Below are 113,241 nucleotides of genomic sequence, written 5' to 3' on the forward strand. Positions count from 1 at the left end.
CATTGTAGAAACCATGATCATGATTTTGATACGAATTCTGGAAAATTCATAACTACATTTTGTTACAAATTAAAGAATTCTGATATCTCTAATGTTTCTGATACAACTCAAATAAAAGATGAATTAATGAAATTGTTAAATGGTTTTAATTTTTCAGCCGAATTAAACGCTCGTGTTAAAGGAAAGAGTGGAAATGTGCATGAAATTCCAATTTTTGGTAAAAGTAAATCAAATGACGATTCAATTTTAATTTTTATTAAAAATCAATCTTCCGGAGTCGATGAATCTGATATGAATTCTGTTTTAATTCCTAAATTAGATATTGATCCCAAAAATACTTTCTTTGTTACCGTATCTGATGTTAAAGATGGAGTAGAAAGTTTGGCAAAACATTATGGAATAAACTTAATTTCTGATCCTGATTTTTCAAAAATTATTTCACGTGTAGAGGAATTTGTTTCTGTTTGGTATGCAAATATTGGTGGTCGTAAATGAAATGCCCGTTATCTAACTCACTAAAAAAAAGACGCGCAGTAAGTCAAGTTATGGGTAGTGTTGTAATTTTGGGAGTTGTTACGTCTATCGGTTCTGTAGTTCTGTTTAATGGCATGAATCAAATCAATGCATTTTCATATGATTTGACTTTTCATGATAAACCAAAAAACGAGGCATTTCGAGAAAATTTGATGTTTGAGCATGTCAGATTTGAGCCTGGAACTGATCAAATCATACTGTATCTAGCAAATATTGGTACCACCGAATCAACAATTGAAAGTATAACTGTCGTAAAGATTGATACTCAAAATATTCTTGTAAATTGGGATGAGAGTGTTGGTACTACCATCCAGATAAAAGAATCAAGTGATCCTGTTATTATCAATGCAGATCTAAATTCACAAACTTGGGATGACCCAACATATCGTACATCTGAATATAAAATTTCTATCACCACCTCAAAAGGTAATTTCTTTTCTACTGTAGCTAGTCCGTACAACACATAGGATTGAAATGAAAAATTATTTGATGTTAAAATTGGGAAAACAATCTTGTGGATCTAAACGGCGAGGTATCACAGATATCATTTCGACAATGTTGCTTATGGGGATAACTGTAACTGGTGCCACAACTCTGACTTATTTTGTAAACGATTCGTTTATCTCTGGAAATTTGGCTACTGCTTCATCATTAGATACTGCAACAAAATCAATCAAATTGTTGGGATATGATACGCGTGATTCTACTACCTTGTTGCAAATATCTAATCTTGATAATGAATTTGATAGTAAACTATGTGGTGGTACATGTTCTGTAATAAATTCAGATAAAATTCCATCAAATGGTGGTTCTGAATTTATTATAATTAAAATTAAAAATAATAGTATTAATTCAGTCTTTTTGGAAAATATTCAATTAAATAATGTACATTATTCTTGGGATATTCAAACATCTGGTGCTACTTTGAACACTTTGCAGGATATTTCTTCTGGAGGTAACTATCCTCATGATGGAATGTTTTCCATAATTTCTGATTCATCAACTGTTCAATCTATTAGTAATGAAATTAAAAGTGGTGAGACTGTTAACCTTTTGATTAAGCTTGGAGATGATGATTCAGATATTCTGCTAAATAAAGGAATACGTGTTTTTCTAAATATTGGCAGTATTAGCCTTGTAGAATTTTTAATTGAGAGTGGTAATGCAAGATGATCAATATTTTCTCACATACTTCCAATTCTAGGCGTGGAATTTCATCTGTTGTAGGTGCGTTAATCTTTACTGTTTTGATGATTGCTGGTTTTTCTGCAATGAGTCTTGCTCTTGATTCTCAAACTGATATTGTAAATACACAAAGAGTGGTTGCAGATATTGAACTAAAAAAACAACAAGAACAATTTGGAATTGCAGTCTTTGCAGATGCCAATAATATCTTAAATGTCTCAGTTGATAATAATGGCCAAAACCCCGTAGAGATATCTCGTGTATGGATTACAAATAAAACTCTACCAACTCAACCTGCAACACCTTTTTCTGTTGCTTCTAATGATGCTTTTGTTCCAACTGGTTTTACATCCAATGTTTTGTCCACTCAACCGCTTTACATTGTTCCTGACACATATGATGTAAAAGTAATTTCTACATTGGGTACTGTTAGAACTGCGGAACTAACTATAGGTGCTGGACCTTCTTCTAGCGGTCTACGTGCAGAACTGATCACAAATCCTCCAGATGTCAATATTGGACAAAATGTAACTGTTGCAATGGTAGTAACCAATACTGGTTCGACAATTATCGAAGGTGTTTCACCTGGTCCACTAACTGTTACTCCTGCGCTTGCAGTTGTTGCATCATCTTCTCCAATTCCGGTATCTGTTGATCTTACACCTGGAGAATCTGTTTTGTTTTCTTGGGATTATACAATATCTGGTTCAAATGGTGATCCTGTTAATTTTTCTAGTTATGCTAGTGGTACAGAGCTTAACGGTCCTACTATTATCAGTAATACGATTTCTGATGTAAGTGTATTGAGATTACCTACAGAAAGCACGGGAGGAGACCAGAATTACAATATCATAAATGAAGATTTACTTGCCAGGCCGAAATTGTTTTTAATAATTCCTTCCCCTCAAGGGGATTCAAATGATAAAGCATTATGGGGTATCAATGTAGCTAATCCCGTAAATGCTCCAATGGAAGTAAGTAAATTATCCATCACCGCATTTGCTCCTGGGGCAAATAACAATGATAAAATATTTGCTGCAAGCTGTGGGGCAGTTAATATTTTTCCAACTGGAACAAACAGTTGGAATTGTCCTTCTGAGAATGTGATTATGTGGCAAAATTACGCTAATCCTGTAGTAATTGCTCCAAACTCCACACAGCAATTTCTTGTAAGGGTTTTGCCCGGAACTATTGCTGGGCAAAATATCTTAGAAACTGTAGTGGTGCAGGCATCTGTATTTACCACAGTTGGCTCATTTGGTAAATCTGGATATCAGACTACAATGTATGATGGAACTGAAGTAATTGGTAATGTCTACCTTTCTAGTATTGTAGATTCTAGAAATAATGCTGATATACAATCTACAAGAACAGGGATAATTCCAGGTAGCACTCAAACATTTAATGTTGTTTTTGCTGATCTTGATACTAGCACAAGTACTTGGATAAAATCTGGGGCGCAATTAATTATTAATGTTCCAAAAGATTGGACTGATGTGCAAATTGTAAATAACTATGGTTTTGTAAATCCTCCGACAATTACCACTTTCGGTGATGGTTCTACTCAAATAATCGGTACAACTTCAACCAATTTGGGAGATGCATCTAACCAAGCAGATACAATACAATTTAGTGCAAAAGCTCCCAATGTCACAAACGATCAAATGTATGTAATGTATGTTTTAGCGCAAGGACAGACTACCAATAATTTTTCAATTGGCCCATTAAATGAGATTGTTTTACAAGTAAACGGTTCATAATTTTGTTCATTTTTAATTACAAATGCACACTTTTGCAAATTGTAGTGCATTTTGAACACAGATCTCTTTAACATCTTTTTTAATTTTATACAGTCAAGAATGACATACATAACGTCAAAAAAACAAAAAATGACCTCTAGAAGAGCAGTTGCTCCAATCATTGCAACACTTCTTTTAGTCGCTATCGCTGTAGTGGGTGGAAGTATTGTCTTTGTGTTCTCACAAGGATTCTTTAGTTCTGCTCAAGTAAGCGGTTCCCCGAACATCGAATCTCTGAAATTCACTGGTTATGATGCCTCTGACGGTACTACTTTGTTAAATCATGACGGTACAACATTTGCTGCAGGTAATACTGCTGGAAATGGACTTATCTTAGGTGAAGATGTATCGGTATATCTACAAAGTAACAGTGTAAGCAAGGTTACACTAGGTGAAGTTAGATTTGGCGGTTCAGTATATAACTATACTACTGCTGCTCCAGCCCCTGGACAATATCAAGTTCTTACAGCTGGACCTGGTTCATTTCTGGCTACATCTTCAGCAGAACTTCAACCAGGACAACAAGTTTCAATTGTTATGAATCTTGGTGAAAACATCAAAAATGGCAGAGATACACAGTTCAAACTGACAACAGCTAACGGTGCAGTGTTTGTAGGGACAGTAATAGCAGGTCAACAAAGTGGTTAACCCCACCTTTTTTACTTTTTATGGTAAACAAAAATGACTCACAAAAAATCTCTCATCTTTCTTTTAACAATTGTTGTTCTATTGCCTTTACATTTACAATTTGCATCTGCTCAAAATCTTGATTCACTCACTGATTATTCTATCAAGTTATCAATAACTCCATCTCATATTGATGAAGGTAAATCTGATCATCATATAGGATATATTTTTATTCTAAGTAAAAGTGGGACTCCTATCACATCATCTAAAGATGTGATGTTTACCCTGTTCTCTGATAACCCTGCTTTGGTATCTGTTCCTGAAAAAATTATTCTAAAAGCAAATGAGGAGTATGCTCAATTTGATGTATCTGTTGGAGATTTAACAGGTACTGCTGTAATCACTGCATCATTAAATTCCAAAACATCTTCTCAAAAAATTCAGATAGGTAACAATGAAACTCATCTTCCAGATGATCTTATCTTGGAATTAAATTTGCCTTCTGATGACATGCATGTAAATTCTAAAATGCCTTTTTCTGTTTATTTGAGAACATCTGATAATTACATAATTAGAGCACCATTTGATGTAGATGTTAATTTAGAATATGAAAAATCACTAGCTATGCCCAATTCTGATACTCTGACAATAAAAAAGGGTGAATATTATGCCTGGGGGACTCTTGAAACTCATCAAAAAGTTGGAAACACATTCTTACGTGCAATTCAAAATGAATCTAATTTAGATACTGCAAAAAGCATAAAGATATCTTCTACACTTCCTGCTTCTTTAGCCATTAACGTTTTTCCAAAATTAATTAACGCCGATGTTAAAAACAAATAGATATTTTTGTAAGTGTAGTCGATTCGGATGGAAATCCTACTATCACTCCGGAAGATATTGAATTAAATTTTTTCTCAAATGATCAATATTCAGTTGGTGATAAATTAGATGATACTATGAAAGAAATCAAAACCGTAATTAAAAAAGGACAATTTGGCTATTATCTTAGACAGAATTTAGATCTCTCTCATTTACTTGCTAATGATATCAAAATAGGTGTCAGTGCAGAAGGATACGGAATTGCTACTGATACATTTTCAACAGTGGGAAAATCGATAAACATTGATAATGATAAAATAATTGAAAAAGACATACAATTATTCATTCCTGAAAGAATCCCTAGTAATGCTACTAGTATTGTAACTTATCAAGTAATTGCAGTAGAAGAAGATGATGATGATGTTGATGAAAACGGAAATCCAATTACTGAAGAAACAGAAGATAGTGAAGATGAAGATATAATAATTTTAACTATGGATGATCTAACAGATGGCGAATTTTATCCAATACAAACAAATGAAAATTATTATGCTGATGGGTATGTCAAAAAATTAAATGTTATCTCTGGTGATTCAAAACTAGTTACAATTAAGGACATTGGTAAAATTGAGGTGGGTAATTCTTTTGGTACTGCTATCATTAGTTCAGGACAAAAAAGTGGCCCTGTTTTGATTTCTACATCAGTTCAGGGTGTGGGGTCTGATTCTGTTTTAACTGAGGTTGTTAATACACTCGAACAAAAAGAAGCCAGGATTTTTTCACCGACTGGTCAGAATACAATATTGTTTGATCGTGAGGGAAATTTTGATGTATTTTTGATTGCAATAGATAGTCAAGATAGGCCAAAAGTACTAAAACATGATTCAAAATATCTTGTTACGCCTACCAATGGCATAATTGAAATCAAAAAGGATACAACTTTTGCATTTGCAACACTTCGCAGTGACTCGTTTACAATAACTGAAGATGAAAATTTTATTGATTTGAAAGTGGTTCCAATTGGAGAAGGTGCTGATTTATCACTTGAAACCAAAAAAACCTTTGTGACTCAACCCTCATCTAAGATGTCCGTGTTGCTTCCTATGAATAAAATAAATGCAAATCATGACAAAAATTTTGGCATAGTACAAATTGTTGATCTTCAAGGCAATCCAATTATTCCTACATATGATGTAAAGTCTAAAATCACTTCATCTAAAGAAAGTCTAGTGCAAGTAATCGATGATGCTGTAATTCATTCTGGTGTATCTTATGCCTTATTCCCAATTGAAACTACTGGCGTAATTGGTAATTCTGTGATTTCAGCAAGTGCAAAAGGTGTGATAGGAACTGAATCTGAAATTAGTACTGATTCTTCATTGACAAAATTAAAAATATTCACAAGTGGGTTGGTTGATCAAATCCCAGTTGATAAACCAGTTGAAATTAAATTATTTATCGATGATGAAAATGCCGAATCTGTTGCAGGTGCATCTATTAAAATAAATACCGATGGAAATTCTCTGGTTGTTCCTGATGTAATACAAACAGGTCCTGATGGGAGTGCAGTTGTTAGATTAACTGCGACAAATGGTCCTAGTATTTCATTGAATCTTATTGCAACTGCTGAAGGTTATTCTGAAGGAAAGGATACTTTAACAATTAACGTTGATTCTCCAGATAAAACTTTGAATACCGTGGATCTTGATTTGCCTGAATGGATTGTTTATGTAATTATTGCTGCAATACTTTTGATTGGTGTGCTAGTTGTATTGTTTTTGAAAAAATCAAAAACTCCCTTAGAAGAAGACTGGGAAGAAGAAGAGCTTTAATTTAATAAATTTTTAAAATGTTGTTCATTTAGAACTCACATTTTTATAATAACTATCTATCCTGATTATTTTTAATGACTAATACATTACATCTTATATCGATATTTGTAATTGCTGGAATATTGATTGGCTCTGTGTCCGTTAGTAGTAGTGTTTTTGCAACATATGACAAAAACGAACATCGTGAAAATGGAGGACAAAGCAGTTCTAATGCTAACTTGTATGTGAATTCATTGTCTTTTAATTATGAAAATACCACTAGTCTTGATAGCTGTGATCTAATTACTCCGCCTTGTATCTTGATTAATCCATTTGATCCTGATAATCACGATGATGTGTTTATTGCAGATCCTGCACTACTAAATACAAGAACTTTAATCGCTGTTAACGTCTACGAACAAAATAACTTTCCAACAGACATTAATGATATTGTTAATTTTCCCGAATGCACAACTGTGACTCTGGCAAATGTTAATGGAATTAATGGAATCTATATTGAATGTAATTCAATTGATACTGGAATTATTGATGTTACTTATTCATTTACAGATCCTATGGATGATGACGTTAAAGATGATAATCATGATGGAAATCATAATGATGATCATGACAATGAATATGATGATCATAATGATTACTACGATAAGAACAAGTACGATGATAAGAACAAGTACGATGATAAGAACAAGTACGATGATAAGAACAAGTACGATGATAAGAACAAGTACGATGATAAGAACAAGTACGATGATAAGAACAAGTACGATGATAAGAACAAGTACGATGATAAGAACAAGTACGATGATAAGAACAAGTACGATGATAAGAACAAGTACGATGATAAGAACAAGTACGATTAATCTTTTTTTCTTTTTTTATTTTACTAAATTTATAATTTGAATTTGATGTTTTAATGTACTTTTTATATTAAAAATTATTCTATTTTTTATTATGTTTTTACATAGAGATATTATATTGTGTTTGTTTTCAATCTTTGATGATCTCTGTATGGCTTAGAGTGATACGTATCAAGTTTCTTTTAGCCTCAATTATAGCTGTGTCACTTGGTCTTGCAATAAGTTGGCGTCTAAATTCGATTATTGATCCCTTTGATGCTTTTTTGACATTTGCTGGTGTAATGACACTTCATGCTAGTGTTGACTTGTTAAATGATTACTGGGATTATAAAAGAGGAATAGACACCGCTACTAAACGAACCAAAATGAGTGGAGGAACAGGTGTTTTGCCAGAGGGATTACTCAAACCATCATCTGTTTATCGTGCCGGAATTGTATTTTTGATTTTAGGTTCCATAATTGGATTTTATTTTGTATTTACCGATGGAATAATTATTGCTGCAATTCTAGGATTTGCAATTTTATCTATCTATTTTTACTCTACAAAAATTGTAGACTCTGGACTTGCAGAATTTTTTGTTGCAGTAAAGGGAGCAATGATAGTGCTTGGAACTTTTTTTATACAATCGAATCAAATTACTATTGAACCAATTTTAGGAGGAATAGTTGTAGGTGTTTTGTCTTCATTGGTCTTGTTTATTACATCGTTTCCAGATCATGATGCAGATAAATCTAAAGGAAGAAAAACTTTGGTTATAGCAATAGGTAAAAAAAGGGCAACATCTGTTTTTTGGGTTTTTCCTTTAATTTCATATTTTGTAATTTTTGCTGGAATCTTTTTAGGAATTTTTCCAATGCTGTCCATTATTACGATACTTGGTATTCCGTTATTGATAAAGGCAGGTCTTGAACTCAAGAAAAATTTTGATAATGTGGATGAATTGATTCCCTCAATGTCTAACACACTAAAGTTTAGCAGAATCACTGGTGTATTGTTTGTACTAAGTTTTTTGTTTGATGCTGTATTGATCAACTAGACATAAATTCAGTAACGTTTGACGATTTTTATGATTACTGGATTTGCTACATCTGAAGGTACAGCCAAATTTGTTAAAAATTCAAGCGTAAATTCATTAAATTTCAAGAAAATACACGGCCTTGAATTGTCTAATGTTGGTATTGGCACCTATCTTGGAGATCCGAATGAACAGACAGACGAACTTGTAAAAAATGCAGTAAAACAATCTATTTTATCTGGAATTAATGTGATTGATACTGCAATTAATTATAGAGCACAAAAAGCTGAACGTTCTGTTGGAAAAGCAATCTCTGAATTAATCAATGAAGGAAAAATTACTCGTGATCAAATTTTCATTAGTACAAAAAATGGATATATTACAAATGACGCTGATGTAAAACAAGAATTTTGGGAATACATTAAAACCGAATATACTCAAAAAGGGATACTAAAAGAAGGCGATGTGTCCTCAGGATACCATTGCATGACTCCTAGATATCTTGATGATCAACTAGATCGTAGTATGAAAAATCTTGGTTTAGATTGTGTTGATTTGATATATTTGCATAATGCTGTAGAGGGTCAAATCAAAGACATCTCAAAAGAAAAGTTTTTGGAAAATCTAAAACTGGTCTTTGAATTATATGAACAAAAACGAAGAGAAGGAAAAATAAAATTTTATGGTATGGCAACATGGGAATGTTTTCGAGTTTCTTTTGATAATCCACAATATCTTTCATTAGAAGATACAGTAGAATTGGCAAAAACTATTGGTGGTGAAAACCATGGATTTAGATTCATTCAGCTTCCGTTTAACATGTACTATGATCAAGCATTACTTGCAAAGAATCAAACACTTGTTGGAAAACCTGTTTCAATATTAGAAGCCGCATCCAAATTAAATGTTGGAGTGTTTACAAGTGTGCCGTTAATGCAAGGACGATTGTTGACACCAGGTGCAATGCCAGAATTTAATGAACTAAAACCATCACTTCGTGCCTTGCAGTTTATTCGTTCATCTCCAGGTGTAATATCTCCACTGGTAGGACAAAAATCATCATCACATGTTTCTGAAAATCTTGAAATAATGAAAATTCCTCCAATGCCTGAAGAAGAGTTTCTTGCATTAGTTAAGAAACTAACTTCATAATTTCAAAAATTGTTTATTCATGCGTTAAATCTATGAATTCTATGGAAAGATAATAAATGGGTAATCTGAGATTATAATCAGAAATTTGTCTTCTAAGATTTTTGATTATTCTGCTATTTGTAAAACAATTTTGTCATTAGACCCCAAAATTAGATTTGCCGGAGTAATTAATGAGCGAGGAAGATTGGTTGCTGGTGGAATGAAAGAAAATGTTGAGCCATTAGAAAATGAAAAAGATGACGAGATGATCTTTATGGAACTTGCATTGAGAGTAAAAATGAGAAAAGAATTTGATAAACAATTGGGTCCAGTAAATTTTGCATTAGCATCAAGAGAACGTGCATTAGCAATTAGTTTTCTCATTAATGATGATATTTTGTATGTTGTTTCAGAACCTGACGCTGATTATGGTGTACTTCCAAAGAAAATATTGAAAATAATTCACTCATAATTTTCACTCTGTCTTCTGATCTAATCCAACATATCTATAAATAGAAATGATCTGTGAAAAAATTTGTGCCAGTAGATCCAGTTTGTGGAATTGAACTTTCTGAAGAATTAGCAGTAACTCATGAATATGATGGGAAGAAACTATTTTTTTGTTGCAATGGATGCAGGAAAATTTTTATTCGAAAACCAAAAAAATGGAAGAAAAATATCTAAATTGGAAAAGCTCCACACATACGACAAAATTTTGATTCTTCTACATTGAAATTGCAATAAGGACATGACTCGGAGTCTTGTTTCTTTGTAGGTATTTGATATAATTTTCTATAAATTTCATAATAATACATGGATTCCTTTGTCCTTATTGTGACTTCATCTACATCTTGTATTTTCTTTTTCTTTTCTAAAAATATTTGATCGTTTATCACAGAATCAAATAAATTTGAAAGTCCTGTGGTACCTGCCCCATCCTGCATGGGGGATTTTTCTCTCCATGCAATTTGCATTGGAATGTTTTTCTCAAATGTTTTTCTGAGAATCCATTTCCCATATCTCTTTGTTTTTTCTTCTCTAACTTTGAGGTTTGATGGAACTGTCTTTGCAAATTCTATGACATTTTCATTCAAAAATGGTGATTCAACTGTTATCCCTAATGCTTTGCCTATCTCATGTGTTGGAAAATGCATTACAGAACATACTCTTTGTATCTCTTTTTCTAATTCTTCTTCGGATTTTTTTATCAAAAAATTATATCCTGCAAATAACTCATCTGCACCGTCCCCTGTAATAATTCCTGAACTGTTTTGATCCTTTGCCCACTTTATTGCTAGGTACATGACCACATTATTTCTGATTTCAATATCGTTAAAGTTTTTTAGAATTTTTATAGTTTCTTTGATGGCATTTAAAATATCAGTGGTGCTTACTTGATTGATTGCTAATGGTATGTTGAATTCTTTTGATACTCTTTGAGAGTATGTAAGATCACTTGCAACAAAGTCTTTTGCTATTATTGCAATTGACTTTGGTTTTCGTTCTTTTATAAAATATGCTATAATTGTACTATCTAATCCTCCCGATATTGCTATTGAGTTTGATTTACATGACTCGCATGATTCTTTTAAAATCTCATACAGTTTTTTAGAAATATCTTCCAATGAGTCAATTATATTTTTGAAACTAAAATAGGTTAGCCTAATTAATTATTGATTAATTTACTGTTTAGGCAACTTTGTGCATTGCAAACTTTAAATCCTTTATCGAAACTTTGTGGAGTGATGTTACTTCCAGCAGAAATCGAATCAAAGACATTGATTCCTGCATTACGGGCAATTCTTGCTAAAAAATTAGCTGAAGATCATAATATTCGTGAAGACGAAATTTCAAAAATGCTTGGAGTTACACAAGCAGCTATTAGCAACTACATTCGTGGAACTCGTGGTGATCCATCTTTGATTGCAAAACTTTTGGCAGAAAAACAAGTCTCTACTCTAATTGATGAATTAACTGATAGTTTATCTTCTGATATGGCTTATACTCCGTCTAGTCTTTCAAAATTTATTGGTCTTTGTAACTATATCAAATCAAGCTTGTTGATTTGTGAAATTCATCACAATTTAGAATCTGATATAGATGAACAAGTTTGTAAAGAATGTGAAAACATGCTTCTAAAGGGTCCTGGCAGCGTATACTAGGTTTTAATTAAAATAATTTCTATATTTGAAGTCATTCTTCCAATCCCCGCAGCTGCTTCAGTGTCTAGTTTTATCTTCTCGACTTTTGAATTCCCATGTAACATCTTTTCAGTAATAATATTTGCAACTGCAACTGCATTTGGAATTGAATTTCCAACTGCTCGAAGTATTACTTTCTTTTTATTTCCTAAAATTGGTAATACATCTAGAGCTACTTGCATTACTGGGTCGTTTCTGATGTGAAGTATAGTCGTCTCAGGTTTGTTGATCTGCTCTTGACCATATTCTTTTTTAATCTCTTCCATGAGCATTATTCAATAATTCGCAATTTTGTGTTCTATTAAGTTTTATCGACGATTGATTCACTTAATCAAAGTATTCTATTGGTATGTTTTGATAATCTCCATTAGGGAGTACTCTTCTTATAGTGATTGGTATCACTTTTTGTTCTAATTCTTCCATGGATATATCTAGTGATATTCTGGCAGTTTTTGGAATTGGAATGAATGGAGGTGCTCCTAATGATAACTGTAATGCTCTTGCGCCCATAATTCTTGCCTTTTCAAATCTTGTTAGTGTTGGAGGACCAATTGTTATCTTGCCTTTTTCACATGGGATCTCTACTGGATCATGTTCTGAAATTGTTTCAACAACTTCTCGTGATTCAATTTCTTTAATTCTTTTTTCTAGTGCCTCTTGTTGTTTTTCAGTTAATGGTTCTAACCCTTCATTTTTTTCAATTAATTTTCGATAAGTATCTAATGCTTTGTTTAATCCCGTGTTTATCTCTACATCTCCTTCAAAAACTTCCTCTACTTCAGGAGCTTCTACATATTCTTCTGGTTCTTCTACAATTAATTCAGCTTCGTTAGAATCCGACAAGTACCCAAATTCTCTCAAAGCGTTATATAATCCAATAATTTTAAACTACAAATTGAGCTCGCCTTCAGTCTCGCGAAAACAGATAATTTTGGAAATTAAGGGAAAAACAAAGATCCACTGTGATCTAAAACGCCATTTGTCTCCAAGGACAGTTGGAACGATAATGAGATCTTTGCCATTAGAAGGACACGCTCATTTTCTGGGAAAACATATTGCTTATTTTGAAACGACACTTGATTCTGGAATCGAAAGATCCATAAAAGAATTCAAAAAAGGAGATATTGCTTTTTTATCTTCTACTGGCAGTATTTGTTTTTTTGTTGATGATGCTTCTCCTGGAAAAATTATGACTCCTATTGGAAAGATGTTAGAAAACATTGATGCACTAAAAGATGTGAAATCTGGAGACGTTTTTTGTCTCTATGAGGAAACTGCTTGATAGATGTAATGTCCGCTATAACCACCGGTACGCTTTACAATCCCTTTCTTTGTTGACTCTATTAAAAATGCGTTTGCTGCTGAAATTTTAACTCCTGTTTGTCTTGCAAGATCATGAACTGTTACAACTTTGGAGTTTTTGATTATTTTGATTGCTTCTGCTTCATTTACCATTACTGTAATCTCTGCTTTACGTGGACCGCTCTCACCTCTATCTTTTCGACTTTTCTTTGAATCTTTTGGATCTTTTCCATCCTTTGAATTTTGAGTCTTGTCCTGTTTTGCTGGACTGACTTTTTTTGTTCCACCCATGTTGTCAGAAAAAAATATTCCTCTTATAAACGATGTATAATATTGATTTTTTAAATCATATATTAAAAAACCATATTGATAATGTTGGGTTTTCTCAAATATAAATAACATCAAATTTATCCATAATCATGGGTATTGTTTCAAAAGGTGCAAAATGTAATGTCGATGGCTGTGACAAAGAAGGAGCCCGTTCATTAAATACAACCAAAGTAGAAAATGCTGGATTACATGTATCTTCTGTAGGCAAAAAAACAGTTCTTTGTAAAGAACATTACAAAGAATGGAAAAAAGAATCTAAAGATGATAGAGATCTAGAACGTGCTCGTTTTGACAAGTTTTAGGTTTTCTTTGTTTTTCTTGTTTTTTGTTTTTTAGTTTCAGTAGGTTTTTTCAAATAATCTGCTTGAAGCTTGTCATAATATTTTCCTAATTTCTTGTACAGTCTTTTTGGCTCTCTTGATTTTTGATTACTGAGAACATATAATGCTAAAATAGGAAATGCAATTGTTGAATCTGCATACACTGTAATCATATCGTGATGCGCATCTTGCACTTTGCCCCAGCTTTTTCCTTCTTGTAATGTTGCACCTGATAAACCTCCTGTGTCTGGTCTTGCATCTGTGATTTGTATCACGTAGTCTTGACCTCCATCATTTCTTTGCAATATCTGGTCTAACATTGGGCCTGTTTGCTGAGCAGTATTCTTTGGAACTCCTCCTCCAAGCTCCAATATGCCTGATTTTTTTGAATTATATAGAATCGCAGCCTGTTCAATTATCTCTTTGACAAAATCTAATTTGTATACCTTATCATGTAATCTATGCACTGCTAGATTCATTGCTATAGATGAATCCTTCATTGTGGAAATGTACACAGGAACATCATATTCGTATGCTGTTGTGATAAAGCTTTTTTCTGGATGTTTGGCTTTTTCTTTACTCATTTTTCCCAACAAATTACAAAATTCTGCAGTTGTAAACGGTTTATCTGTAAAATCATTTGCAAATAATTTCTGAATGATTAAATCTTCAGCTTCTAATGTTTCATGAAATTTTATGTATACGTCTCTAATTCGTACAATTTCATTTTCATACAACTTCATATCGTCAACATCAAAATGTCCTTGTTTAACAGGTAAGCCCCAAGCAAAATGATCTTCATGATAGACATTGGCGCCAGTTGTTATGATCCAGTCGATGAATCCTCGCTCTATCAAAGTTTTGATAATTCCACCAAACCCTACAGGTGTCATTGCTCCTGATACCGTTAGGCATATGGTTGCATCTTCTTTGATCATTTTTGCAAACAGCTTTGCAGCTTCTCCAAGTTGTCTACCGTTGTATCCTGAACTTGCAAAAACATCTACCAGATCCTCAATTGTCATATTTGGATCTAATTTTATGTGAGGAATATCCTTGCCATGAAATTTGTGTGGGTCCACTTCTATATGCGAAATTTAACTGTAAATAATACTTGCGCTCTTCTATTTACACAATATTTTGAAATTATTTTTGGAACTAATATTTGCTGAATAGTTTTTTCCAAACAAGTTATGTTGTATTTTAGATTTTAATTCATTAGTTTTGGGATGAATAAATACACCAGTAAAATTATCTCAATTCTTCCAAGGATCATCAAAAATCCAAATATTATCGTCATTGTAGGATCCAACTCTGAGCTGACAGTTCCTGCCCCATGTCCAGTAGTTGTAATAGCAGAAACTCCATCAAAAATGCATTTTGAAAATCATATCCTATTGTATACATGTATGTGGCAATTAAAAGTGGAACAATCACAGATACTGCCAAAATTATAATTCCAACTATGATATCTTTTTTATCTGATTCAGATATCTGTGCGTTTTTTCGATTAAAGATATGTCTGATTTTTGCTAGATGCATAAATCTGAAAATCTTGATACCTCCTGCTGTAGAAAATCCACATCCTCCAATTACCATGGCAGTGGTGATTATTGTAAGTGCAAGTGGATTTATGTTCTCTAGATTTGCTGTTTGAAATCCTGTAGTTGTACTTGCTGAAATCATGTTAAATATCCCTTCTTGCCAATTTAGCCCCATTGATAATGTGAATGTAATACAAAAAATAACTAATAGACTTAGATACACTAATACCTCTTTAGTTAATTTAACTGTAAGAAATTTTTTTCTAACAAATGCATAATGCACACTAAATGGCAATGACCCAAGTATCATTGCAGCCATCAATACTATGTATTTTGGTGTAGTAAAATCATCAAATATCTTAGAATTTGGACTAGTACCACCTGTTGATAATGCACTAAATGCTAATGCAAAATCATCTAATATTTCACCTTCCCCTAAATAAAATAACAATAAAGCAATTGATATTGCATAAATTGAAAAAATTATTGTGATTGTTGCAAGTAAATTTTTTAGATGTGGGACATTTCCTGAAATGAGTCCTCTCATCATTTTGATTTGTCTTTCTGAATAAAACACAGTTACAATTAGATAGATAAAGCTCAAACCTCCTACAAACTGAGCATATCCACGATAAAATGTAAAACTTCTTGGCAAGTCTTCAGGATTTTGTACAAGAGAAAACCCTCCGGTTGTAAATCCCGCAGAACTTTCAAAAAACCCATCTGCAAATAATTCTAGAAGATCATTAGACCCAAAATCAATTACAAAAAGTTGAGGTATCATACCAAACAATACTAAAATTATGAAACTTGCAAAAACTAGAATTGCAGTTCCTCTTAATGTCAAAGGATGCTTTTGGCCATAAGAATTCATGAAAAAACCAGAAATTATTAATAAAATTGACATTAGGTATATTCCCGTTGCAACAACAGAGTCGTTTAGTACTGTTGCAACAATTCCTGGAATGAACATCAATACTCCAGTAAATTGCAATATGACGCCGAGATTCCAAATAATTCCTAAAAATGTGGATTGTTTTTGTTGTTTGATCAATGATCTTTTGACAAGACTTGCTATTGTATCCAAGTAAAGCATTCCGACCACCATCTCGCTGTTTGATAATACTGCTAATTTTCGAATTTTTTTCTCACGCATTATTGCAAGTGCTTCAGAAATTGTTTGATTTTCTCTAATTGTGATTAATGGAAATACCATGATGTCTCCTAATGTGGTCTTCGTTGGGTTGACAAATGACTCACTTAATTTTGTTAAAATGTCCTCATCTGTAACTATCCCTAGTGGATTATACAATTCATCCACTACAATAATTTCATCTAGATCTTTTTTTTTAATATTGTACATGCTTCAGAAACCTTGACATGTTCTGATAACATTAGAATATTTGTTCTATAGTATTGCGATACTTTTTTATTAAAATAATCTGTCTGATTATTCTCTTGAGACAATCACGCTTCACCTAGAATCCCTATTGATTAAGTTTGTGGCATGTAGTCAGAAAATAAATACGTTATACTGATGATCTGCTCTAACCGTCATGTGATTTTTGGACTAATCTTTAAACCCGAACAATTACTTGATAGTTAAGATTAAAATGGAAAATTTTGATATTGGGCTTACACCGTCTGAACTATTGAATTTTATTAAAACTGACAATAATATTGCACTTTATGACTTGCGAAAAAAAGAAGAGTTTGCTAAAGGACATATCAAAAAATCTCGTTTAGTAAAATATGTTGAAGGGCGTTTAATTGATGTTCCAAAACATTCAAAGATAATTTTGATAAGTAAAGACGACAAACAATCAAAACAGATAACAATCACTTTACGTTCTCATGATATTGATGTCCATTATTTGATAGGTGGAATAAACAATTGGCCATATCGGCTTTATTTTACAAATATTTCTTATGTGGGAACAGAGTACCTATAATACATAATGAATATAATCGATTTACATGACCCTCAAAGAATAAACCGAAGTCCTGATGAGGTTGAGGTGTTGATTTCAGCAGGTGGTTTTGCTGAACAGGGATTTTTGATAAACACTGTGGAGCTCCGATTATATCTTGAAAAAACTGATGAGCGATTAGGACATTATTCGTTAATTACATCTTTTGTTGATACTGATAAGGGTTCAGTAGAGATGATTTATGATGAAGGATTCCGTGGTGCTGATTCTCTTAAACGTACAGTGCAATTTCTTAAATCTAATTTAGGTATCTCTGGATTGATTCTACGTTCAATAATTACGTTAAGAGATAAGATTGAAAAACAAAAATGATGATTTTTACTTTGAAAAAATCAATACCACTTCATGCCTGTACCAAGTTCTTTATTTTTAATGTAAACTAATATCGCATCAAATAATTCAAAAAGTAAACTTTTCAATCATATTTTATTATGATCCCGGATTAAATTCCACTTGTTTTTAGTAATATTATGAAAGGCGATGTATTATTACAAAATATCAAAGTTAGTGGACTTGTTCCATTATCCACGGGAAAAAAAGCAAAGGAGACCAAATTACTAATTCGTGAAGCAGTACTAACTAAACTGGGTAAAAACATCAGTAATGTGCAGAAGAGATGTACCGGAAAACAACTGTCTATTAGTATTGTATTTTATCTGCACAAGGCAAAATATTCAAAAAAGGATCTTTCTGGTCTATCTGATGCAGTTGTTAAAATCCTTGGTAAGGAAATGTCCACCAAGAAAGATGCTCTAAAAGGCTTAGAAATCGTAACTGATCCCAGTTTGATTTGTAGGATCATACTAGAAAAAAATCTAATTAAAAAAGATGCTAAAGAAGAATTTTCATTTTCTATATATGAATGGGGCTGATGATAGAATTCTATTTTTTCTAAAATCCTCTTAACTGAATTTTTTTGGTAAATTTAGGCACGATCTAAACCTTTTTCATTACTATGTGAGAATAAAATAGCCAAAGATTTAATTCAATTATTATTTGGTTTGAGATTATGCGTATACTGCAACTGCACTGTGATAGCATAGAATATACTCCAACAAAAAAAGAGATCAAAAGTGCTGAAGAGATTGTTCCTGAAACAAAAAGATTAGAAGAAGTTGTTGTTGTTTTTGTAGCAATCGAAAATGGTGACGATTCATCCGTTGTTCAAAGTGCAATTTCACAAATAAAAAATTCCATGACAAAAATTGGATGTAAAAAACTACTGTTATATCCATATGCTCATCTTAGCTCAAATTTAGCGGCCCCATCAACTGCATTATCTTTACTTAAAGAGATGGAGTCTTCTGCAACTGAACTTGAGGTGTCTCACTCTCCATTTGGTTGGACAAAATCATATCATCTTAAAGTAAAAGGACACCCATTAGCTGAAAGTTCCAAAATTGTAACAAAAGAAAACATTGGCGAAAAAACTTCACCTGAAGAAAAAGAGATGACTTCTGAAGCACTAAAAGGAGAATCAAAAATTACTTCGTATTGGAAAATACTTTCTCCAGATGGCGCTCTTGAAAACATTGGAGATTTTAATTTTTCAAAATATCCAAAACTTGAAGTACTTGCAAAATATGAATCAGCAAAAAAACGAGCAGTAGATGAACCACCACCACATGTTGCATTGATGAAAAAAATGGGAATTGCAGACTATGAACCTGCATCTGATTCTGGAAACATGCGTTTTTTTCCAAACGGTCGTTTGATAAAATCTCTCATTGAACGATTTGTCACCGATAAAGTCAAAGAATATGGTGGTTACGAAGTTGAGACTCCAATCATGTATGATTCACATCACCCAAGTATGGTTAGTTATTTCAATCGATTTCCCGCAAGACAATACAATATTGATTCTGAAGGAAAAAAACTATTTTTAAGATTTGCAGCCTGTTTTGGACAATTTTTGATGGCAAATGAATTTCAAATGTCGTACAAAAATTTGCCTTACCGATTATACGAATTGACTCGTTATAGTTTTAGACGCGAGCAATCTGGTGAATTGGTAGGATTAAGACGACTGCGCGCATTTACTATGCCTGATTGTCATGCATTTTGCAAAGATATGGCACAATCAATAGAAGAAATCAAAGTTAGATTTGATTTATCTCGTAATGTTCTAAAAGAACTTGGAATTATAGAGTCTGATTATGAGATGGCAATTAGATTTACTGAGGACTTCTATAATGAAAACAAATCATCAATTAATGAATTAGTAAAGAAGCATGGAAGACCCGTGCTTGTTGAAATGTGGAAAGAAAAATTCTTTTATTTTGTTTTAAAATGGGAATTTAACTTTGTTGATTCTATGGGAAAAGCATCTGCTCTTTCTACTGATCAAATTGACGTTGAAAATGGAAATCGATATGGAATTGAATTTGTAGATGAACATAATACTCGTAAAAATCCTATAATATTACATAATTCTCCAAGTGGGGCAATTGAGAGAGTAATTTATGTAATTTTAGAAAAAGCAGCTCAGGAAATTAAAGAAGGAAAAAAACCACAGTTTCCATTATGGCTTGCACCTACACAAGTTAGAGTAATCCCACTAAAAGAAGAGTTTTCTAAGATTTGTGATAATTTAGCTGATAAACTATCCTCTCAAAATATTCGTGTAGATATTGATGATAGAAACGAAACTATAGGAAAGAGAATCAGAGATGCTGAAAGAGATTGGATTCGCTATACTCTGGTAATTGGAGAAAAAGAAGCAAATTCGGAAAATCTAAGTATTAGGGATAGACAAACAGGAAATGTTAGAGAATTGACGTTTGATGATTTTATTAATGAAATTAGTGAACAAACAAAAGGTAAGCCATTTACCGGGCTAAATCTTCCAAAATATCTTTCACAAAGACCACAACTGATGGTGTAAAAATGAGTTTTCTTGATTTATACATGAATAGAAATCCAATGATCACTGCGTCATCTAGTGATTCTGAGCCTGTGGCTACCGTATTTGGAATTCCGTTTGATTCAACTCATTCATACAAGCCTGGATGCAGATTTGGACCCGATGTAATTCGTGATGCTTTTAACAATATTGAGATATTTCATCCACAATTAGGTATTGATTTAGAATCTGTAAACATTGAAGATCTTGGAAATACCACTCATACTGTTGTTGCAAGTGAGATGATTGACATGATTGGTAAGATCACAAAAGAACTAGTTGAAAAGAAAAGACAATTGTTTATTTTGGGTGGAGAGCACTCACTTACATTTGGCACATACATGAGTTTTCCAAAAGAAACTGGTTATGTCGTGTTTGATGCTCATTACGATTTACGTGATGAATTTGCAAATACCAAGCTAAGTCATGCTGCATATCTTAGACGAATTGTAGAGCAAAGAGGTGCAGATAACATATTACATGTAGGTGCCCGTGCTTTTGTAAAAGAGGAACTTGAATTTCTAAAAGAACATAATATTAAAACAATTTCTGACAAACAAGTAAGAGAAGGAAATGGTCCTAAATTACTAAAAGATTTTACATCTTCTTTTGATTCTATGTATACTAGTTTTGATCTTGATGTGTTAGATCCTGCATATGCTCCTGGTGTGGGAAACCCCGAAGCTGCAGGTATGACTTCTCGAGAATTATTTGATTTGATTTATTCACTTGAAAACAAGAATGTAACAGGTGTTGACATCGTTGAATTAAACCCACAATATGATAACGGTGCTACTGCCTCAATTGCTGCAAAGATAATGTCTACATTAATTGCTATGAATCTATCTCGATTAAATTACAAATAACTTATTTTTTGATGTGATAGTTTTGAAATTTAAAATTCACAAAAATAAAATCAATATGTTGAAAATACAATTGGGAAATTTACAATGCTAAATAATCTAAGAGGAACACTACAGCCAATACTTGAAAAGATTGGAAAAGCGTTTGCATCTACTGGATTTTCGCCCAACTTTTGGACAGTTGTTGGTTTATTGTTTGCACTTGCATCTGCCGTAGTATATGGGATGGGAATTGAATTTGGATTGATTATTGGCGGTGTTTTGCTACTTGTATCTGGATTTTTTGATATGGTGGATGGGCAAGTTGCAAGGATTACTGGAAAAACTTCAAAGAAAGGATCATATCTTGATTCAATGTTTGACAAGATTGCTGAAGTTGCAATATTTTTGGGATTATTGATTGGTGGGTATGCCGAACCATATCTAGTAATGCTTGCAATAACATTATCGTTACTGGTAAGTTATGCTAGAGCAAAATCTGATGCACTTAACATCAATATGCAAGGAATTGGTATTGGTGAGAGAGCAGAACGTTTGCTAGTTATTGCAATAATTGGAATAATTGGCTATATGGAGCCTGCAATGATGATTGTTGTTGTAATTGCAGGAATCACACTTGTTCAAAGAATGATAACTACTGCTAAAAATATTAAAGAAAAAACAGAATAGATGCTAATCGAATAATATCAATATCTCAACATAACTAACATTTTTTTATATTGAATGAATTAGTATATTGCCCAACAATGAAGAATACTAGAGCATTGATTGTAGTACAAAATGATTCACTGTTTCACGATCTGAGAAGGGCAAAATTTTCATCCGAAAATAATTTAATTAATGATCCAATTATATTTTAAAGAAAACTTCTAACGTAGTTTTCCACGCTGTCTTCTGCTATCTTCAGATCTAATTTTTAAAATCTTAAAGTGAATTGCACAAGAGATGCAATACCATTTCAAAACTGTTGGTGATGCAATGTACGCTCCTTGGGCTCGTAGTTCTTTTGCCAAAGTATGTTCGACTAGATTGATTCTGCCAGTGACTTTCTTTGCTTTATCTTTCGGAACTGTACAACCACAGTTTGTACACTGTACTGTTCCTGAGGATCCTTTGCCTCCTTTGGTACGACCTCGACTTGCACGTTTAAGTGGCATGAAAATTATCGATTTCCCCTCCTTATATTCTTGTGTACCTTGAATATCCCACATCTAAAATGTAATTTCTTACACTCTCTATCCAATATCTCATGATGATACAATTGCTTGGTATTACACAAAATATGTCTAAAGAATGAAATTCCAAATTATTTGATCGATAGATACATGTCTCTAGGTCCTTATCCTCTTTGTACTGTCCTTTGAAATCCGATCATGTTTTAATGCTAGAACAAGTATTGTTGAAATATTATGCGTGGCCTATGTCATGTTTGCTTTAGATCAAATATGGAGTTGGTTATAATGAAAGGAAACTTACTTTGTCAAGAATGTTTTAATAAAAACAATGCAAAAAACTAAATCATTACTATTTGAATTTAATTTATGAAACTGGCATTATTTTCACACTGTGCAATTGATTCCATTACACTTGAAGGTGAAACTCATGAACAAATTGGAGGTGCAGCTTGTTATGCTGGTTTAACTGCAAGGGAACTCAAATTTGACGTATCACTGTTTACAAAATTTGGTAAAGATTTTCCACAACAATACCTAACTCAAAATAAAATTAAATTTGATAATGGGTTTTCTGAAAAACTCACTACTAGATTTGCAATAAATATAACCGGTTCTGATAGAACTTTACAACTACTAAATGAATGTGAGCCAATTGAATATGATATCATCAATGCCGATGGTTCATTAATTACACCAATCTTTCATGAAATTTCATCTGAAACATTTTCTAAAATTAAAAAAGATTCTAATTTTACTCTAGTTGATCCACAAGGATTTTTACGTAGAGTTGATTCAAACAAAAATGTCATTTTAGAAAACACTGATCTTGATCTAACTGGGGTCAATGCAATCAAGGTCAATCCTGAAGAATCTCAAAAAATCGTAACTGGAACAAATGATGAGATGATGATTGCATTGCAGAGAAAAGGTGTTGAACATGTTCTTTTTACAAACAAAACTGAAGTATCATTATTGGTAAAAGATAAAATTTATTCTATTACTTTGCCAAATAAGGAAGTTTATGACACCACTGGCATTGGCGATATTTTTTGTGCAACATTTTGTTGCACCATGTTAAAAGAAAAAGACTTTCTCTGGGCTTTGTGTTTTGCAGGTGGCTCAGCACAGGCCGCACTGGACTCAAAACAGGTTGGTCTACTGAAAATACCCCAAAAACATACAATTGAGACTAATGCTTCATATTTTTACAATTTGGTAAAGTATAGAACAATTTAGTACTTTATCCTTTTATTGAACTCCTAGTTTCATTTCACTGTGCAAATAGGTATCTATGCTTCTGGTACAACTGACTCTGCAGCAAAAACAATTAAAAAAATTCTAGACAATGAAGATATTGAATCCTTTATAGTTACTTCAAAATCAAAAGCAAAACCAGCTGACTGTGTTTTGGTGCTTGGAGGAGACAAGGGTGTTAGAAATTATTTCCATAGACACTTTGATTCTATATCTCCAGTACTTGGAATAAGTGAAGGTGAATCCAGTGGGTTTTTGGCTCAAATTGATCTTAGAGAGTTTTCGTCTTATGTAAGAATATTAAAAAAACAAAATTACACAGTTGAGGAAGTACCACGACTTGGGGTGAAAATTGATGGAAAAAATGTCTATCCTGTCTTAAATGATGTTGCAGTATTTTCGTCAAAAAGTGCAATGCTAATGGAACACACACTACGTGTAAACGATGAAGAAGTTTGGCACGATAATAGTGATGGAATAATAATCTCTACTCCAATTGGTTCATCTGCATATTCAATGTCTGCCGGAGGTCCTATGCTGTTTCATGATTCTGATGTATTTGAAATAATTTCTGTCAACTCTTTAGATATTACACGAAGACCTATCATAGTATCAAACAAAAGCTCTATCCAAATCAGCGATATCTCAGCTAGACTTCACTGTGAGGTTGTTCTTGACGGTCTTGATAGATACAAAGTAAATAGCACCGTAGAGTGTACCCAATATTTGCCCCCTGCCAAAATTATTCGTCTAAAAAAAGACTCTACTGCAATATCTGCACTTGCAAAGAAAGTTCATCTTGCTGAAGAGTTACTCAGTATGCCTCCTAGTTCTAAATTATTGCTAAAAACATTAGAGTATGAAGGTGCTCTAACTCAAAAAGATCTTGCAAATAAGACATTACTGCCAAGCAGAACCGTTAGATTGGCACTTAGTCATTTATTAAAAAAAGGATATGTGAAAAAGAAAGTCTCGATTAGAGATGCCAGACAAAAAATCTATGAGATATCAAAAATAGAATAATTGGAATTCTATTTCTGTGATGCTGCTCTTACAAATGCCTCAAATGCTGGCTCTGGATATCCTGGTCTACTGTTAAATTCTGGATGAAACTGAACGCCAAGATAGAATTTATGTTTTGGAATTTCTAACATCTCCATTCTCTTTCCTCCATCGCTATCTGCTGAAAATATCATTCCATTTTTCTCAAGTTCTGGGATGTATTCTTTATTGATTTCATATCGATGTCTGTGTCTTTTGCTAATTGTATCTGCATTGTAGATTTTATGTGATATTGTATTTGGTTTTATTTTAACATCGTTGGCACCAAGTCGCAATGATCCTCCCATGTCTAAAATGTTTTTTTGTTCTGGAAGTAGATCTACAATAGGATTTTTAGTATCTGGTTTTATCTCTGTAGAGTTTGCATCTTCTAATTTCAAAACATTTCTTCCAAATGCAATTGCTGCTAGCTGAAATCCAAAACATATGCCAAGGTACGGTATATTTTTCTCTCTTGCATAGTTTGCAGTTTTTATTATTCCTTCAGATCCTCTTGTTCCAAATCCCCCTGGTACCAATATGCCGTCATATTTTGACAAAATATTGTAGTCTGTAATTGTTTCAGAATCAATCCAGTCAATTTCAACTGAATTTCCTAATTTTGCGCCAGCATGTTTTAGTGCATGATTTACACTAACATAACTATCTGCAAGTGTAACATATTTTCCAACCATGGCAATTTTTACTTTTTTGTCTTCATGATTTGTCATTGAATCTGCAATTGCATTCCATTTATCCCAATTTGTTGATGCATTTACCATTCCAACTTTTCCAAACTTTGTAAATAATGAATCCATAATTCCTTGATCATATAGTATCTGCGGTACTTGAAAAATTGATTTTACATCATGACATGATAAAACATCATTTGCAGTAACATTTGTAAATAATGCAATTTTTTTCTTTGTCTTTTCTTCTAAAGGAGTACTACATCTTACAGCTAAAAAGTCCGGCTGAATTCCTATCCTTCTTAATTCCTGTGCACTGTGTTGTGTGGGTTTTGTCTTTTGTTCACCTACCACATCAAGTGATGGTGCAAGTGTCACATGTACAAAAATTACATTATGTGGCCCTTCTTCTACTCTTATTTGTCTTAATGCCTCTAAAAATGGAAGTGACTCTATATCTCCTACAGTTCCTCCACATTCGACAATTAAAAAGTCGAGATTTTCTTCTTCTGCAATTTTTCTAATTCTATTTTTTATCTCATCTGTAATGTGTGGAATAATTTGAACACATGCTCCTAGATATTCTCCTCTCCTTTCTGCTTCAATGACTGTAGAGTATACTTGAGCTGTTGTAATGTTGTGGCTTTTTGGAATATTTTGATTTAGGAATCTCTCATAGTTTCCTATATCCATATCGCATTCACCTCCGTCTTCTGTAACAAAGACCTCGCCATGAGCAACTGGATTCATGGTACCTGCATCATAATTTAGATATGGATCTATTTTGATACATGATACTTTTTGATCTGCTAATTGTAATAATTTTGCAATTGATGACGTTGTAACACCTTTTCCAAGACCGGACATTACTCCTCCTGTTACAAAAATTAACTTCGTCTGCACATTAAGAAAACAATTCTCCTGTTTTTGTATGTTTTGCTAAACAACTCGTATTCTAAGCGATCTAATACTTTGACTCACTCTTACATTCGTACGAAATTCTTTAATTTTTTTAACGAGTGTTTGGGATTTTTACCGGGTATTTTTTATTTGATAAAGTCTTTAGTTAAATGAGAACATCTAGTTAGTGGTCTTTGCCTAAAATAAAGTTCCCCCTAATTCCCTTCAAAAATAACAGACCACTATTCTTTAACGAAAAATTAGTAAATTTTTTCTTGATTGTATATTTAAACTAGTATGTGTTTTTAATTTTAACATTAAATTTTGTTAGAATTATGTAAAATGATTTTGTATTTCTACTCAACGTTTTCATCATTATTCAATAATATTGAGATTTTTTAGAGTCAAAATATGATGGTAGAGACTGACACTTGTAATCACGAGTATGTTTCAAATGGAACAATTTCTTGTAGAAAATGTGGTAAGGTTCGTCTCTAAATCGAGGTTAATTAATTTCTTAATTGTCATTTAATACTTTATAATATTATTTGAGAATGGTTTGTTTTTTGAGACTCTTGGTAAATGACGCGATGCTTTTTTCAAGACTGTTTTTTGGGGTTTTTTCAATTAGTTTCAAAAATGCACTACCTACAATTACTGCATCAGCTCCTGCTGTAATGTATTTTTTTACATCCTCTGGTGTTGAAACCCCAAATCCTACTCCTATTGGAATTTTCCCCTTGGCAATTTTTTTTACTTCTTTGATTGCCTTTAGCGTATAATTTTGGATTCCTGTCTTTATTCCTGTGGTGCCATAAACTGCAACCAAATATAAAAATCCTGAAGATATCTTTACAATTTTTTCTATTCTTGATTTTGTAGTATTTGGAGATATCAGAAATATAGTATCCGCCATATTTTTAGCTGATTCAATGTATTCTTTTGATTCTTCAATTGACATGTCTGGAAGAATAAATCCATCAATGCCTGCTTTTTTAGCCTCGGCAATGAAACTTGCATATCCTTTATGATACAAAATGTTGGTATATGTCATTAAGACTAGTGGGATATCTGTTTCATTTCTAATCTTTTTAACAATTTTAAAAAAACTCGTGATCTTTGTTCCATTGTTTAAAGATACGGTACTTGCATTTTGAATTACTGGTCCATCTGCAAGAGGATCTGAAAATGGAAATCCTAATTCTATTATGTCTGCTCCTCCTTTGATTAGCCCTCTTACTATTGATATGGTTGCACTTTCATTTGGATATCCTACCATTATGTATGTGATCAATGCTTTTTCATTTTTAGCAGAAAGTTCTGCAAATTTTTCATTAATTCTTGTCATTTTTACTCAAATACCTTTGGACTTCTTCTACATCTTTGTCACCTCTTCCTGAAAGTGTAACTACTATTGATTCTGATCTTTTACTCTTTCTTGCAACTTTCATTGCTTCAGCTATTGCATGAGATGACTCTAAAGCTGGAATGATCCCTTCTGTTCTTGTTAGCATCAAAAATGCATCTATGACTTCAGCATCTGTTGCAGAACGGTACTTTACACGATTTGTATCTTTAAGATATGCATGTTCTGGGCCCACTCCGGGATAATCTAGTCCTGCTGAAATGCTATGTGTCTCTGTAACTTGTCCTTCATCATCTTGTAATAGATAAGTCATCATTCCGTGAAGTACACCCTTACTACCTGCAGATAATGTTGCAGAATGGTATTTTGATTTTAATCCCTTACCTGCGGCTTCTACTCCAATGATTTCAGTATTTGTATCAACCAACGGATAAAATGTTCCAATTGCATTTGACCCCCCACCAACACAAGCAATTACAATATCTGGTGTTTTATTTGATAATTTTTTCATTTGGATTTTGATTTCTTCTCCAATCACGCTTTGAAAATCTCTTACCATCACAGGATATGGATGCGGACCTACTGCAGAACCTAGTAAATAATATGTATCTTCCACATTTGTAATCCAATCTCTGATTGCTTCATTGATTGCATCTTTGAGTGTTTTAGAGCCTGATTTTACTGGATGAACTTTAGAGCCTAGCATATTCATTCTGTAAACATTTAGCTTTTGTCGTATAGTGTCTTTGTAACCCATGTATACTTCGGATTTCATTCCTAACACTGCGCATGCCATAGCTGTTGCTACTCCATGTTGACCTGCTCCTGTTTCTGCAATGATTCTTTTTTTATTCATCTTTTTTGCAAGTAATGCCTGACCTAATGTGTTGTTTATTTTATGAGCTCCTCCATGTAGTAGGTCTTCTCTTTTTAGATAAATTTTAGCACCGCCGCATTTTTCTGTCAAATTTTTTGCATAATACAATGGAGTTGGTCTTCCAGCATATTGTTTTAGATAGTAATCTAATTCTTTTTTGAACTCTTTGTTTTCTTTGAATTTAAGATAGTTTTCTTCTAATTCTTCAATTGCAGGAACAAGCGTTTCTGGAATGTATTTGCCACCAAACTCTCCAAATTTTCCATCTTTAGGATATTTCAATATGCATTCACCAATTTTCTGACATGTTCTTCAATATTATCACTTTTCATTATGCTTGACCCTACTAGAAATGCATCAGCGCCACACTTTTTTAAATATTGGATATCTTCCACAGTTTCAATCCCACTCTCAGCAAGTATCGGTCTTGTTTTTTTATACCCTTCAAGTACTTTTTGAGTAGTTTTAAGATCAATTTCTAATGTGTCAAGGTTTCTGTTGTTAATTCCAATCAAATCTGCTTTTGTATTGAGTGCATTTTCAAACTCTTGTTTTGTATGAACCTCTAGCAATATTTTCAACCCTTTACTGTGACCATATTTAATGAATTCATCAATGTCTTTGAGAAATCCTTGGTCAAACAATGATTGAATAACTAACATGTAATCGGCTCCTATTTTTTCAGCAGCATCAATTTGTACAGTGTCAATCATGATGTCTTTCATTAGTAACGGGACATCAACTGATTGTCGTACCTGCATGAAATATTCCGGAGAACCATTAAACAAGTGAGGCTGAGTTAACACTGATAATGCTTTGGCACCACCTGCAATCATTTGATGTGCTATATTTGATGGGTCTGATAACGTTCTAATTTTGCCTAATGATGGGGATGAAAACTTTACTTCTGTAAGAAGAGTTGCATGGATGTTTGTTTTTATTATTTGTAAAAAATCCTTATTTGATTTTTGTAATTTAATGTTTACATCATATACTCCATCATCAATTGCCGCCTGAGAATTATTTACTAATTTTCTCAGTATATTTTCAACCATTTGTTATCTCCTTTAATTTTGAAATGTTTCCTGTATCGGCAACAAATCTTTCTAGTAATTTTAATGCCTTTCCTTCTTTTATCATATTTGATGCCAATTCTACTCCTTCTTCAAAATTCTTTGAGATATTTGCAACAATCAATCCTCCTGCAGCATTAAGTACTGTAGTTTCAATCATTGCTTGGTTTGCCGTGTTGTTTAGGACTCCTACAAATGATTCTATTGCATCTTTTTTTGTTTGAATTTGAATATCTTTTAATTTTGATTTGTGTAATCCTACGACTTCTGGATCTATTGCATTCATTAATACTTTGTCGTTTTTTAAAATACATACTCTGTTAGTTGCACTAGTTGAAAATTCATCCATTCCATCATCTGAACGAACTGTCATTATGTTTTTAGCTCCTTTTCTTTTTAGAATTAATGGTAATCTCTCAAGATATTCTGTTGAGGATACTCCGATAAGTTGGTTCTTTACACCAGCAGGATTTGACAATGGTCCTAAAAGATTAAAAGCTGTTCTCTTTCCTAACTTCTTTCTTGCAGCTGCAACATGTTTCATTGCAGGATGAAACTTTTGTGCAAACATAAAACAAATGTTATGTTTTTCTAAAACATTTGCAATTTGAGTAGGTTCTTGATTCAAATCATATCCAAAATATTCAAAAATATCGGCACTTCCTGAAATTCCTGAACTTGATCTATTTCCATGTTTAGCTACAATCCCTCCCGCGGCTGCAACTACAAATGATGCTGTAGTTGATACATTGAATGTTTGGAGTTTGTCTCCACCTGTTCCGCACATGTCTATTACTGTTCCCTGATTTTTAGGCTCAACTTTGAGGGAAAACTCTTGCATTTTATCTAGCATTCCAAATAACTCATCATCTGTTTCTCCTTTTTCAGTTAAACCGGATATAAAATCCAAATTTTCTTGTTCATTTGTTTTTCCAGAAAGCACATCCACCATTGCCCCATTGATCTCGTCATATGTAAGATTAGTCTTTTGTTGTAGTTTTGAAATTAAATTTGATATCATTTTCTATCCTTTACCTGTTTTATGAAATTTGCCAGAATTTTTTTCCCATCCTCTGTCATAATTGATTCTGGATGAAATTGTACTCCTTCTATGAGATACTCTTTATGCCTTACTGCCATCACTTCTCCATCATCTGCAGCAACAGCTGTAACTTCTAGCACATCTGGAATTATTGTCTTGTCCCCTACAAGTGAATGATATCTTGTTGCCCTAAATGGATTCTTGACATCTTTGAACAGATCTGAGTTTGTATGATCTACTGGACTGGTCTTTCCATGTCTGACACATCCCGCATTTGTAACTTTGCCGCCAAACGCATGAATGATGCCTTGATGTCCCAAGCATACTCCAAGTATTGGAGTGGTTGACCCAATGTCTTTTATTACATCGCTACATATGCCAAAATATTTTCTATCAGTAGGTGTTCCTGGACCTGGTGATATTATTACAGCGTCATAATTATTTTGTTTTATTTTCTCTAATGTTATCTTGTCGTTTCTAATAACATCGCAATCCACTCCTAATTCCCCCAAATACTGCGCAATATTGTACACAAACGAGTCGTAATTGTCTATGATTAGAAATTTCATTTTGTTGCCTCTTTTAATGCTTGAAGCATCGCTCCAGCTTTATGCTCTGTTTCTTTGAATTCATTTTCTGCAATAGAGTCTGATACAATCCCTGCTCCTGATTGAACAAATCCTTTGTTTCCTTCTATGAATATACTTCTAATTGCGATTGCAAAATCACAGCATCCGTTATAAGAAAAATATCCCACTGCACCTGCATAAGGGCCTCTCGCTTCAGTCTCCAATTCGTCAATTATTTCCATTGCTCTGACTTTTGGCGCGCCTGAGACTGTTCCTGCGGGAAAAACTGCCTTAAACGCATCAAACATGTCGTTTTTAGGCGCTAAATTACCAACAACATGTGTTACTATGTGTTGAACATGGCTGAATCGTTTAATCTCCATTAATTCTTCAGTATGAACAGTTCCGTATTTGCAAACTCTTCCAATATCATTTCTTCCTAAATCTACTAGCATTGTGTGTTCCGCCAATTCTTTTTCATCATGGAGTAATTCGTCTGCTAATTGATTATTTTTTTCCTCATTATCTGTAATCTTTCTAGTTCCTGCAATTGGAAATGTTTCTACTTTGTCATTAGTTATTCTTACAAGCATCTCTGGAGATGCACCAATGATTGTTTTATTGTCTTGTTTTAAATGATACATGTAAGGTGATGGGTTTAATCTTCGTAGTGTTTTGTATAATGTTAAATTGTCTCCTTGTGTATCAAATGCAAATTTCCTAGATAGTACTACCTGAAATATGTCTCCGTCATGTATGTACTGTTTTGCCTTGTTTACAATATTTGAGAACTTTTCTTGATTCATGTTTGGTGTTATTTCTGTTGCTTTAAAATCACCAAATGAATCTTCACTCATTTTAAATTGTTCAAATCTATTTTCATCATTATAAAAATAAAATAATTTTTTGTGTATGTTGTCGTATAATATCCCATCATCATAAATTCCAAACTCCATTAATGGTTGTGGCGAATCATGTGTGTCTGGGATATTTTCTACTAGTCTTATTGCGTCATAATTTACAACCCCGACTGCACCTCCCAAATATCTATAACTTTGATCCTCTGATTTTCCTAATAGTTTTTTTAACTCTTCAAATGGATTATCTGTTTGAATCGTATCTGTTTTATTATCTTTTATTATTTCGACTTTGTCTGAGTATCCTTTGAGAATTATTTTAGGATCAAATCCCATGACTGACGTTTCTGCCAATACTTCAGGACCTGTTAATGATTCAAAGAGAAATGAATGAGAATAATTTCTTGATATTTTATTATATATTTGAAATTGGTTTTCAGTTAGCTCTAGAGGTATTACTTTTGGTTGGGATTTTCCAAAGATGTCCACCCATAGACGAAATTTTACTCGTTTATTATTTAAATTGATTAGTTGTTTTTTGGTTTATTTTTACAAGATAGGCATCAAAATTTCGTATAATTACGGTATAGTACGGTACCTTTATATGATGAAATATTATGTTCTAATTCGATATGCCAAGTGCAAAATCTATGATGCAGGATCTTTATTTTAAAAAAAATTCTCTAGTGCAAACAAGTGTGACTGAAGTTGAATGTTATATTTGTGGTAGAGGATTACGTGATGGTTGTAGTATTTCTGCCAAAACATTATCAAATGGAATGGCATTGTTTTGTGAATTGCATTATTCATTACAATAGTTCTGAATAAAATTAAATGAACTAGAATTTCATATACTGGTTTGATTAGGATAGTTTATGTCTAGAACTGGTATTATGACGATTCTTGGCGGTGTCCTGTTGATTGTAATGGGGCTAGCACTAATCGGTCTTTTCTAGTTTTAACTATCTAAAAATTATTTTACTGATCTTCTTTTGATACTTTTTTGTTAAATGTTTAATGGATTTGATTCATTTTTAAAATCTGTTATCCCCAGACTTTTTCTTTAAATGTCCATTTTTTATTTAAGATAAAGTTGCTAAATGCTGCAGTTGCAACAGCTGACACTAATGCAATTGGATAAGACATGGTTAACTCATCAACTAGATAATACACCATTCCGAGTTGAACCAAAGCACCAATAGAGCTAAATCCTGCAAATTTGCCATATTGAACAATAGTCCTTTTTACTGCAAAATCTCTATCCTCAAAAGTCCAATACTTGTTTAAGATAAAATTACTGGTAATTGAAAACATGATTCCAAGTATGGTTGCATGAAGATACCACATGTCCAAACTCGATGAAAACAGAATAGACATGATGTAATTTACCCCCAATCCTGAGGCTCCAACTGAAAAGAATCTAGCAGCTTTTGAAACAAATTTTACTGATGTTCTTTTCTCGTTTTTTTGCTCTCTTTTTCCATGTCTGTAAAGCTTCAATACGGCATGTCCAAATTCTAAAATTGTTTTGATTCCAAGTTTGCTCTTTCCGTTTTGTCTGTCTAAAAATGTATATGGAATTTCTTTTATGGAAACTCCTTTTGCCTTTACTATCATTTCTAAAAGAAGTTTGTATCCTATGGCATCAAAATTAATTCCTTTAATCACATCTTTGTTAAATGCAAAAAATCCTGACATTGGATCTGATTGGTCAATTCCCAATCCTTTCTTTGCTATCATAGTTCCAATTTTACTGATGATTTTTCGTTTTAACGACCACCCTTGAATATTGCCTCCATTAAGATATCTTGAAGCAACGACTATGTCTGTTTTTGATTGTTTTAAAACTTCAACAAGCTTTGGTATGAGTTGTGGAGGATGAGAAAAATCACTATCCATTACAACAACTATTTTGCCTTTAGCTTGCTCTATTCCATTTAGTATTGCAGAACTTAGTCCTTCCTTTGTTTTCCTATTTATTACATTAATTGTGTATAGTGTTTTTTCTTTTAATGATTTAAAATAATCTTCAGCAATTTTTCCTGTTCCATCGGGTGAATTATCATCTACTACTATTGCTTCTACCATGGTATTTTTTGGCAAGTGCTCTTTGATCAAATGTAAAATTCCTTTGATATTTTCAGATTCATTATAGGTAGGAATCACTATGGATACTTCTGTATTCATTACACTTGTCAATATCCATACGCTAATTCATCTCATATTAAATTTTTAAATTGAAAAATTTGACTATTGGCCACGAATCTATATGTGGATCTTAATTTTTGATACTTTATAATTAGATTGGATATCTGTATGGTATCTCTTTTTTAATTAGCCTGGAGTGTTTTAGTTTCTCATTGATACTTCATTTCCTATTGATGCTTGTAATCCAAGCCCCACACCTGGTTCTGAAGTAATTATCATTAGAGTTTCACATTCTAGGCATAATATAGATGGAGTATAATCTGTATTTTCCTGAGTTGGCCCCGTAGATGCTAACACTGCATCTTCTACAATATTTTGACTATTGCAAATCATGCAGGTAGGGGGTTTTTGAGAAATATGTTTTATTTTTTTAATATAATAATGAACCATATTGTAAATCACTTCTTCTAATTCTTAAATTAATTGATTTTGCCTGTCTGATTGTTGATACTTGAATCTATTGCATACTCATAAAATAAAGTTAAATCCTATATTTCTTATTGACAATTCCGAAAATTGAACTAGCTGATGATCTATCTATCTGTAGAATTTTAAATGGAATGTGGCAAGTGTCTGGTGGGCATGGACAGATTGAACCAAAAGCTGCAATTTCTGATATGCTTGAATATCACAAGAATGGATTCACTACTTGGGATTTGGCTGATATTTACGGACCTGCTGAATCCTTTATTGGTGAATTTAGAAAACAATTACCTCCAAAAGACTTGCAACAATCACAGGCATTGACTAAATTTGTTCCAAATCCTGGACCTATGAGCAAGTCAATTGTAGAATATCATGTTGATCAATCATTAAAAAAAATGAACACTGAAACAATTGACTTGATCCAGTTTCATTGGTGGGATTACAATAACCCTAGTTATCTTGACGCTCTTAGTAATCTCACTAAGTTACAGCAAGAGGGAAAGATCAAACATCTTGGTCTTACAAATTTCGATACAGAACGAATCAAGATAATGACTGACCGCGGTTTTAAACTAATTTCAAATCAAGTGCAATATTCTATTTTAGATCAAAGACCAGAAAAATTAATGACACCATTTTGTCAAAAACATGATATTTCTATTCTTGCATATGGCACCCTGCTTGGTGGATTTTTATCTGAAAAATACCTGAATTATCCAGAACCTCGCAGAGTAGATTTGAATACCTCAAGCCTACAAAAATATCACAACATGATTGATGCGTGGGGTGGATGGAGTTTATTTCAAGAGTTATTGCAAATTTTATCTAAAATAGCAAAAAAATATGATTCAAGTATTGCAAATATCTCTACAAAATTTATTTTGGATAAACCTATAGTTGCAGGTGTAATAATTGGCTCAAGACTTGGCCTCTCTGAGCATAGGCAAGACAATGCGCAAGTTTTTGATATTGTTCTTGAGAATGAAGATCTAGCCATGATACGCTCAGTGACTAGTAAATCCAATGATCTTTTTAGTTTGATAGGTGACTGTGGCGATGAATATCGCTAAAAAACGGTAAAAATAAGATAGTAATCAAAACCAATCAGTTATCCACTGACAACTGAGCATCAATACACTTTTTGACATACCATTGATGTTTGGTATTATTTGATTACTACCTGTAGTAGTAATGTAATAATGAGTTAAAAACAGTATTGTGGAAATTCTTTACATTTGTTTATTTTTGAACTAGATTTTATATGAAATTAAAATTTAATCTGATTTTTTTCCAAATTGATAATTTTCTATAATGTTTTGAACATTATCTAAAATTATTTTTTAATTTCATTATTTTTCATGCCCGATGTTTTCATAAGCTTGATTTGATCTAAAATTGCAAATTGTACTCTTCCTTGAATCTGATCTATCAAGCCAAATCCTTCTTTTGGAAATTCTGTTATGAAAAATTCTGATTCGTCTTTGTTCATTTTATGTTACTCTGAAAATATCTTGAAATATTTATTTGATGTCTTCATATCTTTAATAATATTTTATTCGTTCCAAATTGGTTGTTTTTTTAACCATGAAATCAAATCTCTGTAAAGACGACTCTTTTGTACATTTAATACATTAATCTCCATGTTAGTTGATAGTTTTGCTGTTTTGGTATAGTTATCATATTTTGCAAATATGACTTTGTCAAGATACGTTTGTCCTTGAATCTCTTTTTTTGCTAATTCTTCTGATTCTGTCATTGCAAAACACGCAAAGAGAACCCCATCAACCCAATATGCACTACCTGACTCAAGTGATGCCATCATGCTAAGGAGATCATCTAGACTCAATTTTATCAAATCTCTAACAAAGATGGTTTTGTATGGTTCATGAATGAAATCTGTCATTTTCTATCTTCTCTTAATTGGGTTTATTTTAAGCCTAGTTTAGGATGTTTTTTCCTTATTTATGATAAATTATGAAATTTTTCTATGGTGTCAATTAACTTGTCCTTAAAATCCAATGGGATTTTGATAAACTCTGAAATATCTCCTGTTTCCTCCGATCCTATGATTACGATTTGGTCTATTTCTATTCCGGTTCTTTCTTTCCACATCAAAGAATACGCAGTTGCTTGCATGAAATATTTTTGAACTTTATCATAATGTTCAACTAATCTACTTCTACTAGTTTTAAAATCAATAATTGATAGATTCCCATTATACTCTGCAATACAATCACATGTACCTGCAATTTTGAGTTCATCGCTATACAATGGAAGTTCAATTCCACGAATATTGTTCATTTTATGTAAATATGGTTTTAATTTTTCAAAATGATTTTTTGGGATATCAAGAAAATCTCCAACTGACTCTTTATTTTTTAGAGTCCTCACATAATTTGTGAGTCATGATGCCATGAATTTGGGCATCTTTCATTATCTGATCTGCTATATCATTTCCTATCTTTTCTCTCCATTGATCAAGACCTGCTGTATCTGATGTTTTTGATAGCACCGTTGTGATCGATGGATATAACAATCCTTGTGGTGTTTTGTAATATCTGACTCCGTCTATTTCTGTTTGACATGCTTGGAGCATCGATGTCATGACGTGTGTATATTGCAATATTTTTTTTGTAATGAAGTAATAATAAAATTATGCGGTTTGATGTTATCTTGATATTTAATTAATTTTCAAAACTTTTTTCAATCTCTTGAGCGAGTAATTCTAATCTTGTTGTATCCCCTAATTTTCTATAAGTTAGCTTTTCTAATGTTTTGATTATGCTAATTGCTGCTCTGTATTGTGGAATTTCAGGCTGATTTAATTCTCCATACATTCCCATTCCTTGAATGCCATTTTGTTTAGCAAATCCTAAGATCAATCCATTGAATCCTGTAATTATTGACTTTTGGGGTGTTGTTAAAACGCCTAATCCTTGCATTTGTTTAGTCAGCTCAATTGACGTTGAAGTTACAAATGTTTTTGGGTTTTTATCTAGTATCCTATTTGTGTGAAATCCTCCAAGTGTGTAAATGAATTTGGCAGAATATTTTTTTGAAATATCAATTACATCTTGGCACAAAGCATACAATTCGGGTGTGTCTTGCGGTTGACCAGTACCTCCGCCAAAGATAATTAATCCATCTGCATATCTGTATTCCCAACTTTCATTTGGTAAATTTATGTGCCCTCCTTCATCTACCACATATGTTGGATATGGCGTTTTTGCAATTCTGAATTTTTTTGTTTTTAAACTATTGTTGATGAAATTAACCACAATACTTCCAACATTTCCCATATCTTGCATTGCAGCAATAACTATTGGTTTTTCAATCTGCGGCTCTTCAATTTGAGAAAACTCCATCATTTTTTCTAGAATTTACTTACTTAAAACTTAAGATTTGTATATTATATAAAAAATTCAAGTAATGTGAATCATGTATGATTATTGGCAAAGTTGGAAAGGATGAAAAGAAAATCAAATTTGAACTTGATCTAAAATGCTCAAAATGTGATAAAAAAGTACCTGGAGGAATGAAGACTGGAGAAAATTATTTTGATACAGATGAATTTAAAATTGAGATTGCAAATTTTAAGAAAAATTATCTATGTGGTGTTTGTAGGGATAAAATGCGATAATAAAAAATTTTTTTAGTTTTTTAATTAATGTTATCTTATTTTTATTCCCATACTACGTGTACTAATTCTTTGAGATTTCTTCGTGGCTTTGGGAATTTGTCTTGTTTAGGATATCCGATGCATAATACTGACGATGGAATCAATTTTGTATTGATGACATTCATTACTTTTTGTTCATCAAACATTCCGATCCATATGGAACTCAATCCTAATGCTTGAGCTGCAAGCTGTGAATATGCAGCCGCTAATGTTGCATCCTGTATTGCAAATTTTTTGAGAATTTCTTCAGGAAAATCAAATTTAACTCGCGAAGGATTTTTACAAAAAACCAGAATTAGAGGTGCATTTACGTATGGTTGATTATTACATGCTTCAACTAATTGTTGTTTTTTTACTGGACTTTTAACATAAAAAATTTCAAATCCTTGAAAATTTCCCGCAGTAGGCGCTGTGTCTGCAGCAGCTATTATCTTATCAATTTTTACAGTCTCTACAATTTTATCACTAAACTTTCTAGTTGAACGTCTTTTTGACATCACTGTGAACAAATCTGTATTGATAAATTCAGTTGGTGACGTTTTTAGAATTTCAAAGAGTAATTGATTTCTAACATTGCCATCGTTTTGGCTTTTTATGGTCGGTTCATATCCTGCTGGGTATATTTTTTCAGGATTTTCTTTTGAATTCATGAATTGTATATGAAAAATATCTTATTAAGTAATTCTTAAAATTTTTCTAATTATCCTGAATTTTATTTGGGTATCTGATGTATGGGGGAACCACAACTGTTGCATTTTTTACTTTCAATGTACTTTTGAATAGTTTCTTCACCCCATAACAAGGCATTTCCTTTGTGACCTTTTTCACATTTTATCTTAAATAATGTACTAGACATTGTTAGTTTACTATTTAATTCTAAACTTAAGGATATTGTTTTTGGACAATGTGTTTTATTGACTAGGTCTAGCATTACCTGCATCACTTGATTCGTCTTTCTTCTGAAACACTCTGTATTCTCCAATAATGCTACTGCATTGTTGACATGTATATTGGCCTCTTTCTACTAGAATTAAATTATCAGAAACTTGCTCACTGGTATTTTCTTCTAGATGTATCTTTGGTGGATTGTCAAATTCTTTTTCACAGTTTTTACAATAATGTTTTGACATTTTTTGTTCTTCCAGTTTACCTATTGGCGCTAAAAATAACTTTCCAACTCCTAAATCTGCTTTTTTGGCTTGTTCTTCAGTCAGTTCAGCTATGACATATCCTCCTGATCCTCGTAGCTTATGTTCTGTCATCAATAAACTATTTTTTTTGGTCTTAAAATACTATGTTTTTGAAAATTGTTATGGTTTGATTCTTGCTCTTCTTATTTGATATAATAATGAACAACTTAAACCTAAAATGAATAATCCAATTCCAAACATACTCAAAAAAATTATGTTTGTAGTATTGTCTTGAGGATTCAACAATATTGTGGCACCAAATAATGTTAAAGTTAAACCTATAATTAATGATAAAATACTTGGACGCCTAAATTCAGTTATTTTCAATTGATATCTCCTAGATTCGTTTTAATTTATTCCTAGTCATGATGTTAAAATTTGAAACTTGGTTAGATTAACTTAGACACATATCATCAGATTGATTTTTTGTTAAGTCTAACCAAGTATCCACAGAATCATCTACAATGGCTACAAAGTATTATCGTGAGGAATCTATGTATTTTTTTTAGATTATAATGGATTGGTCATTCTATAATACAAATTTTAATTAGTTATAATGTCAAATATGGTTTTTTAACTGAGTATTTTTACATCTAATTTGTTTCATTTTGATTGTATTTGTCTGCCATTTTTTCATAGAAAAATTCTTGTCTTTTCAAATCCTTTTCTGAAATAATTCTATATTTTCTCATAGGTACAAGTCTTGATATTTGTTCATATGTGTTCATATCTCTAACATCTGCAGCATGTGCAATTTGCAACAAAGGTGATTTTTCTTCAATCATTGGTTTTACTTGCTCATATCCTCCACTTTGCGGCATTCCTGTACGGTATAATCCGATATTCTTTTTACTCTTTGAAATTTGTGGATCTTGAAAACAACAAATAGAATATTCTCCATTCTCTCTTTCTATGATTGTTAATCTGGTAAATTTATCGCTCCAATCTTCAATCTCTTTAGAGACTTCTAAAGCTTCTTTTTTATCTTCAAAAACCATTGATACAACTAAGCGGTCTTTTTCATATGCCCACGATATACCATAAAAATTTCTATGCCACTCTATATCTAAAGACATTATTATTTTGTGAGTAATTATCAAATTAACACTTTCGAATTGCATATTTGATGATCTTAAACAATTATTTAAAAAATATTCAATCCGATTTAACTAAACATTTAAACTACAAATTTTTAGATATAAAAAATATTAGCAGAATTTATCGCATTCACATTTTCTGCTAGTAAACATATTTTTCAGATAGTCTAGTTTTGAATGAGACAATGAAGGTTTTTTGCCAACAATTTTGAATAATGTAATCCCAGTGGCAGAACTAGTTCCTTTTAATGCCCATGACCCATTTTTCATCAGATATGGTTTTGGATTTTTCATGGTCACTTTTTACGTATTTTCATATCGTATGCCTCTATTGTTGTCATGACTAAATAATTCAAAATTTGTATTACTATACCTAAGTAAATTTTTTCACATAAATAAGCTCAAAAATAGTTTTTTTACAAAAATTGGAGCCTAATTATTTTTTTGATGATATGTTTCTTGAATTTGATTATTGAACATTAGTTTTAATTTTTAGTTTGAACTAAACAAATGTTCAAAATTACTTGATGCCTGGTTTTATACCACCTGCATTGTATGATATTGACGCCTTCGTTTAGTGGTCTAGGCATGCTATAAACGATTACTACTCCAAGACGTCAACTTAAAATTTCATCTAAATGATCCTTTAATGCTTTTTTAATCTCATTTTTTTTTAATTCTACTTTTGCATTGCCAATCTTTAGGCTATCGGCATCATCAACTGATGATAATCTATGTGATAGGAAATCTGATAATAATTCTAAATTAAAATCATTATTTTTTTTAAGATTTATTTTCAAATATTTTTCTTGTATTCCGCCTTTTTTTGTTAATCCTCCTGATGGAAAAATTCGAATGTCTTCATTAACTTTATTTTCATTTTGTTTTTTGCCAAAAATTATATTGTCAATATCATTACCTTTATGAAAATGTAAAATCGTAATCATAAATTCCATGATTTATAATATTTTATCTATGATAAAGACGCTTGCACTATTGTTTTTTCTTTAAAAGTGCCTCTTCTGGAGTTTTATCTTGATTGATTTTCCAATGCCATTCGTGTTGTTTTTTCCAATGCTCGTCTAATTGTTGAGATGATGGTTCTTTTCCTAACGGCGTTCCGCAGATCTTGCATTGTATCATAGTTTTTTGTATATCTATAGAAAATTAAGGTTTGTTATGTATTGCTCTGTTTTTGGTTTTTCTTGCGAAGTAAAACTAGGAAAAAAATAAATTCTCTTAAAATATTTTTTTGATTGTGTGATAACGTTAATTCTAGTTTTTTAGATAATTCTAAAGTTATTTGATATATTTGTCCTAGATGGCTTCCTAGTATGAATGCGTCTAGTGATTTATCTGGAATTTCTTTAATGTTATTTTTATATAGATTAGTTGCATTAGTGTTTATCCAGTTTGTTTTAAAAATTAAATCCAACATCAATCTAATCAATTTTTCATCTAACTTTCCTTCAATTGAATACAGAATTTTATCAAACTCTATTTTGTCTTGTTTGTTTAGTTTTGCCATAACTTTAACGAATCTGTTTCTGTTTTCTTTTTTGATTTGATAATTGGGTGACACTGGGCTGGAAGGTTATCCTCAATTTCCATAATCTGCCTTAAATTGTATAAAAATTAAAAGTTATCTTGAATAATTTTTAAAAAATCATGCTTAATTTATCTTAGATGTCTTTGTTCTTTTTTGGTTTTTGTTTCTTTTGAATTCTTGTGATTTCTGTTTTTTCCTTTGTTGTTCTAAATTCATTATTAGATATGTTTTTCCTGCCTCACATAGTTTCATTTCGCCGGTGAATTCATCATGAACTGATTCTAATGAACCATCTATCAAAAGCCCTCCAACTATTTCCCATGCTTTCTCAATGGGTATTTCAAATTTGTAAGAAAGTGTCGACACTTTGGTATAATACCCATTTTTTGAGTTACGTAAAACAAAATCTCTAATTTTATCCTCATCTGTTTGGGTTTTTGGTCGAGACGTTCTATCTCCAAATCTTTTAAATGGCCTTTTATTTTCTGGCAATACTTTTTTTATAATTTGCTGCTATTTTAGGACTTGGAACTACATATCTAAAGACTTTTTGAATACAACAAGTATTACTTTTCATGAGTGATAAGGCAAGAAGAATTGAAGAATTAAGAATGAAAACTGGTCGAAGTAAACGTTGTCTTGATTGTAAACAAAATCGATGTATCCCTGATAGTTGTCAATGTAGTTGTCACTGTAAAAGCTAACTGGCATCAAAGACCTTGTTTGTCAGACCTGAATGATGAGCTTCACTGCTCTAGTCTGAGAAAGGTTGTGAGTATTGTTTATTCCCCAATCTAGCCAATCAGCATTATTGTTATTTTCTCATCCCTAAAGAATTTTTACATTTATGTTCTATACGTAATTTAAATTTAGAATGATTTTGAATCCATTTTTTTTGATTCCATCATTACTATCTTATGGCATTTACAAAAACAATTGGCATGAATCATATCATGTGTATTTCTATATTCGCACTCTTTAGTATGTTCCATAGTATATTTTGATTTTTACCAACTTAAAGTTTAATGAAATATGGTTGTTTGACTCAATCATTTGGAGGTGATTGAATCTGGATCATTATTTCCTGGAAGGTATTTTTCACCTAGTTTCTCCTTCATTTTTAGATCGAATTCTTCTTGTAATCTTGTCAAGTACATTTCTGCTTCAGTTTCATCATCTGGAATTCCAGTGTTTACATCATAATTGAATCCAGTTGCTAGATGATAAAATTCTTCAAAGAATTCTTTACAATCTATAACGTCTGTCTGTGAATCAACTGAAACAACTAAGTAGTTATTTTCTTCTCTGAATTTTAAACAAATTTCTTCATCAATCATTGTATCTACTAATACCGCCATGATATATGGTATTAATGACATGTCTATTTTTTTTGATTATTTTTAGAACTAGTTATCCATAACTCGTATCCGTCTGCAAGATACTCAAAAGTATTCACTACCGTTTCTCTGATGTCGCTATTTAGATGAGCTAATTTTGATTTCCATGATATCTCGTCTTTATTCCCAGGTTCCGTATACACCATGTCAAATTTTATATCTTCATTAATCTGGTCAAATTCCCATACTTGCTTGTTTGTTAACATGGGAGAATATTTCTCGATGAGTATCTCTGTTAACTGATCCAATATTTTGAATTTAATGAACCGCTGTTTATGCTTATCTTCAAAATATAATGACTTTTTTATTTTTGATTACTTTTTTTAAATTTATTAAAATTAAAAATCTGTATTTTATTTAATCATGAATATTTGATTTAAAAAATGCTAATGTACATTCTGCAAGTTCCTTATGAGTATGTTTTTTGATCGAATGTTTACAATTTGGGCATATCCCATGATCTTCTTCAGTAAAATCATCACCAATCTGTTTCATACAACACTCCATTAATTCTGCCGTTGAATGTGATTCCATGGATAGTTTACATGTAGGGCATTCAGTCATTTCTTAGACCTCTGTTTAAAATAATGCTCATAATTTAAAAAAATCTATTGTCTTAATTATACCTAGTTTTATGTTTGATTACCTTATCATTTTTTCAAATTTGGAAATTAATCTACTATTAAAATCACTTTATTACAAGTTATATTGTGATTTTAATAATATGTTGTAGGTTTAATATTGTGAATAAAATTGATAATCTTCTCTTGGAATGTAGTTCTTGTAATGTTAAAGTAATTTTTGATTTGATAGATGGTGTTGAATGTGATTGGGGTTCCCATGCAATAATACAATGCCAAAATTGTGAAGAACTATTTTCAATTGATAGCCAATGTCCGGCATTTTCTAGTGTGATTGCACTTCTTAAATTAAACCCAGATCTATTAAATTCAGTTGAAAAATCTAATTATTTATCAAAATCACACCCATGTTAGTTGATTTCTTTTTAAAAATAACTATATGATTTAAAATGAATCCTAATTTTTATTATTTTTTAAATAATTCTAACTCTTCCAAAATTTTGCCCATTGAATGTTTCCATCTTCTCATGGATTCTATATCATGTGGTCTATTTTTTTCAAATTCTTCTTTTTGTTTTATTAACTCTTGATATCTTTTATCATCTAATTTTTTGTTTTGCATATGTTTTCTGCTATGTCCTGTGTATTTCTTTATTATTTAATATTGGTTAATAACGTGCGTAAGTGTCTGAAATTTTCAATTATTGTTGTAATATGACCAATTAATCTGTAGAAAGTTTTACTTATTCCACTGACATGATTTTTTTTAGTGAAGATACTACTCATTGCCCTGTTATTTGTAATTTCGTTAGGTTATCTATGGTATGCAAATCTGTTCCCTTTTGATAATCAAAAATCTGAGTTACAACAAACATCCGAAAATATTAAAGAATTATCAAAATTTATGCCTAAAAATGAGCAAAAAACGATATCTTATTCTGTTCAGCCCGTTCCAAATTTACCTGATGAGAAAATTCCATTAAATGCATTACATAAGGCACTTGAAACCTTGGAATCATTAAATCCTCATTTGAATTTTGTAGAATCTGATAAACCTGATTTTATTATCCGATGGCAAGTATATGCATCTGAAACTCATTCAGGTTTAGCTACTTGTAATTCAATGTTATTTGGAATTTTAAATCATTGTGTATTGGATATTTCTGTTGGTGATGAAGATTGTAGTGGGAAATATGTTCAAAATGATGAAAATATGGTTTCCAATATAATAATGCATGAAATAGGTCATGTTTTAGGTTTAGAACATACTCCAGATAAAAACAGTTTAATGTATTCAGATGAATCCCCTTCTGCTGATTTTGATTCTATGGGATTTATCGTCCCAAAAAAATTTGAAGAACTCTATGTTGGTCAAAAATTACTACTTGAACAAGATAAACAACTCAGAATTCAAATTAAATCACTTTCAGATAGTATATCTCGTAAACATTTACAATATGATGAATATTATAAACATTATACATATTATGAAAATAAAACATTATCTGCAGAAGAATTTGAAAAAGCCCAAATTGCTTTAAAAAAATTAAATTCTGAAGCAGAGCAAATCAATTTACTTATAGACCAGCAACATAAATTAATCAATCAAAGTAATTCTATTTTAGATGTATTAGATTGTCATCCTAATTTTGACGTCAAAAATTAATTTTACTTAAATTTTTAATTATAATTATCTTGTAATGTCATATAATAAAATAAATCCTACAGCTAATGATATGACTGCTACTCCCATTGAAATAATTAATCTTAAATTCATAAACTGATTTTACCTTGTCTGAAATTAATAGTTTAAGGGAAAGCAAGCAAATTTGATGTCTTTATTGCTTCAGTCCCTTTGGGGGATGTATTCAAGCCATCAAATATGCAAACAGCCTTGCTTCCAATATTTTTTATGTTTTAATTATGAAAAAACTGTTAAAATGAAACATGTTTTTTTAATTGATCAAAATGGTTAGAAAAAATGATCCTTCCTAAATTTGTTAATTGTGGCTAAATACCGCATATTTTAGTACAAATTGTTTTTCAAATTAAACACACTATTTCTTTTAATCTATTTTGATGTGATAATATTGAGTCATCATGTTTGACGGCATTCCTACGTTTGCCTAATCGACCATTCCCTAGAATTCATAGCCGTCAAACATATTCTTAATTTGATAAATTATAATTTAACCCGTTTATTTGCTTAATTTTATAGAAAATATTCAAAAATCAATAATTTTATCCCTATATAATACTAGGAATTTTAATGAATCAAAATAATACTATTGCATGGTCTAAAGATTATTTTTTACAATTATCCGATTTTAAAGCGGATTCTAATCCGGCGGCATTTGAAGATTCCCATAGTACCATCAAATACTCTTACATTTGGACTGTAAATTCTGAAGGTTTTGGTGATGAAATTAAATTTTTTATCGAAAATATTGTTTTGACTACTGAATTTTATCCAATGTTATCTTGGATAAGACAATCCCAAGAAACAACATTGCTTTTAAAACATGAACAAGGACATTTTGATCTTGCTGAATTACTTAAACCTAAAATAACCCGACATCTTGAAGATGCTTTCTTGTGGAAAAAATTCTCTACACGTGGCCAAAATCAAGAACAACAAAAACAGCATGCACGTGAAAATTCAGGTTTAATGATAGCAAATGAAATTGAAAAATGGGAGAAATATCTTTTTGATGAACATCAAGAATATGATGCACAAACAAATTATGGACAAATACTTGAAAAACAACAAAAATTTGATGATATGTTTAAAAAATTACGAATGTAATTTTTCTAATAATTTTTATAATCTTGTGTATTGTAATCTGATGATCTTATTCTTGTTTGATAATTTTGTTTTCAGGAATTGAACTGATATAATTGACAAGACTGCGATAATATTTTAGATGGAAATCTAAATCTCTGATTTCAGTCTGTTTTAGTTCTTCTAATTCTGGGCCGAAATCTCTCTTATCTGATTGTATGTGATTTAATGTATTTTCATTTATTTCAATCATGTGAAACAAACTGTGTAGTACTTCCCCTTTTGTTAGTGTTTTATCGCATGATCTTTTTAAAAGTGATTCAACCCATTCCATACTCTTTTATTTTAAAATCCATATTTCTATTCCTGAATGGATAAATTCTTACTATTACTCTAATTTTATTTAGTAATTGATTGTTTAAACCAAAAAATGAGGCTAGTCCTTTTTTTCCTTCTTTTTCCTATCCATTATTTCTTGATTTCGTTCAATATCTGAATGAATTTCAACATGATCATACAATGCTTCTTTGGAATCAAAAATTTGTTCGCAATAATAACACTGATGCATTATATTTTTACGACGCTCTTAAATTAATTACTTTCTCTAATTTTATGCCTGAAGATATGCCAGACTACTGGATGATTCAGTAAAAATCATTAATGAGTTTCTAATGCAATCTCTGTATTGCAGGATGGTAATTTTCCTGACTGTTTTTTGAATTCTTCGATTAACTGAATTTGTCTTTCTTTTGGATTATTAGTGAATTCGCGTTGATATGATTGTGTTTTCTGTTTGCATTCATTTCCTTCAAATTCCGTTTCTACGTATTTTGTAAATGTCTCTTCTAAATTGCTACTTTCACCTATGTAGATCACATCTTTGTTTCTGTTATACAATACATACACGCCAGGAATTGCTTTGACAAATTTGGCGCTTTCTAACCAAACTCTCATTTTATCTTCTAATAATTCCATGATTTACTGTGATCTTACTAGATATTAAACTACATCACATGTATTTGATAATAATAGAACCTTCATGCTTTTAATATTAAAGAAAATCAGGTTTAATCCTGTCTCTTTTAGAAAAATTTCCAGATCAATTTTCTCCACGTGATATTCAAAAAAAGATAATTTTTGAAATTGAAGAGAAATTAAAATCAGGTTACAAGAAAATTATTTTATGTGCTCCTACTGGAGTAGGAAAATCTCTAGTTGGAGCTACAGTATCTAGATATTTTGATAGTTCATTTACAATTACAGCCTCAAAACACCTTCAAGATCAATACATCAAAGATATTCCATTTCTTAAACCTGTCAAAGGTAAACAAAATTTTGCTTGTTTGAAAATGATGGAATCTGAAAAAGTAGATAATACTAGACGAGCTATGCGATGGGGATTGACATGTGACAAAGGACAATGTCAGGAAAAAATAATCAAAAACGGAAAAGATATAGTTGAAGTATGTAAATTCAAACCAACAATCAAACAGATTGATGAACACACACAAAATACTGAATCATGTCACTATTATCTTCAAAAGTACGACGCTCTTGTCTCAAAACACTCTCTCTGGAACTACCATGCTTTTTTTCAAATTATGAAATTTAACAAAAAACTATTTGAAGACTATCTTAATAGGAAAGTTTCGATATTTGATGAGGCCCATAAAATTGAAGATCAAATAATGCAGTTTATTGGATTTGATATTTTTAATGGCCAAATTGACGAATGTAATTTAAATTCTGGAAAATATGATTTTTCCGATTTAGATTCTATGATTCAACTAATCGATGATATTACGTATTCTTATGCCAAAAAAATTAAAGACATTAAGGAAAGTGATTCCTTTCAAAGAGAACCTGATTATGAGTCTATAACAAGATTAGAGCGACGATATGATAGAGCCGCACAAGCTAAAATTGATATTCTTACTGGAAAAGATAATTTTGTTGTAAATGATCCTGTTAGAGATTTGAATGGAAATTTTAGATCAATTTCTGTGAAACCAATCGATGTATCTTCATTTGCGAATTCTTTTTTCACCACAGAATATCAAATATTCATGTCTGCCACAATTGATCGATTTAGCTTTTGTGAAAATATGGGATTAACCCAAGATGAAGTTGCATTCATTGATACTCCCGAATCCCCATTTCCTCTTAATAATCGACGAATTGATCTTTTAAACATTAAACGATTAAGCTATGGTTCTACTGAATCTGATGAACTTGAGGTGATAAAAGCAATTGATAGAATAATGGATGAGCATTCTAATGAAAGAGGCTTGATCCTAACTTCTTCTGTTCCTCGATGTCAAAAAATCCTTAGATATCTTTCTCCAAAAAATACTAGAAGAATTAGAATCTGTCATAGTTATAATCAAGATGGAAAAACTCAAGATGAAATTATTTCAGAACATGCATCTGATCCTACCGGCGTCCTACTTTCGTCTTCATTATGGGAAGGAGTCGACCTCAAAGATGATTTATCACGATTTCAAATCATTGCCAAAGTTCCATATCCAAACTATAAAGAAAAAAGAACAAAAGCAAAAATGGACAAATTTCCATTATGGTATACATCACAAACTCTGACTAAATTATTACAAGGATTTGGTCGTTCAATTAGAAGTGAAAATGATTGGGCAAAAACATACGTACTGGATACCGCAGTTAATAACGTATTATTCAAAGCTCAAAAAATGATCCCACGTGCATATTATGATGTTTTAGGCATAGAAAATCAATAATCTAATAATTCTTACAATGATTAAAAATTAAATTATCTAATATTATCTCCCACGTCGACTAAATGAGTACTGTATTTTTGAACTAGTTGTAGAGGCGGTCTTGGCTTTTTTCTCATTTTTCTTCTTTTTTTGTTCTGTCTGTTCTATTTGAATTTTGAATATTCTATCTAATGTTGGATTTTCTACATCATTCGTATAGATGATGTTCAAAGGTGATATTTTTTTTGTTTTTTCTTTACTCTTTTTTGATTTCTTAGCGGTATCCTGGTTTTTTTGGGTCCATTTGATATTGTTTATGTCAACAGATGATGATTTAGCAATTGTATAGTCTCCAAATGAACCCATGTCTCTTTTATGTTTAATACAAAGATAAGCGTATTGATGAAATCTTAGCCTTTAATTTGGATCTTGTTAATTTCTTGCTTAATTTTTTCAATATTTTTATTCCAAATTTTGATCATTTTATCCTGATTTGCAATCTCTTTATCTGAGCCTATTTCTTTGAGTTGCTCCTTTTTGGAAATATGGGATTTGAGCAAATTTTCTGCTTGTACTAGTTTCTTTTGTTGATATTCTAGAATTTTTTTTGTAAGCAACCCCCATATTTTTATAAATTATAGTTCTGTCTTAAGTATTTTGAAAGGATTAGAAACATGTGGCAAATACCTTGATTTTAATTATCTTTAGTAGACAACAGTAATTCAATAATTGTAACGTAATTTTCTTTTCCTGTTATCTCTGAAATTAATCTCAGATCAGTGATCTATAAACCTTGTGAGCGATTCATTCTTTTGTTTCTATTCAAAAAAATTCTAGGGATTTTTTTGTTAAATTATTACAAATCATAATTTTGCACTGGTAATTGCACCTTGTGCAGCAGAGCCAACTAATGTTGCATATTTAGCTAGTGCTCCTGTTGTGTAGTTTGGTTTTGGTGGACTCCATTGTTTTCTTCTTTTTTCTAGCTCATCTGTCGATACATGAAGATCAAGTATGTTAGTTTCAGTATCAATTGTTATCTCATCGTCATTTTTTACTAGAGCAATAGGTCCTCCCACATATGCTTCTGGAGCAACATGTCCTACCATAAATCCACGAGTCCCTCCAGAAAACCTACCGTCTGTTACCATTGCGACTTTTTTTCCTAATCCTTGACCTACAAGTGCTGCAGTAGTTGCAAGCATCTCTCTCATTCCTGGTCCGCCTTTAGGACCCTCATATCTGATTACAACCACATGTCCTTCCTCAATTTCTCCTTTGGCTACTGCATCAAATGCATACTCTTCTCTGTCATATACCCGTGCTTTTCCTGTAAATCGTGTCATTTCAACTCCAGCTGTTTTAATCACTGCACCTTCTGGCGCCAAACTTCCTTTCAATATGACAGCTGTTCCTACTGAATGAATTGGGTTTTCAACTGATTTTACTATTTGTTGAACTGGTTCTGGAATGTTCATAGATGCAATATTTTCTTTAATTGATTTTCCAGTAACTGTGATACAATTGTCATGAATTAATTTTTTTTCTGCTAATTTTTTTAGGACAAATGGAATTCCTCCGATTTTATCCAATGAATTCATGACATAATTTCCACCAGGTTTCATATCTGCTAGATGTGGTGTCTTTTTTCTAACTCTTTCAAAGTCCTCATATGTTAATTTTATTCCTGCTTCGTTTGATAATGCCAATAAATGTAAAATTCCATTTGTAGAGCCACCTACTGCATTTAGCATTGTGATTGCATTTTCAAATGCCTCAAACGTAAGAATGTCTCGTGGTTTGATATTTTGTTCTAATAGTTTCACGCAAGCTTTCCCTGTGTCATACACTATCTTTTCTCTTCTATCATCTTCTGCTGGGGGACTTGCACTACCTGGCAAAGCAAGACCAATTGCTTCAGAAATTGATGCCATTGTATTTGCAGTAAACATTCCACCACAAGAGCCTGCATTTGGACATGCCGTATTTTCTATTGCTTTTAGCCCTTCTAAAGATAATTGCCCTGCATCATATGCTCCTACTGCTTCATACACATCAACTACAGTTAATTCTTGACCATTTAGCATTCCTGGCATAATGGTTCCACCATAAACAAAGATTGAAGGTAAATTTAATCTGGCCATTGCCATCATAGTTCCTGGTAAACTTTTATCACATCCTGCAATTCCTACAAATGCATCATACTGATGTGCGCGAATCATCAATTCAATTGAATCAGCAATTACTTCTCTTGAAACTAATGATGATTTCATTCCTTCATGTCCCATTGCGATTCCATCACTTACTGCAATGGTTGAAAATTCTCTAGGTGTTGCACCTCCATCACTGACTCCTTCTTTTGCTTTTAGAGCTAATCTTGGTAGATGGATATTACAAGGAGTCGCTTCATTTCCAGTATGACATACTCCAATAAACGGTTTGTTTAAATCATTATCCGTTAATCCCATTGCTTTGTACATTGCTCTGTGAGGAGATCTGGCAGTTCCTTCTACAACATTTCTACTAGAAATTTCCATAACATGACAAATGTAAATTGCTATAATTTAGACTTTATCGAAATTCTCATTGTTTACTTTCTAACATGCTTAAATTCATAATTAATACATAAAACTAGATTTGTGATTGATTTGTATTTGTAAAAAGGAGATAATTATTTCTGATGGACTAAAAATGGATGGAAAAATGTCACATATCTTGTACATAAGAATGGATGAAACAATGAAGGAAGAGCAAAGAGCTTGACAATATTAGATAAAAATACCCTGATTATCATACGATTTGACAATCACGGTAAACGTACTCATTGAAATTAGAAATAGATTCTAAATTTGTCTGAATTCTTAATCATGCTTCATGAGTAAATCTATGTCAAGTGTAACATAAAACGAAGACGAGGTTTGCTATAGGGTTAAGATTGTGATATTGGTGTAATTTTTTAATCTGACATTTGTTTAACTATTGGCGATCATATCATTTTTATCATGAAAGACCAATTCGAGACTATTTCGGATATGACTCATTTGCTAAAAATGACAAACCGTTTCCTCTTATCTGTAAAACATCAAACAACAGAGATGTCCAAATGAACATTTGTGAAGAGAGACATTCTCCACAGTATAAGATAATTTACAAGGGAGCAAAAGGGTGTCGTCATAATCATGCATGGTTGGTATGTCAATCATGTATGGAAAATAAGAAATGTTTTGGTGATCACGAGCAGATATTATCTGTTATTGAAATATGAGTTTCTTTATCTTCCAAATTCTTATTTTAAAACTACTCTCAAATAAATAATGTTTTTAATTATGCTATTAGATAAAATGTAAATGAAAACTATCACATGTTCGCATAATTTCTATATTTGATCTATTGACTTTCTTCTAGACATTGAGATTGTCAATTGAAAAAGTTTCAATGATTTAAATTGTAATCTTATTTTGTAATGCTGTGGAACAAAAAGCACTTGAATGTCCTGTTTGTAAAAGTAACAAAGCAGAAATTGCAGGTGAAAATGTAAAATTAAGCGGTAGATTTGAAGATAAAGAGTTTCTTACTACTGAATTGACTGTTCTACGATGCACTAAATGTGGATATTACATGCTATTTGATAAAATGGCACAATTCACAACGCAAGAACCCTCTGATGAATAATATTAAAAATATTGAAAAAATTATCTTTCAATAATTGGCTGTGTATCTACTTGTTTTAATAATTCTTGAATCTCTTCTGGAGTCTCAGAACCATATACGATAAGGATTCTATCTTTATCCATTGGCTCATATCCTGAAATCTCATTTACTTCTTGATCATTGATGAAAAATCTTAATGAATAATCCTCATTTGTACAAAACTGTCTTCCATCTTGGAATATGAAGCATTTATCATCAACTTTTAATTTCATTGAATTAAACAAAAATCCTAAATTCACACCAGTTGCATGCTTGTGAACTGTAGTTCCATCTCCTCCTTCAAAATGAATCCAACTCGTCTTAATTTGATAAGCAGGTAATGAAAAGTCAAACGTATCTCCAAATATCTTAACTAACATTGCAGCATGAGAGTGCTCGCTTCCTAGCGGACCCGCTCCCTCTGGCGCGCCAGGCGCATTTGTTGTCATGTTCATAAAAATCCAGACTGAATAACCTACAATTACAGCTATTACTGCAAATACTCCTATAGCTATCATCATGTTCTTTCTTTTCTCAGAAGAGCGCTTTGTAGCGTAATTTTCACGCTTTTCTTCACGTTCTCTTCTCTCTTTTCTTCCCATGATTAATCATAAATCAAAAATTTACCCTAATTAACTGTTCGATGAAAATTTGACTTTGACATTATTATGTGAAAATTAATTTTTCTCCAAAAAAGAAATGATTTACTATCATCACTTGTATTGCTTTATCCCTAAAAAACGATAAATCGGAAGTAATCTGAACTCACTATGGTATTTCTTTCAGATAAAATATAATTATCCTTGCTCATTGATTATGTTAAGAGTCATACTGGTTTTAATATGAGGCAATTTTCTGATGCCCTTTGTGATTATGTTTTCCAATGTTTTGTTATTTGAGGTTTCTATCTTACAAATAACATCGTAAAACCCAAAAACTACATCTGCTTCTTTTACTTCAGAAATATGGCTGAGATTTTTTAATGTTGGAAACTCTTCTCCTTTATCACAGTGAATGACTACGTATGCTTGAGCCTTATTCTGACCTAACATCATCCCAATTATCTTCTCAGATGCTTGAAATAATTCCCCTGATTCTGATCTGGTTAAAGTAACCGTAGAATGAATTTTTGGCATTTTACGAATTACTTTAGTAACAATTTCTTGAATATTTTGTTCAGTAGGTGATTCTAATTGTATCACAATATCATAAAGACCAAGCGTACCATGAGCCTCTTTTACTCCAACAATTTTTCTCAATGAAGCAATGATTTCTTTTTCTGAACCCAAGTCACAATTTATCATGACATATGCTTTTGCCATTTTTAGTGATCTTGTCTTTCGCGCTTTGGTTTTGAGTGAGCCTTGATCATGTGTTTCTTTGTTCTTTCTGAATCCGTAAATTTCATGTTGCAAATTCTACATTCATTTGTAAATTGAGGATCCTTTTTGAATACATTTTTCAAACTAGGAACGGCTATTTTCTTTGAAATTTTTGTTTTAAATTCCACACATTCCGCAGAAATTAGTTGTACTAAAACATCACTTAACAATGGTAACTTAGTTTTTTGTCCTTGATCTAAAGTATGAACAAAAATGCAGAAGCTTATCTTAGAAAAATTCCAGTGTCTTAGGCAGTAAATGAAACTACGCATTGCTGATATGCAAATTTATGAATTCTTGGAATTTTTCCTTTGGAGTAGATATGTGCTTCTGCATAAGTAATATTTTTGATCTTTGGTATTTAGATAATGCTTAACATTGTTCATCTACTTTTATTAAAAAATTCATGAATTTAACAACATGAAGAAAAAGGAAGATAAAGAAGATGAAAACCTTGCTTCTAAACGAGACGATGATTGGTGGAGATTGGAAAAATTTCAAATTGGGAGAAAAAAATTCCCTTAGATCATGACTTATCGTTGTAATGGCATATGTGTATTGCATAAAGTTATCCCATTCTCTACTAGGAAATATGAAAATGGACAAAAAAGATGCTCGTTTTGTTCAATATTCATTAAAACACAAAATCTTCGTTGTATTTGTTGTCATTCTCTTCTTAGAACAAAGTCACGTACAAGCAAAAACAGAACAAACTAAATTTCACATTAACAATGTTAAGTATATTCTAAATACCTCTATGCGATAGAATTAATGCATGTTATATAATTTGAAACAAGGGGTTGTCTAGATTTGTTAAATGACGAGAGAAACGATATTCTAAGTTCAATGGATGGATTTATTGAAAAAATTCAACATCTAAAGGGCATTATGTTGGGTGTTTCTTTGTCTGCTCTTATTCTGGCTCCACTTGCAATAATAATTTCATTGTATTTAGCTACTCATCCAAAATTTTTACTTTTAATAGAACAAGAAGGTGATTTTGGCATTTTGTTGATGGTTACGGTTGTAGTGATATTGGTAACATCGGGCATCTGGTTAGTTGCTGGATTGAGGCAGTTTAACTCGCTCAGTAAATGGAATAATCGTTACTATAACTATCTGAAGAAAAAAGAACAACTTGATCAATCTATTTCATCTCAATATGATCTAGATGAAGAGTAAACACCCGAGTTTGAACGATTCTTCGGAGAATTTTCCACCTCTTGGAAATAGATTTTCATAGGGTTCTATGATCTCATGACAAAAATTCATTCCTTTTTGCGTCACTTTGAAAATTGTAATGGTTCTTTTTCCCTCCAAAATTTCTTCTCTCTTGATCATTTCGTTTAATTCTAAACTATCTAAAATTCCCTTGTGTTTTGATATATTTAATCCACAAAAACTAAACAATGTTGTCTGATTCAACTGTCCATATTCTGAAAGGGTAAGTATTATGTCCTTTATGATATAAATTCTGTCACGATATTTGCGAGAATCAGCCACACATTATGTGTTATAGTTCACTTAATCTAATTTTCTAATGAATTTTTGAGGATAAGTTTCTAGACTGTATTTTGAGTTGAGACTTAACAATGTTAATTGAGACTTATTACTACCGGCTATGCTAAAAATACAATTTGATAAAATTGCGATGTAATGACTATGGATTTGAGTGTGATTTTGTAGCAGAGGGTGAAATTGCACAAGTCATCGAAGAATTTGGGAAACACACTGATGAAGAACATGGCATAGATTACTCCAAAGATGCGTTAATGCAAATTATCTTGAGAAAAAAATAAGATAAACTGGCGTTCCACATGGTAAAATTTTCAATTACGAAACTAATTGGTATTGTAATTCTTGTAGTCATTATAACCGGCGGTTATTATGCATATCAATCCCTAATTCCAGTTAACGTGGATTATCCAGTGTTTTTAGTTCCAGAAAATATATTGATTAAAACTGGACAATCATCTGACGGTCATTCTTTGTTTAGCCATCAATCAAGTAGAGGTGGAAAACAGCCTCCTCGTCCTGGAATGACTAGTCCTACTTTGGATATTACCGAAGGAAATCTTGTTTCGCTGCATATAATTAATGAAATTAAAAATACTCCTGATAAAAAATCCATTCATAATTTTAACATCGATGAATTTAATGTACATTCAAAAGATCTTGGATATTTTGAATCTCAATCAATTAATTTTTTGGCAGATAAATCTGGCGAATATGCTTATCACTGCACTCTTCATCCCGAAATGAAAGGACTGTTAATTATTAAATAAAATATTGATATAGTGAGTTAATACTTTGATCTATTTATCAATGAAACAATAATAAGATCAAAAAATTCAATTTTATTATGAGTTGCATTTTTTGTGATATATTGTCTGGAGTTAAAGACGCTCATATTCTATATGAGGACTCATTACATGTTGCATTTTTAGACAAGTATCCGATAGATGTCGGCCATAGTTTGGTAGTTCCAAAAAAACATCATGAAAGAATCACAGATATGGATTCAAAAGCAGTTGGAAACCTGTTTTCAATAATTCCCAAGATATCTAATGCAATATTATCTGCAACTGATGCTGATGCATTTAGTCTTGGACAAAACAACGGAAGGGCTGCAAAACAGATAATTCCTCATGTCCATGTCCACATTATTCCAAGATATAATCACAAAGGAACAATTTGGACAAAACGTTCAATCTCAAATGCCGATGAACTTTCAATACTTGCAAGAAAAATCAAGTCTTTGCTTCTTTAGTATGCCCTGGGTTGTATCGAAGTATGGCACCCACTTTACCTAAGCTTGATAACATAGCTCCATGTTCTGCACTTCCTGAAACTACTTCTAATTTGCTTCCTGTTTTGGCAGCAAGAAGTTCCAAATAGTCTACTATGTCTTGTTCATTTGGTTCAACTTCCATTGCATTGCATGCAGGGCAAGGTTTGCTTGAATATTCTGTTTTTTTTGGAATGACGTCTCTTCTTTCAACAATTATTTCTTGAATATTCTGACATCTGCGGCATTTTCCTTCAACTCGATTTAAGTTTGTATCATCTGTTATGATCAAAGTTTTTACTACGTTATTTTTCAAAAGTTCAATCACATCTTGTAATCCGTATACTCCTAACCCTGAATGGGAGTTTACCTCTCTAAACAAGTCTTCAATTAACTTCTTTTCCTCTACCATTCTGAAATCTGATAAAAGTTCGGCAGATTTTGCAAATGCTTCTCTAATTCCCTCTGCTCCAGAATATCCACAATCTAGTGTATTGATGATCATGTTCTGTAATCTATATTCTAAATAATTTCCATTGATAAAATCTTCTTTTGTAGGTCCGGGGCCTGAAATTATTAATCCTTTTACAGGATAAATGTCAATAAAATATTCTCTTGTTGTTCCGGCAACCCTGTTGTAAAAATATGAAAGCTCCATCTCTCTTAATTTTTGGAATCTTTTTGCAGACTGTCCTCCCTGTCTGTGTTTACCTGCTACTCCAGAGCCTGTCTGTGAAAGTACTTCTATTTTGTCGCCATGCAATAATCCCCATCCGGCATCTTTGGCATCAATAGCTAAAAAGCCAATCAGATTATCATCTTTTAACATGTCTTTTAGAATGTCTACATGAAAATGATCATCACACCTGTAAAGATACTGTTTCAAATCTTTTGGAGGATCAATTTCCCATACCTTTACCACTTCGCTTCCTAAAGGACCTCCTCCTTCAGGTGGCAGTGCTCCACAAAACATCACTAGTCCTCTATCTGGTGTTTTTTTGAGTAGTTTTAATCTCTGAACTACTTTGCCTAATGAATCTACTACATGTGATCTTGTCAAATCCGATTTGATGTTGTCTGCAGTTCCTTGTTCTTGTTGTAAGGTGCTTATAATTTCGTGTAGTTGTTTTCCTTTTGGGATATATACACTGATCAATTCTGTCCCTCGTCCTGATTTTTGGGAAAGTTCTTCTAACATTTTTCTAATTTTATAAAGTTTAACAGAATCTACTTTTTCTATGTTGATCTTTTCCATTTGTTTTTGCTTCCTGTTATACGAATATTAAGTTTGGTTGGTTCAATTCATTATGTTCCTGAAATTATAATTCATCAATGGATTTTAAAAAGACTTCAAGTGGTTGATTGCCTCTTATTTTGATTATTTTTCCATCATTAAAAACTAGAAAATACGGTGTGGCATCAACCCCTATCTCTTTTCCAAATTGATGTAATTGATTTACTTTATCTAAATATTTGTGATCATCAAGACATGTATTGAATTTATCTAAATTCAATTCCAACGTTGTTGCAAATTTATCTAATGAGTTTCGATTAACCCATCCTGTTCTTTCGCCTGCCCAGTTTTTGTATAATTCATCATGATATTGCCAATATTTTTCTTGATCTTGAGCACAGTATGTTGCTTCTGCAGCCAAAATAGAATCTTCGCCATTTAATGGAAAGTCTTTGAATACCATCTTTATTTTTCCAGTACTGATGAAATCTTGTTTAATCGTATTTAGTGTGGTTTGATGAAATTTATAACAAAATGTACATTGATAATCCCCCCACTCTAAAATTGTAATTTTTGCTGAAGGATCTCCTAGAATCGGTGAACTATTTTGAATTAGGCTTGTCTCAGTTAGTATTTTTGAATTATAATTTGTTTGTGGATAAACTACTACGAACAAACCTGCTAAAATCCCTATTATGATTGGAATTGTAAGTACAAAATTCTTCTTCATAGATTTGCTGATTTTATTTTCTAGTAAATAGTTTCCTTGTTCTATCCAATTGCTATTGTCCATAATGCAGCATTTTTTGCAGATATTTCTGCTACAAAAGGATCATCTGATGATGAAATTATTATGACATCTTCTTCATGTGGGCATAAATTTTCAATGATGTATTTTTTTGTTTTTGCATCTCTAGGAAAACACTCTCTTTCATTTCCTGGAAAGACTAATTTCTCATTTTTGTATATCATTGTAGTGCAACCTGAAGATCCATACAAAATTGCATAGTCTCTTTGCTCAATACCTGTTTTGATCATTTTAGAATATTTTTTTAATAAAATCGCATGATTATATTTTCCTTGGATTATTGATGATTTTTTTACTTTACATTCTTTGGTTATTGTGTTTTTTATTTGATTTGTTAGTTTTTTTCCTTTTTCTGTAAGAAAGGTCCCAGACTTTGTTGACTCTGCAATTCCTGCTTTTTTCAAATGTAAAATTAATGTCTTGACTGCCCCTTCTCCTAAATGAATCTCTTTTGCAAAGGTCGCTCTGCTAACAAAACCTTCTTTATCTAATAATTGTAATGCCTTGAAAACATGTGGTATGCTAAATGTGAGTACCTTGCTTGAACCTTTTCTAGATACAATATCTTGTAAAATTTGAATATTTTTACGCAAGATTCTTCTAGCCTAAGTTGATATATAAATTCAATAAATAACTCCTGAAATATTTTTGTTATGTTTGAGAAATCATGTTTATATCTTGAATTTTATTGATCTCCATTTTTATTGGTTCTAGGATTTTTGAATCTCCTATTTTTCCAAAAATTCTTTGAATCATACTAGAAAAAAGTTCGTAATTTCCTGTAATTTCTTTTTCAGATTTATCACACTCTTTCATCATTGCTTGAATAATCGATTTGTATCCGTTTATTCCATATAGATCAATTAATGAGGTCTCTATTGTTTGTGATATTGTGTCTTGATATTTTTTTTGACTTTGTCCTGATTCAAAATCTCTCATTTTCTTAATTTCTTATTGTAAAATACAATAAAAGTAATAGTATATTCGATCTAAAAATAACATTGATGTTTTGAGCCTGCAATAATTTTTCTTTATTAATTGGACAAATTGTCCAAGAATTTAAATATGTTTGATTGACGAAAACTTCATGTCTCAATCAAGACAAATTAATGCATCTAAAAACAGTGTTCCTGTAATCGCAATTGTGGCATTAGCTATAGTTTTTGCAACAGGATTGTTTGTTGTTGGATTTGATCAGGGGCATATCTTTAGTTTGGTATATGGAGAAGGAGCATTTCAAGATCTTTACATCCATGAACTTACTCATGATATGAGACACGCTGCTGGTTTTCCTTGTCATTAGGGGGTTAACCTGATGAGAACATTTCTTTTTATTGTCATTGTTTTAATTTCAGGTCTCTCGGCAGGACTAATTCATGGTGCTGCTAATCTTGTATTTGTCGAGCCTTCATTAGATCAGGCAATTGGACTTGAAAATCAACACCTTTTTGCTTCAGGTGAAGCAAATGACACTCCTGAATTCAGAGCAGAATTTGATTCTTATCGATATTGGCAAAAAAGCGGTCAAGTTTTAGCTGGTGCAATTTTAGGAATATCGATTGGTTCTTTGTTTGGAATTATTTTTGTACTCTCAAGACACTCTTTACCTGGAAAATCTCATGTGAGCAAATCTCTAATTTTGGCAGGAATAATGTGGCTTGCAATTTACTTTATTCCATTTTTAAAATACCCCGCAAATCCACCAACCGTTGGTGATCCAGATACTGTTGTATTAAGATCGATATTGTTTCTAACTTTTATTGCAATTTCCGGATTTGGGGCTTTAGGATTTTACAAGATATTTAAAAAATTAAAGAATAAAAAATTTATTGCGATTTTAGGATATACTGTTTTTGTTGGAATGGTGTTTTTTGCAATGCCAGAAAACCCTGATAAAATCACTGCACCTATGAATTTAGTTGATCATTTTAGAATAATGTCCGCAGTGGCAGTTTCAATTTATTGGTTATCTTTGGGTATAATTTTAGGCTCTCTTTGGAATCATTTCAAGCCGGATAATGAATTAAAGTCTACTTTTAATTAATTGTTCTAACTCTCTGGAATGAGAATACTATGATGTAATTTAAATAACTCTCTATTAATTTTTAATTTAATTGACACGACGTTTAACATTGCCTCAATTAAAAAAATACGATGTAACTCAAAAAGTAATTGAAGCATTAGCAGATTCTGAATCTCGGGCAATACTGTTTTCAGTAATAAAAAAAGGAATGACTGCAGCTGACTTGTCAGATAAACTAAAAATCCCGCTCAGTTCTGTTTATAAAAAATTAGGTGATCTTGAGGAACTTACATTAATTGAAGTAGAACGATGGATGATTTCAGATAAAGGTAGAAAGTTCAAAATCTACAAAAGTCGAATAAGTAAGGCTGATATTTCAATAAAAAAACCTGATCCTGTCCTAAATTTGGTACCAAATTGATGATCTTAATGTCAAAACCTAACATAATCCAACTAAGTGAATTTGATATAACTCAAAAAATAATTGAATCTTTAAGCAATGTTTGTACTAGGGCTGTGTTATTTTCAATTAAAAATGAATCAAAAGATGCAACACAAATTGCAGATGAGTTAAAAATTTCAATATCTACAGTTTACAAAACCTTATCGAATTTGGAAGAATTGGCACTTGCCGAAGTGGATAAATTTGTAATTTCCCCTGAAGGAAAAAAAATAAAACAGTATCGTAGTCGTATTGGTAAAGTTGAAATCACTTTGACTGATTTGGAACCCACATTACATCTTTATCCAAATACGTCTAATCCTAAAACAAATACTAGTTAAAATAATAAAAAATAAAAAAGATTGAATTTTACATTCTTAGATGTTCATTCTAAAATTATAGAATTAATCTTTTGTTTAAATACAGTTAGCTAGACCTAATCATTAATTCATGCAATCTAAATTTTATTGGTATTTGATTATTGTTGTTTTTGCATTGGGATTATATTCTATACCTACTAGTGTATATGCTCAAAATCAAGAACAATATGCTTCCATTTTTACTATTACTAAGTTAGGTCTAGAGTTAACGAAAAAAGCTATTTTGGAAGATGATTATGATGCTACAGAAAAATATTCTGCTCTAACTAATAATTTCTATGGGAAAAATATTCAGTTTTTAAGAACAGTTGATTCTGATCTTTCAGATAACCTCCATCTTGAATTGCTTGATCTTCATTCGAGTATTTTATCAAAATCAGAGTCACAGAATTTGATTGCACACATAAATACACTACAAGAAACTTTGCCCTCCAATTCATCAGATGGTGATTCTAACGTGGTTGCGGCTTTTATTTTATCAGAAGCTGACGAACAATATCAAACATTTTCTCAACATAAAAGTAATGAATCATATTTTTTTACTTTATCGTTAATCGAACATTCAAAGCTTATTTTGAATCAAAATCCAATACCTGACGATCGGTTGAAACAAGAGATTGACTCATTTTTTACTGATTTGGATAAATCTGTTTTAAATAAAAGCAGCTTTGTAACTGTTGGAAATTTAATCACTGCCATACAGCGTGATTTGTTAGGAACTGAAACGATTGTAATTGATAAAACCAATCTATATGGTGCAATTAGAATCTTATATTCAGAATTATCTACCGCAGTAAATTCTAATGATTATTCAACTGCTGAAGAATTTGCAATTGAGGCATATCTTGAAAATTTTGAATATTTAGAATCTGACATTCAAAAAGTGGACGAGTCATTATTAAATACATTAGAAATTGATATGCGTGAAAATCTTCGAAAAATGATTATTCAAAAAGAGGATCCAGATACAATTATTCAATTTATTGAAAATTCCATTTTGCCTGATTTGGCAAAAGCTGAAAAAATGACTAGCGAACTTACTCCTCTTGTTAATGGTGGTACACTAACGACCCAGAATTTAAAATCTATGGGCGATGCATCTGATGATCAAAAAACAGTAGTTAAAAATAAAATCGATGTAATTCGTGAGCAATTAGAAGAAACATTACTACATTATGACCAGGGAGATATTCAATCCGCCCATGCATCAGCTCGCTCAGCATACCTTGATAGTTATGAGTTTGTAGAGATTCCTCTTAGGGCAATTGATCCAGATTTTACACTTGAGGTAGAATACCAATTTGCCACTCTGCGAAACTTGATTAAACAAGAAGCACCTCAAAATGAAATTCATGATGTCATTATTGGAATAAAGCGAAATCTTGATGAATCCGAAAGAATTGTAACTGGGACTGGTGAGCTTGCCCCTGCAATCGCATTTTCATCTTCTTTTGCAATTGTATTTAGAGAGGGATTGGAGTCTGTCTTGATTCTTGGTGCTATACTAACATATCTTGAAGCATCACGAAATAATCAATTTAAGAAATATGTTTATTATGGAATTGTTGCTGCCTTTGCAGCTACTGCCGTTACTTGGATTATTGCATCATACATTATTGAAATCTCAGGGGCAAACCGTGAATTGATTGAAGCGATTGCGGCATTATCTGCAACTGCAGTTTTATTTTATGTTAGTTTCTGGGTTTTAAATAAAATTGAACACAAAAAATGGATGGAGTTTGTTAAAGCAAAAGTTTGGCAAGCTACCACCACTGGTAGTGTTATGGTCTTTGTGATGCTATCCTTTTTTACTGTGTATAGGGAAGGATTTGAAACTGTTTTATTTTACCAAGCAATGTCTGGGTTTGCAAAATATATGGAAATCTATGTAGGACTGGGCTTTGTCATTGGATTGATTTCACTTTTGGGCCTGTATTATGTAATGAGAAAATTGGGAAAACGATTGCCATTACGTGCATTATTTGGATTGACAATGGGAGTGGGTGCATATTTATCAATTGCATTTTTAGGAAATGCAGTTAGAGAACTTCAGATATTAGATATTGTACCATACACTGGATTGATTGGCACTATACCTAGATTGGATATCAATCTTGCAATGATGACTGGGATTTATCCTACTTTGGAGACTATTGTTGCTCAGGTAATATTACTTGGTGTTTACCTTGTTGCATCAACATACATTTTGATAATGCGTCCAAGAAAAGAACAGCAACTAGCTTCAATGCGAAAATCAAGGAAGGACTCGGATGAATAAGCGAAGAATCCGAGTTGGGATTGATGTTGGTGGAACCTTTACAAAAGCTGTTGCAATTGATGTGAAAACAGGCTCACTTTTAGCAAAATCTACGGTTCCTACAACGCATAGTTCAGAAAAAGGGGTCTCTGAAGGTATCGTGATTGCATTAAAAAAAATTATTGATGAAACTGGAATTGGAATTAATGAGATCGAGTTAATCTCACATAGTACTACTCAAGCAATTAACGCATTGCTAGAATCAGATACATCAAAGGTTGGAATAATTGCAATGGGAGTAGGCCCTTCAAAAAAAGACATAGTCAAAAGAACAAATTTAGAGGATTCTACAATAAATACAAATCAAGACATTAAAACAACACATGAATTTTTAGATACATCTCATTTAATTACCGAAAAAGAAGTAACTGCTGCAATAAATCGATTAAAAGAAAAAGGTGCAGAGGTAATAATTGCAACTGAAGCGTTTGGAGTTGATGATCCATCAAATGAATTATTTGTTATGAATACTGCATCAAAAGAAAAAACACTTTCTACAGCATCTCATGAGATATCTGGAATATATGGGTTAGAAATTAGAACTCTTACTGCAGCTGTTAATGCCAGTGTTTTGCCTAAAACATTTCAAGTTGCAAATTTTGTTGAGGATGCAATCCGCAAAACAGGTGTTACTGCACCATTGATGATAATGAAAGGAGATGGTGGAGTTACCAGTATGGATACTTTTAAGACAAAACCTATCCTTACTATTCTTTCAGGCCCTGCAGCAAGCGTAGCTGGTGCATTATTGCATCTAAAAATAACAAATGGTATATTTGTTGAAGTTGGTGGTACTAGTACTAATATTTGTATTATAAAAAATGGTAAGCCTGAAATTCGTTATGTTACAGTAAAAGATCATCCTACTTGTATTCGGTCAATGGATGTAAGAATTTTGGGTGTTGCTGGTGGCAGTATGGTTGGGTTAAAACAAAACAGGATTTCAAACGTGGGTCCGCGTAGCGCTCATATTGCTGGCCTCAAATATTCCTGTTTTGCAGATCCTGAAGATCTTAAAACAGGAAAAATAATTCTAATAAAGCCCATGTTAAATGATAAATCCGAATATGTTGCAATAAAATGCAATAAGGACACTTATGCAATTACTAACACATGTGCGGCAAATGCATTGGGTATGATCGAAAAAAATGATTATGCATTTGGGAATCAAGAATCTGCAAAAATTGCTCTGAAGATATTTGCTGAATTTGTAGGAGTGTCATATCATGAAATTGCCATGTCCATAATTCAAACTGCTTCATTTGAGATCACAAAAACTATTACTAAAATCTTAAAAGAATTCAAAATGAATCCATATAATACAACATTAATCGGAGGAGGAGGTGGAGCTTCAGTTCTTGTTCCGTTTGTTGCAAAACAACTAGGAATTAAATATGAAAAAGCAGAACATGCTGAAGTTATCTCTTCAATTGGCGTGGCATCATCAATGCTCCAAGAAGAGATGGAGCAAACAATGATTGAACCAACCCCTGAAAAAATCAATCAAGTTTATAAAAAAATACATACTATGTTAGTAGACAAAGGCGCTATTCCTGAATCAATAATGATTAATAGTGAATTTGTATCTGAAAAGTCTTTACTTCGTGTAACTGCGGTAGGTAATGTTGAATTAGATAGTACTGAGACCTCAAAAAATATTTTTACATTAGAAGATGCTAAAAAACGAACTAGTGAAATAATTGAAATTTCTGAAGATCTAATTGATCTGAGTTATGAAACTGATCACTATTTTGTGTTTACTGGTCATATGGAAATTAAAAAATTTTTTGGTAAAAAGACTCAGCATCATATTTTAGTTTTAGATAGATATGGAAAACTAAAATTATCGATAAAAAATGGGAGGATTATTCAGGGTGGCAAAATAACCGTATTAGAAGAACTGACTGATTATTTGAAATCTGGTAATTCTGAAATTGCACCTAAAATCTATCTTTTAAATGATCTTAAACTGGTAGATTATTCTAGTCTTATCACTACTTTAGATATTATGGATGCAGTTCGAAGTGAACTTGTTACTTCTGAAAAAGCAGCAATACTGGTAGAACTTTAGATATCTAGTATGTTTATTTAAATTCCTTTGATTTTGAAATAAATGGTCTTTGATCGATGTTTTTTTTGACCCTAATACTCTAATCATATGCAGTTTTAAAAATAATATGAGTTGTAAGATTGGATTTATTCACAGCTTTTCATATTTTGCCATTCAGGATAAAAAAATGTGTATTAATTGTGGAATAGAAGAAAGTAATAATAATTAATCATCTGATGCTAAATCATGCATTATTGGTTTCTTTTTATTTTACCTCTTTTGATTTTTAGCACACCTGCTTTAGCCCAGACTCTGGAATCTGATTCATTTTCTACTTCCTCAGAATATGTTTTGGAAATTGATGAACATGAATATTCTATTTCTTACACTGTAAACGCTAATGTCATTGCAATGGAGATTGATCCGGAATCAAAATCACTGCTTATCGGTCTGGATGAGACATATGACTCTCAATTTTTTATAGGATTGGAACATGATTTGATAAATGCAGAAAATAATGAATTTATAATTTTAGTTGATGGTGAAGAAGTATATTATCAAATAACTTCTGATTCTGAGAGATCCACATTTGAATTCTTTGTGCCAGTAGGTTCTGAAGAAGTTGAAATTATTGGAACTCATGTGATTCCAGAATTCTCAATCGGTGCAATTTTTGGGTTCATAGTAATGATCTCATCTGTCATGATTATTGCAAAGATGAAGCCTTCTTTTTTTACGTTGTAATTTTATCTAACTGATTTGTTTCTTTTGCAGTTTTTATTTCACGTGCTATTCTTTTGCCCATACTCATAGGCTCATTAAAAAGCAATGAGTAGTATGGCGAGCCATCCATGTAGATGTTAGTTCCTGCCACAATTCTAGCTGAAAATTCAAACGATGTAAATTTTGCATTCTCATCATAAACCCCTTCAATACAAAATGGCCCGTTCATTCCAGGTGATACAATTCTTTTTGATGCTTCTACAAAATTTTCACCCATAGTATACACCTCATCTAATAATGATTCTCTTAGAACAATTGGGCTGTTTCCTATCACGTTAAATGATGGAACCTTGGTATTTTTGAGCTGTTGCTCTGATGGAATTCTTGCAAGCCCCTCAATGTCTGATTCATGCCTTTGATCAGCTCCAAAAAATTCCAATTCTTCTTTTAGAGGTGAATAAAAGAATTGTAGATATGCCAAAACACCTGCAGCATACTCTTGAATGTAGAGTGTCTCTTCTTTAGAAATTATTCCCTGTGAAATCAACTGTTCTCTTTTTTTATTGTAATCTTCTTGATTCGCAGCCAAAAAATATCCTTTGCCACCTGCAGCCCCTTGCCTTTTTACAATTACTAGCTTATCTATGTCCTTTGAATGTAAGACAGGTTTTGGAACAGGAAGTTTTGCCTCTCGCATAAGTTTTTCTTTCATGGTTCTATCTGACTCCCATCTTAGGATCCACTTGTTTCCAAAAATTGGAGTCTTAATTGATTCAATTTGTTCAGAGCTCATTTGTGCAATCAACGTTCCATGAGGAATTAATACTGCATTATTTTGCTCTAAAATTGATTGATGTTTTTGTTCTAATATTTCTGTAAATGAATCTACTAAGATTAATTCATCAATAAATGAAAATCGACGGTATAATCTCTCTCTTTTTCTCTCACAAACTAGAATTGTCTTTAGACCTTCATCTTTGGCACCTTTTAGAACTTGTAGTGCACAATGTGATCCTAAAGTTGCTATTGCCGTCAATGCGATGTATGTTCTACATTATTGTACTTTATGAACTATGTGTGGATGAGACATATTGAAAAACCTCATCAATTAATTCCACACTTAATTCCGTTTTGATGTTTTCTGGAATTGCCTTTAATACAAAATCATACATGCTTGTGTTTTTTGGAAGGCTGCCTCTTTCTTGGTATAATGCATACACTGCAATTCCATTTGATATTAATGCAATAATTTTTTCTTTGTTTGTCAAAGACATTGATTTTCTAAATAATACATAGTAATTTAATGTAAATCGAAAAAATATATTGTTTTTGAACTATTACTGAATCGATTCATTTAGTTCTAATTTCATATATGTTTCATGTTTTACTTGGCTGAGTACTTTTAATTCTATTAACTCACCATGTCCCTCTACCACTTCATGTGGCTCTTGAGACGCATGATATCCGACAAATACTGCTGCAATGATAAAGATCGCTATTACTAATCCTATTAATATATCCAATTCATTTTAAACTGAAATATTTTCTGATGATAAATGTTGCTTTTTTTGATTTTAATACCATATTCCCAAACCTATGACTATTCAAAACAGAAAAAATCTAATTGTTTGTTATTGACATTAAGAATAGTATAATTTCAAAAAAGTCTATTTTATTATGGTTTTTTCAAACTTTGTTTCAGAATCAATTCGTTAGTGATATAATCTTGGACTTGCATTTTACACATCTGCCTATTTTAGTATCTTTGAAAATCTCCAAACATGAGGTCTTCCTTGACAGTTATGCTTTTCATTCTTTTACTAGTATTTGGGAAAAACCATTGAATTTGCTTTCCAATAGAATCAGGATAACTCTGAACTAGTATGAATCGTATTTTCCCCCAAAAATTAATTACACCATAGGATAGCAATTTAGTAAATTATGATAAAAACAGAGCTTGGAACATTGCGTAGATCTCATTACTCTAATGAATTGAATCCATCAATGGATGGCTTGGAAGTCACTATAATGGGTTGGGTCGTGACAATTAGGGGTCATGGAAATATTAGTTTTGCCACAATCCGAGACAAGAACGGGGACATTCCAATTGTTGCCAAAAAAGGAGATTGCCCAGATGAACTACGTGAAAAATTATCCATACTAAAGGCACATTCTTCTATTGCAATTATTGGCAAGATCAAATCTTCTGAAAAAGCACCTACTGGATTTGAGATAATCCCATCTGAACTACGTGTATTTTCAGATGTTGAAAAAATTCCACCCTTTGAGCCTTTAGCAAAGACTGTGAAAAATATAGACACAAGATTAGAAGTAAGACCAATTGATCTTAGACGTAAAATATTGCAACATATTTTCAATGCAAGAAGTCAAGTGCTAAAATCAATTAGAGATTATTTTTACCAACAAAACTTTACAGAAATCAACACTCCAAAAATGATAGCCACTGCAACTGAAGGCGGTGCTGCATTATTTCCAATATTTTATTACAACAAAGAGGCATTTTTAGCTCAAAGTCCCCAATTGTACAAAGAACAACTGACTATGAGTTTTGAGAAAGTTTTTGAAATTGCACCTATTTTTAGAGCAGAACCATCAAGAACCAATCGCCATCTTGCTGAAGCAATATCTGTTGATTTGGAAGAGGCATTTGTTGATTATAATGATGTAATGAATAGAATTGAAGACATAATAAAAATCGCAATCGTAACTGTTAGTGATTATGCAAAAAATAATTCAGATGTAGAGTTTATCATTCCTTCAATACCTGAACACATACCACGGTACTCTTATGACGAATTGATAGAAAAAATGCAAAAAGCTGGAGCCAAAACTGAATGGGGCGATGACTTGTACCCTTCCAATCTTAAAAAATTGGCGTGGAAGGATTTTACTTTATCAAAGATTGGCCTCTGGGTCCAAAACCGTTTTATGTAAAAGACAGTAAAACAAACCCAAAAATTTCTGAATCATTTGATTTAATGTTTGGGGATTTGGAATTGTCTTCAGGCAGTACTAGAATTGAGAAAAGACATGAGCTAGAAGAGAGAATGAAAAATAAAGGAATGAAAACTGACGCTTTTGAGTATCATTTGGGAGCATTTGATTACGGTGTGCCTCCTCACGCGGGATGTGGAATTGGTTTAGAGCGATTAATCATGGCATTAACAGGCACAGAAAACATCAGAGATGTCACATTTTATCCAAGGGATGTTGACCGATTAACTCCGTAGGTGATTAGAAATGGTATCTCGAGAAGAAATTGAACATGTTGCAAAATTGATGAGAATTGAAATCGATGATCCTACAATTTATGAAAGAGTTGATAAGATGATAGGCTATTTTGACATTTTAGATTCTGCAGGTGTTGAATCGGAGGAGATATCTGTAAGAGAAATTCCTATCACTAATCTACGAGAAGACAAGTATATCCCATTTGATGAAAAATTAATTGAAAAACTTAATCACTATAAAGGAACCTATGTTAGAGCTCCCAAGATGGTTTAATTGAGTATAAAAATTTCAGCTCTGCAATATGTCCGAGAAATAAAATCCGGAAATCTTTCTGCTGAAGATTTCATTTCAAAAACTATGGACAGAATACAAAAAATAGATGGTACTTTACATGCGTTTTTATCACTTAATGAAAAGGCAGTTGATCAAGCAAGAGAAATTGACAAGAAAATAAAGTCAGGTGAGAAAATAGGGCAATGTTTTGGCATGCCAATTTCAATTAAAGACAATATTTGCATAAAAGATACAAAAACAACATGTGCATCAAAGATGCTTGAAAATTTTGTTGCACCATATGACGCCACTGTCATTACAAAGCTAAAACAACAAGACGCAATTTTTGTTGGAAAGGTAAATCTTGATGAATTTGCAATGGGTCTTTCTACAGAATTTAGCGCATATGGTCCAAGCAAAAATCCCTGGAATACGGATTATGTCCCAGGTGGCTCTTCTGGAGGCAGTGCTGTATCTGTTAGTGCATTTGAATGTGTTGCATCATTAGGTTCTGATACTGGTGGTTCAGTTAGAAACCCTGCCAGTTTTTGCTCAACTGTTGGGTACAAGCCAACTTATGGATTGATTAGCAGATATGGATTAATTTCATATGCAAACAGTATTGAACAGATTGGACCGTTAACTAGAACTGTGGAAGATGCAGCATTTATGCTAAATCTGATTTCAGGACAGGATTCTAATGATAACACCACGGTGGATAACAAAAATGAGGATTACCTAAAAGATATTGATTCAGGTATAGAAGGTAAAAAAATAGGCATAATCAAAGAAATGATTGGAGAAGGCATTGACCCAACAGTGCTGTCTGCAACAAGAGACGCAATATCAAAATTAGAGGGATTGGGTGCAGTATGCGAAGAAATTTCCTTGGATATGGTAAAATATTCAGTTGCAGCATATTATACAATTACAGCAACTGAGGCAGGTAGTAATCTTGCAAGATATGATAATTTAAGATATGGTTATGATTTTTCTGTCGAAGGGTATGAATTTAATTCATATATTGAAAAAGCAAGAAAAAAACTCGGTCCTGAAGTCACTAGAAGAATGATTCTTGGAGGCTTTGTTCCTTCTGCAGGACATGCAGGAAAATATTTTCTTAAAGCACTAAAGGTAAAAAGTAAACTTACTAGACAAATAAATGAGGCATTTGAGAAATTTGATCTGTTAATTTCTCCCACTGTTCCAATTTTACCATTTAGGATTGATGAAAAAATAAATGATCCTGTTGCATTGTTTCTTGTTGATATTAACACTGTAACTGCAAATCTTACAGGCAAACCCGCAATATCAATACCGTATTCTATGTCTAATGGCTTACCAATTGGCATGCAACTTATTGCAAATTCGATGAATGATAAATTACTGTTACAGGCAGCATATGCATTAGAAAAAACTGTCAAATTGCCAGAGGTTCCAATTTGACAAAAATTGGATTGGAGATTCATAGTCAACTTACAAATCTAGAAAGCAAATTATTTTGCTCTTGTAAGGCAAACTATAGAGAGTTTGAGCCAAACACCAACATATGTCCCATTTGTATGGGATTGCCAGGCAGTCTTCCAAGATTAAATCAAAAGGCAGTTGAAAAAGCAACAATGATTGCAATGGCCCTAAATTGTTCTACTCCCGAAAGAATTGCATTTTTTAGAAAAAATTATTTTTATCCTGATTTGCCAAAAAATTTCCAAATCACTCAACTAAACATCTATGGAGATACCAGTGTCGGAGGTAGTGGAATTCTGATGGTTGGAGAAAAAAAGATCAGAATCACTAGAATTCAACTAGAAGAAGACCCTGGCAGGTTAATCTATGAGGGAAGTTCTGAAAAAATCAAATCACATTAGTCGATTATAATCGTGCAGGTACGCCTTTAGTCGAGATTGTAACTGAACCTGATTTTGAAAACCCAAAAGAAGTACGAGAGTTTCTAAATATTTTATCTAATTTGTTGGAGAATCTTGGAGTATCTGATCCTAGCTTGGAGGGTGCAATGAGGGCAGATGCAAACGTCTCCATTGAAGATGGAAATAAAGTTGAAATAAAAAACATTGGTTCGTTTCATGATTTAGAAAAAGCTGTTCATTTTGAAATTACACGTCAACAAAGCTTGCATTCAAGAGATATTCCGATAATTCAGGAAACACGTCATTGGGATGATAAAAGAAAGATTACCATCTCGTCCAGATCAAAAGAAGAAGATCTGGATTATAGGTATTTTCTAGAGGGTGACATTCCATGGGTTAGAATAGGAAATGAAATCAAGGAAAAACTAAAATCTGAAATGCCTGAAAGCATCAGTTCTAAAAAACAACGATATGTATCAAAATACAATATTCCAGCTCAAGTAGCTGACGTGCTTTCATCTGACAAGTTTTATTCAGATTTATTTGAAGAAGCACACACACAAGAAAACGCCAAAGAAATTGCAAATATCATAACCACTGATTTGATGGGATTAGTAGATACAAGAGAGAAAAGAGAATCATCAAAATTAACTCCTTCACATCTAAAAGCGATAGCTGATTCAATCCAGTCCGGCAAGATTGCGCGAAATTCTGCAAAAAATGCATTGTATGAAATTGTAAGAACAGGCAAGTCATTATCAGATATAATGTCTGAGCTTGATCTAGGAAATCTCTCAGATGAGTCTGAATTATCAAAAATTATTGAATCTGTAATTTCTGAAGAACCTCAAGCCGTAGAGCAAGCAAAATCCAACCCTCAAACCATAAACTATCTTGTAGGAAAAGTCATGCAAAAGACAAAAGGAAAGGCAGATCCAAAATTAACTCTTGATTTACTAAAAAAGAAGATTTAATGTTATGGCTGAACTTTCTTTGGAAGATATTGAATTTATCAAAATACTGTCAAATTCTGACTCTACAATCCTTCAGCAAGGAATGAATGAGGCAACAAGATACAGGTTAGATTCTCAAATAGGCATAATTTTACGAGAGTATTACAAGGAAAATACGATGAACACCAAAACAGGTTGGATAGAAAAATTTGAAAAAGCAGGAATTACCGAAGATGATGGTAAATCTGCCATTGCATGTGCTCGAAGACTTGGAATAGACATTTCTTGACCATCACAAAATCTTTTTACTTTTGGTTTTTTTTAAAACTGTAACTTGTCTGATTTTGTATTTACCCCAACTGAAGAACAAATACAATCTTCAAACATTTACAAATTCATGAAAAAACATAACATCTCAACTTTACAAGAACTCTCTCAAAGAGCAAATCAAAATTTAGAGTGGTTTTGGCAAGAGATGGACAAAGAGATTGGAATAATTTGGGATAAACCTTATACAAAAATTTTAGAAACATCAAAAGGAATCCAATGGTCCAAATGGTTTGTTGACGGTAAGACCAATATCTACAAGTCATCAGTAGAAAAATTTGCTCTTGAAAAACCAAATGACATTGCATATATTTTTGTCTCTGAAGATGGAACAACTTTTAAAATAACTTATTCTGAATTAGATTCCAAAGTAAACAGACTTGCAAATGCCCTTAAGCAATTAGGAGTAAAAAAAGGAGACGTAGTTGCGATATATCTTCCTATGATTGAGGAATCTATTTTGGCAATTCTGGCATCTTCAAAAATCGGTGCGATTCAAACAGTTGTATTTTCAGGCTATAGCTCAGAATCTCTGCAAATAAGATTGCAGGACTGTAACGCAAAAATTCTTTTTGTATGTGATGGATTTCAAAGAGGAGGCAAACATGTTTCACAAAAATATATTATCGAATCAGCAATAAAAGATACAAAAATAGAAAAGATAATTGTAATCCCATACAAAGGAATTGATGAATATGAAGAATCTGCAAAATTTGTTTTTTATGAAAATCTAGTATCTGCACAAAATTCTACATGTCATACTGAAATTATGGATTCAGAGGATCCATTGTTTATCTTGTATACCTCTGGAACCACTGGAAAACCAAAAGGAGTGATTCATACTCATGGTGGTTTTTCTGTTTTTGCAGGATATCAGGCTGCATTTTTAATTGATTTGCATGAAAATGATGTTCTTTTGTGGCCTGCAGACATAGGCTGGATTACGGGGCTAGTTTGGAATGTTTATGGTCTTTTGATCATGGGTGGAAGTGCTATAATTTATGATGGGGCATTAAACTATCCAAATTTTGAAAGAATTTGGGATATGTTACATCAATACAATGCTACCATTTTTGGAATATCTCCAACAGCTGTGAGATTATTTAAAAAAAATAATATTGAACCATTAAAACTACATTCATTTGAAAAAATCAAAAACATACCAACTACTGGGGAACCATTAGATGAAGATTCTTGGTGGTGGTTATTTGAAAAAGTTGGCAACAAAAAAATCCCAATCATGAATCTATCTGGTGGAACTGAAATTGGGGGTGCGATGCTGTCTGTTTTTCCAGGAATGAAACTAAAACCTTCAACTGTAGGAATTCCATGTCCTGGAATGAATTTAGATGTGTTTGACGATAATGGAAAATCAATTCATCAAAAAAATGGGTATCTTGTGATAAAATCTCCTTGGCCTGCAATGACTAGAGGATTACTAAATGATGATCAACGCTATCTTCAAACGTATTGGTCTAATTTTGAAAATATTTGGTTTCATGGAGATTATGTTTTTGTTGATGCCGATGGCTTATGGTATATGAAAGGACGAACTGATGATGTCATTAATGTTTCAGGCCATAGAATGAGTACTGCTGAAATTGAACATGTTGTAATCTCACACCATAAAATTTCAGATGCTGCATCCATTGCGATTCCTGATGAAATTACAGGTGAGGCAATTGTTGTATTTTTTGTACCTGAAAATAAATCTGAAACGAAACTAGAGGTAGAAATATCTAATTACATCGCTGAGAAGATTGGTAAAATTGCGCGTCCAAAATTTGTATGTCAACTATCTGACCTTCCAAAAACTAGAACTGGTAAAATTATGCGTCGTGTCTTAAGGGCAAAATTATTAGGATTACCATTGGGAGATTTATCCTCTCTTGAAAATCCTCTTGTATTAAATGAAGTTTCAAAATTATGACCTTATTTTATTGATTTTTTTTACGGCTATTTCTTACTATTTACTTTAATTGGTTGTTTTGGAATCTTAAAATAAAATGCAGTTCCGACATCTTCTTTGCTTTCTACCCATATGTTTCCACCAAGGCCGTCTGCAATTCCTTTACAAATTGCTAAACCTAAACCACTCCCATTTCTTTTTCTGCTAGTAGATGTATCTATTTGATAAAATTTTTTAAAAATTTCTTTTTGATTGGATTCTGAAATTCCAATCCCATTATCTTTTACAAAAAATTTTATAAATTCTTTGTCATTATCTGCTCCGATTATTATTTCTCCTTTTTTAGGTTCCACAAAATCCATTGCATTTTTAATTAAATTAGAAAAAATCTGATTAATCCTATCTTTATCGCTAAATATGATTTCATCTTTTGTAATCTTATTTATGATGTTAATTTTTTTTCAATAGCAATCGGATTGAATTCTTTTATAATTGAATTTAATAATTCTGTTATGTGTATATTTTCTTGATTGAAATCTAATTTGCCTAAATCCAATTTCTGTGTTGTTAAAATATCTCCTACCAACCTTTGCAATTTTACTGCTGATGAATGAATTTCATCTACTGCATCTATTTGTTGTTTGTTTAATTTTCCCATCAATTCTTGCTTCTGTAACATCTGTGCATATCCTAAGATTGGTACTAGTGGTGTTTTTAATTCATGTGACACCATTGATGAAAATTCGACTTTTTTTTTATCGATCTGTTTTAGTTTTTCGACGTATTCTTGTTGAACTGATATTGTTTTTTCAACCTTCTCTCCCATACTTTCAAAATTCTTATTTAATTCATAAATTTCTTTTATGTTTGTATTGATTGGTTTTTTGTTTGTAATCTTATTTGTTTTAGAAAATTCTGTCATATTTTCTGCAAGTTTTTCAATGGGTTTTGTGATGCTTTTTGAAATGTATACAGTGCTCAGTAATGTTCCAGCTGCTACAATAGTCGCAAAAACTAACAAAATCCAACCGGTTGGTGATTCAATAGCAGTGATGTAGTTTACTAAACCCATGTAAAATATGATAAAACTAGACACTCCTGAGAGTAAAAATAAGATGTTTTTTATTGGAATCATTTTATGTTCCACCTAACCTTTAGGAAGCTGCGGATTCAACAATTTTAGATAATAACTGATCAATATCAATTGGTTTTAAAATGTATGATGTAACTCCTCGACTGACCAGTTCATCTAGCTCATCTTGAGTTATGGTGGATGCTGTAAATACAATTATTTTATTATTTTTTAGCATGTCTTTACTTTCCAATGCTTTGATTACTGCATATCCATCAAATTCGGGCATTGCCAAATCCAATAACACTACATCATGATTACCTTCTTCAATCAATGCAAGTCCTTGTTTGCCATCGCTTGCACCTGTACATTTATGATTTTTTAATTCTAAAAATGTAATAAGCATTTTCGTAATTTGTTCGTTATCATCAATTATTAAAATATTTAATTGCTTTGAATCTGCATTTTTATTTTTTATTGAATTTTTACTCATTTTTAACTCCTAATTTGTATTCGGTAAGCTTAAAATTTTTCTGTAAATAATTTAAGATGATTTTTTCTTGTTCAATTTCTCTTAATCTATGTTCATATGTAATTTCAGAACCCAATAATGATTCTACATCTGATTCATCTACATAATGTGCATTTTTCCATATTAAACTAAATAATGATCTTAATGTGGTTACAAATGTTTTGGAATCGGTCCAAATTGCATTCATGTCTTTTAATTTTGAACTGTTCATAAAGAAAATAACCTCCATATCGTCTTTAATTATAAAACAAAAATCTTCTCTGTTTTTGTCCTCTAATTTTTAATCTTTTTTAAAGGAACATCTTCAAAGATATGTGTGTCTTTTTTTGAATAGTCTGTAAGAATTTTAAGATTTGATTTTGTTTTTTTAAGAAGGTCTGTAAAATTTGTGTGATGAAATCTTTTAAAATCAGATTCAGTCCCTAATACTAGTATATTTTCGGACGATTCTCTTATCATCTGTTCTAATTTTCCTAAAATTGAATTTCTTCCTTGTAGTGTTTGAAATTTATTGTCTTCTGATGTTTCCTTATTTCCACTATATTTTGGAATTAACTTCCATAATTTTATAATGTCTTCTTTTCCCGTTTCTAATTCGCTGATTCTATTTTTTTGATTATTTACTAAGATTGCAATGGATTCACTAATTCCAACAGCATTAAATTTTGTTGGTTTGCCAAACACTGAAAAAATAATCCCTTTTTGTTGTAGGACACTAAGTAAATGATATGTCTCTGTTCTTGGAATTTTAAGAGATTTTGATATCTCTGAAGCTGTTTTAATGCCTAATTTGCTTAGAAATATGTATACTTTAGCCTGATTTGGTGTTAAATCATAATTTACAAGCAATCTGTTTATTTCATTTATTGGACTATCTGTTTCAAACATCTCTGTAAGCGATTCACTTGTCATTAGTAATTATTACAATTTTTGTAACATAAGCGAATGTATGTTATTACGTGTTACAGATCAAAGATTAGGCGTAGTTTTGATCATGTTTGAGAATTATCTGATAAATAGACTCAGTATGATGTCTCCTTGTAATAACTGTATGATGAATCCTCCTGTGATTAGAAGTAGATAGGGTATTCCTGGAGTAATCCATGTATTTGGTTCTGTACAATATTCTTCGTTTTCTGCATGGTGGATTGTAAGGTTTATCTTTTTTTTACCTTTTTCAATTTTTTCAATTGAAAAACAAAATTTAGGATTTTTGGCTTTATATCCTATTAACATTGCACAAATTTTTTTAAATTTTGTTTCTTCAAACCCCTCAAAAATATTCTCATGTTTTATGAGTGCTGCTGAATTTCTAATCACGTTGATGATAAATGGTAAGATAAACAGCACTGCAGCATTTGATAATGTTGTAAATGGTGTTACTGGATTTTCAGAAAATGTGGCCATTGGTGCAATTACTGCTAATGCAATTAACGCAAATGCATCTGCCCCTCCAAATAAGCCAATTCTCCAAATGAAAATCACAAACGGTGCTATGATTAACGCTATTCCGAGATAAAGTAAATGCGGTAAGATATCTGAATTTATAAAAACTAATAAAAATCCAATACTTCCAAACACTATCCAAAAATAATCGTGAATTTCTCTTTTCCAAATATCAATTATGGATCCTACTATTAGCATAATGAGTGCTAATCCAATTCCAATGTTATCGTAATTCAATAATTCAAACAAGTTGTTATTCTCTTTATCGTGCTCTGATTTCTTTTATATTTCTAGGCAAAATGTTATTTTGATATTTCATATCTTTAAAATAAATTTATGTTCAACGATTTCTTATCTCTGATATTTTTTCTTTAATTCCTTCAAATTTCTCACCAATGTTTAGCTTATCTGCAATGCCTAACTTTTCAGTTATAATTTCCAATTTTTCTGCACGCTTTAAAATAAACACTGCAACCCCAATCGCTACAGGAATTATTATGTAGATCATATTTGAATCATTTATCATAAATTCTTGTTCTACAGGTGTTTCAACTACCGGCATGTTTAGTATTTGTGCTGTTTTTGAAATTGTAGATGAACTAAAACCATTTCCTGAAACTGTTGCGGAGATAGCTATTGTATCTTTATCATTGGCAAGAATGTTCATTATTGCTACCCCCTCATTATTGGTGCTGTCATCTGATTGTAGTATTTCTCCCCCAATTGCAACCCATTCCACATTAAATCCGCCTAACGCTGTATTAATTTCGGGAATTGTTACAGACAGTTTTGCTTCTAAACGTTCATTCCAATTCATACCTCCAAGTAAATCTAAAGATACTATTGGACTAATATCTACAATATTGATATTATATTTTGATAAAGGCAAATCTTCAGATAATAATGCAATTTCAATCAAACCCTCATCACGTGATTCTAGTTTTATTGTGTTAAAGTATTCTCCTTTTTTTATTGTAATCTCTTCTGGAATTTCTAAAACTGATTCATCATTTGATACTATTTTTATTAAAATGTCGTTTTTTGCATACACCGGATTCCCTGCTGAATCTAGCAATTGAATTGTAGCTAAGCTTTCAGAGTTTGCCAAAAGATTTTCTGCAAATGACATGTGCATTTCTGCAGGATCTGTAGTGTGACTAGTTGCTGCCATGGTTCCTTCAAACTGACCTGCTTGAAAAGATAATGTAGCATCTCCAATTTCATCAGTTAATAAATTTAACAACACATATGGTTGGTTCTTTTTGATTATTTCGGGTTCAGTGTTTGCAAAATCATTTGCAGATAAAGTTAGAACTGAATCCTCGATAAATGGAGTTACGCCACTTCTTCCATTCTCTTCTTCCTCATCTTCATCATCAGTTGTAGTTGTAACTGATTCTTCTTCTGTTTCTAGCAAATATGCAATTATTGGAAATTCACTTCCTACTAAAATCACTGGAACTAATGGCTCAACAGTTAAACTGATATCTTCTTTGATCGGTCCTATCGGGTTGCCTGGTACTGTTTTTACTCCTTGATTATCTGTAATGTAAAATGATATTGGATCATCATGAGCAACAGTTCCGGTATTTCCAAAAACTAGTGCAATATTATCCCCTTTTTTCATAATTGGATTAATTGGGTTAACTGTACTTGATTTTGAAGACGCAAAATTTATCTCATAATCTTGTTTAGCAGTTACTGGTACTGTAACTGTTACCAGTTCTCTGTCTGATGTACCTGACGTGCTACTTCCTGTCTTTCTTGAAACTACCGTGTCTGTCTCAAAATAAGTTACAGCGATCAGTTCTTTTTCTCCAGTAGTTAAAAATGGAAGTGCAGTTGTAATTGATGGCCCCTCTCCTTCTAAAGCACCAACCTCATCATGAGTTACAGTAAATGAAGCTCCCTCTGTAAGATAGTTATTAGTTGAAATAAACATTTCAAATGTCTGTGCATCAGATGTGGTAAATTCTCCTAGATTTGGTCTAGGAGTGAATGTCGTATATGCTGAATACGTTCCTTTTTTGATTACTAATTCTTGATTGCTGAATTGAATTTCCTCAAAGTCATGACTTGTGTTAATTGATACATCTGGATTTTCTACTCCTAATTTCATATGAATGTCTTCCTCAGCTTTTACGGGAGATCCATCGCCATCATGTAATTGTACTATTGCATACCCTTTGGCACCACTGTAACTACTATATGTTTCGGGAATTACAAACAATTTAACTTGTAATGGGTCTGTTGGTTTACGTACTTTCACAAATTCACTCACTTTTTTCATATTTTCAGCACTTGCAAAAATAATTGCATCCCCTGAATTTATTAAATCAAATTCTGTTATGGCAAAGTATTCTCCTTTCTTAATTGTCAGTTCTTGATTTCTTATACTTATTGTATCTTTATTTGGAGTTTCTATTTTTATTGTCATGTCTTCTGGTGCAATTGTCGGTAACCCTCCCGTTGTTGCTAATTCTACAGTTACATAACCAAATCTTGGTCCATCTATTGGAAAATCATTTGGAGTGATTTTCATTAATATCTGAGTTGGATGATTATTATTATTGAATACTTCCAAAGTTATTTCTTTTGATGAAAACCCCGGTGCTGCCAACGCGATATTGGCAATTCCTGGTTTCATTGCTTTAATTTGTACATTCTTTGTATATCCGTTATTATTTTCTTCCACATTAATTATTTGTATGATTGAATTATCTGAACTTGTCACTTTGAGATTATCTATTGATTTTGGCACCATCATTCCATTTGAAGCAACAAAAATCTGTAATGTGCCTACCGTATTTTCTAATAATTTTTCAGGATGTAGTTGATATCCAAATTCCGCTGTTGTTTGAGCATAAGCTGGTGTGATAAACATGATACAAACCACTACTAATATCAAAAAAATTACTTTCAATCTATAGAAAATTGCTACATTTTTGATATATCAACCAGTGTGAAACATTACAATACATACTGATTCTAACCAAATATCGTGCCTACACTAAATATTTTTGATTGAATTACTGCTATTGATATCATTGAAATTATTATTAGAATTATAGAATGTCTGAATCCTGCCGAATACGATCCTGTAGTGATTTTCCCTAAAAATAATCCAGATAACCATGCTTGAACCAAGATGGCTATTCCTAATAATTCAAAACGGGCATTTGATTCCATCTGGAGTGTGTTTTTCTTTACTTCATCTGCTTCTAGGCCTGTCCCTATGCCAGTAAGTGAATCAATCACTAGCAATGTTGTAAAACTGGTAATTCCTACTAGCATAAAACCTACTAGTACATACGGTTTTAACATGTCTCTTTTTGATTTTTCTATGTTTCGAATTTTTTCTGAAATACTTGCTAATGTATCTAATGTGTTGACGTTACCTCCACCCGATGAAATTATTTCAAACAAAACTCTGAAATTAATTAAAATCTGAAAGTCTGTAGTTTCTTTTTTAATAAATTGAAAAATATTTTCTAGTGTCATACCCCACTCTAGTTTGTTTGAAATGCCATTTGCCACTTTATTGAATAATCCGTAGTCCTTTCTTTTTGTTGCTCGAATAACACATTTTTCAGGACCTAGACCTGCTTTTCTTGCTTCTGCAACATCTCTGAGAATTATCGCTGCTGCTGATTCTGCATCAAGGGAGAATTGATATCTGCTCTGGAATTTTATTGCGGGCCATACTGCCGATACAATTAATGCCCCTCCTAAAATATACAAATTATAATCAGGTATTATTTTTAGAAAAATTATTGCAGTTGCTGCAATAATCCCTGGAATTCCAAACATTATAATTTTTTTCAAGTCTATCTCGTCAATCTTTGATTTGTTTATTGATTTTGCAAGAAACAAAAATAATCCAGAAATTATTGGAGGCATTAAAATTACAAAATAAATTGGATCAATATCTGTCTCCAATGGAGGTGCTCCTGTTATGCCTCCCGTAGTTGTAGCAGTGACTATGATGTATACTGCTAAAATGACGATTTGCATTGTTAGATACGTATCTACAAGTGCTTTGACTTGATCCACTAACCCTTTTTGGGCATTCTCATAAAGATCAAAAGCACTAGTCATTTTAGTTTTAAGATAATTTACCACGTCTCCTCCACTTTGAATGGCAGATACATATCCACTAAGAAACTCTCCAAAATTTGAAGGCCCTTTGTCTTTTACTTCTGCCATTACAGTTAATGGGTCCATGCCTAAAATATCGATCTTTTTTAAAATCTTCATTGCTTCTTTTCTAACATGTGGTAAAAGTTCCATATCTTTGATTTTAATAAAAATTGAATATGGCCCAAACCCACTTGTTGAAAGCAACGTAACTATTGTAATGAAAAAGGGTAGTTCAGAATCTATTTTTTATTTAATTTTTTTTGCTTATCTTTTTGCTCAAAGCTTTTTAAAAAAGACATCTATCCACCATACTCGATTTTTTTCATCAACGCTTCTGGGTCTCTATAATATTTTCCAATGTTTTCTGCTACTTTGGCATAACTTCTAATTCCACGTTGTAATAGCCATTTTATGACTCTCTTCCTTTTTTCATATTCTTCTGATATTTGCTCCCTGTCTCTTCCTGTTTGCTCTGCAATTCTATGTAGCATTACACTATCTTCTAATCGTGCATCAAAATAATCTGATTTTGGATCCCATTTGAATGCTGAATGATAAACATCCGCAGTGTTGAGTTCCTGAACTGATATTGCTTTTCTAGTGCTTTTTCCATCATGTCCTTTTACTCTTCTAATTACTATTGCACAATTCATCAAAGATAGATATGATGCTGGAATGTCCATCGGTTTCTGTTGTAATCTTTTACCTGCTGATTCTAAACTGTCTGCGTGCATTGTACAAAGACCACCGTGTCCTGTTGCCATAGCCTGAAACATCACATATGCTTCTGCACCTCTAATTTCTCCTACCACAATATAGTCCGGTCTGTGTCTTACACCTGATTTTATAAGATCATACAGTCCAATTTCACCTTCGCCACTTGGACCAAATCCTGTTCTAGCAACTAGGCTAAACCAGTTTTCATGTTTAATGTTAATTTCAGCTACGTCCTCAACAGAAAATATTTTGTAGTCTGGATTGACTAGTCCCGTTATTGCGTTTAAAATAGTAGTTTTTCCGCTGCCTGTAGATCCTATGACCATAATTGACATTTTTGCTTCCATTAACATCCACAAATATGCTGCAACATCTACACTGATAGTTCCAAACGATATTAGATCCACAACCGAATATGGATCTTGTTTGAATTTTCTTATTGTAAAGCTTGTTCCCTTTGGAGTGACCTCTTTTTGATACAATACTGAAATTCTATGATTTCCTTCTAATGCTAAATCTGAAATTGGGTATGCTGAACTGATGTGTTTTCCTGCTCTGAATACTATTCTGGATACAAATGAATTGAGTTTTGCATCTTGAAATTTTATGTTACATGGAATGCTGTCATATTTTCTATGCCATACATAGATTGGAGCATCTATTCCACTACAGCTTACATCTTCTATATTTGGATCATGCATAATTGGATCGATTAATCCAAAACCTGCAATATCTCGTTCTAGATAATATTTTACCTTTTCCATACTTGCAAGGGGATAATCTTGAAATAATTTTGTATTGTCTTTAATGGTCTTATTTACAAATGACATGAACCCAAAATCTTTTTCAATATTTTCTGGAGAATCTAGGTTTTCTTCTATTAATCTGTATAATTGATTGTAAATTATTTCTTCTTGTTGATTTAGTTTTGTTTCGTCTACTTGATACGATATGCTTCCATTTTCTTGGTCTTGTAAAATATTTGCATAGCTAAATGGCGCTTTTAATGGGTAGTTTTCAATTAATGTTGTTCCCTTTGGAGTTTCATTTTTTAATTCACTTAGAAAATCACTTTTAAGAAATGTTTCTAAACTCTGCTCTTCTTTGTTTTTGCCCATTATATTCAATGTTTATTCTTAATTTTTTGATATATCAACCAGTATGAAACATTACAATACATACTATTGGCAAAAAATGTCTTTCTTTTTATTATATTTTAAAAATACGAATTGGATAAGATTTGAAAAAATTCCCCTTACCCTAGGACTTTCCTTCTACGGTTACGCTTTGTGGTGCACCTGTTTTACCTGCAAATATGTTGACACTAGCACTTGCACCAGAATCCAGTGATGTCAGAGTGCCGTTATTCAATTTGAAGTAAATAACTGCTGCTTGACCTGGTGTTAATGCTACTGGTCCATTACCTGGATCTGCACATATTCCTTCAGTTGTTGTCTCTGTTGATACAAGATCAATTGATATGAAATCTGCACCTGCAGGACATACTGGGTTATTTACCTGTCTAGCCATACTTCCAGTTCCACTAGTTGCTGCCCACCCCGTATGGTTTAATGATTGTTGGAATGTTGCTGAACTTATTGTGGTGTCTGGGAACCATTGGGTAAATGGCACGTCTGTACCTCTGATTTGGATTTTGTCTACTGAAACGACTTTATCCCCCGTATTTCTTATTTTAGCTGCACCAATAGCTATACCGTTTGTATCAGTGCTGTGTACCCATACTTTTGCCCCTGATACTGAAATTGATTCTGTTTGAGTACCGCCTTGGAAAAGACTGGCACCATAAAGAACAACTCCTGAACCAAGTACAACTGATGCCACCAATATGATGACTGTTGTAAGTACTGTACTTAATGCACGACTTTTGTTTAGCTTTGGTTTCATTTTGTTAGTTGAACTTTTCTTCATCCATTTAGGTATTGTCCTAACTTCCCACTATTGGAATTTTGTATATTCTATATGTAAACATAAATTACATACAACGTGTAAATGTTATTTTTATTGATTTTATGTATCTTCGCCTGATATTCTAGCATATGCAGAAATAAATTTTGCAACTGTTTTACGAAGACTTTCATAAGGAATGCAAAGATTAAACACCTTTGTGATTCCTTCTGGCAATCCTATTGCAATCACTGTGATTCCTTTCTTTCTTGCTTCTAATATTGCATCTTCCATATCTTTATTGTTTCCTAACGTTCCAACTTGTTGACCATCTGTAATTAAAAAAATAAATTTTTTTTCAATATTTTCCCTTTCTAAAATTCTTGTACATAGTTTTACCGCATCTCCTATAAAAGACAATCCTGTAATTTCTATTCCTCCAACTCTTGATCTTGCAGTTTGATCATATTTTTCATAATGATCTTTTACTATTCTGAAATTATTATTAAAAGTAAAAAACCCCCACTTGCCGTTTTTTGAGTTTACATCATTGGCAGCTTCTCCAAGTGCTATTGCAAATTTTTTCATCTCATCAAATTTTAGTCTCATGCTAGAACTTGTATCTAAAACTACTGCCCATTCTTCTTCTATTTTCCTATAATCGTCTTGCTCAAAGATCTGAATGCTGTTATTTTGAGCTGCAACTGCCTGAATTGCTGCCTGCATTTGCAACAGTCCCATATCTTCCGGTATGCCTTCATCCATTATGTTTGGAACCAACTTCATTTGACTGCTCATCTTTTTCAAAAACATATGGGTCGCATTTCTTAGTCTCAAATACTCTCCAATGTTTTCTGGAGCAAATTCAATTTTGTCAAAATTTAGATCATGTGTCAAACCACCATATTTTTTCCTCGTTTTATCTCTACGTTTTTGCTGTTCAAACCAAATATCTATAAAATTCTGTACATTCTTCTCCACTGTTCCGGATGGATTTATTGTGACATTTTGTTTCCAATTGATTGCATTATTTTGTTGAGTATAATGATCAACATATGGGGCATTTTCTTCTTCAATAATATTTTGATTAAAATATAATTTATCTGCAATTTCAATTATCTTATTTTTATCTTTAGAGTCTAGTTTTATAATGTTGTTTTTAATTACATCCTCAATTTTTTTCTTTGAACCAAACCTATCAATAAATTTATTTCTTTTATATGTTAATTTGTCTTGAATATTTTTTTCATTAATTATTTTAAATGCATTATTAATTTTGTTTATTCCTTGATAATATTCCGGAAAAAATGTTTTTAAGAAATGATTTATTTTAATGTCTTCTATTTTTTCTATTGTTTTGTATGCTTTATCTTTATCTTTATCTTTAATCCAATTTTGGTATTTGCTAAAATCAGTTACACTTGCATGTGCTGCCGCATGACAAACAGTAGCAAAAAATAAATTCCATATTGTTTGTGCTCCCGACTCGTATTCTGAAAAGACAATTCCCTCGTAGACACTATGCCCATTAATTTTTCGTGGCATGGGTAAATATACGGTCATTATTGGCAAATAATCTATTTTTGGAAAATGAATTGTATCTAAAAAAAATAGATCTATCTCAGTCGGTTTTTTTCCACATATCTCAAAAAAGATTTTATGTGCTACATCCTCTACTCTTTCTTTCATTTAATCACACTTTTCGATTTCGTTGTGCTATTTTTCCTTCAATTACTTTTTTAATTATCTGTCTTACTTCGTCTTGTACTTCTGGATCATCGCTAGTCATTGGAACCAAAGTTTCATTTCCGCCTTGTAAAATATCAACTCCATCTGAACAGATCTTTGCCCAATTTACTAAATCCCCCACTGATGGCCCATAAGGAAGATCTCCCATTTTGTATTCTTGTCTTAATTTTGCACCTATTCTTACAATTATTTCAGCATCTTCTAGAGAAATTCCGCCTCTTTCAGAGACCATCTTGAATTCTTTTTCATCGATATTATCTCCTACACTCATATAATCAAAATTCAACCAGACACTCATTCTTCTCCTCATAGCTGCGTTGATTGGTTTTGTACCTGCAAATTCTGATGATACTGGGTTCATGCTAATTATCATGTATGCATGTTTATGTCTGTGAATAATTTCACTATCTTTTTCTGTAAGTACCATGTGTCCTCTTTGGTCTAGCAATGGGTTTAACTTTGTTGCAACGTCTTGTTTCATCATGTTTGCCTCATCAAGATATAGTATTCCGCCTTTTCTACACCATCCAGTAATTAATCCATCAATCCAATTCTCTTTTCCCAATCCAACATATCTTCCAAAAAGATCAAAGACAGATGTGGCCAAACCACAGTTGATTTCCCACATTGGAAGTCCAGCCAATTCTGCCACCAAGTATACGATATGTGTTTTACCAGTTCCACTGGGACCAATTAATGCGCATTGTTTGAAAAATTTTAATGCTCTTCCAATTCGCTCCACATAATGTTCTCCATTATCTAGATATGGTGGCGTGTCTTTTGGTATCATGTCATCCATTTCTGGAGGAAATATCATGTCTGAAGAATCCATGTATTTTTTAAAATCATACATTTTTGATAGTTTGTGCGTGTCTTTTTTTATCTTGGATATTGATACTGAGAGATTTACCTTGTCTGAATTTATTTTTGAATGATTAACTGATGATATCACTCTATTTTGCTCCATGCGTAGATTGCTTATGTGGTGATATGGTTAATGCTGTTATGTGTGTGCTGATATTACATACACATTGTTTAATGAATTTCAAGATACAATTAATCAGATTGAACATACAAGTTGACTTGAATTCTATATCCATGAGTAAAAATGACCCGAAAAATAACGTATTTCATAAATATGATGTAGAGGCAACAATTGATGAAATCGAAAATGCCGAGACACATTCTACTTTCAAGTACGGATTTACAATTTTATCAAACCCAAAAAACGTCCGCCTAACAATTGAAGGCATGGCCAAAATATCCGGGGATGTGAAAGAAAGAGACGACATTCTTGCCAAGGATGAAAACGACGTTCCCAAGATTTTATCTGTGATTTATCAGGAACTATTTCCAACATTTTTTTTGCTTTCAAAAAGTCTCAATGTCTCATGTCCTCCTATCCAAATTGGTGGAATGGGCGCAGGTAATGCATCTGAAGCAATTGATGAGATCGAAGACATCTCTACAACACAAGAAAACATGACCGAAGTTGCAGAACCTACAGATGAATCAGAATTAGAAAACCCAGACATTATTCAACCAAACTTGTGATTATGATATCTTCTACACTATCAATAATGCCAGATCTAAATTTTATAATGTCTAAGATTTCTCTTAGAAATAATAACCGATTTCACTTTAATTCCAGACGAGCACTTGCAAACGTTGTAACTAGTGCCATAATCCTATCTGCAGTGAGTATTATGGGTGTGGCGATGCTTGGATGGTCAAATAGTAGCTTGACTACACAAAAACAAGCAATGGAAGAAACATTTTCCACTCAAATGAATAAAATAAATGAAGATATTATTTTTGAAAATGTTTGGTTTTCCACTACTTGTCCTGGAAATTGTATTAACGTTACATTGTCTAATGTTGGAACACTGGGACTAAATGTAACACAGATGACGTTAATTGATCGAACAACTTTAGAGGAATTGCAAATTTTTTCATATGCTGATGCAGGAATTGTTTCATCTGGTACGTTTTCAACAAATGCAACATATTCATGGACGTCTGGAGAAGACATAGGCATAATTGTATTCACAGAAAGAGGAAATCAGTTCACTACTCAGGTAATAGCACCATGAGAAAACACCGTGGATTAAGTACAATAGTTGGAACCGTATTTCTTGTGGCAGTAGTTATTGGTACGCTTTCTTATGTCACTTATAGCATGAATGTATTGGGAAACTTTTCTGAATCATTAATTGTAGAGGAGAAAAGACAAAAAGATCAAAAAGATGAGGCATTTGAAATTACATCCATAAGTGTGAATCAAAACAAATTAGGTGGTATTGTAAAAAACACTGGCGAGATTCCCATTAGAATCACCAATCTATATGTTGATGAGCAAGGAGTAAACGACGATGTTCAAAAGTTTGTAATCGATGACGATATCTTGCCTGGTAATACAATTAATTTGCTAGATTTTATTGATTATACGGTAGATCCAACAAAAGGATACAACGTAAAACTTGTCTCATCTAGAGGTGCTGTTCAAACAGTTTACATAAACTCTCCATCTTCTGAAAGTCTTTTGATGAATATACGGGCAGTTCCAGAGTTTATACCATCTGAATTTACAACAACTATCTTGTACAGCATAGTCAATAACATGTCAAATAACAACGTATTATACAATGTGACTCCTCAACTGACAATTGATGATGTTGTTGGAGCAGATGTAGCTTCAATTCGTTCTGGTCCAATTCCTGCATCTTATCCTGTATTGGCACCTGGTGATATAGCTATTTTTGAATATGTTGTTCAAATGACTGGAGCTGTTGATGATTCTGCAATATTTAATGCTACGATATCAAATGGAGTTGAAGGAAATTTTGTAACTACTACTTCAACTGTGCGTGAAGTAACTGTTGCAACACAGGCAGGTACAGCACTGGAATCTTTTGGTTTGTCAAATATGTTGGGTCAACAAGTAGACCTTATGTACTTTCATGACGAATCCAACCTTACACCAAATAGTGAATACCAAATGGATTCTGCAGATCCTTCTGGTGGTGGAAGCATGATTGATCCTCGAAGTGGAGACGTTGAATTTCTAAGTGCGTCTACATCCTCATCTACTATTATTGTTAACGGAACTTGGAATATGCGACTTTCTTATTGGAGTGATTTAACACCTGTCGGTGTACCTGCACCTGATGTGGCATTTCACTTTAACTGTTTTCCATGTGGTGGAAGTGATGATATATCTGAATCTACTGGAAACATAAATAATGATGATTTTGACAGAGTAAATAGTGTGTCATTGATTTCATCGGGAGGTCCTGATGACAATGCATATTATGATTTTGATGGAAGTGACGATTACCTATCCTCAGAATGGGATGAATGTTCGGAATACACTGATCACACATGTATTAATAGTGAGGCTGCAACAACTGCCGTCTGGTTTAGAATTCCTCCTTCCACTGATAACTATAATCCAATAGTTCATTGGGGAGATGATGGTAACGACGATGAATATGAGATTTCATTTGGTGACGGTGATGCTGCAAGTCATGGAAATATTCTCTTTATGTATAATACCGACGTTGGTAATGATATAACAAAATGTGAATCCCCAAGTACTTATGACTATGATGATGACCTGTGGCATTTTGCAGTAGGAGCTCGTAGTGGAGATGATGATTGTAAATTGTATATCGATGGAGTTCTAGTTGACAATACTGAAGAATGCATTGGCTGTGGTGGTTCTTCAGTAATGCAAGTAGATGGTACAGATAGTGTGTTTATAGGATATGATGGAGCAGGTAATGAGTTAGAAGGCGATGTTGCATCTTTTATGCATTGGGATAGCACTGAGTTAAATTCTGGCGATATACAAGAATTGTATTATACTAATTTTGGCAACAATGCTACACGACTTACTTGGTCAATTATTAGAACTGATGCAAACGGTGTTGATCAGGAGACAATCTACAGTGGCATTCACCAGTTATCTTTTGCAGATCCTCAAATCAAATCTACCAGTGGAGGGACTCGATATGACTCTTTTTCAAATGATAACACATATGAAAAATACTCATTTTACAATGCAACATTTACCACTGTTGCAAATGCCACACTAAATACCGGTGATAGAATAAAATCTGTCTTGTCTTGGCCTGGTGATAATCAAAATTTACCAATTAACATAAGAATTGATGACGATGATAATTCATTTATTCTCCCTGATTCAACTAGCTATATTCAAACACCATATGTGACACCAATACTTCCATCATATACCATTATTGATAATGATGAGCAAGTGAGTTATGTTATATTTAATAGTGGACCAAATGGGGCATGGTTTACTTATGGGGGAACCCGGTTTGTTGTAACTTTGCCTGATGGGACCGCCTCTTATGCAGGAATAGTTGATACTGTTAATGGTACTGCAGTACTCCCAACACAAGACAGCATATTCATACCTGATCAAAACTCCGCAGAATTTGTTTTTGAGATATTATCAAATCCACCACAACTTAATGCTGCATCACAATATCGGGCGCCTCCTGGTGATTATTATGCATCAGTGTTCCTGAGTGGGTTTGATGACAGTGGGGAAACCTTTCTTAGAACCATTGATCTAGGGTCTGTCCATATTCAAGATTGAGCCTACCTGTTATCCTGTAACATTAGAATACATACAACTTTTAATGTAATTTTCAAGTATTAGAAAATCAATGCAATCTAGCGAATCTACCGATCCTAACAATCCTGTATCCAGTGAATCTGCTACCACTATGCCTGTTGATCCGTTGGCATCTAACGCAGGTACCTTGACTCAGCTAAATACGTTGATTGAGGAATCTATGCAAATCTATGAACTAGAAGACCAAAAAACAAACATCATAGAGGATCTGCATAATGCATTAAAAATAATTACAGAATTTCTAAGTTTTTCAGTTAACATTCATCCTGAAATATTCAATCTTCCTTCAGATGCCAACATAGTTTTGTTACCTAATTTAGAATTAAACATTAAGCTAGCAAATGGTAAAACAGAGACTAAAAAATTCACAGATTATTCCCCTGAAACAATCACACAAATAATTGAATACATCACACCACAATTAATAGGATTAATCCAAACACAAAAGACGTATCTGACAGAAAAGATTACTTTCTTAAGAGCTGCCACAAAACAACTAAACGTACTTTCTCAATTAAAAGAAAACCTGCCAAGTAAAATTCCTGTAACGGAGATTCCGGAAAATATTGAATAAATTAATTCGCAGATATAATACAGTCAAAGATTTAAAGTCAAATCTTGAAAAAGAGATTGATGAAACAGAGCAATCAATAAATGAATATTCTAATGTTTTAGGTAACAAAATTAGATTAAATGAAGAATTCTCCAAAGATGATCCTGAGTTTTTGGAACTAAAATCAAAACTAGAAAACAATCCTGCGGACAAAAAGAAAACAGATACAAAAATAGACGATTCTAAAAACAACGATAAAAAAAAATCTGAAAAAAAGATGGTTGAAAAACCAAAAAAACAGTCCAAAAAAGATAGTGAGCATTGGTATAATTTGGATCAAATAATGGTGTATAATGGAATTGGACTCAAAGGGGAATTAGAATTGTATTTCAAGGCAATAGATGACCTAAAATCAAAACTAGAAACCCTTCAAAGAACATTATCTGCATTGAACAATATTATTGAAAAGGGACTTAAAGACGATATGGCGTGCATTGCATTTCATGGCTCAAATGGACCACTTCAAATATCCTTTTTAAAAACAAGCGATATTAGGAAAAACTTTTCATTCAAATCGATCTACTCTGGAACTGCAATTTCTCAAGAAAGTATTATAAAAATAGGAATATAGTGAATTTTTATGTTAAATAGTCTAAAATTATATAATAATTTCATGTTTAAAGATATTAAGAAATACGATCGATCCGATCAAAACTTCTTAGCTATATCACAATATAGTCTAGTCTTTTCTTATTGAGGATCCAGAAAAAACATGACCACAGAAATACAAACTTCGATATTTGACTCTACGCCAGACACACAGTTGTATGAGTACAAACTATCCCTTGATAAAGTTCAAGCAGAACTCTTACAATATGGTTTGACATCAAATCAAAGTAAAGTGTTTATTTATCTTGGAAAATATGGTGCAAAGACAGCACCTGAAGTATGCAAGGCCCTTAAATTACCTAGAACTGAAACATATCATTTACTATCAGCATTACAAAACAAAGGAATTGTTTCTGCAACGTTTCAACATCCGATTCAATTTACAGCATCCCCATTAAACAAAGCAATATGGATTTTAGTAAATGCTGAAAAAGAAAGAGTCAAATCTTTAGAGCATATGGAAAAAGGATTATCTGAATTATGGAATAACATTCCTACTTTTGACTCATTACATGATGAGGTTGAAGAAAAATTCCAAATGCTTCAAGGTGCAAATCAAATTCAATCAAAAATCACTGAAATGACTGATAACTTTAAAGATGAATTTTTAATTCTTGGTTCTGAAAAAGATTATATCAAATTATATCATGGTGAATTTTTAGAATCTTTTGTAAAATCAAAACAACAGTTTAGATTACTAAGTGCATGTTCAGATAAAACTACCTACATATTTGATAATCTGGAAAGAAAAAATATCAAAAAACTAGATAAAGACATTCAAAATCATTTATGCTTTATTCTAAAAGACGATTCTGAATTATTGTTCTTTACAAAGAATGCAAACTCTACGACAGAACCATTTGCAATGTGGACTAACTCAAAATCACTAGTATATTCAATGAAATTACTCTTTGAATCTCTTTGGACAAATTCAAAGAATATTCATTTGTAATAGTTTGTGTTAATTTTATTTGTTAGAATCAAACTAGTCTCTCTCTTTATATAGAAAATTCCATCTTCTCTCTTTGTAGATATGGATTCCACTTATCCCAAAGTCAAAACAGGCATTCCCGGACTAGATTCTATAATTTCTGGCGGATTAAAAAAGAACAGGTCTGTCATAATATCTGGCCCACCTGGCAGTGGAAAAACAACATTTGGATTGCAATTCCTGTATTCCGGTGCACGTGACTTTGATGAGCCAGGCGTATACGTAACAATGTCACAAAATATCGATGAGATAAAAAATGACTGCAAATCATTTGGCTGGGATTTTGATGATCTAATCAGCAAAGACAAAATCATGATGATTGATGCAAGACCGTTTAAGATTCAAGATGAGATGATTGGCAAAGATGATTCCCTATACAGGGGAGAGCAGATGCCATTTGAGCACTTGACAAAATTGCTGCTAAGCAGCATCAAAAGAATCGAAGCAAAAAGAGTGGTGATGGACTCTGTTACAATTCTTGCAATGCAGTATTTGGATAAATTTTACATGAGACAGGGTTTGCAAGGAATGATTCAGGCATTAGAAAATTATGGCGTAACTTCGCTGATAATATCAGAGCATTCAGAAAACAACGAGATTCCTTTGGAATGGTTTGTCACATCTGGGATTATTCAGCTCAGACATACAAGAAAAGAAGACACCATGGAAAGAACCATTCAGGTAACAAAGATGCGTGGAATCAAACACAGTCAGCAAATTCATCCAATTATTTTGGATGGCGATGGAATGCATATTCAACATCCTAGATTGACTCCTTAGGTTTTTTTCTGTTTTTTAATTTGTTGTAACACCATTGGCAAAAATGCACCGACATCAGTAACAATTCCTAATGCCTGCCAAGTACCCCTATCCATTAGCTTGGTAACTGTTGGCTGATTGATATCAACTACTACAACTTTGACGTTTGCAGGTAACATGTTACCAGTTGCAATAGAGTGCAACATTGTAGAAATCATAATTACCATATTTGCGTCTTTGAGCACTTTTTTGTACTCTCTTTGTGCCTCTGCAACATCTGTAATTACATCAGGTAATGGTCCGTCGTCTCGAATAGATCCAGCCAATACAAATGGGATTTTATTTTTCACACATTGATACATTATTCCACGTGTTAATTTTTTTGTCTTAACCATATTTGCAATAGACCCTGCACGAAAAACAGCATTTATGGTCTCCATATGATTTCGATGTCCACGATATGCCAAAGTTGCATCATGAACATTCATTCCTAGCGATGTTCCAAGTGTAGCATATTCTATATCGTGAACTGCCAAAGCGTTTCCAGCTAAAACTCCGTCAATAAACCCTAGTTTGATCAACTCTGCAACGGCATCAGCTGCACCTGTATGTACTATTGCAGGACCGCCTACAATTACAATTTTCCCGCCGTTCTTTTTTGTCTTGTAAATGTCCTCTGCTACTTTTTTTGCAATATGCTGAGTTGGTCTTTCACTAGAACTTGAGCTTCCCATAAATTCAAAAACATTAACACCTTCTCTTGGACGTTCAGGTGGCGTAATCTTTATTCCGCTTTCTCCAACAATGATGTTGTCTCCTTTTTTAACATCCCTTACAGGGACACAAAACGCTCTGTTGTTTTTTACTACAATGCATTTGTCCATCATCATATTTTCAACTTGAATCCATTGCTTATTGTGAAAAACTCGAGTATGGTTATTGGTGGTACTGTAAAAGTCATCTGGCATTACCATGTCTTTTGGTGCTTTTTTTAATGAAATTCCTTTTTGTATTTTTGAGACTGCTCCTTCACGATAAATTGTTTCTAAAATTTCATCTAGGTGTTTTTGATTCTTGCCGGTAACTGATAATCGTGCATATGATGGATCTTTTTTCTTTTTTCCTATGTTGATTTCCTCTACTTGAAATTCTCCGTGAAGATCCATTATCTTGTCAAATATTTTTGTTAAAATTGATGAGTCGATAAGATGCCCATCTACTTCAATCTCTTGTGTATATTTTGCCAATTGTTATTCTAAATCTGATGATAACAAAAGCTTTACGCTGATTTTATTTGACTATTTTTGGTAAAAAAATTTCAATTATACTGGTAGAGTTACCTTGCCTTTGTATTCTGGAATGTTGTCTTTTTGAAATGATTGCTCCAAGATTTCTTTTTGTGTTTTAGTTACTCCTTGAACAATTGTTTTAGAAATACCATATTTGTCAACCAAAGCAAGTATGTACCCACTGTTATCTGTTAACACAAATCCTGCAGATTCATCAACAAATGCATAAAGATTTTCTTCCCCAACTGGGTCCCAGACGTTTGATTTGTTATCCCGTAATGCCAACGCAGGCATTGCTTTTCCATTAGTCAGTTTGTTAAGATATTCTCTGGCTTCTGCTACTCTTTTTTGTCCTGTTTTTAAGGCTTGAAAATACTGCACGACTCAAAGAAGATTTGATTGTTATAAAAACAATATCTCAAAAGACTGTTATATCTTCTTAATTTGATAGAATCATGCCTCTTACAAACAATGTAATTATAAAATTAAATGAAATCACCACATTAGTTGAGGATAAAAATAATCTAACAGAGCAAGACATAGAAGAGATAAAATTAATTTTCAAAACCATTCTAAAGAACGGTGAAAGATATGACGTTGATGATATTGAATCATGGTTTGAAAATGAGGGTAGTTGGACAAATAAACAGACAAGAGTTAGAGTGATCAATCTTTCTCATTATGTTCAAGACAAATTTGAACAAACAGCAAGACTAAAAATTATTTCAGATGATTAGTATTTTAAAATCAATATCAAATTTCTAATTGTTCTAATAAACGCCCCACAATTTTTGCATTCTCTTCTCTCTCAATTAGGATTTTTCCTAGTCTTTCTTTTTTTGATTTATCTTCAGATGAGATAATTTGAAAATACTCATCATCAAGATCATTATTTGCTTGCAATCGTTTGATTACCTCAAAAAGTATTCCTATGATTTGTTTTTGCGCTTCAATTAATTCATCTTTGCTTTTTTCAGACATGTCGTTATTTGGATACTATTTTTTTAAATATCTCCATTAACTTTGGATCTGTGATTTCATTTTTTGCAGTCTTAAAAAATGAGGCCAACGATTTTTCAGAATGTCCTTCATTTGAATAGACTTTTGCCTGTAACGCCATTTCTAATTTGTCTATTTGATGAACTAATTGAGCTTCCTTAGAGTGATTTAATTGATATTCAATCCAAAGATTATTGTATTGTTTTTGTAACTTCTTTGGTAAATTACTGAGAATTTTTTCCATCGCATTGTTTTCTAACTCTGTTTTTCTTTGTATTGACATTTTTTCTGGAGTGATATCTCCAATTATAACCTCTGCCATGTCATGTAATAGGATAATTTTTAAAATTTTTTCTGTGTTATGTCCTTCTAAATCTGCAAAAATCATTCCAATGATTGCCATTGAAAAAGTGTGGTCTGCTACAGATTCGGGATCATTTATCAATAATTTATCAATCCATCCCTGACGAGGTATTTTTTTTAATTTTGCAGATGTGTTAAAAAAATCAATAATCAAGGCTTTAAAATCGTTTGACACGATGGTAGATTTTAAGATCTGCAATAGTAATTTGAATTATTTTGTGATTTTTATCAAATTTTGAATCATAACCTGTAAAAAATCCGTACAACGATTGCATTTACAAGTATGCCATAATAAATAATTCGAACAACATAATAGTTTAATCGATTTTTCATACGTTATTGAAAATATATACAAAGACTGGTGATGATGGAACTACCGGTCTGCAAGGTAATTTGAGGGTATCAAAATCAAACCCACGAATTATAGCGTATGGTGCAATTGATGAAACAAATGCATTGTTGGGCATTATACAATCATATGAAATCGATAAAGATATTGCTGTTTTGCTAAATTTAATTCAAAACGAATTATTTGTAATTGGGGCTGATCTTTCTAATCCAAAATTGGAAGATAAAAAAAATAGAGTTACCACAGACATGATATCAAATTTAGAAAAAAATATTGATAAATATGAATCCGAATTGGTTCCTCTGACCAATTTTATCTTGCCTGGTGGAACGATTTTAGCATCACAACTACATCATATTCGAACTGTAACACGAAGAGCTGAAACATTCATCATAATGTTAAGTGAGGAAGAAAAAATTAACGATAACTGTATCAAGTATGTAAATCGTTTATCTGATCTTTTTTTTGTATTGGGCCGTGTTTTAAATAAAAGAAGTGGAAAAAAAGACATAATTTGGAAAGTCTGATTAGCAATCATCTAATCAATAATATTCTCATTTATGGTTAAATCAATAGACATCAATCATGCGTACTGCATAAATTGCCATAATGGCATTAAAATTCTCATGAAAAATTCGATGTCCTTATTTCTTACCTATTTCATAGTATGTTGAAGATAAATGGGTAAAAATTATGTCGAAAAGGCAATGAAGAAAATGTTGGTAGAAGAACAAGAAAAATTGGAAAAGGAAATACAAGAAGCAGTTCAAAATAAGCTGAAAAAATTATCCTCTGATTAAATTTACATATTATTGATTTTAGTTGCATCTGTATCTTGATTAATTGTTTAATTTTAGATCATTCCGTCATAATCTTGTGTATTTTTACTATGTTTGATGATAAAGACAACTTTTAATTCCTCAAGCTAAAGCAAATTTGTTGTGCCAGCGTAGCTCAGCCTGGGAGAGCACTCGGCTGAAGACCGGGCCGTCGGGCGTTCAAATCCCCCCGCTGGCATCTAACTTTATGTTCAAATACCTTTTGCGCATAGGTATAGTCTAATGAGTACCAAGACCCAACAAAAAAGCAAACAATGGGATATTCATGATTATGATCATACATTAGATCTAATCCACATTAGAGCAAAAAAAGAATTATCAAAAAGAAATCTAACACTATTTCAAGATTATGACAAGTCAATGGTAAGAATTCCTTTAGCTAAAGCAACACGAATCAAGCATCTTTCCACATTACTAACTGAAACAAAAATGCTAAACAAAGACTGGAAGGATGCACTGCGTTCAGACATTGATGATGTCGTATACAAAATAATGGAGACATATTCTGATGAAAAGGGGCAAGAGTCAAACACTAGTTTTGATATGAAAAAGATTCTTCGTATATTTTACCGTTGGATGAAAACTGGAAACAGAAACAAAAACCCACATGAAATTGACCCTTATGAAATTCAAGGAATCACACTAAGACGTGTCAAAGACAAGATAGCGCGAGAGGACTTGCTAAACGATGATGATTTGGAAAGACTACTCAAGTCTTGTGGAGATAACGCAAGAGACAGGGCATTTATTGATGTTCATACAGAAGCTGGCACCAGACCTGGCGAAACCCTCTCCCTTCGAATCAAAGACGTAAAGACTGATGAACATGGCATAATCATTAATGTGATTGGCAAAACATATGCAAGACCCGTCAGACTAATCCGCTCTGTTCCAAATCTCTTGGCATACATTAGAAACCATCCAAACAAAAACGAACCAGAAGCCCCATTATGGATAATGATTGATTCAGACGATTACGGAAAACCAATGTCATATCATGGGGCAAGGGCAATGATACTCAGACGAGTCAAAAATGCAAAAATGTCAAAACGTGTATATCTTAATTTGTTTAGACACTCTGAAGCTACAAAGACTGCGAATTTTTTGACAGAGGCACAAATGAGAAAAAGACATGGATGGACTGCAGATAGTAAGATGCCTGCCCGTTATGTCCATTTAGTTGACTCTGATGTGGAGAGTGCAATCTTTGATCATTATGGTATTGCCAAAAAAGAGGAGCTAAAACCCGATATACCAATAAAATGCCATATTTGTGAAATGTATAATGATCCTGACTCTAAAATCTGTTCAAAATGTGGTAAAATTTTGGATCTCAAAACAGCACTAGAAAATGAAGAGAAAATTGTGGAGGAAAGACAAAACCTCAAAAAAGAAGTAGACGATCTTAAAGAGAATTTAGCATCAATGGTAAAACAGAAGATAGAAGAATACAACAAAAACTTTCTTGTAGAATTGGAGAAAATGTATGACAAAGAAAACAAATTACTTGTAAAACGCCTTGATTTGATGGACAAAGAATTTTGCAATAACTATTCCAAGTAATACTTGACATGTGCCCTACATGGCATCTAATTGGTATTTATCGTGGTTTACAATCTTTTAGCAAACTATTGTTTTTGGTTTGTGACGATGTGACGTGACAGGAAAGCTATAGGGTTTTTGTCTGTCACGTCACAATTTAGGAACAAAAAATCTGAATTTGTGACAAGGCTTGTGACAAGATTCCGTGCCTAATGTCTTATCAAAATTGATTATTTTTGAGTTGGAAAAAGAATTAAAATAACAATTTTGAAAATTACCGAACTCTACAAAGAATTTTGCGATAAAAAGGATATGAATCGACCGTGATTTATGATCATTGTCAGTTACAAAAACTTGCACAGGTCTGAACATTTACACCATCTTAGATTATTGAATCAAAATAACCCTTAATCATTAGTACAAGGTTCAATTAATATCAAAAATTTAGTCTTCATTTTCTATGTAGGATCCACAACTCTTCCCATAAACAAAATGTTTCCAGTTTCATTGTCCTGAATAATGAAGATAAAAGGATGGTCTGCCCTGAACGTTGGTCCCCCTGACTCATCTGTAACTATTACAGTAGCTCCTGCAGCTTCGGTACCCTTTTCATTTACTTCAACAAATGCCTTGTGAATTGCCTGTGATACGTACAGGCTCTTGTAACCTGTAATTCCACTAAGGTCTGCATGAACTGGGTTAAACACAGTAGGCATGCCCATGTCAGGCAAGCTTTTTGTCAAATCATATTCAGTTTCCAAAGTGAACTTTGGAATGTGGATGTTGATTCCTCTGTTCATTGTGGGAAAATCTTTCCACATCTTTAGATTATCAATTGTGATGGACTTTTCAACTGTTCTGAGATTATCGATTTCATTTGGTAGAATAACCAATAGAGACATGGTGCCATTCCTGTATGGCAGTTCTATCATTTCCATTGTTTCAGTAATGGTATAGTTGACTTGCATCTTGTGAGGAAAAGTCATCATTTGCATATTCACGGAATTGTCCTTGTCAATCATGAATTCAGACTCGTAGGTATCTTCAGGATCAAATTGGTACTCCCACAGTCCCTTAAAGTATATTGCATTTGTAATTGCCATTTTTGTGTTAGAATCAGTAGAGCCAGGTTTTAGAATGTCTGGTATTTTTCCTTGTGTTTTATTATCAACCCACTCGTTGATTTTGTTTACTCCTTCATCGGATACAAAATCTACAGTGCTTACCGTACTATCATAATATGTTGTTGCAGTATTGATATATTCTGCAAGTGGTTCAAAGTTTTCTGCAAGCCATAATGCGTTTGCAATAGATACAGTAGTGTCTGTATTGCTTTTTTTGTTAATTGATTGGTGTAATGACAGATATCCTTGTTTTCTTATGTTGTCATCTTCTGGAAAGCCAAACACGTTTTGAATTTCTTGTGAAGTGTTTTGACGTGCACCCTCGTACAGTATGGAAAATGCAGTGGAGATACTTGTAGGTGAAAAGAAAACATTACTTACACTGTCGTTTTGTGTTAGGTTTGAGTAAAAGTCAATAGCAAATTGATTGTTTGCATCTATATGCTCTTTGATATCTGCTGGATCAAAATTCATTGGATATGGTTCTGAAACTATGTGAGAATCGAGTTTATCAAAATTAGTTACACATACTGTATAGGTCCTGTTTTCAGGACAAATGTCATTGTAACATATCTTGAGGTTATCGACAAACTTTCCTCCCATCAAAGAACATTGAAGAACAGTTACATCTCTACATCCTTCATATTCTGGATGCCATTTTCCTTCATAGTTGTTACATAATGCATGTGAGATATCATCATCGGACATGGACAATCTCATTGTAGCCCAACCTCTATTCCATAATTCATTTTGAGTTTCTTCTGAGACACATGCAACTCTCATTCTATTGTATTTGTAAACAGGATGTTTTTCATCCGGACATTGAATGTCAATTAACGCAACGCCTTTTTTGATCTGTTTTAGTGGAGATGTTGTTTCCCAAGGTACAGGATAAACTGTCCTATCAAGCGAAATTCCAGTGTGATTTTTTCTTATAGTAAATTCCCAATTCATGAATTGGAGACCATTTTCTAAAACAATGTGATAATTTCCAAATTCCCAGTCTTGAGGAATGGTAAAATTGAAATTAAAATTTCCAAATTCATTTGAGGTAGGAGATAAGGTTAGAACTAGTTTACTAGAATCTTCATAGTCTTTGAAGATATTTGCAGTGAAGTTATCTACAGATTGATTAAAAGTTCCATTGACAAACATGGTTTGTTCTGGAGAAATAACGTCGTTAGAGATATCCATTATCTGTCCGGGAACTTCAATTACCATACCTTCTTCAAAAAAGGCATCAGAGTTTGGAACACCAATTAGAAGACTTGTAAGAATTCCAAAAATTATCAAGAGTCTAGTTTTCATTGTTATTCAATCCATTCCATGAAGATATTTTATACTGTAGATATTCAAAAAAATCCAAATCTAATGGTCTTTCAGTACAAAAAGGACTGGGAAGTTGATCACAGTATCCCTCTATTGGAATTCCATTAATTGGAGTTGTTAGTTTTGAATAGTCAAAATAGATCACCAATCCAATGATTAGAAAAATAATTACAATTGGAATTAAGATTAGAATCCTAGTTTTCATTTTCTAATCAAATCCAAACTCTTCATATTGTGGCAACAAGATATCATCATAATTTGTCCTCAGAGAATATTCCAGTATTTTTGGGATATCACATGGAAATAACTCTGGAGGAGCAAATGGGTGAAGTCCCCAAAATTCAGCATATGTCTTGTTTTCAAAATCATACAGATCAACATATCGCACAAGATGTACTGATTTCCAAGGATTTACACATGAGAGATAGGTGTCATTTGGGGTTAATCTTGCAGTGTAAGTGATATTTGGAGGAATCTCGATATCAGATGATTCGGTAAAATCCACCTGTATTGTTTTTGAATTTTTATCAATTATCTTTATGTTTGCAACATTAAACCATTGGACATCAGGTTTGCCTTCAGGAAATCCTACAATCTCGCCATATGAAATTGGTCCTGCAGAACGATAGTGTACATCAGAATCACCAATTACATTACCTCTTTTTGCCCTGCATACAAATTCATTTTGTTTTACCTCTACGCATTTGTAGGCATCATTTACTTGTTGTACGCATTCTTTGTCACATTTTGGATCATTAGGGTATAGGGCAACTCTTGACAAGGGTTCTTGAAAGTAAATGTAATCACTGATAAGTAAAATTGCAGGAAGAATGATTACAATGGATGAAATTGCATAAATTGTGTTTTTGAGATTAGTTTTCATTTTTTTCTCTTACTCATAAATGTGACTGCAATGACAATAATTATGATTACAAAAATACTGGCAAGTGTAATGACAAAATAGAATGGAAAAGAAAAATGTTTTTCAATTTCATCATCAAAAACAAAACGATCTGGCTGTTGATTTGTAACATCACCTATGGAAAGATAATAGTAATACACATTTGAGTTCTCACGATTATTCTTCCATTTGTTAAAAGTTCCATCATTAATTGCCTGTTGCATTTCTACATATTTTGATTCCATTAATTCTGAACCTTTGTAATCATAGTATGGTGCCCAATCCCTTTGAAATTCTGCTCTGTTTATTGGGAAATTATCCATACACGGGGCATCAGACCAATCTTCGTTTTCTATACAAGATGCAAAACTGTAAGAAATATTAAAAGAAAAAATAATCATTCCAATAATTACACTCGAAATTACAAAATACTTCATACTGTATGAAATTTCATCTCATCATTGAAAAGTGCTTCTGATGTTTTGTATCTAGTTTTCATTTTCTAGTTCTCCAAATCACAAATCCAATAATGCCAACTCCAAAAATTACAGACAATACAAACAAGCCCCCATTGCTGATGTGATAATATGTTACAATCACAGTTGACAGGTTATCTGCGGGTTGATCACCTGCATATCTTTCCAAATTGGAATTTCTGTCTTCGTTTTGAAGCAATTGCTCTGAATAGTATCCATCTACTATAGGTACCTGATCATTGAGAAAATAGTAAAAATAGACATTGTGATTTTGAAAATTTTGAGATGTTGGAATGTCAAATGAGAGCCATTTTTCCAAAATTTGATTTTCTATTGCAAAATCCATTTCTGCCTTTTTCATCTCCATCCATTTCTGCCCTTTCATCAGATAGTACTGATCCCATATCTGCACAAGTTCTGACTTGTCATATGGTGGCATGTCCAAACAAGGCTTTTCTTGCCAGTCACTATCCAATGAACAATCTGCAAATACAGAAGGAAGTGTGAATGTAAATACTAACAAAAATATTCCAATAATTATCAATAGTCTAGTTTTCATTACTTCTCAATTACTTTTCCAATGAGATTGTCTTTGATAATTGGAAAGTTTGTGCCCGGAATTGAAGCCGGATTAGCATCGCCTTTTGTGGTGATTGTTTTTTGGTTTTCAGTATAATCAATATCTATAATCCTGCTAATTATGATTCTGTATTCACCTTCAGGTCTCTCAAAGACAATAACATCGCCAACTCGTAAATCATCAAAGGCGATTTTCTTGTCCAACAATACTATGTCTCCAACTTCAAAGGCAGGACTCATGCTTCCAGTTGATACTCTGTAAATTGACACATATTCTGCATCAATAAGAGAAAAAACAACTATGGACAATGCAATAATTACACCAACGAAAATGATTTTAGCTCTAGTCTTCAACTACATTTTCTTCAAATATGACATTCATAAAAGATTCGAAGGACTTTTCAATGATGATATAAAATTTCATACAGTATGAAGTATTTTGTGATTTTCTTTTTGATTTTGTTATCTGCGTTTTCTCTAAATGAAGTATCTGCAGAACAAGTTTTTTCAAAAGACGCAGGGGCAGGGCTTACCCCCGAAGAATGTCAAAAACGATACGACAACAGTGGAGGGTTCTTTGAGCCTCTTTATGATTTGGCAAAATTCAAAGCGCAGAACCATCCAGTATTTAGGCAACTAACAGAAAACGATTCATTTCAGATAGTATCCACTGGTGTTCAATCTAGTCCGTATTCCGAAAATTGTGACATGGATCTTCCAACCTTTGAGATACATTATGCAACAAACATGACTGATAACTCTTACACGCGAATCTACATGAGTATAGATAATACAACTTACGACATTACAGAAATCAGAACCCGTTTAATAGACAGCCCTGTAAACGAAAGTCCAACATCTGAACCTCTGCCGTTTTACAACACAAACTGGAATGAGGCATTCATGGAAGGGGTATACCATAGGTCAGATCCTCCGAAACCATCTCAAACATTTAAGATTCCATACATTGCAGTAAATGGAAAAATTACAAATTTCAAAACTGATGCCGGTACGATCACTGCTCAAATTTCTGCAAATGAATGGGCTATTTTTGCAGTAAAGATACCGCGAAACTATCCTTACACTGATCATAACGATTTACATCATCCAAGTCACGGTTTGGAAGTCTTTGCCATGACAAACGACTCTAGTGATTTATTTCCACATGTTACGCGCGATGATTGTTTTTACAATGTATGGATGAGAATACCTGACAGTAAAACAATTGAGATGCCACTTACATTGAGTTATCTTCAGGGAGATCCGATGCATGGGGACGGCGATTTGCCTCCATTTTGCAAATCAAAAACAATAGTCGATGAAAAAAGAGACAAGATAGCAAAACTTTCTCCCCTAAAACAAGTAGAAAACGGAATTTTTCCATACGATGTATCGTGTAAGGATGGATTGTATCTTCTTGTAAAACATGACAAGTCACCTGCCTGCATCTCTTACAATGTGGCAAGCAAGCTATGGGATAGAGGATGGGCTGACAAGTCAACTGATATCTATACGGAATATTCTTTACCAGAAACTGTGAATAATTTTAATTCAAAACTAAAAGATGAAAAGGATGTATTACAAATTGTCGATGATTTCATCGATACGACAAATCTTGTTTTAAGAGATCCTGACAACCCTGATTTTAGAATTACCGCTAATTTGGCTTATGTTGATTCTTATGGCAACGCCATGCTAAACATAAACAATAACACCGGACTTCCAACGCAGATTGCAGGATTTGATAATGAAGGATTTTACCGAACTCCCAACTGGTATGCTGAGTTGCAAAAAGACTATCTTGGAATGCCAAGCAATAGGATAGAGCACGGAAATGTTGCATGGGAAGTATCTTACAGAGAATGCCGTATGTGTTTTGATTATTCTACATTTGTAGTTGATGCAATCACTGGTGAAATAATTGACACATACAAAGTCGAAAACATGTTTGGTGTTAAAAACAATCAGTATGAGAGAAAATGAAAGCCAAACTTTTGATAATTGTTGCAGTCGGTCTAGTCTTATTTCCACTAATTCCGCTACTCCAACATCACATGGGACATCAAGTTATGATAGATGGATTTTCAGTTAGTGGCAGTATTGTCTGGCTAATCTCGATTGTTTTTTCCATGATATCTTGGTCTTTGTTTGCATGGGTATCAAAGGGTATCAAAGTAGAAGGAATTCCTTTGAGTGTGATTTCAGCTGCAGTCTTAATAGTTCCTTTTCATGATGTGTTAGGGCCGATGGCTTCAGTAATTGTGGGAGTGGTTGCAGGATTTGTGGCATTTATGTTCCACAAACATATGGCCTGTAGAGATAAAAAATCTTTGGTGATCACCATTGTAACTGTTGTGGCATCTTATCTTGCATTAACTACGATGATAATTCTGGCATCAAACACTCTTCACGTATGGGACACTGGAAATGGCATTGGCACATGGAGTGGAACAGCTGATGGAATGGAAAAACAAATTCATTTTGATTGGATAACTGTGGAAACTATTTGGATTGTTATTTTAATAATTCCAGGAGCAATCATGGCTTACAAATTTTATGAGAGAATTAAAAATAGATTTTTCACATCAGGATCTAGATTTTCAAAGTGACGCTTAGAGTTGAGGTTATAATGTTGTAATTTGTATGAAAATCATGACATTAGATGATGAGATTGTAATGGAAATCGATGAAAATTTTCTAATTGAAACAAATAAAAAAATTCTTTTAAGAGAAAAGAAAAGAACGGGCAAAAAAGTCTACATTGAGATTATTCCTCAAAATCTTGCTCGTGTATTCCCTAAAGTAAGCGAATATGGTACTTCTGGAAACATAGAGCAAGATTTGATTCAAAAAGCTGCTGCCATAATGGCTGCCATTCCTTGGACTCAAGCTTTCTTTGATGGCAATAGGAGAACATCAATTATTGCAGCAGGAACATTTCTGCGCGATAATGGTTATGACTTAGACATTAGTCCAGAAGAAGAAAATACAGAATTAAGAGAAATGCTAAGTGAGATCAAGAAACATCAACATGACCTTGACCCAACTATTATGAAGCAGTTGTTTTTATATATCTCAAAAAGGGTAAACAAGTATGAGCCCAAAACATGAGAGAATAACTGATGAACTCATCGAGAAATACTCTAAACTATTAGATGATCTTGCGACTGACAATTAATTTCTAAAAAATAGTGCAAAATCTCAAGCTTTGACTATATCCCATACACCATGCGTGGTAGAACAAATTTGAACTGGGGCTATCTAGAATAATTTATGAATTTGATGATGGGACTAAACTGATTGTTTATCTCTTCTTAAGGCGTCTAGTTTTCATTTTCTATGCAATCCAAAACCCAATACGAAAATAATTTCCATCATATTCAAAAATGTTAGAAGTGATATTCTGTTCATACCATTTTTGATATCTGTCAACTTCAGCACTTGACATTGAGTTTTGTACTTCAATATTCTCTTCAATTTTACCAATATTATCAATAGCTGCAATAATTAATGGTTCAATTTCTAATCCTTTGTCCGTCAAATCAGCCCAAGTGTGATCTTTTTCTCGCAGTGGTCCATTTGTTTTGTATACTTCGAGATAAAATGTGTCAGGTTTTTCAAAATTTGGAACATACATTCTAGTTGGTTGTATTCCGTATTGTTTATTCTCATATTCAAAATAATATGCTTCAAACTGACGCAAATATAAAGAAGGTTCTAACAATAATTGTTTTTCAGATACATCTTGTTTTTCAAAGAAACTAGTAGAATTTCTCGAATACTTTTCTGCCAAAATATTTGCATACTGAAGTTGAAAGTTATCTAATTGCTCATATGATATCGATGCTGTTCCTCCCTTATTTTTAGGAAATTCTTTAGATAGTGCTTTGTTAATCAATTCTTTTACTTTTGGAACCTCTTTTAGATCATCATCAGTTAGTGAGACAATTTCGACTCCTTGCATGTACTCATATTCAAGTTCTTTTTGTAATTGATAATCCGAAAAATAAACTAATCCCATTCCTTCATGAGAATTAAATCCATTATCAGTCAAGTATGCAAAAAATAAAATTAAACTCAAAAAGAAAATCAGTGGGATGATTATTTTAGTTCTAGTTTTCATTTTTTCCATATAAAATTTTGGAGTAGTTTGGATTTTGCTAACAGGATTATTCCTCCTGCTACAAGAATAAAACCAAGTATCATAAAAGGAACCGTAGCTAAAAGATACTCACCAGTCCACAGGTGTTTGTTTATCAATAGTATAAACAATATCATTATTGCCTGAATGAAATTTGGGATTCCAATAAACAACATGATGGCAGCAGATATCAATACTATGTATGGTCTGCTGGAAATTTTTTTCTTTTTCAAGATTAAATGTGGAATTATAAGCAATAGTGAAATAATTCCCAACAATATCGGAACTGCAACAAAGATTGAATTCGGATTGTTGAAAATCTGTTGCTCATAGCTTGCATAGCTAGGTGACAAGTCTGGATCCAGATTAATTGAACCTCCTTGCGCATATGTAAAATCGGCATACATTAGAATTGAAGTGTATGTAATGATTGCAAATATTATCAAAATCTGAATTTTCAACCATATTTTCTTCAAATATGACATTCATAAAAGATTCGAAGTACTTTTCAATGATGAGATGAAATTTCATACAGTATGAAGTATTTTGTGATTTTTCTTGTTTTAATTGGATTTGTCGGGACTATTTTTGCAATACCTCCTTTTGATTCTCAAGAAATATTTGATTTTAGCAACACCATTGTAGTTGGCAAGATAATTTCTGTAAACTCTACATTCTCCCCAACACACAGTCTCTATCACATCCAAGTTGAAAAATTCCTCAAGAACTCACAAGATTCACAAGTTATTGTTGCATCAGGACAAAATACAGTATTTTCAAGATTGGGAAATGAGGTTTTTCATGTGGGGGACAGGGCTTTGTTTTTCCTTACAAGCAATTATGTTGGATATGACAAGTATTCGGATATTTTGTCAATACATCCAACAACAAGGTCTGTAGAATCTGAATGGGATGCATGTGATATTTTTGCAAACGATATTCCTCAAGAACACTGGGTTTTTGGTGGTGTTGGCCCGTCAGTAAAAGCATCCCAAGAAAACAAAACGCGTGACTTTGTGACAGGAAAAGAAATTCTGATAACGCACGATATCTCTAATCCTACTCCTGTTGAGAAAAAAATTGATTTTGGCATGACTATAAAAAATATTGATGATCCAAATTCTTTGTATATTTTTTCTGAGATTTCAAACATTGTATTGGAGCCATGTGTGCCATACCATACTTTGACTTGGACATTTACCCCAGCAAAAGCAGGTAACTATAGATTCGAATTTGACAACTTAATGGGTTCCAGACATACATTGGGAATGGAGATAAAACAAAATATCCTCTCCAAAAATTATTCATCTGTACTGTCACTATTAAAACAATTCAAGTCAGGAATTTCCTTTGATGAAATAGAATGCAGAGAGGAATTAGTTTTAGTTCAAAAATATAACAGCTTTCCCGCTTGTGTGACAGAATCAACAAAACAGAAACTAATTGAGAGAGGATGGGCTTTAACTAAACTTAAACCAGAACTAGAACCAGAAGATGAATCAGATGTAATGAAAAAAGCAAGAGAACTGGGAATCAACAACATCATGGAGGCAGTAGACTCTGAAAAATTAACCTCTGATGAAAAACGTGAATACATCAAGATTCGATATGAGGAATCACCAAACAATATTCCATCATTAAATATCAGAATTAAAGATTTTACTAGAAATTTGGAATTTGGAGAACGCCCAACATTTACTCTGATTGAAACAGGATATGCAATTCCTTGCACACATCCAACCCTAGAGGTGTATTTGTTAAAACAAGAAATTGGCAACGATCATACTCCTGATGACTTGGTGTATGAAGACAAAATCGTGCATTCTTGTCCTTCTTTTGGTTCCTTTTATCCTGTTTTGAAATTTTGGGATGAAACTGACTTTAAACCATTTCCTGTTTGTGAAAAAGAAGGAAGGTACTTGGTAGTTGGAGATTCGGGCTATGAACGTGGAGCTTTGGAAGAATACTATTGTAATGCACCGTACAAGAACTAGAAAATGAAAACTAGGCTTTTGATATTGCTTGCAATGGGCTTGCTTCTGATTGGATTTACAGGCACGTTAATGCCTAATGTGATTGCTTCTGAAAATCTATTTTATGGCAATTCGATCTTTGAGAGAGTACCTCAAGCTATTGTTCCAAATAGTCCACAAACAATTGAGATCAAGTTTCAGTATGCAGACGGTCCTTATTCGTTAAGTAATTTCAAACCAATCATAGATGTCAGTCCCAAAGAGGCTTTACCATATGTACATGTGAAATTTGAACCAATAGAGGGAATAAATCGCAATTCGATTGTACGACTACTTGGAACGATAACTGTTGATTCAGAAATTCCAAGCGAAAAAATATTTCTAAACGTTTCATTTGTCGGAACATCTGGGTTTGATGAACCAATATCGTTCAAAAGTGGATGGTTTGAGTCTGCAATAATAGACATTAGAGAAAATCTTTCTGGTGGAACTTTGGATGTTACTGAATATCCTATTTTTAATGAATTAGGTGAATTGCTTTGTACAGGTATTCGTGGAGCCGAAGTAGATGAACATTGTAAAATAATTCGCACTTCACCTCGCACCCAACAATTAGATGGAGTGAAACCTGAACATGTAAAATGTAATTTTGATCTATATAGAAGCTACAAAACATCCGACGGAACGGCATTTTGTGCATCTGGGTATGCGCTAAAAGAATTAATTCATCGTGGATATGCTCAAGCCTTTGATTCTGTTAATTCTGCAACAATTCAGGATTCTGGTTCTATCGTTCGTGAATATTGTCCTGCATCGCAGAAACTACTCCAATGGGGATGGTATGGATATGTAAAGAATCCTGAAATCGTCAACACAAATATTGACTTGGTTTATGATTCAGAAGAAGATTCCCACGGTGTAGAATTTACCTTTGAATCCAAAACTGATATCAAGTCCATGATCTGGGTTTTTGTTGAATGTGATAATTTTGATAAAACATGGAGTGGTCCTGAAAACAGACATCCTGCATTTTTAGGATTTGACATTCCAGAAATCTGTACTGAGGATATGATAAAACACCTGGTAAAATATTCGTCAATGTTTGATAGAAATGTACACTATGCAATTGAAGACATTGGTCTTGAGAATAACATCAACGTATATGATTTTGATAGATGTGTGGAGGAATTGTTGGAAAGAAACCCAAAGGAGTTAGAAAATGAAGACTAGATATAAAATCATAATTATTGCAGTAATTGCATTTATTCCAACATCTGTTGTATTTCCACAAGTTTTTCTTGTCTTTCACTTGGACAAATTTGAAATCAGCGACGAATGCAATTCTCTACAGGGACAGTGGGATTGGTATTCTAATACGTGTAATATTTCAAGAATTTATCCAGATGGCCCAACTTGTGAAAGTTTGGGTGGGAGAAATACCTGCCAAGACCTATGCGGAGAAAAAGAGTTCTACAATCCTTGGCGTTTAGTTTTCTCAAGAGGATGCATACATCTTTGTGCTCCAGCATGTGAATTTGGGTACAACAGCATAGTGTCAAGTGAATATGGTGATGATGAATTGTCTGTCGGGGATTTTAAAATAATAGAGCACACGCCAAAGTGGAAAATTCCAGAAGAACTATTAAAAATCGGATGCACTGACACAATAGTCATTCATCTAAAAAGACATTCCAATGCATTTGAGGAAAAATGGAACAATGAAGGCATATTCATAAATGCCATAGGTCTTCCGTGGGGAGTGAACCAGTATGCCTTGGATGAATGCATCAAGAACATATCGGAATTGAGAAACAATGAAAACTAAGCTATTGATTATGTTTACATTTGTTGAATTTTTATCACTGCTTGTGTTTATTCCACATATTGATGCTGTTGAAACAGAATCAGGAATATTTATCTGGAAGTTTTGTGAACATGAAAAACAATTTGATTATAAAATAATCAATGGCACATTACAT

At 32.6% G+C, this 113,241-nt stretch carries 142 protein-coding genes and 1 tRNA gene (2 of these 143 only partly in view); 69 read left to right on the forward strand and 74 right to left on the reverse strand.

Going from position 1 to position 113,241, the window contains the following annotated elements; genetic code table 11:
• The 12 genes from DSQ20_RS03975 to DSQ20_RS04025 form a co-directional block, all read left to right on the forward strand.
• On the forward strand, nucleotides 1–495 hold the 3' portion of the coding sequence (locus tag DSQ20_RS03975; RefSeq protein ID WP_179366118.1) for a hypothetical protein. It extends 627 nt beyond the left edge of the window; the window shows 495 of its 1,122 coding nt (coding positions 628–1,122); its start codon lies beyond the left edge, outside the window; the stop codon is at nucleotides 493–495.
• Nucleotides 492–1,001, forward strand: a complete 510-nt coding sequence (locus DSQ20_RS03980) for a hypothetical protein (protein ID WP_255458343.1) — start codon at nucleotides 492–494, stop codon at nucleotides 999–1,001. The genes DSQ20_RS03975 and DSQ20_RS03980 overlap by 4 nt, the downstream gene beginning before the upstream one ends.
• 22 nt (nucleotides 1,002–1,023) lie before the next feature.
• The gene (locus tag DSQ20_RS03985; RefSeq protein ID WP_255458344.1) at nucleotides 1,024–1,707 is read left to right on the forward strand and encodes a hypothetical protein; all 684 of its coding nucleotides are present in this window, start codon (nucleotides 1,024–1,026) and stop codon (nucleotides 1,705–1,707) included.
• A complete protein-coding gene (locus DSQ20_RS03990) occupies nucleotides 1,704–3,479 on the forward strand; it encodes a hypothetical protein (protein WP_179366120.1) in 1,776 nt (591 codons plus the stop codon). The genes DSQ20_RS03985 and DSQ20_RS03990 overlap by 4 nt, the downstream gene beginning before the upstream one ends.
• Before the next feature lie 99 nt (nucleotides 3,480–3,578).
• The gene (locus DSQ20_RS03995) at nucleotides 3,579–4,166 is read left to right on the forward strand and encodes an archaellin/type IV pilin N-terminal domain-containing protein (RefSeq protein ID WP_179366121.1); all 588 of its coding nucleotides are present in this window, start codon (nucleotides 3,579–3,581) and stop codon (nucleotides 4,164–4,166) included.
• Between the two features lie 33 nt (nucleotides 4,167–4,199).
• Nucleotides 4,200–4,988 carry a hypothetical protein gene (locus tag DSQ20_RS10635; protein ID WP_255458346.1) on the forward strand — a complete coding sequence of 263 codons (789 nt, stop codon included), beginning with the start codon at nucleotides 4,200–4,202 and terminating at the stop codon, nucleotides 4,986–4,988.
• A gap of 116 nt (nucleotides 4,989–5,104) precedes the next feature.
• Nucleotides 5,105–6,799 carry a hypothetical protein gene (locus tag DSQ20_RS04000; RefSeq protein WP_255458347.1) on the forward strand — a complete coding sequence of 565 codons (1,695 nt, stop codon included), beginning with the start codon at nucleotides 5,105–5,107 and terminating at the stop codon, nucleotides 6,797–6,799.
• A 74-nt stretch (nucleotides 6,800–6,873) separates the two neighbouring features.
• Nucleotides 6,874–7,659, forward strand: a complete 786-nt coding sequence (locus tag DSQ20_RS10640; RefSeq protein ID WP_255458348.1) for a hypothetical protein — start codon at nucleotides 6,874–6,876, stop codon at nucleotides 7,657–7,659.
• A gap of 137 nt (nucleotides 7,660–7,796) precedes the next feature.
• The gene (locus tag DSQ20_RS04010) at nucleotides 7,797–8,693 is read left to right on the forward strand and encodes a prenyltransferase (protein ID WP_179366123.1); all 897 of its coding nucleotides are present in this window, start codon (nucleotides 7,797–7,799) and stop codon (nucleotides 8,691–8,693) included.
• Between the two features lie 30 nt (nucleotides 8,694–8,723).
• The gene (locus tag DSQ20_RS04015; RefSeq protein WP_179366124.1) at nucleotides 8,724–9,824 is read left to right on the forward strand and encodes an aldo/keto reductase; all 1,101 of its coding nucleotides are present in this window, start codon (nucleotides 8,724–8,726) and stop codon (nucleotides 9,822–9,824) included.
• 85 nt (nucleotides 9,825–9,909) lie between these two features.
• The gene (locus DSQ20_RS04020; protein WP_048109756.1) at nucleotides 9,910–10,275 is read left to right on the forward strand and encodes a DUF6659 family protein; all 366 of its coding nucleotides are present in this window, start codon (nucleotides 9,910–9,912) and stop codon (nucleotides 10,273–10,275) included.
• Between the two features lie 65 nt (nucleotides 10,276–10,340).
• Entirely contained in the window at nucleotides 10,341–10,487 is a 147-nt protein-coding gene (locus DSQ20_RS04025; RefSeq protein ID WP_007550681.1) for a YHS domain-containing protein, read from the forward strand.
• Here the strand turns inward: DSQ20_RS04025 and DSQ20_RS04030 are convergent.
• Complete coding sequence (locus DSQ20_RS04030) at nucleotides 10,484–11,428, reverse strand: asparagine synthase C-terminal domain-containing protein (protein ID WP_179366125.1); 945 nt, start codon at nucleotides 11,426–11,428, stop codon at nucleotides 10,484–10,486. The genes DSQ20_RS04025 and DSQ20_RS04030 overlap by 4 nt on opposite strands.
• Nucleotides 11,429–11,548: 120 nt before the next feature.
• Here DSQ20_RS04030 and DSQ20_RS04035 point away from each other — a divergent pair, with 120 nt between their 5' ends.
• Nucleotides 11,549–11,965 carry a transcriptional regulator gene (locus DSQ20_RS04035; protein WP_007550678.1) on the forward strand — a complete coding sequence of 139 codons (417 nt, stop codon included), beginning with the start codon at nucleotides 11,549–11,551 and terminating at the stop codon, nucleotides 11,963–11,965.
• Here the strand turns inward: DSQ20_RS04035 and DSQ20_RS04040 are convergent.
• Together DSQ20_RS04040 and DSQ20_RS04045 are read right to left on the reverse strand one after the other, a co-directional pair.
• The gene (locus DSQ20_RS04040; RefSeq protein WP_007550677.1) at nucleotides 11,962–12,270 is read right to left on the reverse strand and encodes a ribonuclease P subunit p25 family protein; all 309 of its coding nucleotides are present in this window, start codon (nucleotides 12,268–12,270) and stop codon (nucleotides 11,962–11,964) included. The two genes, DSQ20_RS04035 and DSQ20_RS04040, sit on opposite strands and share 4 nt — an antisense overlap.
• Before the next feature lie 61 nt (nucleotides 12,271–12,331).
• Nucleotides 12,332–12,847, reverse strand: coding sequence for a DNA-directed RNA polymerase subunit K (locus DSQ20_RS04045; RefSeq protein ID WP_048109751.1), 516 nt, complete (start codon nucleotides 12,845–12,847; stop codon nucleotides 12,332–12,334).
• A 52-nt stretch (nucleotides 12,848–12,899) separates the two neighbouring features.
• On the opposite strand from DSQ20_RS04045, the gene DSQ20_RS04050 reads away from it, so the two are divergent.
• The gene (locus DSQ20_RS04050; RefSeq protein WP_370464195.1) at nucleotides 12,900–13,286 is read left to right on the forward strand and encodes a cyclophilin-like fold protein; all 387 of its coding nucleotides are present in this window, start codon (nucleotides 12,900–12,902) and stop codon (nucleotides 13,284–13,286) included.
• Here the strand turns inward: DSQ20_RS04050 and DSQ20_RS04055 are convergent.
• Nucleotides 13,268–13,597 carry a 30S ribosomal protein S25 gene (locus DSQ20_RS04055; protein ID WP_048110423.1) on the reverse strand — a complete coding sequence of 110 codons (330 nt, stop codon included), beginning with the start codon at nucleotides 13,595–13,597 and terminating at the stop codon, nucleotides 13,268–13,270. The genes DSQ20_RS04050 and DSQ20_RS04055 overlap by 19 nt on opposite strands.
• Nucleotides 13,598–13,725: 128 nt before the next feature.
• On the opposite strand from DSQ20_RS04055, the gene DSQ20_RS04060 reads away from it, so the two are divergent.
• Nucleotides 13,726–13,938 (forward strand): hypothetical protein, encoded by a 213-nt coding sequence (locus DSQ20_RS04060; protein WP_179366126.1) that lies wholly within the window; start codon nucleotides 13,726–13,728, stop codon nucleotides 13,936–13,938.
• On the opposite strand, the gene speY is transcribed toward DSQ20_RS04060, so the two are convergent.
• Nucleotides 13,935–15,038 carry a deoxyhypusine synthase gene (gene speY / locus DSQ20_RS04065; RefSeq protein ID WP_179366127.1) on the reverse strand — a complete coding sequence of 368 codons (1,104 nt, stop codon included), beginning with the start codon at nucleotides 15,036–15,038 and terminating at the stop codon, nucleotides 13,935–13,937. The two genes, DSQ20_RS04060 and speY, sit on opposite strands and share 4 nt — an antisense overlap.
• Nucleotides 15,039–15,252: 214 nt before the next feature.
• Entirely contained in the window at nucleotides 15,253–16,863 is a 1,611-nt protein-coding gene (locus tag DSQ20_RS04070) for a potassium transporter TrkG (protein ID WP_255458349.1), read from the reverse strand.
• Nucleotides 16,864–17,113: 250 nt separating this feature from the next.
• On the opposite strand from DSQ20_RS04070, the gene DSQ20_RS04075 reads away from it, so the two are divergent.
• The 6 genes from DSQ20_RS04075 to DSQ20_RS04100 all read left to right on the forward strand — a co-directional run bounded on the left by DSQ20_RS04075 (nucleotide 17,114) and on the right by DSQ20_RS04100 (nucleotide 21,925).
• Entirely contained in the window at nucleotides 17,114–17,452 is a 339-nt protein-coding gene (locus DSQ20_RS04075) for a rhodanese-like domain-containing protein (protein WP_179366128.1), read from the forward strand.
• Nucleotides 17,453–17,458: 6 nt separating this feature from the next.
• Nucleotides 17,459–17,803, forward strand: coding sequence for a hypothetical protein (locus DSQ20_RS04080; RefSeq protein ID WP_179366129.1), 345 nt, complete (start codon nucleotides 17,459–17,461; stop codon nucleotides 17,801–17,803).
• A gap of 158 nt (nucleotides 17,804–17,961) precedes the next feature.
• Nucleotides 17,962–18,363, forward strand: a complete 402-nt coding sequence (locus tag DSQ20_RS04085) for a hypothetical protein (RefSeq protein WP_179366130.1) — start codon at nucleotides 17,962–17,964, stop codon at nucleotides 18,361–18,363.
• Nucleotides 18,364–18,500: 137 nt separating this feature from the next.
• Nucleotides 18,501–20,375 carry a threonine--tRNA ligase gene (locus DSQ20_RS04090; RefSeq protein ID WP_179366131.1) on the forward strand — a complete coding sequence of 625 codons (1,875 nt, stop codon included), beginning with the start codon at nucleotides 18,501–18,503 and terminating at the stop codon, nucleotides 20,373–20,375.
• 2 nt (nucleotides 20,376–20,377) lie between these two features.
• Nucleotides 20,378–21,259 (forward strand): agmatinase, encoded by an 882-nt coding sequence (gene speB, locus DSQ20_RS04095; RefSeq protein WP_007550663.1) that lies wholly within the window; start codon nucleotides 20,378–20,380, stop codon nucleotides 21,257–21,259.
• 84 nt (nucleotides 21,260–21,343) lie between these two features.
• Nucleotides 21,344–21,925 (forward strand): CDP-alcohol phosphatidyltransferase family protein, encoded by a 582-nt coding sequence (locus DSQ20_RS04100; protein WP_179366132.1) that lies wholly within the window; start codon nucleotides 21,344–21,346, stop codon nucleotides 21,923–21,925.
• A gap of 200 nt (nucleotides 21,926–22,125) precedes the next feature.
• Here the strand turns inward: DSQ20_RS04100 and DSQ20_RS04105 are convergent, their stop codons facing one another.
• Entirely contained in the window at nucleotides 22,126–22,413 is a 288-nt protein-coding gene (locus DSQ20_RS04105; RefSeq protein WP_048110421.1) for a 30S ribosomal protein S26e, read from the reverse strand.
• 384 nt (nucleotides 22,414–22,797) lie between these two features.
• Here DSQ20_RS04105 and DSQ20_RS04110 point away from each other — a divergent pair, with 384 nt between their 5' ends.
• Complete coding sequence (locus DSQ20_RS04110) at nucleotides 22,798–23,667, forward strand: PfkB family carbohydrate kinase (RefSeq protein WP_179366133.1); 870 nt, start codon at nucleotides 22,798–22,800, stop codon at nucleotides 23,665–23,667.
• Nucleotides 23,668–23,706: 39 nt separating this feature from the next.
• Complete coding sequence (locus DSQ20_RS04115; protein ID WP_179366134.1) at nucleotides 23,707–24,708, forward strand: winged helix-turn-helix transcriptional regulator; 1,002 nt, start codon at nucleotides 23,707–23,709, stop codon at nucleotides 24,706–24,708.
• Nucleotides 24,709–24,716: 8 nt separating this feature from the next.
• On the opposite strand, the gene pyrG is transcribed toward DSQ20_RS04115, so the two are convergent.
• The 7 genes from pyrG to DSQ20_RS04150 form a co-directional block, all read right to left on the reverse strand.
• The gene (pyrG, locus tag DSQ20_RS04120; protein ID WP_179366135.1) at nucleotides 24,717–26,318 is read right to left on the reverse strand and encodes a glutamine hydrolyzing CTP synthase; all 1,602 of its coding nucleotides are present in this window, start codon (nucleotides 26,316–26,318) and stop codon (nucleotides 24,717–24,719) included.
• A gap of 541 nt (nucleotides 26,319–26,859) precedes the next feature.
• Nucleotides 26,860–27,663, reverse strand: coding sequence for a tryptophan synthase subunit alpha (gene trpA / locus DSQ20_RS04125; RefSeq protein WP_179366136.1), 804 nt, complete (start codon nucleotides 27,661–27,663; stop codon nucleotides 26,860–26,862).
• A complete protein-coding gene (gene trpB, locus DSQ20_RS04130; protein ID WP_179366137.1) occupies nucleotides 27,650–28,840 on the reverse strand; it encodes a tryptophan synthase subunit beta in 1,191 nt (396 codons plus the stop codon). The genes trpA and trpB overlap by 14 nt, the downstream gene beginning before the upstream one ends.
• Nucleotides 28,837–29,613, reverse strand: a complete 777-nt coding sequence (locus DSQ20_RS04135) for an indole-3-glycerol-phosphate synthase (RefSeq protein WP_179366138.1) — start codon at nucleotides 29,611–29,613, stop codon at nucleotides 28,837–28,839. Before DSQ20_RS04135 ends, trpB begins: the two co-directional genes overlap by 4 nt.
• A complete protein-coding gene (gene trpD / locus DSQ20_RS04140; RefSeq protein ID WP_179366139.1) occupies nucleotides 29,606–30,652 on the reverse strand; it encodes an anthranilate phosphoribosyltransferase in 1,047 nt (348 codons plus the stop codon). Before trpD ends, DSQ20_RS04135 begins: the two co-directional genes overlap by 8 nt.
• Nucleotides 30,649–31,242 (reverse strand): aminodeoxychorismate/anthranilate synthase component II, encoded by a 594-nt coding sequence (locus DSQ20_RS04145; protein ID WP_179366140.1) that lies wholly within the window; start codon nucleotides 31,240–31,242, stop codon nucleotides 30,649–30,651. The genes trpD and DSQ20_RS04145 overlap by 4 nt, the downstream gene beginning before the upstream one ends.
• Nucleotides 31,239–32,588 (reverse strand): anthranilate synthase component I family protein, encoded by a 1,350-nt coding sequence (locus DSQ20_RS04150; RefSeq protein ID WP_179366141.1) that lies wholly within the window; start codon nucleotides 32,586–32,588, stop codon nucleotides 31,239–31,241. Before DSQ20_RS04150 ends, DSQ20_RS04145 begins: the two co-directional genes overlap by 4 nt.
• Before the next feature lie 143 nt (nucleotides 32,589–32,731).
• Between DSQ20_RS04150 and DSQ20_RS04155 the strand changes: the two genes are divergently transcribed.
• A complete protein-coding gene (locus DSQ20_RS04155) occupies nucleotides 32,732–32,917 on the forward strand; it encodes a hypothetical protein (protein WP_007550647.1) in 186 nt (61 codons plus the stop codon).
• A gap of 226 nt (nucleotides 32,918–33,143) precedes the next feature.
• Here the strand turns inward: DSQ20_RS04155 and DSQ20_RS04160 are convergent, their stop codons facing one another.
• Nucleotides 33,144–34,286 carry a glycosyltransferase family 2 protein gene (locus DSQ20_RS04160; protein ID WP_179366311.1) on the reverse strand — a complete coding sequence of 381 codons (1,143 nt, stop codon included), beginning with the start codon at nucleotides 34,284–34,286 and terminating at the stop codon, nucleotides 33,144–33,146.
• 162 nt (nucleotides 34,287–34,448) lie between these two features.
• Nucleotides 34,449–34,697, reverse strand: a complete 249-nt coding sequence (locus DSQ20_RS04165; RefSeq protein WP_179366142.1) for a hypothetical protein — start codon at nucleotides 34,695–34,697, stop codon at nucleotides 34,449–34,451.
• A gap of 110 nt (nucleotides 34,698–34,807) precedes the next feature.
• On the opposite strand from DSQ20_RS04165, the gene DSQ20_RS04170 reads away from it, so the two are divergent.
• A complete protein-coding gene (locus DSQ20_RS04170; protein WP_179366143.1) occupies nucleotides 34,808–35,803 on the forward strand; it encodes an aldo/keto reductase in 996 nt (331 codons plus the stop codon).
• A 263-nt stretch (nucleotides 35,804–36,066) separates the two neighbouring features.
• Here DSQ20_RS04170 and DSQ20_RS04175 read toward each other — a convergent pair whose 3' ends face one another.
• The 5 genes from DSQ20_RS04175 to DSQ20_RS04190 form a co-directional block, all read right to left on the reverse strand.
• Nucleotides 36,067–36,222 (reverse strand): hypothetical protein, encoded by a 156-nt coding sequence (locus tag DSQ20_RS04175; protein WP_255458350.1) that lies wholly within the window; start codon nucleotides 36,220–36,222, stop codon nucleotides 36,067–36,069.
• 63 nt (nucleotides 36,223–36,285) lie between these two features.
• The gene (locus tag DSQ20_RS04180; RefSeq protein ID WP_007550642.1) at nucleotides 36,286–36,636 is read right to left on the reverse strand and encodes a hypothetical protein; all 351 of its coding nucleotides are present in this window, start codon (nucleotides 36,634–36,636) and stop codon (nucleotides 36,286–36,288) included.
• A gap of 59 nt (nucleotides 36,637–36,695) precedes the next feature.
• Nucleotides 36,696–37,124 (reverse strand): PD-(D/E)XK nuclease family protein, encoded by a 429-nt coding sequence (locus DSQ20_RS04185; RefSeq protein ID WP_255458351.1) that lies wholly within the window; start codon nucleotides 37,122–37,124, stop codon nucleotides 36,696–36,698.
• A complete protein-coding gene (locus tag DSQ20_RS10645) occupies nucleotides 37,105–37,356 on the reverse strand; it encodes a hypothetical protein (protein WP_255458352.1) in 252 nt (83 codons plus the stop codon). Before DSQ20_RS10645 ends, DSQ20_RS04185 begins: the two co-directional genes overlap by 20 nt.
• Nucleotides 37,357–37,417: 61 nt before the next feature.
• The gene (locus tag DSQ20_RS04190; protein WP_179366144.1) at nucleotides 37,418–38,098 is read right to left on the reverse strand and encodes a PAC2 family protein; all 681 of its coding nucleotides are present in this window, start codon (nucleotides 38,096–38,098) and stop codon (nucleotides 37,418–37,420) included.
• A gap of 77 nt (nucleotides 38,099–38,175) precedes the next feature.
• On the opposite strand from DSQ20_RS04190, the gene DSQ20_RS04195 reads away from it, so the two are divergent.
• The gene (locus tag DSQ20_RS04195; RefSeq protein WP_179366145.1) at nucleotides 38,176–38,373 is read left to right on the forward strand and encodes a hypothetical protein; all 198 of its coding nucleotides are present in this window, start codon (nucleotides 38,176–38,178) and stop codon (nucleotides 38,371–38,373) included.
• A gap of 41 nt (nucleotides 38,374–38,414) precedes the next feature.
• Here the strand turns inward: DSQ20_RS04195 and DSQ20_RS04200 are convergent, their stop codons facing one another.
• The 12 genes from DSQ20_RS04200 to DSQ20_RS04250 all read right to left on the reverse strand — a co-directional run bounded on the left by DSQ20_RS04200 (nucleotide 38,415) and on the right by DSQ20_RS04250 (nucleotide 44,209).
• Nucleotides 38,415–39,062, reverse strand: a complete 648-nt coding sequence (locus DSQ20_RS04200) for a nitroreductase family protein (RefSeq protein WP_179366146.1) — start codon at nucleotides 39,060–39,062, stop codon at nucleotides 38,415–38,417.
• 261 nt (nucleotides 39,063–39,323) lie between these two features.
• Nucleotides 39,324–39,674: a hypothetical protein gene (locus tag DSQ20_RS04205; RefSeq protein WP_179366147.1), complete on the reverse strand. Its 351-nt coding sequence runs from the start codon at nucleotides 39,672–39,674 to the stop codon at nucleotides 39,324–39,326.
• A gap of 48 nt (nucleotides 39,675–39,722) precedes the next feature.
• Nucleotides 39,723–39,929 carry a hypothetical protein gene (locus DSQ20_RS04210; RefSeq protein WP_179366148.1) on the reverse strand — a complete coding sequence of 69 codons (207 nt, stop codon included), beginning with the start codon at nucleotides 39,927–39,929 and terminating at the stop codon, nucleotides 39,723–39,725.
• Between the two features lie 266 nt (nucleotides 39,930–40,195).
• Nucleotides 40,196–40,678: a hypothetical protein gene (locus DSQ20_RS04215; RefSeq protein WP_048109741.1), complete on the reverse strand. Its 483-nt coding sequence runs from the start codon at nucleotides 40,676–40,678 to the stop codon at nucleotides 40,196–40,198.
• 132 nt (nucleotides 40,679–40,810) lie between these two features.
• Nucleotides 40,811–40,993 carry a hypothetical protein gene (locus tag DSQ20_RS04220; protein ID WP_255458353.1) on the reverse strand — a complete coding sequence of 61 codons (183 nt, stop codon included), beginning with the start codon at nucleotides 40,991–40,993 and terminating at the stop codon, nucleotides 40,811–40,813.
• Between the two features lie 323 nt (nucleotides 40,994–41,316).
• On the reverse strand, nucleotides 41,317–41,655 hold the full coding sequence (locus tag DSQ20_RS04225) for a hypothetical protein (RefSeq protein WP_179366149.1): 339 nt from the start codon (nucleotides 41,653–41,655) through the stop codon (nucleotides 41,317–41,319).
• Between the two features lie 37 nt (nucleotides 41,656–41,692).
• Nucleotides 41,693–41,842 carry a hypothetical protein gene (locus DSQ20_RS04230; RefSeq protein ID WP_179366150.1) on the reverse strand — a complete coding sequence of 50 codons (150 nt, stop codon included), beginning with the start codon at nucleotides 41,840–41,842 and terminating at the stop codon, nucleotides 41,693–41,695.
• 34 nt (nucleotides 41,843–41,876) lie between these two features.
• Complete coding sequence (locus tag DSQ20_RS04235) at nucleotides 41,877–42,227, reverse strand: hypothetical protein (protein ID WP_179366151.1); 351 nt, start codon at nucleotides 42,225–42,227, stop codon at nucleotides 41,877–41,879.
• A gap of 144 nt (nucleotides 42,228–42,371) precedes the next feature.
• Nucleotides 42,372–42,740 (reverse strand): hypothetical protein, encoded by a 369-nt coding sequence (locus DSQ20_RS04240; protein WP_048109737.1) that lies wholly within the window; start codon nucleotides 42,738–42,740, stop codon nucleotides 42,372–42,374.
• A 557-nt stretch (nucleotides 42,741–43,297) separates the two neighbouring features.
• On the reverse strand, nucleotides 43,298–43,606 hold the full coding sequence (locus DSQ20_RS10650; RefSeq protein WP_255458354.1) for a hypothetical protein: 309 nt from the start codon (nucleotides 43,604–43,606) through the stop codon (nucleotides 43,298–43,300).
• Nucleotides 43,607–43,629: 23 nt separating this feature from the next.
• Nucleotides 43,630–43,893, reverse strand: coding sequence for a hypothetical protein (locus tag DSQ20_RS10655; protein ID WP_255458355.1), 264 nt, complete (start codon nucleotides 43,891–43,893; stop codon nucleotides 43,630–43,632).
• A gap of 109 nt (nucleotides 43,894–44,002) precedes the next feature.
• Entirely contained in the window at nucleotides 44,003–44,209 is a 207-nt protein-coding gene (locus DSQ20_RS04250; protein WP_179366152.1) for a hypothetical protein, read from the reverse strand.
• A gap of 179 nt (nucleotides 44,210–44,388) precedes the next feature.
• Between DSQ20_RS04250 and DSQ20_RS04255 the strand changes: the two genes are divergently transcribed.
• A complete protein-coding gene (locus tag DSQ20_RS04255) occupies nucleotides 44,389–44,640 on the forward strand; it encodes a hypothetical protein (protein ID WP_255458356.1) in 252 nt (83 codons plus the stop codon).
• A gap of 52 nt (nucleotides 44,641–44,692) precedes the next feature.
• Here the strand turns inward: DSQ20_RS04255 and DSQ20_RS04260 are convergent, their stop codons facing one another.
• Complete coding sequence (locus DSQ20_RS04260) at nucleotides 44,693–44,848, reverse strand: hypothetical protein (protein ID WP_179366153.1); 156 nt, start codon at nucleotides 44,846–44,848, stop codon at nucleotides 44,693–44,695.
• A 147-nt stretch (nucleotides 44,849–44,995) separates the two neighbouring features.
• On the opposite strand from DSQ20_RS04260, the gene DSQ20_RS04265 reads away from it, so the two are divergent.
• Together DSQ20_RS04265 and DSQ20_RS04270 are read left to right on the forward strand one after the other, a co-directional pair.
• Nucleotides 44,996–45,892: a matrixin family metalloprotease gene (locus tag DSQ20_RS04265; RefSeq protein ID WP_255458357.1), complete on the forward strand. Its 897-nt coding sequence runs from the start codon at nucleotides 44,996–44,998 to the stop codon at nucleotides 45,890–45,892.
• A 603-nt stretch (nucleotides 45,893–46,495) separates the two neighbouring features.
• On the forward strand, nucleotides 46,496–47,032 hold the full coding sequence (locus DSQ20_RS04270) for a hypothetical protein (protein ID WP_179366154.1): 537 nt from the start codon (nucleotides 46,496–46,498) through the stop codon (nucleotides 47,030–47,032).
• Between the two features lie 46 nt (nucleotides 47,033–47,078).
• Here DSQ20_RS04270 and DSQ20_RS04275 read toward each other — a convergent pair whose 3' ends face one another.
• The 3 genes from DSQ20_RS04275 to DSQ20_RS04280 form a co-directional block, all read right to left on the reverse strand.
• Complete coding sequence (locus DSQ20_RS04275) at nucleotides 47,079–47,342, reverse strand: hypothetical protein (protein WP_048109723.1); 264 nt, start codon at nucleotides 47,340–47,342, stop codon at nucleotides 47,079–47,081.
• Between the two features lie 102 nt (nucleotides 47,343–47,444).
• On the reverse strand, nucleotides 47,445–47,576 hold the full coding sequence (locus DSQ20_RS10660; RefSeq protein WP_007550614.1) for a hypothetical protein: 132 nt from the start codon (nucleotides 47,574–47,576) through the stop codon (nucleotides 47,445–47,447).
• A gap of 89 nt (nucleotides 47,577–47,665) precedes the next feature.
• A complete protein-coding gene (locus tag DSQ20_RS04280; protein ID WP_179366155.1) occupies nucleotides 47,666–47,983 on the reverse strand; it encodes a GIY-YIG nuclease family protein in 318 nt (105 codons plus the stop codon).
• Between the two features lie 95 nt (nucleotides 47,984–48,078).
• On the opposite strand from DSQ20_RS04280, the gene DSQ20_RS04285 reads away from it, so the two are divergent.
• Nucleotides 48,079–49,761 (forward strand): helicase C-terminal domain-containing protein, encoded by a 1,683-nt coding sequence (locus DSQ20_RS04285; protein WP_255458391.1) that lies wholly within the window; start codon nucleotides 48,079–48,081, stop codon nucleotides 49,759–49,761.
• 42 nt (nucleotides 49,762–49,803) lie between these two features.
• On the opposite strand, the gene DSQ20_RS04290 is transcribed toward DSQ20_RS04285, so the two are convergent.
• From DSQ20_RS04290 to ilvD, 3 genes are all read right to left on the reverse strand, one after another.
• Entirely contained in the window at nucleotides 49,804–50,106 is a 303-nt protein-coding gene (locus DSQ20_RS04290) for a hypothetical protein (RefSeq protein WP_179366156.1), read from the reverse strand.
• A 44-nt stretch (nucleotides 50,107–50,150) separates the two neighbouring features.
• On the reverse strand, nucleotides 50,151–50,357 hold the full coding sequence (locus tag DSQ20_RS04295) for a hypothetical protein (RefSeq protein ID WP_255458358.1): 207 nt from the start codon (nucleotides 50,355–50,357) through the stop codon (nucleotides 50,151–50,153).
• Between the two features lie 246 nt (nucleotides 50,358–50,603).
• Nucleotides 50,604–52,277, reverse strand: a complete 1,674-nt coding sequence (gene ilvD, locus DSQ20_RS04300) for a dihydroxy-acid dehydratase (protein ID WP_179366157.1) — start codon at nucleotides 52,275–52,277, stop codon at nucleotides 50,604–50,606.
• Between the two features lie 931 nt (nucleotides 52,278–53,208).
• Here ilvD and DSQ20_RS04305 point away from each other — a divergent pair.
• On the forward strand, nucleotides 53,209–53,412 hold the full coding sequence (locus DSQ20_RS04305; RefSeq protein ID WP_007550605.1) for a hypothetical protein: 204 nt from the start codon (nucleotides 53,209–53,211) through the stop codon (nucleotides 53,410–53,412).
• Nucleotides 53,413–53,432: 20 nt separating this feature from the next.
• On the opposite strand, the gene DSQ20_RS04310 is transcribed toward DSQ20_RS04305, so the two are convergent.
• Together DSQ20_RS04310 and DSQ20_RS04315 are read right to left on the reverse strand one after the other, a co-directional pair.
• Nucleotides 53,433–54,032, reverse strand: a complete 600-nt coding sequence (locus DSQ20_RS04310; protein WP_179366158.1) for a protein-disulfide isomerase — start codon at nucleotides 54,030–54,032, stop codon at nucleotides 53,433–53,435.
• Nucleotides 54,033–54,227: 195 nt separating this feature from the next.
• Nucleotides 54,228–54,752 (reverse strand): Lrp/AsnC ligand binding domain-containing protein, encoded by a 525-nt coding sequence (locus DSQ20_RS04315; RefSeq protein WP_179366316.1) that lies wholly within the window; start codon nucleotides 54,750–54,752, stop codon nucleotides 54,228–54,230.
• 906 nt (nucleotides 54,753–55,658) lie between these two features.
• Between DSQ20_RS04315 and DSQ20_RS04320 the strand changes: the two genes are divergently transcribed.
• Nucleotides 55,659–55,994, forward strand: coding sequence for a hypothetical protein (locus DSQ20_RS04320; RefSeq protein ID WP_179366317.1), 336 nt, complete (start codon nucleotides 55,659–55,661; stop codon nucleotides 55,992–55,994).
• Here the strand turns inward: DSQ20_RS04320 and DSQ20_RS04325 are convergent.
• Nucleotides 55,980–56,315 (reverse strand): hypothetical protein, encoded by a 336-nt coding sequence (locus tag DSQ20_RS04325; RefSeq protein ID WP_179366159.1) that lies wholly within the window; start codon nucleotides 56,313–56,315, stop codon nucleotides 55,980–55,982. The genes DSQ20_RS04320 and DSQ20_RS04325 overlap by 15 nt on opposite strands.
• Before the next feature lie 134 nt (nucleotides 56,316–56,449).
• Here DSQ20_RS04325 and DSQ20_RS04330 point away from each other — a divergent pair, with 134 nt between their 5' ends.
• The 3 genes from DSQ20_RS04330 to DSQ20_RS04340 all read left to right on the forward strand — a co-directional run bounded on the left by DSQ20_RS04330 (nucleotide 56,450) and on the right by DSQ20_RS04340 (nucleotide 57,582).
• Nucleotides 56,450–56,611 (forward strand): DUF1059 domain-containing protein, encoded by a 162-nt coding sequence (locus tag DSQ20_RS04330; protein WP_179366160.1) that lies wholly within the window; start codon nucleotides 56,450–56,452, stop codon nucleotides 56,609–56,611.
• A gap of 18 nt (nucleotides 56,612–56,629) precedes the next feature.
• Nucleotides 56,630–57,097 (forward strand): cupredoxin domain-containing protein, encoded by a 468-nt coding sequence (locus DSQ20_RS04335; protein WP_179366161.1) that lies wholly within the window; start codon nucleotides 56,630–56,632, stop codon nucleotides 57,095–57,097.
• Between the two features lie 77 nt (nucleotides 57,098–57,174).
• A complete protein-coding gene (locus DSQ20_RS04340) occupies nucleotides 57,175–57,582 on the forward strand; it encodes an HIT family protein (RefSeq protein ID WP_179366162.1) in 408 nt (135 codons plus the stop codon).
• On the opposite strand, the gene prf1 is transcribed toward DSQ20_RS04340, so the two are convergent.
• The 4 genes from prf1 to DSQ20_RS04360 form a co-directional block, all read right to left on the reverse strand.
• Nucleotides 57,563–58,855, reverse strand: a complete 1,293-nt coding sequence (prf1, locus tag DSQ20_RS04345) for a peptide chain release factor aRF-1 (protein ID WP_179366163.1) — start codon at nucleotides 58,853–58,855, stop codon at nucleotides 57,563–57,565. The genes DSQ20_RS04340 and prf1 overlap by 20 nt on opposite strands.
• Nucleotides 58,856–58,919: 64 nt before the next feature.
• Nucleotides 58,920–59,564, reverse strand: a complete 645-nt coding sequence (locus tag DSQ20_RS04350; RefSeq protein WP_179366164.1) for a thioredoxin domain-containing protein — start codon at nucleotides 59,562–59,564, stop codon at nucleotides 58,920–58,922.
• A gap of 41 nt (nucleotides 59,565–59,605) precedes the next feature.
• Nucleotides 59,606–60,235, reverse strand: coding sequence for a DUF4443 domain-containing protein (locus DSQ20_RS04355; RefSeq protein ID WP_179366165.1), 630 nt, complete (start codon nucleotides 60,233–60,235; stop codon nucleotides 59,606–59,608).
• A 58-nt stretch (nucleotides 60,236–60,293) separates the two neighbouring features.
• Nucleotides 60,294–60,581, reverse strand: a complete 288-nt coding sequence (locus DSQ20_RS04360) for a hypothetical protein (RefSeq protein ID WP_179366166.1) — start codon at nucleotides 60,579–60,581, stop codon at nucleotides 60,294–60,296.
• A gap of 148 nt (nucleotides 60,582–60,729) precedes the next feature.
• On the opposite strand from DSQ20_RS04360, the gene DSQ20_RS04365 reads away from it, so the two are divergent.
• The 7 genes from DSQ20_RS04365 to DSQ20_RS04395 all read left to right on the forward strand — a co-directional run bounded on the left by DSQ20_RS04365 (nucleotide 60,730) and on the right by DSQ20_RS04395 (nucleotide 67,598).
• Entirely contained in the window at nucleotides 60,730–60,945 is a 216-nt protein-coding gene (locus DSQ20_RS04365) for a CbtB domain-containing protein (protein WP_179366167.1), read from the forward strand.
• 12 nt (nucleotides 60,946–60,957) lie between these two features.
• Nucleotides 60,958–61,686, forward strand: coding sequence for a CbtA family protein (locus tag DSQ20_RS04370; RefSeq protein ID WP_179366168.1), 729 nt, complete (start codon nucleotides 60,958–60,960; stop codon nucleotides 61,684–61,686).
• Nucleotides 61,687–61,774: 88 nt separating this feature from the next.
• Nucleotides 61,775–62,086, forward strand: coding sequence for a helix-turn-helix domain-containing protein (locus DSQ20_RS04375; RefSeq protein ID WP_255458359.1), 312 nt, complete (start codon nucleotides 61,775–61,777; stop codon nucleotides 62,084–62,086).
• 8 nt (nucleotides 62,087–62,094) lie between these two features.
• On the forward strand, nucleotides 62,095–62,448 hold the full coding sequence (locus tag DSQ20_RS04380; protein WP_007550585.1) for a helix-turn-helix transcriptional regulator: 354 nt from the start codon (nucleotides 62,095–62,097) through the stop codon (nucleotides 62,446–62,448).
• 109 nt (nucleotides 62,449–62,557) lie between these two features.
• Nucleotides 62,558–64,765, forward strand: a complete 2,208-nt coding sequence (locus DSQ20_RS04385; RefSeq protein WP_179366169.1) for an FTR1 family protein — start codon at nucleotides 62,558–62,560, stop codon at nucleotides 64,763–64,765.
• Nucleotides 64,758–66,875: a hydantoinase/oxoprolinase family protein gene (locus DSQ20_RS04390; protein WP_179366170.1), complete on the forward strand. Its 2,118-nt coding sequence runs from the start codon at nucleotides 64,758–64,760 to the stop codon at nucleotides 66,873–66,875. The genes DSQ20_RS04385 and DSQ20_RS04390 overlap by 8 nt, the downstream gene beginning before the upstream one ends.
• A 225-nt stretch (nucleotides 66,876–67,100) precedes the next feature.
• The gene (locus tag DSQ20_RS04395; protein WP_179366171.1) at nucleotides 67,101–67,598 is read left to right on the forward strand and encodes a PEFG-CTERM sorting domain-containing protein; all 498 of its coding nucleotides are present in this window, start codon (nucleotides 67,101–67,103) and stop codon (nucleotides 67,596–67,598) included.
• On the opposite strand, the gene DSQ20_RS04400 is transcribed toward DSQ20_RS04395, so the two are convergent.
• The 3 genes from DSQ20_RS04400 to DSQ20_RS04410 form a co-directional block, all read right to left on the reverse strand.
• The gene (locus DSQ20_RS04400) at nucleotides 67,588–68,613 is read right to left on the reverse strand and encodes a formate--phosphoribosylaminoimidazolecarboxamide ligase (protein ID WP_179366172.1); all 1,026 of its coding nucleotides are present in this window, start codon (nucleotides 68,611–68,613) and stop codon (nucleotides 67,588–67,590) included. The two genes, DSQ20_RS04395 and DSQ20_RS04400, sit on opposite strands and share 11 nt — an antisense overlap.
• A gap of 28 nt (nucleotides 68,614–68,641) precedes the next feature.
• Nucleotides 68,642–68,851 carry a hypothetical protein gene (locus DSQ20_RS04405; RefSeq protein WP_179366173.1) on the reverse strand — a complete coding sequence of 70 codons (210 nt, stop codon included), beginning with the start codon at nucleotides 68,849–68,851 and terminating at the stop codon, nucleotides 68,642–68,644.
• 63 nt (nucleotides 68,852–68,914) lie between these two features.
• Complete coding sequence (locus tag DSQ20_RS04410) at nucleotides 68,915–69,100, reverse strand: hypothetical protein (protein ID WP_179366174.1); 186 nt, start codon at nucleotides 69,098–69,100, stop codon at nucleotides 68,915–68,917.
• 418 nt (nucleotides 69,101–69,518) lie between these two features.
• On the opposite strand from DSQ20_RS04410, the gene DSQ20_RS04415 reads away from it, so the two are divergent.
• Genes DSQ20_RS04415 through DSQ20_RS04440 form a run of 8 tightly spaced genes read left to right on the forward strand, consistent with a single transcriptional unit; the run spans nucleotide 69,519 to nucleotide 76,180 of the window.
• Entirely contained in the window at nucleotides 69,519–70,532 is a 1,014-nt protein-coding gene (locus tag DSQ20_RS04415; RefSeq protein WP_255458360.1) for an amino acid--tRNA ligase-related protein, read from the forward strand.
• Nucleotides 70,475–70,828, forward strand: a complete 354-nt coding sequence (locus DSQ20_RS10665) for an amino acid--tRNA ligase-related protein (protein ID WP_255458361.1) — start codon at nucleotides 70,475–70,477, stop codon at nucleotides 70,826–70,828. The genes DSQ20_RS04415 and DSQ20_RS10665 overlap by 58 nt, the downstream gene beginning before the upstream one ends.
• A gap of 10 nt (nucleotides 70,829–70,838) precedes the next feature.
• Nucleotides 70,839–71,102 carry an aspartyl/glutamyl-tRNA amidotransferase subunit C gene (locus tag DSQ20_RS04420; RefSeq protein ID WP_179366175.1) on the forward strand — a complete coding sequence of 88 codons (264 nt, stop codon included), beginning with the start codon at nucleotides 70,839–70,841 and terminating at the stop codon, nucleotides 71,100–71,102.
• The gene (gene gatA / locus DSQ20_RS04425; protein WP_179366176.1) at nucleotides 71,103–72,548 is read left to right on the forward strand and encodes an Asp-tRNA(Asn)/Glu-tRNA(Gln) amidotransferase subunit GatA; all 1,446 of its coding nucleotides are present in this window, start codon (nucleotides 71,103–71,105) and stop codon (nucleotides 72,546–72,548) included. It begins immediately after the preceding gene.
• The gene (locus tag DSQ20_RS10670) at nucleotides 72,545–72,970 is read left to right on the forward strand and encodes a hypothetical protein (RefSeq protein WP_255458362.1); all 426 of its coding nucleotides are present in this window, start codon (nucleotides 72,545–72,547) and stop codon (nucleotides 72,968–72,970) included. Before gatA ends, DSQ20_RS10670 begins: the two co-directional genes overlap by 4 nt.
• A 35-nt stretch (nucleotides 72,971–73,005) precedes the next feature.
• Nucleotides 73,006–73,944: an Asp-tRNA(Asn)/Glu-tRNA(Gln) amidotransferase GatCAB subunit B gene (locus DSQ20_RS04430; RefSeq protein ID WP_255458392.1), complete on the forward strand. Its 939-nt coding sequence runs from the start codon at nucleotides 73,006–73,008 to the stop codon at nucleotides 73,942–73,944.
• Nucleotides 73,945–73,948: 4 nt separating this feature from the next.
• On the forward strand, nucleotides 73,949–74,212 hold the full coding sequence (locus DSQ20_RS04435; RefSeq protein ID WP_179366177.1) for a hypothetical protein: 264 nt from the start codon (nucleotides 73,949–73,951) through the stop codon (nucleotides 74,210–74,212).
• Nucleotides 74,213–74,257: 45 nt separating this feature from the next.
• Nucleotides 74,258–76,180 carry an AMP-binding protein gene (locus tag DSQ20_RS04440; protein WP_179366178.1) on the forward strand — a complete coding sequence of 641 codons (1,923 nt, stop codon included), beginning with the start codon at nucleotides 74,258–74,260 and terminating at the stop codon, nucleotides 76,178–76,180.
• Between the two features lie 26 nt (nucleotides 76,181–76,206).
• Here the strand turns inward: DSQ20_RS04440 and DSQ20_RS10675 are convergent, their stop codons facing one another.
• The 12 genes from DSQ20_RS10675 to DSQ20_RS04490 all read right to left on the reverse strand — a co-directional run bounded on the left by DSQ20_RS10675 (nucleotide 76,207) and on the right by DSQ20_RS04490 (nucleotide 88,687).
• Nucleotides 76,207–76,512: a cell wall metabolism sensor histidine kinase WalK gene (locus DSQ20_RS10675; protein ID WP_255458363.1), complete on the reverse strand. Its 306-nt coding sequence runs from the start codon at nucleotides 76,510–76,512 to the stop codon at nucleotides 76,207–76,209.
• Between the two features lie 89 nt (nucleotides 76,513–76,601).
• The gene (locus DSQ20_RS10680; protein WP_255458364.1) at nucleotides 76,602–77,294 is read right to left on the reverse strand and encodes a HAMP domain-containing sensor histidine kinase; all 693 of its coding nucleotides are present in this window, start codon (nucleotides 77,292–77,294) and stop codon (nucleotides 76,602–76,604) included.
• 19 nt (nucleotides 77,295–77,313) lie between these two features.
• On the reverse strand, nucleotides 77,314–77,724 hold the full coding sequence (locus DSQ20_RS04450) for a response regulator (protein WP_179366179.1): 411 nt from the start codon (nucleotides 77,722–77,724) through the stop codon (nucleotides 77,314–77,316).
• Nucleotides 77,717–77,974, reverse strand: a complete 258-nt coding sequence (locus DSQ20_RS10685; protein WP_255458365.1) for a hypothetical protein — start codon at nucleotides 77,972–77,974, stop codon at nucleotides 77,717–77,719. Before DSQ20_RS10685 ends, DSQ20_RS04450 begins: the two co-directional genes overlap by 8 nt.
• Nucleotides 77,975–78,036: 62 nt before the next feature.
• On the reverse strand, nucleotides 78,037–78,675 hold the full coding sequence (locus DSQ20_RS04455) for a TrmB family transcriptional regulator (protein WP_255458366.1): 639 nt from the start codon (nucleotides 78,673–78,675) through the stop codon (nucleotides 78,037–78,039).
• A gap of 93 nt (nucleotides 78,676–78,768) precedes the next feature.
• Nucleotides 78,769–79,446 (reverse strand): A24 family peptidase C-terminal domain-containing protein, encoded by a 678-nt coding sequence (locus tag DSQ20_RS04460; protein ID WP_255458367.1) that lies wholly within the window; start codon nucleotides 79,444–79,446, stop codon nucleotides 78,769–78,771.
• Nucleotides 79,447–79,549: 103 nt separating this feature from the next.
• Nucleotides 79,550–82,093, reverse strand: a complete 2,544-nt coding sequence (locus tag DSQ20_RS04465; protein WP_179366180.1) for a hypothetical protein — start codon at nucleotides 82,091–82,093, stop codon at nucleotides 79,550–79,552.
• Nucleotides 82,094–82,197: 104 nt separating this feature from the next.
• Nucleotides 82,198–83,553 (reverse strand): type II secretion system F family protein, encoded by a 1,356-nt coding sequence (locus tag DSQ20_RS04470; RefSeq protein WP_255458368.1) that lies wholly within the window; start codon nucleotides 83,551–83,553, stop codon nucleotides 82,198–82,200.
• 95 nt (nucleotides 83,554–83,648) lie between these two features.
• A complete protein-coding gene (locus DSQ20_RS04475; protein WP_179366181.1) occupies nucleotides 83,649–85,184 on the reverse strand; it encodes a type II/IV secretion system ATPase subunit in 1,536 nt (511 codons plus the stop codon).
• A gap of 142 nt (nucleotides 85,185–85,326) precedes the next feature.
• Nucleotides 85,327–85,971: a hypothetical protein gene (locus DSQ20_RS04480; RefSeq protein WP_179366182.1), complete on the reverse strand. Its 645-nt coding sequence runs from the start codon at nucleotides 85,969–85,971 to the stop codon at nucleotides 85,327–85,329.
• A gap of 123 nt (nucleotides 85,972–86,094) precedes the next feature.
• Nucleotides 86,095–87,660, reverse strand: coding sequence for a vWA domain-containing protein (locus tag DSQ20_RS04485; RefSeq protein WP_179366183.1), 1,566 nt, complete (start codon nucleotides 87,658–87,660; stop codon nucleotides 86,095–86,097).
• Nucleotides 87,661–87,664: 4 nt separating this feature from the next.
• The gene (locus tag DSQ20_RS04490) at nucleotides 87,665–88,687 is read right to left on the reverse strand and encodes an AAA family ATPase (protein WP_179366184.1); all 1,023 of its coding nucleotides are present in this window, start codon (nucleotides 88,685–88,687) and stop codon (nucleotides 87,665–87,667) included.
• Nucleotides 88,688–88,818: 131 nt separating this feature from the next.
• Here DSQ20_RS04490 and DSQ20_RS04495 point away from each other — a divergent pair, with 131 nt between their 5' ends.
• The 7 genes from DSQ20_RS04495 (at nucleotide 88,819) to DSQ20_RS04525 (ending at nucleotide 95,379) form a co-directional block, all read left to right on the forward strand.
• The gene (locus DSQ20_RS04495) at nucleotides 88,819–89,274 is read left to right on the forward strand and encodes a hypothetical protein (RefSeq protein ID WP_179366185.1); all 456 of its coding nucleotides are present in this window, start codon (nucleotides 88,819–88,821) and stop codon (nucleotides 89,272–89,274) included.
• A gap of 47 nt (nucleotides 89,275–89,321) precedes the next feature.
• Nucleotides 89,322–89,813, forward strand: coding sequence for a hypothetical protein (locus DSQ20_RS04500; RefSeq protein ID WP_179366186.1), 492 nt, complete (start codon nucleotides 89,322–89,324; stop codon nucleotides 89,811–89,813).
• Nucleotides 89,810–92,347 (forward strand): hypothetical protein, encoded by a 2,538-nt coding sequence (locus DSQ20_RS04505; protein ID WP_179366187.1) that lies wholly within the window; start codon nucleotides 89,810–89,812, stop codon nucleotides 92,345–92,347. The genes DSQ20_RS04500 and DSQ20_RS04505 overlap by 4 nt, the downstream gene beginning before the upstream one ends.
• A gap of 70 nt (nucleotides 92,348–92,417) precedes the next feature.
• Nucleotides 92,418–92,960, forward strand: a complete 543-nt coding sequence (locus DSQ20_RS04510; protein ID WP_179366188.1) for a hypothetical protein — start codon at nucleotides 92,418–92,420, stop codon at nucleotides 92,958–92,960.
• The gene (locus DSQ20_RS04515; protein WP_179366189.1) at nucleotides 92,953–93,570 is read left to right on the forward strand and encodes a hypothetical protein; all 618 of its coding nucleotides are present in this window, start codon (nucleotides 92,953–92,955) and stop codon (nucleotides 93,568–93,570) included. The genes DSQ20_RS04510 and DSQ20_RS04515 overlap by 8 nt, the downstream gene beginning before the upstream one ends.
• 141 nt (nucleotides 93,571–93,711) lie before the next feature.
• A complete protein-coding gene (locus tag DSQ20_RS04520; protein WP_179366190.1) occupies nucleotides 93,712–94,560 on the forward strand; it encodes a TrmB family transcriptional regulator in 849 nt (282 codons plus the stop codon).
• Between the two features lie 81 nt (nucleotides 94,561–94,641).
• Nucleotides 94,642–95,379, forward strand: a complete 738-nt coding sequence (locus DSQ20_RS04525) for an ATPase domain-containing protein (RefSeq protein ID WP_179366191.1) — start codon at nucleotides 94,642–94,644, stop codon at nucleotides 95,377–95,379.
• Here the strand turns inward: DSQ20_RS04525 and DSQ20_RS04530 are convergent.
• Both DSQ20_RS04530 and DSQ20_RS04535 read right to left on the reverse strand, forming a co-directional pair.
• Entirely contained in the window at nucleotides 95,376–96,605 is a 1,230-nt protein-coding gene (locus DSQ20_RS04530) for a TIGR00300 family protein (RefSeq protein ID WP_179366192.1), read from the reverse strand. The genes DSQ20_RS04525 and DSQ20_RS04530 overlap by 4 nt on opposite strands.
• A 75-nt stretch (nucleotides 96,606–96,680) precedes the next feature.
• Nucleotides 96,681–97,028, reverse strand: a complete 348-nt coding sequence (locus tag DSQ20_RS04535) for a hypothetical protein (RefSeq protein ID WP_007550546.1) — start codon at nucleotides 97,026–97,028, stop codon at nucleotides 96,681–96,683.
• 74 nt (nucleotides 97,029–97,102) lie between these two features.
• Between DSQ20_RS04535 and DSQ20_RS04540 the strand changes: the two genes are divergently transcribed.
• On the forward strand, nucleotides 97,103–97,384 hold the full coding sequence (locus DSQ20_RS04540; protein WP_179366193.1) for a hypothetical protein: 282 nt from the start codon (nucleotides 97,103–97,105) through the stop codon (nucleotides 97,382–97,384).
• 16 nt (nucleotides 97,385–97,400) lie between these two features.
• Here the strand turns inward: DSQ20_RS04540 and DSQ20_RS04545 are convergent, their stop codons facing one another.
• Nucleotides 97,401–97,628 carry a hydrolase gene (locus DSQ20_RS04545; protein WP_179366194.1) on the reverse strand — a complete coding sequence of 76 codons (228 nt, stop codon included), beginning with the start codon at nucleotides 97,626–97,628 and terminating at the stop codon, nucleotides 97,401–97,403.
• A gap of 4 nt (nucleotides 97,629–97,632) precedes the next feature.
• Nucleotides 97,633–98,184, reverse strand: coding sequence for an HD family hydrolase (locus DSQ20_RS04550; protein ID WP_255458369.1), 552 nt, complete (start codon nucleotides 98,182–98,184; stop codon nucleotides 97,633–97,635).
• Between the two features lie 164 nt (nucleotides 98,185–98,348).
• On the opposite strand from DSQ20_RS04550, the gene DSQ20_RS04555 reads away from it, so the two are divergent.
• The 4 genes from DSQ20_RS04555 to DSQ20_RS04565 all read left to right on the forward strand — a co-directional run bounded on the left by DSQ20_RS04555 (nucleotide 98,349) and on the right by DSQ20_RS04565 (nucleotide 100,760).
• The gene (locus tag DSQ20_RS04555) at nucleotides 98,349–98,885 is read left to right on the forward strand and encodes a cob(I)yrinic acid a,c-diamide adenosyltransferase (RefSeq protein WP_179366195.1); all 537 of its coding nucleotides are present in this window, start codon (nucleotides 98,349–98,351) and stop codon (nucleotides 98,883–98,885) included.
• 153 nt (nucleotides 98,886–99,038) lie between these two features.
• On the forward strand, nucleotides 99,039–99,158 hold the full coding sequence (locus DSQ20_RS10690) for a DUF1104 domain-containing protein (protein WP_255458370.1): 120 nt from the start codon (nucleotides 99,039–99,041) through the stop codon (nucleotides 99,156–99,158).
• Nucleotides 99,159–99,301: 143 nt separating this feature from the next.
• Nucleotides 99,302–99,375: transfer RNA gene (locus DSQ20_RS04560), tRNA-Phe, on the forward strand.
• 44 nt (nucleotides 99,376–99,419) lie between these two features.
• Nucleotides 99,420–100,760, forward strand: a complete 1,341-nt coding sequence (locus DSQ20_RS04565; protein WP_179366196.1) for a tyrosine-type recombinase/integrase — start codon at nucleotides 99,420–99,422, stop codon at nucleotides 100,758–100,760.
• Nucleotides 100,761–101,197: 437 nt separating this feature from the next.
• Here DSQ20_RS04565 and DSQ20_RS04570 read toward each other — a convergent pair whose 3' ends face one another.
• The 6 genes from DSQ20_RS04570 to DSQ20_RS04595 are packed head-to-tail and all read right to left on the reverse strand — an operon-like array spanning nucleotide 101,198 to nucleotide 105,502.
• The gene (locus DSQ20_RS04570; protein ID WP_179366197.1) at nucleotides 101,198–103,171 is read right to left on the reverse strand and encodes a serpin family protein; all 1,974 of its coding nucleotides are present in this window, start codon (nucleotides 103,169–103,171) and stop codon (nucleotides 101,198–101,200) included.
• A complete protein-coding gene (locus DSQ20_RS04575) occupies nucleotides 103,161–103,397 on the reverse strand; it encodes a hypothetical protein (protein ID WP_179366198.1) in 237 nt (78 codons plus the stop codon). The genes DSQ20_RS04570 and DSQ20_RS04575 overlap by 11 nt, the downstream gene beginning before the upstream one ends.
• Nucleotides 103,398–103,400: 3 nt before the next feature.
• On the reverse strand, nucleotides 103,401–104,075 hold the full coding sequence (locus DSQ20_RS04580) for a hypothetical protein (RefSeq protein ID WP_179366199.1): 675 nt from the start codon (nucleotides 104,073–104,075) through the stop codon (nucleotides 103,401–103,403).
• Entirely contained in the window at nucleotides 104,072–104,530 is a 459-nt protein-coding gene (locus DSQ20_RS04585) for a hypothetical protein (RefSeq protein ID WP_179366200.1), read from the reverse strand. The genes DSQ20_RS04580 and DSQ20_RS04585 overlap by 4 nt, the downstream gene beginning before the upstream one ends.
• Nucleotides 104,531–104,588: 58 nt before the next feature.
• The gene (locus DSQ20_RS04590; protein WP_179366201.1) at nucleotides 104,589–105,128 is read right to left on the reverse strand and encodes a hypothetical protein; all 540 of its coding nucleotides are present in this window, start codon (nucleotides 105,126–105,128) and stop codon (nucleotides 104,589–104,591) included.
• On the reverse strand, nucleotides 105,128–105,502 hold the full coding sequence (locus DSQ20_RS04595) for a signal peptidase I (protein ID WP_179366202.1): 375 nt from the start codon (nucleotides 105,500–105,502) through the stop codon (nucleotides 105,128–105,130). Before DSQ20_RS04595 ends, DSQ20_RS04590 begins: the two co-directional genes overlap by 1 nt.
• A gap of 75 nt (nucleotides 105,503–105,577) precedes the next feature.
• On the opposite strand from DSQ20_RS04595, the gene DSQ20_RS04600 reads away from it, so the two are divergent.
• The 3 genes from DSQ20_RS04600 to DSQ20_RS04610 are packed head-to-tail and all read left to right on the forward strand — an operon-like array spanning nucleotide 105,578 to nucleotide 108,259.
• Entirely contained in the window at nucleotides 105,578–107,131 is a 1,554-nt protein-coding gene (locus tag DSQ20_RS04600; protein WP_179366203.1) for a hypothetical protein, read from the forward strand.
• Nucleotides 107,128–107,757, forward strand: coding sequence for a hypothetical protein (locus DSQ20_RS04605; RefSeq protein ID WP_179366204.1), 630 nt, complete (start codon nucleotides 107,128–107,130; stop codon nucleotides 107,755–107,757). Before DSQ20_RS04600 ends, DSQ20_RS04605 begins: the two co-directional genes overlap by 4 nt.
• Before the next feature lie 43 nt (nucleotides 107,758–107,800).
• Nucleotides 107,801–108,259: a Fic family protein gene (locus tag DSQ20_RS04610; RefSeq protein ID WP_179366205.1), complete on the forward strand. Its 459-nt coding sequence runs from the start codon at nucleotides 107,801–107,803 to the stop codon at nucleotides 108,257–108,259.
• Nucleotides 108,260–108,485: 226 nt separating this feature from the next.
• Here DSQ20_RS04610 and DSQ20_RS04615 read toward each other — a convergent pair whose 3' ends face one another.
• Complete coding sequence (locus DSQ20_RS04615) at nucleotides 108,486–109,271, reverse strand: hypothetical protein (protein WP_179366206.1); 786 nt, start codon at nucleotides 109,269–109,271, stop codon at nucleotides 108,486–108,488.
• Entirely contained in the window at nucleotides 109,268–109,750 is a 483-nt protein-coding gene (locus DSQ20_RS04620) for a hypothetical protein (protein WP_179366207.1), read from the reverse strand. The genes DSQ20_RS04615 and DSQ20_RS04620 overlap by 4 nt, the downstream gene beginning before the upstream one ends.
• 75 nt (nucleotides 109,751–109,825) lie before the next feature.
• Here DSQ20_RS04620 and DSQ20_RS04625 point away from each other — a divergent pair, with 75 nt between their 5' ends.
• The 4 genes in view from DSQ20_RS04625 to DSQ20_RS04640 are tightly spaced (at most 3 nt apart) and all read left to right on the forward strand, a layout consistent with a single transcriptional unit that may run on beyond the window.
• A complete protein-coding gene (locus tag DSQ20_RS04625; RefSeq protein WP_179364830.1) occupies nucleotides 109,826–111,283 on the forward strand; it encodes a hypothetical protein in 1,458 nt (485 codons plus the stop codon).
• Nucleotides 111,284–111,286: 3 nt separating this feature from the next.
• A complete protein-coding gene (locus DSQ20_RS04630; RefSeq protein WP_179366208.1) occupies nucleotides 111,287–112,492 on the forward strand; it encodes a hypothetical protein in 1,206 nt (401 codons plus the stop codon).
• Entirely contained in the window at nucleotides 112,482–113,087 is a 606-nt protein-coding gene (locus DSQ20_RS04635) for a hypothetical protein (protein ID WP_179366209.1), read from the forward strand. Before DSQ20_RS04630 ends, DSQ20_RS04635 begins: the two co-directional genes overlap by 11 nt.
• Nucleotides 113,077–113,241 carry the beginning of a hypothetical protein gene (locus tag DSQ20_RS04640; protein WP_179366210.1) on the forward strand. The gene runs 285 nt beyond the window's last position, so only the first 165 of its 450 coding nucleotides appear in the window; the start codon lies at nucleotides 113,077–113,079; the stop codon falls past the right edge of the window. The genes DSQ20_RS04635 and DSQ20_RS04640 overlap by 11 nt, the downstream gene beginning before the upstream one ends.

The organism is Nitrosarchaeum sp. AC2, from assembly GCF_013407385.1.
GTDB classification, from domain to species: domain Archaea; phylum Thermoproteota; class Nitrososphaeria; order Nitrososphaerales; family Nitrosopumilaceae; genus Nitrosarchaeum; species Nitrosarchaeum koreense.

Bases quoted from the DNA above. Each gene is read 5' to 3' on its own strand.
- DSQ20_RS03980 (WP_255458343.1), top strand. From the start codon at position 492: ATGAAATGCCCGTTATCTAACTCACTAAAAAAAAGACGCGCAGTAAGT.
- DSQ20_RS03985 (WP_255458344.1), top strand. From the start codon at position 1,024: ATGTTAAAATTGGGAAAACAATCTTGTGGATCTAAACGGCGAGGTATC.
- DSQ20_RS03990 (WP_179366120.1), top strand. From the start codon at position 1,704: ATGATCAATATTTTCTCACATACTTCCAATTCTAGGCGTGGAATTTCA.
- DSQ20_RS03995 (WP_179366121.1), top strand. From the start codon at position 3,579: ATGACATACATAACGTCAAAAAAACAAAAAATGACCTCTAGAAGAGCA.
- DSQ20_RS10635 (WP_255458346.1), top strand. From the start codon at position 4,200: ATGACTCACAAAAAATCTCTCATCTTTCTTTTAACAATTGTTGTTCTA.
- DSQ20_RS04000 (WP_255458347.1), top strand. From the start codon at position 5,105: ATGAAAGAAATCAAAACCGTAATTAAAAAAGGACAATTTGGCTATTAT.
- DSQ20_RS10640 (WP_255458348.1), top strand. From the start codon at position 6,874: ATGACTAATACATTACATCTTATATCGATATTTGTAATTGCTGGAATA.
- DSQ20_RS04010 (WP_179366123.1), top strand. From the start codon at position 7,797: ATGATCTCTGTATGGCTTAGAGTGATACGTATCAAGTTTCTTTTAGCC.
- DSQ20_RS04015 (WP_179366124.1), top strand. From the start codon at position 8,724: ATGATTACTGGATTTGCTACATCTGAAGGTACAGCCAAATTTGTTAAA.
- DSQ20_RS04035 (WP_007550678.1), top strand. From the start codon at position 11,549: ATGTTACTTCCAGCAGAAATCGAATCAAAGACATTGATTCCTGCATTA.
- DSQ20_RS04040 (WP_007550677.1), bottom strand. From the start codon at position 12,270: ATGGAAGAGATTAAAAAAGAATATGGTCAAGAGCAGATCAACAAACCT.
- DSQ20_RS04055 (WP_048110423.1), bottom strand. From the start codon at position 13,597: ATGGGTGGAACAAAAAAAGTCAGTCCAGCAAAACAGGACAAGACTCAA.
- DSQ20_RS04060 (WP_179366126.1), top strand. From the start codon at position 13,726: ATGGGTATTGTTTCAAAAGGTGCAAAATGTAATGTCGATGGCTGTGAC.
- DSQ20_RS04070 (WP_255458349.1), bottom strand. From the start codon at position 16,863: ATGTACAATATTAAAAAAAAAGATCTAGATGAAATTATTGTAGTGGAT.
- DSQ20_RS04075 (WP_179366128.1), top strand. From the start codon at position 17,114: ATGGAAAATTTTGATATTGGGCTTACACCGTCTGAACTATTGAATTTT.
- DSQ20_RS04080 (WP_179366129.1), top strand. From the start codon at position 17,459: ATGAATATAATCGATTTACATGACCCTCAAAGAATAAACCGAAGTCCT.
- DSQ20_RS04085 (WP_179366130.1), top strand. From the start codon at position 17,962: ATGAAAGGCGATGTATTATTACAAAATATCAAAGTTAGTGGACTTGTT.
- DSQ20_RS04090 (WP_179366131.1), top strand. From the start codon at position 18,501: ATGCGTATACTGCAACTGCACTGTGATAGCATAGAATATACTCCAACA.
- speB (WP_007550663.1), top strand. From the start codon at position 20,378: ATGAGTTTTCTTGATTTATACATGAATAGAAATCCAATGATCACTGCG.
- DSQ20_RS04100 (WP_179366132.1), top strand. From the start codon at position 21,344: ATGCTAAATAATCTAAGAGGAACACTACAGCCAATACTTGAAAAGATT.
- DSQ20_RS04105 (WP_048110421.1), bottom strand. From the start codon at position 22,413: ATGCCACTTAAACGTGCAAGTCGAGGTCGTACCAAAGGAGGCAAAGGA.
- DSQ20_RS04110 (WP_179366133.1), top strand. From the start codon at position 22,798: ATGAAACTGGCATTATTTTCACACTGTGCAATTGATTCCATTACACTT.
- trpA (WP_179366136.1), bottom strand. From the start codon at position 27,663: ATGACAAGAATTAATGAAAAATTTGCAGAACTTTCTGCTAAAAATGAA.
- DSQ20_RS04135 (WP_179366138.1), bottom strand. From the start codon at position 29,613: ATGGTTGAAAATATACTGAGAAAATTAGTAAATAATTCTCAGGCGGCA.
- trpD (WP_179366139.1), bottom strand. From the start codon at position 30,652: ATGATATCAAATTTAATTTCAAAACTACAACAAAAGACTAATCTTACA.
- DSQ20_RS04145 (WP_179366140.1), bottom strand. From the start codon at position 31,242: ATGAAATTTCTAATCATAGACAATTACGACTCGTTTGTGTACAATATT.
- DSQ20_RS04155 (WP_007550647.1), top strand. From the start codon at position 32,732: ATGCCAAGTGCAAAATCTATGATGCAGGATCTTTATTTTAAAAAAAAT.
- DSQ20_RS04160 (WP_179366311.1), bottom strand. From the start codon at position 34,286: ATGAATACAGAAGTATCCATAGTGATTCCTACCTATAATGAATCTGAA.
- DSQ20_RS04165 (WP_179366142.1), bottom strand. From the start codon at position 34,697: ATGGTTCATTATTATATTAAAAAAATAAAACATATTTCTCAAAAACCC.
- DSQ20_RS04175 (WP_255458350.1), bottom strand. From the start codon at position 36,222: ATGAACAAAGACGAATCAGAATTTTTCATAACAGAATTTCCAAAAGAA.
- DSQ20_RS04180 (WP_007550642.1), bottom strand. From the start codon at position 36,636: ATGACAGATTTCATTCATGAACCATACAAAACCATCTTTGTTAGAGAT.
- DSQ20_RS04190 (WP_179366144.1), bottom strand. From the start codon at position 38,098: ATGGAGTTTTCTCAAATTGAAGAGCCGCAGATTGAAAAACCAATAGTT.
- DSQ20_RS04195 (WP_179366145.1), top strand. From the start codon at position 38,176: ATGATTATTGGCAAAGTTGGAAAGGATGAAAAGAAAATCAAATTTGAA.
- DSQ20_RS04200 (WP_179366146.1), bottom strand. From the start codon at position 39,062: ATGAATTCAAAAGAAAATCCTGAAAAAATATACCCAGCAGGATATGAA.
- DSQ20_RS04205 (WP_179366147.1), bottom strand. From the start codon at position 39,674: ATGACAGAACATAAGCTACGAGGATCAGGAGGATATGTCATAGCTGAA.
- DSQ20_RS04215 (WP_048109741.1), bottom strand. From the start codon at position 40,678: ATGTCTTTAGATATAGAGTGGCATAGAAATTTTTATGGTATATCGTGG.
- DSQ20_RS04220 (WP_255458353.1), bottom strand. From the start codon at position 40,993: ATGAAAAATCCAAAACCATATCTGATGAAAAATGGGTCATGGGCATTA.
- DSQ20_RS04225 (WP_179366149.1), bottom strand. From the start codon at position 41,655: ATGGAATTTATGATTACGATTTTACATTTTCATAAAGGTAATGATATT.
- DSQ20_RS04230 (WP_179366150.1), bottom strand. From the start codon at position 41,842: ATGATACAATGCAAGATCTGCGGAACGCCGTTAGGAAAAGAACCATCA.
- DSQ20_RS04235 (WP_179366151.1), bottom strand. From the start codon at position 42,227: ATGGCAAAACTAAACAAACAAGACAAAATAGAGTTTGATAAAATTCTG.
- DSQ20_RS10650 (WP_255458354.1), bottom strand. From the start codon at position 43,606: ATGGCGGTATTAGTAGATACAATGATTGATGAAGAAATTTGTTTAAAA.
- DSQ20_RS04250 (WP_179366152.1), bottom strand. From the start codon at position 44,209: ATGACTGAATGCCCTACATGTAAACTATCCATGGAATCACATTCAACG.
- DSQ20_RS04260 (WP_179366153.1), bottom strand. From the start codon at position 44,848: ATGCAAAACAAAAAATTAGATGATAAAAGATATCAAGAGTTAATAAAA.
- DSQ20_RS04270 (WP_179366154.1), top strand. From the start codon at position 46,496: ATGAATCAAAATAATACTATTGCATGGTCTAAAGATTATTTTTTACAA.
- DSQ20_RS04275 (WP_048109723.1), bottom strand. From the start codon at position 47,342: ATGGAATGGGTTGAATCACTTTTAAAAAGATCATGCGATAAAACACTA.
- DSQ20_RS10660 (WP_007550614.1), bottom strand. From the start codon at position 47,576: ATGCATCAGTGTTATTATTGCGAACAAATTTTTGATTCCAAAGAAGCA.
- DSQ20_RS04280 (WP_179366155.1), bottom strand. From the start codon at position 47,983: ATGGAATTATTAGAAGATAAAATGAGAGTTTGGTTAGAAAGCGCCAAA.
- DSQ20_RS04290 (WP_179366156.1), bottom strand. From the start codon at position 50,106: ATGGGTTCATTTGGAGACTATACAATTGCTAAATCATCATCTGTTGAC.
- ilvD (WP_179366157.1), bottom strand. From the start codon at position 52,277: ATGGAAATTTCTAGTAGAAATGTTGTAGAAGGAACTGCCAGATCTCCT.
- DSQ20_RS04310 (WP_179366158.1), bottom strand. From the start codon at position 54,032: ATGGGAAGAAAAGAGAGAAGAGAACGTGAAGAAAAGCGTGAAAATTAC.
- DSQ20_RS04315 (WP_179366316.1), bottom strand. From the start codon at position 54,752: ATGGCAAAAGCATATGTCATGATAAATTGTGACTTGGGTTCAGAAAAA.
- DSQ20_RS04320 (WP_179366317.1), top strand. From the start codon at position 55,659: ATGGATGGATTTATTGAAAAAATTCAACATCTAAAGGGCATTATGTTG.
- DSQ20_RS04335 (WP_179366161.1), top strand. From the start codon at position 56,630: ATGGTAAAATTTTCAATTACGAAACTAATTGGTATTGTAATTCTTGTA.
- DSQ20_RS04340 (WP_179366162.1), top strand. From the start codon at position 57,175: ATGAGTTGCATTTTTTGTGATATATTGTCTGGAGTTAAAGACGCTCAT.
- prf1 (WP_179366163.1), bottom strand. From the start codon at position 58,855: ATGGAAAAGATCAACATAGAAAAAGTAGATTCTGTTAAACTTTATAAA.
- DSQ20_RS04350 (WP_179366164.1), bottom strand. From the start codon at position 59,564: ATGAAGAAGAATTTTGTACTTACAATTCCAATCATAATAGGGATTTTA.
- DSQ20_RS04360 (WP_179366166.1), bottom strand. From the start codon at position 60,581: ATGAGAGATTTTGAATCAGGACAAAGTCAAAAAAAATATCAAGACACA.
- DSQ20_RS04365 (WP_179366167.1), top strand. From the start codon at position 60,730: ATGTCTCAATCAAGACAAATTAATGCATCTAAAAACAGTGTTCCTGTA.
- DSQ20_RS04370 (WP_179366168.1), top strand. From the start codon at position 60,958: ATGAGAACATTTCTTTTTATTGTCATTGTTTTAATTTCAGGTCTCTCG.
- DSQ20_RS04380 (WP_007550585.1), top strand. From the start codon at position 62,095: ATGTCAAAACCTAACATAATCCAACTAAGTGAATTTGATATAACTCAA.
- DSQ20_RS04385 (WP_179366169.1), top strand. From the start codon at position 62,558: ATGCAATCTAAATTTTATTGGTATTTGATTATTGTTGTTTTTGCATTG.
- DSQ20_RS04390 (WP_179366170.1), top strand. From the start codon at position 64,758: ATGAATAAGCGAAGAATCCGAGTTGGGATTGATGTTGGTGGAACCTTT.
- DSQ20_RS04395 (WP_179366171.1), top strand. From the start codon at position 67,101: ATGCATTATTGGTTTCTTTTTATTTTACCTCTTTTGATTTTTAGCACA.
- DSQ20_RS04405 (WP_179366173.1), bottom strand. From the start codon at position 68,851: ATGTCTTTGACAAACAAAGAAAAAATTATTGCATTAATATCAAATGGA.
- DSQ20_RS04415 (WP_255458360.1), top strand. From the start codon at position 69,519: ATGATAAAAACAGAGCTTGGAACATTGCGTAGATCTCATTACTCTAAT.
- DSQ20_RS04420 (WP_179366175.1), top strand. From the start codon at position 70,839: ATGGTATCTCGAGAAGAAATTGAACATGTTGCAAAATTGATGAGAATT.
- DSQ20_RS04435 (WP_179366177.1), top strand. From the start codon at position 73,949: ATGGCTGAACTTTCTTTGGAAGATATTGAATTTATCAAAATACTGTCA.
- DSQ20_RS10680 (WP_255458364.1), bottom strand. From the start codon at position 77,294: ATGATTCCAATAAAAAACATCTTATTTTTACTCTCAGGAGTGTCTAGT.
- DSQ20_RS04450 (WP_179366179.1), bottom strand. From the start codon at position 77,724: ATGAGTAAAAATTCAATAAAAAATAAAAATGCAGATTCAAAGCAATTA.
- DSQ20_RS10685 (WP_255458365.1), bottom strand. From the start codon at position 77,974: ATGAACAGTTCAAAATTAAAAGACATGAATGCAATTTGGACCGATTCC.
- DSQ20_RS04455 (WP_255458366.1), bottom strand. From the start codon at position 78,675: ATGACAAGTGAATCGCTTACAGAGATGTTTGAAACAGATAGTCCAATA.
- DSQ20_RS04465 (WP_179366180.1), bottom strand. From the start codon at position 82,093: ATGTTTATCACACCAGCTTATGCTCAAACAACAGCGGAATTTGGATAT.
- DSQ20_RS04475 (WP_179366181.1), bottom strand. From the start codon at position 85,184: ATGGGCAAAAACAAAGAAGAGCAGAGTTTAGAAACATTTCTTAAAAGT.
- DSQ20_RS04480 (WP_179366182.1), bottom strand. From the start codon at position 85,971: ATGAAACCAAAGCTAAACAAAAGTCGTGCATTAAGTACAGTACTTACA.
- DSQ20_RS04485 (WP_179366183.1), bottom strand. From the start codon at position 87,660: ATGAAAGAAAGAGTAGAGGATGTAGCACATAAAATCTTTTTTGAGATA.
- DSQ20_RS04490 (WP_179366184.1), bottom strand. From the start codon at position 88,687: ATGGAGCAAAATAGAGTGATATCATCAGTTAATCATTCAAAAATAAAT.
- DSQ20_RS04495 (WP_179366185.1), top strand. From the start codon at position 88,819: ATGAGTAAAAATGACCCGAAAAATAACGTATTTCATAAATATGATGTA.
- DSQ20_RS04500 (WP_179366186.1), top strand. From the start codon at position 89,322: ATGTCTAAGATTTCTCTTAGAAATAATAACCGATTTCACTTTAATTCC.
- DSQ20_RS04505 (WP_179366187.1), top strand. From the start codon at position 89,810: ATGAGAAAACACCGTGGATTAAGTACAATAGTTGGAACCGTATTTCTT.
- DSQ20_RS04510 (WP_179366188.1), top strand. From the start codon at position 92,418: ATGCAATCTAGCGAATCTACCGATCCTAACAATCCTGTATCCAGTGAA.
- DSQ20_RS04520 (WP_179366190.1), top strand. From the start codon at position 93,712: ATGACCACAGAAATACAAACTTCGATATTTGACTCTACGCCAGACACA.
- DSQ20_RS04525 (WP_179366191.1), top strand. From the start codon at position 94,642: ATGGATTCCACTTATCCCAAAGTCAAAACAGGCATTCCCGGACTAGAT.
- DSQ20_RS04540 (WP_179366193.1), top strand. From the start codon at position 97,103: ATGCCTCTTACAAACAATGTAATTATAAAATTAAATGAAATCACCACA.
- DSQ20_RS04545 (WP_179366194.1), bottom strand. From the start codon at position 97,628: ATGTCTGAAAAAAGCAAAGATGAATTAATTGAAGCGCAAAAACAAATC.
- DSQ20_RS10690 (WP_255458370.1), top strand. From the start codon at position 99,039: ATGGGTAAAAATTATGTCGAAAAGGCAATGAAGAAAATGTTGGTAGAA.
- DSQ20_RS04565 (WP_179366196.1), top strand. From the start codon at position 99,420: ATGAGTACCAAGACCCAACAAAAAAGCAAACAATGGGATATTCATGAT.
- DSQ20_RS04570 (WP_179366197.1), bottom strand. From the start codon at position 103,171: ATGAAAACTAGACTCTTGATAATTTTTGGAATTCTTACAAGTCTTCTA.
- DSQ20_RS04575 (WP_179366198.1), bottom strand. From the start codon at position 103,397: ATGAAAACTAGGATTCTAATCTTAATTCCAATTGTAATTATTTTTCTA.
- DSQ20_RS04580 (WP_179366199.1), bottom strand. From the start codon at position 104,075: ATGAAAACTAATCTCAAAAACACAATTTATGCAATTTCATCCATTGTA.
- DSQ20_RS04585 (WP_179366200.1), bottom strand. From the start codon at position 104,530: ATGAAGTATTTTGTAATTTCGAGTGTAATTATTGGAATGATTATTTTT.
- DSQ20_RS04590 (WP_179366201.1), bottom strand. From the start codon at position 105,128: ATGAAAACTAGACTATTGATAATTATTGGAATATTTTTGTTAGTATTT.
- DSQ20_RS04600 (WP_179366203.1), top strand. From the start codon at position 105,578: ATGAAGTATTTTGTGATTTTCTTTTTGATTTTGTTATCTGCGTTTTCT.
- DSQ20_RS04605 (WP_179366204.1), top strand. From the start codon at position 107,128: ATGAAAGCCAAACTTTTGATAATTGTTGCAGTCGGTCTAGTCTTATTT.
- DSQ20_RS04610 (WP_179366205.1), top strand. From the start codon at position 107,801: ATGACATTAGATGATGAGATTGTAATGGAAATCGATGAAAATTTTCTA.
- DSQ20_RS04615 (WP_179366206.1), bottom strand. From the start codon at position 109,271: ATGAAAACTAGAACTAAAATAATCATCCCACTGATTTTCTTTTTGAGT.
- DSQ20_RS04625 (WP_179364830.1), top strand. From the start codon at position 109,826: ATGAAGTATTTTGTGATTTTTCTTGTTTTAATTGGATTTGTCGGGACT.
- DSQ20_RS04630 (WP_179366208.1), top strand. From the start codon at position 111,287: ATGAAAACTAGGCTTTTGATATTGCTTGCAATGGGCTTGCTTCTGATT.
- DSQ20_RS04635 (WP_179366209.1), top strand. From the start codon at position 112,482: ATGAAGACTAGATATAAAATCATAATTATTGCAGTAATTGCATTTATT.